102 protein-coding genes and 1 pseudogene (2 of these 103 only partly in view) are annotated in these 115,343 nt (G+C 59.4%); 35 read left to right on the plus strand and 68 right to left on the minus strand.

Annotation, left to right across the window (positions count from 1 at the left end; translation table 11 throughout):
* Nucleotides 1-247, plus strand: partial view of a D-hexose-6-phosphate mutarotase gene (locus tag QMX88_RS00550; RefSeq protein ID WP_282365397.1) — the 3' end only. It extends 665 nt beyond the left edge of the window; 247 of the gene's 912 nt are visible here — the last part of the coding sequence; the start codon falls outside the window, past its left edge; its stop codon occupies nt 245-247.
* Between the two features lie 156 nt (nt 248-403).
* Here the strand turns inward: QMX88_RS00550 and QMX88_RS00555 are convergent, their stop codons facing one another.
* The 5 genes from QMX88_RS00555 to QMX88_RS00575 form a co-directional block, all read right to left on the minus strand.
* Entirely contained in the window at nt 404-940 is a 537-nt protein-coding gene (locus QMX88_RS00555) for a DUF3299 domain-containing protein (protein ID WP_122534198.1), read from the minus strand.
* Between the two features lie 79 nt (nt 941-1,019).
* A complete protein-coding gene (locus QMX88_RS00560; RefSeq protein ID WP_037016790.1) occupies nt 1,020-1,265 on the minus strand; it encodes a GlsB/YeaQ/YmgE family stress response membrane protein in 246 nt (81 codons plus the stop codon).
* 224 nt (nt 1,266-1,489) lie between these two features.
* Nucleotides 1,490-2,572, minus strand: coding sequence for a 5-(carboxyamino)imidazole ribonucleotide synthase (locus QMX88_RS00565; RefSeq protein ID WP_192174543.1), 1,083 nt, complete (start codon nt 2,570-2,572; stop codon nt 1,490-1,492).
* A gap of 7 nt (nt 2,573-2,579) precedes the next feature.
* The gene (gene purE / locus QMX88_RS00570; RefSeq protein ID WP_065988179.1) at nt 2,580-3,071 is read right to left on the minus strand and encodes a 5-(carboxyamino)imidazole ribonucleotide mutase; all 492 of its coding nucleotides are present in this window, start codon (nt 3,069-3,071) and stop codon (nt 2,580-2,582) included.
* 211 nt (nt 3,072-3,282) lie between these two features.
* A complete protein-coding gene (locus QMX88_RS00575; protein WP_192174542.1) occupies nt 3,283-4,194 on the minus strand; it encodes a LysR substrate-binding domain-containing protein in 912 nt (303 codons plus the stop codon).
* A 211-nt stretch (nt 4,195-4,405) separates the two neighbouring features.
* On the opposite strand from QMX88_RS00575, the gene QMX88_RS00580 reads away from it, so the two are divergent.
* From QMX88_RS00580 to QMX88_RS00590, 3 genes are all read left to right on the plus strand, one after another.
* Nucleotides 4,406-5,830, plus strand: coding sequence for an aspartate ammonia-lyase (locus QMX88_RS00580; protein ID WP_282365398.1), 1,425 nt, complete (start codon nt 4,406-4,408; stop codon nt 5,828-5,830).
* Nucleotides 5,831-6,033: 203 nt separating this feature from the next.
* A complete protein-coding gene (locus QMX88_RS00585) occupies nt 6,034-7,488 on the plus strand; it encodes an alanine/glycine:cation symporter family protein (RefSeq protein WP_282365399.1) in 1,455 nt (484 codons plus the stop codon).
* 30 nt (nt 7,489-7,518) lie between these two features.
* The gene (locus QMX88_RS00590) at nt 7,519-8,523 is read left to right on the plus strand and encodes an asparaginase (RefSeq protein ID WP_282365400.1); all 1,005 of its coding nucleotides are present in this window, start codon (nt 7,519-7,521) and stop codon (nt 8,521-8,523) included.
* A gap of 395 nt (nt 8,524-8,918) precedes the next feature.
* Here the strand turns inward: QMX88_RS00590 and QMX88_RS00595 are convergent, their stop codons facing one another.
* Nucleotides 8,919-9,785 carry a bestrophin family protein gene (locus QMX88_RS00595; protein WP_442969421.1) on the minus strand — a complete coding sequence of 289 codons (867 nt, stop codon included), beginning with the start codon at nt 9,783-9,785 and terminating at the stop codon, nt 8,919-8,921.
* A gap of 378 nt (nt 9,786-10,163) precedes the next feature.
* Here QMX88_RS00595 and tkt point away from each other — a divergent pair, with 378 nt between their 5' ends.
* Nucleotides 10,164-12,164: a transketolase gene (gene tkt, locus QMX88_RS00600; protein ID WP_442969422.1), complete on the plus strand. Its 2,001-nt coding sequence runs from the start codon at nt 10,164-10,166 to the stop codon at nt 12,162-12,164.
* A 64-nt stretch (nt 12,165-12,228) separates the two neighbouring features.
* On the opposite strand, the gene QMX88_RS00605 is transcribed toward tkt, so the two are convergent.
* The gene (locus QMX88_RS00605) at nt 12,229-13,440 is read right to left on the minus strand and encodes a YeeE/YedE family protein (protein WP_282365403.1); all 1,212 of its coding nucleotides are present in this window, start codon (nt 13,438-13,440) and stop codon (nt 12,229-12,231) included.
* A 90-nt stretch (nt 13,441-13,530) separates the two neighbouring features.
* Entirely contained in the window at nt 13,531-15,078 is a 1,548-nt protein-coding gene (pdxR, locus tag QMX88_RS00610; protein ID WP_282365404.1) for a MocR-like pyridoxine biosynthesis transcription factor PdxR, read from the minus strand.
* An 89-nt stretch (nt 15,079-15,167) separates the two neighbouring features.
* Between pdxR and QMX88_RS00615 the strand changes: the two genes are divergently transcribed.
* The 3 genes from QMX88_RS00615 to QMX88_RS00625 are packed head-to-tail and all read left to right on the plus strand — an operon-like array spanning nt 15,168 to nt 16,936.
* A complete protein-coding gene (locus QMX88_RS00615; RefSeq protein ID WP_282365405.1) occupies nt 15,168-15,809 on the plus strand; it encodes an FMN-binding negative transcriptional regulator in 642 nt (213 codons plus the stop codon).
* Nucleotides 15,802-16,248, plus strand: a complete 447-nt coding sequence (locus QMX88_RS00620; protein ID WP_282365406.1) for a GNAT family N-acetyltransferase — start codon at nt 15,802-15,804, stop codon at nt 16,246-16,248. The genes QMX88_RS00615 and QMX88_RS00620 overlap by 8 nt, the downstream gene beginning before the upstream one ends.
* A 16-nt stretch (nt 16,249-16,264) precedes the next feature.
* Nucleotides 16,265-16,936 (plus strand): GNAT family N-acetyltransferase, encoded by a 672-nt coding sequence (locus QMX88_RS00625; RefSeq protein WP_282365407.1) that lies wholly within the window; start codon nt 16,265-16,267, stop codon nt 16,934-16,936.
* 131 nt (nt 16,937-17,067) lie between these two features.
* Here the strand turns inward: QMX88_RS00625 and oadA are convergent, their stop codons facing one another.
* Nucleotides 17,068-18,876 carry a sodium-extruding oxaloacetate decarboxylase subunit alpha gene (gene oadA, locus QMX88_RS00630; protein ID WP_282365408.1) on the minus strand — a complete coding sequence of 603 codons (1,809 nt, stop codon included), beginning with the start codon at nt 18,874-18,876 and terminating at the stop codon, nt 17,068-17,070.
* A gap of 102 nt (nt 18,877-18,978) precedes the next feature.
* A complete protein-coding gene (locus QMX88_RS00635; protein ID WP_282365409.1) occupies nt 18,979-20,394 on the minus strand; it encodes an acetyl-CoA carboxylase biotin carboxylase subunit in 1,416 nt (471 codons plus the stop codon).
* A 195-nt stretch (nt 20,395-20,589) separates the two neighbouring features.
* Here QMX88_RS00635 and QMX88_RS00640 point away from each other — a divergent pair, with 195 nt between their 5' ends.
* Nucleotides 20,590-21,540, plus strand: coding sequence for a LysR family transcriptional regulator (locus QMX88_RS00640; RefSeq protein WP_282365410.1), 951 nt, complete (start codon nt 20,590-20,592; stop codon nt 21,538-21,540).
* On the opposite strand, the gene QMX88_RS00645 is transcribed toward QMX88_RS00640, so the two are convergent.
* A complete protein-coding gene (locus QMX88_RS00645; protein WP_192174528.1) occupies nt 21,494-21,721 on the minus strand; it encodes a PA3496 family putative envelope integrity protein in 228 nt (75 codons plus the stop codon). The two genes, QMX88_RS00640 and QMX88_RS00645, sit on opposite strands and share 47 nt — an antisense overlap.
* Between QMX88_RS00645 and QMX88_RS00650 the strand changes: the two genes are divergently transcribed.
* A complete protein-coding gene (locus QMX88_RS00650) occupies nt 21,614-21,850 on the plus strand; it encodes a hypothetical protein (RefSeq protein WP_282365508.1) in 237 nt (78 codons plus the stop codon). The two genes, QMX88_RS00645 and QMX88_RS00650, sit on opposite strands and share 108 nt — an antisense overlap.
* Here QMX88_RS00650 and hexR read toward each other — a convergent pair.
* Together hexR and QMX88_RS00660 are read right to left on the minus strand one after the other, a co-directional pair.
* A complete protein-coding gene (gene hexR / locus QMX88_RS00655; protein WP_065988147.1) occupies nt 21,831-22,697 on the minus strand; it encodes a transcriptional regulator HexR in 867 nt (288 codons plus the stop codon). The genes QMX88_RS00650 and hexR overlap by 20 nt on opposite strands.
* Nucleotides 22,698-22,814: 117 nt before the next feature.
* Nucleotides 22,815-24,881, minus strand: a complete 2,067-nt coding sequence (locus tag QMX88_RS00660; RefSeq protein WP_282365411.1) for a putative bifunctional diguanylate cyclase/phosphodiesterase — start codon at nt 24,879-24,881, stop codon at nt 22,815-22,817.
* 171 nt (nt 24,882-25,052) lie between these two features.
* On the opposite strand from QMX88_RS00660, the gene uvrD reads away from it, so the two are divergent.
* The 3 genes from uvrD to QMX88_RS00675 all read left to right on the plus strand — a co-directional run bounded on the left by uvrD (nt 25,053) and on the right by QMX88_RS00675 (nt 28,833).
* The gene (uvrD, locus tag QMX88_RS00665; protein WP_282365412.1) at nt 25,053-27,236 is read left to right on the plus strand and encodes a DNA helicase II; all 2,184 of its coding nucleotides are present in this window, start codon (nt 25,053-25,055) and stop codon (nt 27,234-27,236) included.
* Nucleotides 27,237-27,442: 206 nt separating this feature from the next.
* On the plus strand, nt 27,443-28,297 hold the full coding sequence (locus tag QMX88_RS00670; RefSeq protein ID WP_192174525.1) for a Tim44 domain-containing protein: 855 nt from the start codon (nt 27,443-27,445) through the stop codon (nt 28,295-28,297).
* A gap of 128 nt (nt 28,298-28,425) precedes the next feature.
* The gene (locus QMX88_RS00675; protein ID WP_192174524.1) at nt 28,426-28,833 is read left to right on the plus strand and encodes an SMI1/KNR4 family protein; all 408 of its coding nucleotides are present in this window, start codon (nt 28,426-28,428) and stop codon (nt 28,831-28,833) included.
* 60 nt (nt 28,834-28,893) lie between these two features.
* Here QMX88_RS00675 and QMX88_RS00680 read toward each other — a convergent pair whose 3' ends face one another.
* On the minus strand, nt 28,894-30,648 hold the full coding sequence (locus tag QMX88_RS00680) for a cation:proton antiporter (RefSeq protein ID WP_282365413.1): 1,755 nt from the start codon (nt 30,646-30,648) through the stop codon (nt 28,894-28,896).
* A 310-nt stretch (nt 30,649-30,958) separates the two neighbouring features.
* On the opposite strand from QMX88_RS00680, the gene QMX88_RS00685 reads away from it, so the two are divergent.
* A complete protein-coding gene (locus tag QMX88_RS00685; protein WP_282365414.1) occupies nt 30,959-31,444 on the plus strand; it encodes an acyl-CoA thioesterase in 486 nt (161 codons plus the stop codon).
* Between the two features lie 17 nt (nt 31,445-31,461).
* Here QMX88_RS00685 and pdxY read toward each other — a convergent pair whose 3' ends face one another.
* Nucleotides 31,462-32,328, minus strand: a complete 867-nt coding sequence (gene pdxY / locus QMX88_RS00690) for a pyridoxal kinase PdxY (protein ID WP_282365415.1) — start codon at nt 32,326-32,328, stop codon at nt 31,462-31,464.
* Nucleotides 32,329-32,462: 134 nt separating this feature from the next.
* Here pdxY and QMX88_RS00695 point away from each other — a divergent pair, with 134 nt between their 5' ends.
* Nucleotides 32,463-32,855, plus strand: a complete 393-nt coding sequence (locus QMX88_RS00695; protein WP_074886003.1) for a DUF3301 domain-containing protein — start codon at nt 32,463-32,465, stop codon at nt 32,853-32,855.
* Between the two features lie 20 nt (nt 32,856-32,875).
* On the opposite strand, the gene QMX88_RS00700 is transcribed toward QMX88_RS00695, so the two are convergent.
* Nucleotides 32,876-33,838 (minus strand): CobW family GTP-binding protein, encoded by a 963-nt coding sequence (locus QMX88_RS00700; protein WP_282365505.1) that lies wholly within the window; start codon nt 33,836-33,838, stop codon nt 32,876-32,878.
* Between the two features lie 49 nt (nt 33,839-33,887).
* On the opposite strand from QMX88_RS00700, the gene QMX88_RS00705 reads away from it, so the two are divergent.
* Nucleotides 33,888-34,259 (plus strand): NADH:ubiquinone oxidoreductase, encoded by a 372-nt coding sequence (locus QMX88_RS00705; protein WP_282365416.1) that lies wholly within the window; start codon nt 33,888-33,890, stop codon nt 34,257-34,259.
* A 12-nt stretch (nt 34,260-34,271) separates the two neighbouring features.
* Here the strand turns inward: QMX88_RS00705 and zigA are convergent, their stop codons facing one another.
* Nucleotides 34,272-35,474: a zinc metallochaperone GTPase ZigA gene (gene zigA / locus QMX88_RS00710; protein ID WP_282365417.1), complete on the minus strand. Its 1,203-nt coding sequence runs from the start codon at nt 35,472-35,474 to the stop codon at nt 34,272-34,274.
* Nucleotides 35,475-35,560: 86 nt separating this feature from the next.
* Here zigA and QMX88_RS00715 point away from each other — a divergent pair, with 86 nt between their 5' ends.
* The gene (locus tag QMX88_RS00715; protein WP_282365418.1) at nt 35,561-35,950 is read left to right on the plus strand and encodes a glutamine synthetase; all 390 of its coding nucleotides are present in this window, start codon (nt 35,561-35,563) and stop codon (nt 35,948-35,950) included.
* A gap of 244 nt (nt 35,951-36,194) precedes the next feature.
* Here the strand turns inward: QMX88_RS00715 and QMX88_RS00720 are convergent, their stop codons facing one another.
* Nucleotides 36,195-37,433 (minus strand): N-acetylmuramoyl-L-alanine amidase, encoded by a 1,239-nt coding sequence (locus QMX88_RS00720; protein WP_282365419.1) that lies wholly within the window; start codon nt 37,431-37,433, stop codon nt 36,195-36,197.
* Nucleotides 37,434-37,675: 242 nt separating this feature from the next.
* Complete coding sequence (locus QMX88_RS00725) at nt 37,676-38,197, minus strand: DUF3617 domain-containing protein (RefSeq protein WP_282365420.1); 522 nt, start codon at nt 38,195-38,197, stop codon at nt 37,676-37,678.
* Nucleotides 38,198-38,373: 176 nt separating this feature from the next.
* Here QMX88_RS00725 and cls point away from each other — a divergent pair, with 176 nt between their 5' ends.
* On the plus strand, nt 38,374-39,813 hold the full coding sequence (cls, locus tag QMX88_RS00730) for a cardiolipin synthase (RefSeq protein WP_282365421.1): 1,440 nt from the start codon (nt 38,374-38,376) through the stop codon (nt 39,811-39,813).
* Between the two features lie 51 nt (nt 39,814-39,864).
* Here the strand turns inward: cls and cfaB are convergent, their stop codons facing one another.
* The 5 genes from cfaB to hflK all read right to left on the minus strand — a co-directional run bounded on the left by cfaB (nt 39,865) and on the right by hflK (nt 47,363).
* Nucleotides 39,865-41,049, minus strand: coding sequence for a C17 cyclopropane fatty acid synthase CfaB (gene cfaB, locus QMX88_RS00735; protein WP_192174517.1), 1,185 nt, complete (start codon nt 41,047-41,049; stop codon nt 39,865-39,867).
* A gap of 278 nt (nt 41,050-41,327) precedes the next feature.
* Nucleotides 41,328-43,283, minus strand: a complete 1,956-nt coding sequence (locus QMX88_RS00740) for a cation-translocating P-type ATPase (RefSeq protein WP_442969419.1) — start codon at nt 43,281-43,283, stop codon at nt 41,328-41,330.
* Nucleotides 43,280-44,347: an SPFH domain-containing protein gene (locus QMX88_RS00745; RefSeq protein WP_282365422.1), complete on the minus strand. Its 1,068-nt coding sequence runs from the start codon at nt 44,345-44,347 to the stop codon at nt 43,280-43,282. Before QMX88_RS00745 ends, QMX88_RS00740 begins: the two co-directional genes overlap by 4 nt.
* Nucleotides 44,344-45,384, minus strand: a complete 1,041-nt coding sequence (gene hflC / locus QMX88_RS00750; RefSeq protein WP_282365423.1) for a protease modulator HflC — start codon at nt 45,382-45,384, stop codon at nt 44,344-44,346. The genes QMX88_RS00745 and hflC overlap by 4 nt, the downstream gene beginning before the upstream one ends.
* Before the next feature lie 11 nt (nt 45,385-45,395).
* Complete coding sequence (gene hflK / locus QMX88_RS00755; protein ID WP_282365424.1) at nt 45,396-47,363, minus strand: protease modulator HflK; 1,968 nt, start codon at nt 47,361-47,363, stop codon at nt 45,396-45,398.
* A 421-nt stretch (nt 47,364-47,784) separates the two neighbouring features.
* On the opposite strand from hflK, the gene lpdA reads away from it, so the two are divergent.
* The 6 genes from lpdA (at nt 47,785) to QMX88_RS00785 (ending at nt 55,850) form a co-directional block, all read left to right on the plus strand.
* A complete protein-coding gene (lpdA, locus tag QMX88_RS00760; protein ID WP_282365425.1) occupies nt 47,785-49,185 on the plus strand; it encodes a dihydrolipoyl dehydrogenase in 1,401 nt (466 codons plus the stop codon).
* A gap of 194 nt (nt 49,186-49,379) precedes the next feature.
* On the plus strand, nt 49,380-50,999 hold the full coding sequence (locus QMX88_RS00765; RefSeq protein ID WP_282365426.1) for a glucan biosynthesis protein D: 1,620 nt from the start codon (nt 49,380-49,382) through the stop codon (nt 50,997-50,999).
* A gap of 459 nt (nt 51,000-51,458) precedes the next feature.
* Nucleotides 51,459-52,763 carry an O-antigen ligase family protein gene (locus QMX88_RS00770; protein ID WP_282365427.1) on the plus strand — a complete coding sequence of 435 codons (1,305 nt, stop codon included), beginning with the start codon at nt 51,459-51,461 and terminating at the stop codon, nt 52,761-52,763.
* A 13-nt stretch (nt 52,764-52,776) separates the two neighbouring features.
* On the plus strand, nt 52,777-54,060 hold the full coding sequence (locus tag QMX88_RS00775; RefSeq protein WP_282365428.1) for a hypothetical protein: 1,284 nt from the start codon (nt 52,777-52,779) through the stop codon (nt 54,058-54,060).
* A gap of 158 nt (nt 54,061-54,218) precedes the next feature.
* On the plus strand, nt 54,219-54,980 hold the full coding sequence (locus tag QMX88_RS00780) for a substrate-binding periplasmic protein (RefSeq protein WP_282365429.1): 762 nt from the start codon (nt 54,219-54,221) through the stop codon (nt 54,978-54,980).
* Nucleotides 54,981-55,130: 150 nt separating this feature from the next.
* The gene (locus QMX88_RS00785) at nt 55,131-55,850 is read left to right on the plus strand and encodes a hypothetical protein (RefSeq protein ID WP_244656049.1); all 720 of its coding nucleotides are present in this window, start codon (nt 55,131-55,133) and stop codon (nt 55,848-55,850) included.
* Between the two features lie 43 nt (nt 55,851-55,893).
* On the opposite strand, the gene QMX88_RS00790 is transcribed toward QMX88_RS00785, so the two are convergent.
* The 9 genes from QMX88_RS00790 to gcvA all read right to left on the minus strand — a co-directional run bounded on the left by QMX88_RS00790 (nt 55,894) and on the right by gcvA (nt 66,481).
* Entirely contained in the window at nt 55,894-57,696 is a 1,803-nt protein-coding gene (locus tag QMX88_RS00790) for an FAD/NAD(P)-binding protein (protein ID WP_282365430.1), read from the minus strand.
* On the minus strand, nt 57,687-58,694 hold the full coding sequence (sbnB, locus tag QMX88_RS29435) for a 2,3-diaminopropionate biosynthesis protein SbnB (RefSeq protein WP_336620208.1): 1,008 nt from the start codon (nt 58,692-58,694) through the stop codon (nt 57,687-57,689). Before sbnB ends, QMX88_RS00790 begins: the two co-directional genes overlap by 10 nt.
* On the minus strand, nt 58,687-59,706 hold the full coding sequence (gene sbnA / locus QMX88_RS29440; RefSeq protein WP_336620209.1) for a 2,3-diaminopropionate biosynthesis protein SbnA: 1,020 nt from the start codon (nt 59,704-59,706) through the stop codon (nt 58,687-58,689). The genes sbnB and sbnA overlap by 8 nt, the downstream gene beginning before the upstream one ends.
* Nucleotides 59,703-61,061: a SidA/IucD/PvdA family monooxygenase gene (locus QMX88_RS00800; RefSeq protein WP_282365431.1), complete on the minus strand. Its 1,359-nt coding sequence runs from the start codon at nt 61,059-61,061 to the stop codon at nt 59,703-59,705. Before QMX88_RS00800 ends, sbnA begins: the two co-directional genes overlap by 4 nt.
* A 54-nt stretch (nt 61,062-61,115) precedes the next feature.
* Nucleotides 61,116-62,063: an ABC transporter substrate-binding protein gene (locus tag QMX88_RS00805; protein ID WP_282365432.1), complete on the minus strand. Its 948-nt coding sequence runs from the start codon at nt 62,061-62,063 to the stop codon at nt 61,116-61,118.
* Complete coding sequence (locus tag QMX88_RS00810; protein ID WP_282365433.1) at nt 62,060-63,184, minus strand: NAD(P)/FAD-dependent oxidoreductase; 1,125 nt, start codon at nt 63,182-63,184, stop codon at nt 62,060-62,062. The genes QMX88_RS00805 and QMX88_RS00810 overlap by 4 nt, the downstream gene beginning before the upstream one ends.
* A gap of 20 nt (nt 63,185-63,204) precedes the next feature.
* Nucleotides 63,205-64,713: a methionine--tRNA ligase gene (locus QMX88_RS00815; RefSeq protein ID WP_282365434.1), complete on the minus strand. Its 1,509-nt coding sequence runs from the start codon at nt 64,711-64,713 to the stop codon at nt 63,205-63,207.
* Nucleotides 64,713-65,156, minus strand: a complete 444-nt coding sequence (locus QMX88_RS00820) for a cupin domain-containing protein (protein ID WP_192174503.1) — start codon at nt 65,154-65,156, stop codon at nt 64,713-64,715. The genes QMX88_RS00815 and QMX88_RS00820 overlap by 1 nt, the downstream gene beginning before the upstream one ends.
* A gap of 416 nt (nt 65,157-65,572) precedes the next feature.
* Nucleotides 65,573-66,481 carry a transcriptional regulator GcvA gene (gcvA, locus tag QMX88_RS00825; protein ID WP_192174502.1) on the minus strand — a complete coding sequence of 303 codons (909 nt, stop codon included), beginning with the start codon at nt 66,479-66,481 and terminating at the stop codon, nt 65,573-65,575.
* A 156-nt stretch (nt 66,482-66,637) separates the two neighbouring features.
* Between gcvA and QMX88_RS00830 the strand changes: the two genes are divergently transcribed.
* Nucleotides 66,638-67,561, plus strand: coding sequence for a DMT family transporter (locus QMX88_RS00830; RefSeq protein WP_192174564.1), 924 nt, complete (start codon nt 66,638-66,640; stop codon nt 67,559-67,561).
* 178 nt (nt 67,562-67,739) lie between these two features.
* Complete coding sequence (locus QMX88_RS00835) at nt 67,740-68,672, plus strand: LysR substrate-binding domain-containing protein (protein WP_282365435.1); 933 nt, start codon at nt 67,740-67,742, stop codon at nt 68,670-68,672.
* 24 nt (nt 68,673-68,696) lie between these two features.
* On the opposite strand, the gene QMX88_RS00840 is transcribed toward QMX88_RS00835, so the two are convergent.
* The 25 genes and pseudogenes from QMX88_RS00840 to rpmH all read right to left on the minus strand — a co-directional run bounded on the left by QMX88_RS00840 (nt 68,697) and on the right by rpmH (nt 92,156).
* Nucleotides 68,697-69,185, minus strand: coding sequence for a HipA domain-containing protein (locus tag QMX88_RS00840; RefSeq protein ID WP_282365436.1), 489 nt, complete (start codon nt 69,183-69,185; stop codon nt 68,697-68,699).
* Nucleotides 69,186-69,626: 441 nt separating this feature from the next.
* Complete coding sequence (locus tag QMX88_RS00845; RefSeq protein ID WP_282365437.1) at nt 69,627-69,971, minus strand: helix-turn-helix domain-containing protein; 345 nt, start codon at nt 69,969-69,971, stop codon at nt 69,627-69,629.
* Between the two features lie 450 nt (nt 69,972-70,421).
* Nucleotides 70,422-70,931, minus strand: a complete 510-nt coding sequence (locus QMX88_RS29515) for a methyl-accepting chemotaxis protein (RefSeq protein WP_442969423.1) — start codon at nt 70,929-70,931, stop codon at nt 70,422-70,424.
* Between the two features lie 30 nt (nt 70,932-70,961).
* Nucleotides 70,962-71,753, minus strand: a pseudogene (locus QMX88_RS29520) (PAS domain-containing protein); the annotation flags it as partial.
* A 174-nt stretch (nt 71,754-71,927) separates the two neighbouring features.
* Nucleotides 71,928-73,763 (minus strand): glutamine--fructose-6-phosphate transaminase (isomerizing), encoded by a 1,836-nt coding sequence (gene glmS / locus QMX88_RS00855; RefSeq protein ID WP_192174382.1) that lies wholly within the window; start codon nt 73,761-73,763, stop codon nt 71,928-71,930.
* A gap of 10 nt (nt 73,764-73,773) precedes the next feature.
* On the minus strand, nt 73,774-74,544 hold the full coding sequence (locus tag QMX88_RS00860; RefSeq protein ID WP_192174475.1) for a DeoR/GlpR family DNA-binding transcription regulator: 771 nt from the start codon (nt 74,542-74,544) through the stop codon (nt 73,774-73,776).
* Between the two features lie 179 nt (nt 74,545-74,723).
* Nucleotides 74,724-76,091, minus strand: coding sequence for a bifunctional UDP-N-acetylglucosamine diphosphorylase/glucosamine-1-phosphate N-acetyltransferase GlmU (glmU, locus tag QMX88_RS00865; protein WP_282365439.1), 1,368 nt, complete (start codon nt 76,089-76,091; stop codon nt 74,724-74,726).
* A 120-nt stretch (nt 76,092-76,211) separates the two neighbouring features.
* The gene (locus QMX88_RS00870) at nt 76,212-76,637 is read right to left on the minus strand and encodes a F0F1 ATP synthase subunit epsilon (RefSeq protein ID WP_133774003.1); all 426 of its coding nucleotides are present in this window, start codon (nt 76,635-76,637) and stop codon (nt 76,212-76,214) included.
* A 44-nt stretch (nt 76,638-76,681) separates the two neighbouring features.
* Nucleotides 76,682-78,058, minus strand: a complete 1,377-nt coding sequence (gene atpD / locus QMX88_RS00875) for a F0F1 ATP synthase subunit beta (protein ID WP_037016914.1) — start codon at nt 78,056-78,058, stop codon at nt 76,682-76,684.
* A 28-nt stretch (nt 78,059-78,086) separates the two neighbouring features.
* A complete protein-coding gene (gene atpG / locus QMX88_RS00880) occupies nt 78,087-78,947 on the minus strand; it encodes a F0F1 ATP synthase subunit gamma (protein WP_037016916.1) in 861 nt (286 codons plus the stop codon).
* Between the two features lie 50 nt (nt 78,948-78,997).
* Nucleotides 78,998-80,542 carry a F0F1 ATP synthase subunit alpha gene (atpA, locus tag QMX88_RS00885; RefSeq protein ID WP_065988057.1) on the minus strand — a complete coding sequence of 515 codons (1,545 nt, stop codon included), beginning with the start codon at nt 80,540-80,542 and terminating at the stop codon, nt 78,998-79,000.
* A 21-nt stretch (nt 80,543-80,563) separates the two neighbouring features.
* Entirely contained in the window at nt 80,564-81,100 is a 537-nt protein-coding gene (locus QMX88_RS00890) for a F0F1 ATP synthase subunit delta (protein WP_037016920.1), read from the minus strand.
* 12 nt (nt 81,101-81,112) lie between these two features.
* On the minus strand, nt 81,113-81,583 hold the full coding sequence (locus QMX88_RS00895; RefSeq protein ID WP_065988056.1) for a F0F1 ATP synthase subunit B: 471 nt from the start codon (nt 81,581-81,583) through the stop codon (nt 81,113-81,115).
* A 57-nt stretch (nt 81,584-81,640) separates the two neighbouring features.
* Nucleotides 81,641-81,898 (minus strand): F0F1 ATP synthase subunit C, encoded by a 258-nt coding sequence (atpE, locus tag QMX88_RS00900; protein ID WP_002555987.1) that lies wholly within the window; start codon nt 81,896-81,898, stop codon nt 81,641-81,643.
* Nucleotides 81,899-82,035: 137 nt separating this feature from the next.
* Nucleotides 82,036-82,905, minus strand: coding sequence for a F0F1 ATP synthase subunit A (gene atpB, locus QMX88_RS00905; protein ID WP_282365440.1), 870 nt, complete (start codon nt 82,903-82,905; stop codon nt 82,036-82,038).
* 16 nt (nt 82,906-82,921) lie between these two features.
* Entirely contained in the window at nt 82,922-83,329 is a 408-nt protein-coding gene (locus QMX88_RS00910; RefSeq protein ID WP_172610187.1) for a F0F1 ATP synthase subunit I, read from the minus strand.
* 146 nt (nt 83,330-83,475) lie between these two features.
* A complete protein-coding gene (locus QMX88_RS00915) occupies nt 83,476-84,348 on the minus strand; it encodes a ParB/RepB/Spo0J family partition protein (RefSeq protein ID WP_282365441.1) in 873 nt (290 codons plus the stop codon).
* 9 nt (nt 84,349-84,357) lie between these two features.
* On the minus strand, nt 84,358-85,152 hold the full coding sequence (locus tag QMX88_RS00920; RefSeq protein WP_192174386.1) for a ParA family protein: 795 nt from the start codon (nt 85,150-85,152) through the stop codon (nt 84,358-84,360).
* A gap of 18 nt (nt 85,153-85,170) precedes the next feature.
* The gene (gene rsmG, locus QMX88_RS00925; RefSeq protein ID WP_282365507.1) at nt 85,171-85,806 is read right to left on the minus strand and encodes a 16S rRNA (guanine(527)-N(7))-methyltransferase RsmG; all 636 of its coding nucleotides are present in this window, start codon (nt 85,804-85,806) and stop codon (nt 85,171-85,173) included.
* Between the two features lie 5 nt (nt 85,807-85,811).
* A complete protein-coding gene (gene mnmG / locus QMX88_RS00930) occupies nt 85,812-87,710 on the minus strand; it encodes a tRNA uridine-5-carboxymethylaminomethyl(34) synthesis enzyme MnmG (RefSeq protein ID WP_282365442.1) in 1,899 nt (632 codons plus the stop codon).
* Nucleotides 87,711-88,234: 524 nt separating this feature from the next.
* Nucleotides 88,235-89,605, minus strand: coding sequence for a tRNA uridine-5-carboxymethylaminomethyl(34) synthesis GTPase MnmE (gene mnmE / locus QMX88_RS00935; protein ID WP_282365443.1), 1,371 nt, complete (start codon nt 89,603-89,605; stop codon nt 88,235-88,237).
* A gap of 78 nt (nt 89,606-89,683) precedes the next feature.
* Entirely contained in the window at nt 89,684-91,363 is a 1,680-nt protein-coding gene (gene yidC, locus QMX88_RS00940) for a membrane protein insertase YidC (protein ID WP_192174389.1), read from the minus strand.
* A gap of 2 nt (nt 91,364-91,365) precedes the next feature.
* Nucleotides 91,366-91,611, minus strand: coding sequence for a membrane protein insertion efficiency factor YidD (yidD, locus tag QMX88_RS00945; RefSeq protein WP_074886126.1), 246 nt, complete (start codon nt 91,609-91,611; stop codon nt 91,366-91,368).
* On the minus strand, nt 91,604-92,005 hold the full coding sequence (gene rnpA / locus QMX88_RS00950; protein ID WP_122534378.1) for a ribonuclease P protein component: 402 nt from the start codon (nt 92,003-92,005) through the stop codon (nt 91,604-91,606). The genes yidD and rnpA overlap by 8 nt, the downstream gene beginning before the upstream one ends.
* Before the next feature lie 16 nt (nt 92,006-92,021).
* Nucleotides 92,022-92,156: a 50S ribosomal protein L34 gene (gene rpmH / locus QMX88_RS00955; RefSeq protein ID WP_002551315.1), complete on the minus strand. Its 135-nt coding sequence runs from the start codon at nt 92,154-92,156 to the stop codon at nt 92,022-92,024.
* 584 nt (nt 92,157-92,740) lie between these two features.
* Between rpmH and dnaA the strand changes: the two genes are divergently transcribed.
* Genes dnaA through gyrB form a run of 4 tightly spaced genes read left to right on the plus strand, consistent with a single transcriptional unit; the run spans nt 92,741 to nt 98,954 of the window.
* Nucleotides 92,741-94,276: a chromosomal replication initiator protein DnaA gene (gene dnaA / locus QMX88_RS00960; RefSeq protein ID WP_282365444.1), complete on the plus strand. Its 1,536-nt coding sequence runs from the start codon at nt 92,741-92,743 to the stop codon at nt 94,274-94,276.
* 35 nt (nt 94,277-94,311) lie between these two features.
* Entirely contained in the window at nt 94,312-95,415 is a 1,104-nt protein-coding gene (gene dnaN, locus QMX88_RS00965; RefSeq protein ID WP_065988045.1) for a DNA polymerase III subunit beta, read from the plus strand.
* A gap of 13 nt (nt 95,416-95,428) precedes the next feature.
* Nucleotides 95,429-96,532 (plus strand): DNA replication/repair protein RecF, encoded by a 1,104-nt coding sequence (recF, locus tag QMX88_RS00970; protein ID WP_282365445.1) that lies wholly within the window; start codon nt 95,429-95,431, stop codon nt 96,530-96,532.
* Between the two features lie 4 nt (nt 96,533-96,536).
* Nucleotides 96,537-98,954, plus strand: coding sequence for a DNA topoisomerase (ATP-hydrolyzing) subunit B (gyrB, locus tag QMX88_RS00975; protein ID WP_282365446.1), 2,418 nt, complete (start codon nt 96,537-96,539; stop codon nt 98,952-98,954).
* A 65-nt stretch (nt 98,955-99,019) separates the two neighbouring features.
* Here the strand turns inward: gyrB and QMX88_RS00980 are convergent, their stop codons facing one another.
* Nucleotides 99,020-100,075 (minus strand): acyltransferase family protein, encoded by a 1,056-nt coding sequence (locus QMX88_RS00980; protein ID WP_282365447.1) that lies wholly within the window; start codon nt 100,073-100,075, stop codon nt 99,020-99,022.
* 153 nt (nt 100,076-100,228) lie between these two features.
* Nucleotides 100,229-101,371, minus strand: a complete 1,143-nt coding sequence (locus QMX88_RS00985) for an acyltransferase family protein (protein WP_282365448.1) — start codon at nt 101,369-101,371, stop codon at nt 100,229-100,231.
* A 314-nt stretch (nt 101,372-101,685) separates the two neighbouring features.
* Here QMX88_RS00985 and QMX88_RS00990 point away from each other — a divergent pair, with 314 nt between their 5' ends.
* Nucleotides 101,686-102,873, plus strand: coding sequence for an MFS transporter (locus QMX88_RS00990; RefSeq protein ID WP_197984121.1), 1,188 nt, complete (start codon nt 101,686-101,688; stop codon nt 102,871-102,873).
* 182 nt (nt 102,874-103,055) lie between these two features.
* Here QMX88_RS00990 and QMX88_RS00995 read toward each other — a convergent pair whose 3' ends face one another.
* The 4 genes from QMX88_RS00995 to glyQ are packed head-to-tail and all read right to left on the minus strand — an operon-like array spanning nt 103,056 to nt 107,450.
* Entirely contained in the window at nt 103,056-103,826 is a 771-nt protein-coding gene (locus tag QMX88_RS00995) for a lysophospholipid acyltransferase family protein (protein ID WP_282365449.1), read from the minus strand.
* A 56-nt stretch (nt 103,827-103,882) separates the two neighbouring features.
* Entirely contained in the window at nt 103,883-104,440 is a 558-nt protein-coding gene (gmhB, locus tag QMX88_RS01000; RefSeq protein ID WP_192174399.1) for a D-glycero-beta-D-manno-heptose 1,7-bisphosphate 7-phosphatase, read from the minus strand.
* Nucleotides 104,441-104,451: 11 nt separating this feature from the next.
* Complete coding sequence (gene glyS / locus QMX88_RS01005) at nt 104,452-106,506, minus strand: glycine--tRNA ligase subunit beta (protein ID WP_282365450.1); 2,055 nt, start codon at nt 106,504-106,506, stop codon at nt 104,452-104,454.
* Nucleotides 106,503-107,450 carry a glycine--tRNA ligase subunit alpha gene (gene glyQ / locus QMX88_RS01010; protein ID WP_065988033.1) on the minus strand — a complete coding sequence of 316 codons (948 nt, stop codon included), beginning with the start codon at nt 107,448-107,450 and terminating at the stop codon, nt 106,503-106,505. Before glyQ ends, glyS begins: the two co-directional genes overlap by 4 nt.
* Nucleotides 107,451-107,532: 82 nt before the next feature.
* Here glyQ and QMX88_RS01015 point away from each other — a divergent pair, with 82 nt between their 5' ends.
* Both QMX88_RS01015 and QMX88_RS01020 read left to right on the plus strand, forming a co-directional pair.
* Entirely contained in the window at nt 107,533-108,105 is a 573-nt protein-coding gene (locus QMX88_RS01015; RefSeq protein WP_282365451.1) for a DNA-3-methyladenine glycosylase I, read from the plus strand.
* Nucleotides 108,106-108,144: 39 nt separating this feature from the next.
* Nucleotides 108,145-109,032, plus strand: coding sequence for a lysophospholipid acyltransferase (locus QMX88_RS01020; protein WP_282365452.1), 888 nt, complete (start codon nt 108,145-108,147; stop codon nt 109,030-109,032).
* A 4-nt stretch (nt 109,033-109,036) separates the two neighbouring features.
* Here the strand turns inward: QMX88_RS01020 and trkA are convergent, their stop codons facing one another.
* From trkA to def, 4 genes are all read right to left on the minus strand, one after another.
* Complete coding sequence (gene trkA / locus QMX88_RS01025; RefSeq protein WP_172610176.1) at nt 109,037-110,410, minus strand: Trk system potassium transporter TrkA; 1,374 nt, start codon at nt 110,408-110,410, stop codon at nt 109,037-109,039.
* 47 nt (nt 110,411-110,457) lie between these two features.
* Entirely contained in the window at nt 110,458-111,777 is a 1,320-nt protein-coding gene (gene rsmB / locus QMX88_RS01030) for a 16S rRNA (cytosine(967)-C(5))-methyltransferase RsmB (RefSeq protein WP_282365453.1), read from the minus strand.
* The gene (gene fmt / locus QMX88_RS01035; RefSeq protein ID WP_282365454.1) at nt 111,774-112,733 is read right to left on the minus strand and encodes a methionyl-tRNA formyltransferase; all 960 of its coding nucleotides are present in this window, start codon (nt 112,731-112,733) and stop codon (nt 111,774-111,776) included. Before fmt ends, rsmB begins: the two co-directional genes overlap by 4 nt.
* 131 nt (nt 112,734-112,864) lie before the next feature.
* Complete coding sequence (gene def / locus QMX88_RS01040; RefSeq protein ID WP_172610173.1) at nt 112,865-113,371, minus strand: peptide deformylase; 507 nt, start codon at nt 113,369-113,371, stop codon at nt 112,865-112,867.
* A gap of 141 nt (nt 113,372-113,512) precedes the next feature.
* On the opposite strand from def, the gene QMX88_RS01045 reads away from it, so the two are divergent.
* A complete protein-coding gene (locus QMX88_RS01045) occupies nt 113,513-114,538 on the plus strand; it encodes a LysM peptidoglycan-binding domain-containing protein (RefSeq protein ID WP_282365455.1) in 1,026 nt (341 codons plus the stop codon).
* Between the two features lie 124 nt (nt 114,539-114,662).
* Nucleotides 114,663-115,343, plus strand: partial view of a DNA-processing protein DprA gene (gene dprA / locus QMX88_RS01050; RefSeq protein ID WP_282365456.1) — the 5' portion only. It continues 432 nt past the right edge of the window; the window shows 681 of its 1,113 coding nt (coding positions 1-681); it begins with the start codon at nt 114,663-114,665; the stop codon falls past the right edge of the window.

Here is a 115,343-nt window from a genome sequence, read left to right on the forward strand (position 1 = left end):
GATTTCAGTGGTCGACCCGCAGTGGAAACGCCGGATTCAGATTCAGACGACGGCTTCGCAATCGGCCATCGTCTGGAACCCGTGGATCGACAAGACCAAAACCTTCGACGACATGCAGCCTGACGGCTGGAAGGGCATGGTGTGCGTTGAGACGGCCAACGTCCTGACCGACGTCGTGACGCTCAAGCCAGGTGATATGCATGCGTTGAGCGTCAGTATCTGGGCCGAGCCGTTGGCAGAGGCCTGACAACACTGCGCTATTTTGTAGGACCGGCTTTAGCCGGGAAGGGGCCGGTTTGAGCACCATCAATTTTGTGGTGTGACACCCGACGCCTTCCGGGCTAAAGCCAGTCCTACAATGCATCGAGCCGGACCCGCCGAATATGCGCGGTGTGTAAGCGCCCTACAAATCCGCCTCAACCACCACACGCACTTTCGATGCGTCCAGCGCATAGGCGGCGTCGGCGAGATCATTGCTGACCTTCTCCACCTTCAACGTGCCGATGACCCACAACGGTGTGTAGATGTCCGAGATCTTCAGGCCTTTCGGATAACGCACCAGCACCAGCTGATTCGGCGGCGGTGGCGGCACGTGGATGCAGGCGCCCGGGTACGGGACGAGGAAGAACAGCGTGCTGTGACCCTTCGCATCAGTCTCCAGCGGAACCGGATAGCCACCCAGGCGGATGGTTTTGTCGTTCATCGACGCGACGGTTTTGGTGGAATACATGACGGCAGGCAAGCCCTTGCTCTGCTTCAAACCGCCTTTACTGTCGAACGTGCCCTGGCCTTCCGGCGAGTTGTGGTCGATTTCGGGCATGGCTTCGAGGGCTTTCTGATCCGACTTCGGCATCAGTTCAAGCCAGTCGGTTTCGGGTAATTCAGCGGCGCGTACCAGTCCGCAGACCAGCAGCAGTGAAACGAAGAGGAGATGACGCATTGGAGATGCTCGGCGGGAGGAGTTGAGTGCCGGGCATTCTAGCCCTCTGCGCCGCAATAGCGCAGAGGGCCAGGCGTGCTTAACGCTTTTTAATCATGCCGTAGATCACCAGCAGGATGATCGCGCCGACAAGCGCACCGAGGAAACCTGCACCCTCGCCTGCGCGGTAGATACCCAGCGCCTGACCACCATAAGTGGCGGCCAGCGAGCCGCAGATACCGAGCAGGATGGTCATGATCCAGCCCATGCTGTCGTCGCCTGGCTTCAGAAAGCGCGCCAGCAGACCTACGATCAAGCCGATGAAGATGGTTCCGATGATTCCCATGCCATGTCCCTCTGTTTGAATGAATATGCCAAAGCCTAGCTGGCTATTGGCAACACGCTATGAGAGGTGTGGCCCGGCGAAATGGTTCAACAGGATATGAAGGACACTGTAGGAGCGAGCTTGCTCGCGATCACGCTGGGTCAGACAGCAATGATGTCGCGGACAAATGCTATCGCGAGCGAGCTCACTCCTGCGGAGGCGGTCAAGACTGGCCACCGCGGTGATCAGTTTTTGATCAGAGCCTCGACCTGCTTCACCTGACGATCCAGCGTCGCGCGGTCTTTGCTGCGCACGGTGGCGTGGCCGACCTTGCGCCCGGCTTTAAAGGCTTTGCCGTAGTGATGCAGGTGGCAATCTTCGACGGCAATGACCTGCTCCACTGCAGGCACTTCACCGATGAAGTTGAGCATCGCGCTTTCGCCGACCTTGGCCGTCGAACCCAGCGGCAGTCCGGCAACGGCGCGTAGATGGTTCTCGAACTGGCTGCACTCGGCGCCTTCGGTGGTCCAGTGACCCGAGTTGTGCACGCGCGGGGCGATTTCGTTGGCTTTCAAGCCGCCATCGACTTCGAAGAATTCAAAGGCCAGCACGCCCACATAATCGAGCTGCTTCAGCACGCGCCCGGCGTAATCTTCAGCCAGCGCCTGCAGCGGGTGATCGGTACTGGCGATCGACAAGCGCAGAATGCCGCTGTCGTGGGTGTTGTGGACCAGCGGATAGAAGCGGGTCTCGCCATCACGGGCGCGTACGGCGATCAGCGAGACTTCGCCCGTGAACGGCACGAAGCCTTCAAGCAGGCATGGCACGCTGCCCAGCTCGGCGAAGGTGTCGACTACGTCTTCGGGCGTGCGCAGGACTTTCTGGCCCTTGCCGTCGTAACCCAGCGTGCGGGTTTTCAACACGGCCGGCAGACCAATGCTGGCCACCGCAGCGTCCAGATCCGCCTGGGACTGGATGTCAGCGAACGCCGGCGTCGGGATGCCGAGGTCCTTGAACATGCTCTTTTCGAACCAGCGATCGCGGGCGATGCGCAGCGCTTCGGCACTCGGGTAAACCGGCACGAACTGCGAGAGGAAGGCGACGGTTTCTGCCGGCACGCTTTCGAACTCGAAGGTGACCAGATCGACATCATTCGCCAACTGGCGCAGGTGTTCCTGATCGCCGTAATCGGCGAGCAGATGCTCGCCAAGCGCAGCGGCGCAGGCGTCCGGCGCGGGGTCAAGGAAGGCGAAGTTCATCCCCAGCGGGGTCCCCGCCAGTGCCAACATGCGACCCAACTGGCCGCCACCGATTACGCCGATCTTCATGAAAACCTCAGGCCTCGCGTGGGTCTGGATTGTCCAGAACGCTGTCTGTCTGCTCAGCGCGGAATGTCTTCAGCACTGCGTGGAAGTGTGGGTGCTTGGCGCCCAGGATACTGGCCGACAACAGCGCGGCGTTGATCGCGCCCGCTTTGCCAATGGCCAGGGTCGCGACCGGAATGCCGGCAGGCATCTGAACGATGGAGAGTAATGAATCAACGCCCGACAGCATGGAAGACTGCACCGGCACACCCAGAACGGGCAGATGAGTCTTGGCAGCGCACATGCCAGGCAGGTGAGCGGCGCCACCGGCACCGGCGATGATCACCTCGATGCCACGGCCTTCGGCTTCCTCGGCGTACTTGAACAGCAGATCAGGCGTGCGGTGCGCCGAGACCACTTTGACTTCGTACGGAATGCCGAGCTTTTCAAGCATGTCGGCGGTGTGGCTAAGGGTGGACCAATCGGACTTGGAGCCCATGATCACGCCAACCAGTGCGCTCATCGTCGTGCCTCTCATCGGGCGCCCGCAGGCGCGGCTAAAAACAACAAGCCACGCGGGAAAACCGGCGTGGCTTGTCGTACAAATTATGACCAGTCGAACCGGCCGAAGGCCGCGGAGTATACCGCAAAGAGTCTCGTTTGACAGACTGCCCGCGACCTCCTGTCAGCCTACCAAACCGGCCCACGGAAGCCCGGATTTACTGACTCCGAAGTCAGGCGGCTGGCGAGCTGCCGCCCGCTTCCAGCTTGCGCCACAACAGCCGGACATTGGCCTTGCGAACCAGCGCGCATCGGTACAGCCGAATCTCCAGCGGGACGTGCCACTGAGTGCCGCCGCAGATCACCAGTTCTCCCCGTTCGAGCTCAGCCGTCACGCTCAGGCGCGGCACCCACGCGATACCCAGCCCCTGGAGCGCCATGCCCTTGAGGCTGTCGGCCATCGCCGTTTCGTAAATCGTCGTGAAGCGCACGCTGCGCTGGCGCAACAGAAGGTTCACCGAGCGACCCAGAAACGCACCCGCGCTGTACGCCAGCAGCGGCACGCTCTGTTCCCCTTCCAGGTCGAACAGCGGACGCCCCTCTTCATCGGTTGAGCAGACTGGCAGCATTTCGGTCACGCCCAGGTGCAGCGACGGGAATATCTCGGCGTCCATCTGCAGCGCGGCGTCGGGGTCGTAGAACGCCAGCATCAGATCGCAGCCGCCTTCACGCAGCGCATGCACCGCGTCGCCGACGTTAGTAGCGACCAGGCGCGTGGCGATATTCAGCCCTTCGTTGCGCAGTTGCGCGATCCAGCGCGGGAAGAAGCTCAGCGCCAGCGAGTGGGCAGCGGCGATCTGCATGACCTCGCCCTGCCCGCTTTCCAGATGGTGCAAATGACGTAGCACCTCGCCGAGCTGGTCGACCACTGTCCTGGCGGTGACGAGGAATAACTGCCCCGCCGCCGTCAGCTCGATTGGCGTGCGCGAGCGATTGACCAGCGTCAGGCCAAGGGCCGCTTCAAGGCTGCGAATGCGCCGGCTGAAGGCCGGTTGCGTGACGAACCGACGCTCCGCCGCCTGGGAAAAACTGCGGGTCGCGGCCAGCGCGCTGAAGTCTTCCAGCCATTTGCTTTCCAGGTTCATCGTTTCTCCAGCCTTAAAAGTTGCGCATTCGCGGGTGCGAACAGGAGCCTCATACACTGATTCACACGCTCGTCACAATCCCCGCGTCACAGCGACATTATGCCGATTGTGCATAGGGCAGCGTTTTACAGCATTGGTCCAGAATAGCCCACAGGCCTAGTATCAAGGGCGTTCCGGCTTAGTCCGTGCCCATCTTGAGACTTTCTCTATCATGTCCTCCGCTGCATCATTTCGCATCGAAAAAGACTTGCTTGGCGTTCTCGAAGTACCCGCTGAAGCGTATTACGGCATCCAGACCCTGCGCGCAGTGCACAACTTCCGCCTCTCTGGCGTTCCGCTTTCGCACTACCCCAAGCTGGTCGTAGCGCTGGCGATGGTCAAGCAGGCAGCAGCGGATGCAAACCATCAGCTGGGCCATTTGAGCAACGAGAAGCATGCGGGCATCAGCGAAGCCTGCGCACGGCTGATCCGCGGTGATTTCCACGATCAGTTCGTCGTCGACATGATTCAAGGCGGCGCCGGCACCTCCACCAACATGAACGCCAACGAAGTCATCGCCAACATCGCGCTTGAAGCGATGGGCCATGCCAAGGGCGAATACAAATACCTGCACCCGAACAACGATGTGAACATGGCGCAGTCCACCAACGACGCCTACCCCACGGCCATTCGCCTGGGTTTGCTGTTGGGCCACGACGCACTGCTCGCCAGCCTCGACAGCCTGATTCAGGCGTTCGCGGCCAAAGGTCACGAGTTCAACCACGTGTTGAAAATGGGCCGTACCCAATTGCAAGACGCGGTGCCAATGACCCTGGGTCAGGAATTCCGCGCCTTCGCCACCACTTTGACTGAAGACCTCAATCGCCTGCGCAGTCTGGCGCCTGAGCTGCTGACCGAAGTCAATCTGGGCGGCACTGCCATCGGTACCGGCATCAACGCCGACCCCGGTTATCAGCACCTGGCCGTTCAGCGTCTGGCGACCATCAGCGGCCAGCCGCTGGTGCCGGCTGCCGACCTGATTGAAGCCACCTCCGACATGGGCGCTTTCGTGCTGTTCTCCGGCATGCTCAAGCGCACTGCAGTCAAGCTGTCGAAGATCTGCAACGACCTGCGCCTGCTCTCCAGCGGCCCGCGCACCGGCATCAACGAAATCAATCTTCCGGCGCGTCAGCCAGGCAGCTCGATCATGCCGGGCAAGGTCAATCCGGTGATTCCGGAGGCGGTGAACATGTGCGCCTTCGAAATCATGGGCAACGACCTGGCGCTGACCATCGCTGCCGAAGGCGGCCAGTTGCAGCTCAACGTGATGGAGCCGTTGATCGCCTACAAGATCTTCGACTCGATTCGCCTGCTGCAGCGCGCCATGGACATGCTGCGCGAGCACTGCATCGTCGGCATCACCGCCAACGAAGTGCGCTGCCGTGAACTGGTCGAGCACTCGATCGGCCTCGTCACTGCGCTGAACCCGTACATCGGTTACGAAAACGCCACTCGTATCGCCCGCGTCGCCTTGGAAACAGGCCGTGGCGTGCTGGAGCTGGTGCGCGAAGAGGGCTTGCTCGATGACGTCATGCTGGCGGACATCCTGCGCCCCGAGAACATGATTGCGCCGCGACTCGTGCCCTTGAAGGCTTGATCCGTCCGGCCCCCTTGCGACACTTGCAACACGATCACCAGGCTGAGGGTCTAGACACCCCTCACCCTTTTGAGGGCCGGGAGCACACGCTTCCAGGCCCTTTTTTTTGCCCGGCGTCATTTGGGCATGAAACAAACCGGATAAAGACTCCAATAACGCGCGCCGGTATAGTGCGCACCCTCTAAGAAAGCGAGGAAACACCAATGCTTGAAGTCATCAACGACTTCCTCTCGGGAAAAGTACTGATCGTGCTCATTGTTGGGCTCGGTGGATATTTCACGATTCGCTCGCGTTTCGTTCAGTTCCGTCACTTCTTTCACATGTTCGCGGTGTTCCGCGACAGTCTGCGTAGCAGCGCGGGCCAATTGAGTTCGTTCCAGGCCCTGATGCTGAGCCTTGCCGGCCGCGTCGGCGCTGGTAACATCGCAGGCGTCGGCATCGCGGTCACCCTCGGCGGACCCGGCGCGGTGTTCTGGATGTGGGTCACTGCCCTTGTCGGCATGGCGAGCAGCTTTTTCGAATGCTCCCTCGGCCAGCTGTACAAACGCTGCGACGCCGAAGGCCAATACCGCGGCGGCCCGTCGTATTACATTCAGCACGGCCTGGGCAAACGCTGGCTGGGCATGATCATGGCGGTGCTGTTGCTGGTGACCTTCGGGTTCGCCTTCAACGGCCTGCAATCCCATGCCGTGACCCACTCGCTCAACGACGCCTTCAAGATCTCGCCAAGCTACGCCGGCGTCGGTCTGGCGATTCTGCTGGGCCTGGTGTTCGTCGGCGGGATCAAGCGCATCGCCAAGGTCGCCGACCTGCTGGTGCCGATCAAGACGCTGGTTTACATCGCCGTCACGCTGTATGTCATCGGCGTGCAGTTCGAACACGTTCCGCACATGCTGATGACCATCGTCAAAAGCGCGTTCGGCATGGATGAAGTGTTCGGTGGCCTGATCGGCAGTGCCATTGTCATGGGCGTCAAACGTGGCGTCTTCGCCAACGAAGCCGGCCTGGGCAGCGCACCCAACGTGGCAGCGGTGGCTCAGGTCGAGCACCCGGTGGCACAAGGTGTGGTTCAGGCGTTCAGCGTGTTCCTCGACACCTTCGTCATCTGCACCTGCACCGCGTTGCTGATCCTGCTGTCGGGTTTCTATACCCCCGGCTTCGAAGGTGATGGCATTGCCCTGACGCAGAACTCCCTCGCCGCCGTCGTCGGTGACTGGGGCAAGCTGTTCATCAGTGTGGCACTGGCGCTGTTCGTGTTCACCTCGATTCTCTACAACTACTACCTGGGCGAAAACAGCCTGCGCTTCTTGCTGGGCGAGAACCGCAAGGCGATCTTCGGCTACCGCGTGTTGGTTCTGGCGTTGATCTTGTGGGGTGCGGTCGAGGATCTGGGCACGGTGTTCGCCTTCGCCGACATCACCATGACGCTGCTGGCCTTCGTCAACCTGATCGCGCTGGCGATGCTGTTCAAAATCGCGCTGCGGGTGCTGAAAGACTACGATGCCCAGCGTAAAGCCGGCATCAAAACGCCGGTTTTCGACTCCAGCCAGTTCCCCGATCTGGACCTGGATCTGAAAGCCTGGCCAAAGCCCGGTGCTGCGCAGCCTGCAGCGCACGCGGCAGCGATCAGCGGCAAACCGGTCACGGACGCGCGTTGATCATTTGAACGTCAATCAAGGGAGACAGGCATGAATCGCGAAAACCACGCATCAGCCCGCCAGGTAATGGTCCTGTATACCGGTGGAACCATCGGCATGCAGGCCAGCGAAAACGGGCTGGCACCTGCCTCCGGCTTTGAGGCACGCATGGCTGAGCAGCTGGCTGCACTGCCCGAAATGGTGGTGCCCCAGTGGTCATTCCGCGAAATGTCCCCCCTGATCGACAGCGCCAACATGACGCCCACCTACTGGCAGCGATTGCGTGAGGCGGTGGTCGATGCAATTGAAGCGCAGGGGTGCGACGCCGTGCTGATCCTGCACGGTACCGATACCCTGGCTTACAGCGCAGCGGCCATGAGTTTTCAACTGCTGGGCCTGAGTGCCCCTGTGGTGTTCACCGGTTCAATGTTGCCAGCGGGCGTTCCCGACAGTGATGCCTGGGAAAACGTCAACGGCGCCTTGCAGGCTTTGGGGCAAGGGCTTGCCGTGGGAGTGCATCTGTACTTCCACGGGGAGCTGCTGGAACCGACTCGTTGCGCAAAGATTCGCAGCTTCGGCCGTAATCCTTTCGCGGCGCTTAATCGCGCCCGGGGTGGTGAGGCCGTATCGACATTGCCTGCGGCACTGGACTATCGCCAGCCCAAGCAACTGGCGAACGTTGCGGTGCTGCCGCTGTTTCCCGGCATCGGCGCTGCTCAGCTAGACGGTTTGATCGACAGCGGTATCCAGAGTCTTGTGCTGGAATGCTTCGGCAACGGCACAGGGCCTAGCGATGATGTCGACTTCCTCGCCAGCCTTCAGCGTGCTCACCAGAAAGGCATCGTGGTCGTGGCGATTACTCAATGCCACGAAGGCGGCGTCGAACTGGATGTGTATGAGGCCGGCAGCCGGCTGCGGGGCGTCGGGGTGCTGTCCGGCGGCGGCATGACCCGCGAAGCCGCGTTTGGCAAGCTGCATGCGCTGCTGGGGGCTGGACTGGAGGGGGATGAAGTGCGGCGGCTTGTTGAGCTGGACATGTGTGGCGAGTTGCGTTGAGCGAGTAGCGCCGCTCAGATAATCGTCTGCAGGCCTTTGTCGGCGATGAACAAGGACATTTCGCAAGGTCGGTAACCCGCAACGGGCCGCAAATTACCCGGCGTCCAGACACTTTGCTCGCGCAGCAAACCCAATCCTGTGGGAGTGAGCTTGCTCACGAAGACGGCATTTCAGCCGCTGAAGATTCAGCGCACCTTCCCACCTCTTCGCGAGCAAGGTGGAACGCCACCCCGGTCGCTCCCACAACTCGTGTAACAACAGGTGCATTTGCGGTGGCTTCATTCTTGATGCAAAAGCGGCCTCTCGACCGCTGGATAGCTCGCGGATAGAGCATCCTCTCAGTCCAGATGCGCCTAGCGTCGTTCATGCCCTCTCAGAGCAAGGGCATGACCTCATCACGAATAAGCCACCTCAACCGGCCGCTTGTCCATCGCATCCTGCAGCATTGAATTCAGATTGCCGGAGATGTTTTCGCACAGCGCTTTCATCTGGATCTCGTGCTCGGAGGCTTTGAACGGGCTTTGCAAGTCAGTGCCGATTTTCTCGATTGCCAGCAGCATGAAGCCGACCACGGTGGACGCCAGCGGCGTGAACCAGCCCAGCGTTTCGACCAGACCAATCGGCACGATGATGCAGAACAGCGTGATGAACAGGCGCGGAAACGTCACGTACGGGTAAGGCAACGGGGTATTGGCGATGCGCTCCATGCCGCCTTGGTTGTTGGAGATTTCCACCAGCGTCGCTTCGAGCCGTTCCAGACGAATGCTGTCCAGGCGGCCGGCCTTGTATTCCTGAGCGATGATCGCCGCGGACTCATTGAGAATCGCGTTGGGGAAGTTGTTGGTGCGCGTGCGGCGCTCATACTCTTCCCGGGAAATCATCGCGGTGACCTGCTCGCCACAATCACTGCCCTTCAAATGGGCCGACAGGCATTCGACAAAAGCGACGTGCCGACGCAACAGCGTGGCCTTGACCGGGTTCAGGCCGTCCTCGTCATCAATGAACGTCAACACCTGCCGGGCGAAGCTGCGGGAGTTATTCACCAGCGCACCCCATAACGTGCGCGCCTCCCACCAGCGGTTATACGCGCTGGTGTTGCGGAAGCTGGTCAGCACGACCAGCGCAGAACCCAACAGGGTCAGGGGCATCGATGGGAGGGTGATCTTGCGATCCAGAAACAGCATGAAGTCGACGGTGACGACGACGTCCCAAATCAGCAGCCAGAACAAAGACCAGCCGATGTAGGTAAACGTCCGGATCATGGCCCGGTACTTCTTGACGATCAATTCCTGCAAAAGCCACCTCCGCAATGCGCTTAAACCGGTCGGCAAAGGCTCGACCCAAGGCTTCGAATACGTGAGAACAACTTCGTTCGTTACGCCCACAGGCTATATGTAACCAAATACGAGCGGAAAGCTGAATCGCTTCTCCACCGGGTCGACTGACAGATTGTTCATGGAACGATCACAGCCTCCGAGGGCTCAACACCTATCTGGATGCTTCCGCTACCCGTCACGAGGAGAACGTTAATGAGCTCGTCTGCCAACTCTCACTCCACCGAACGATCAGGCGCAGTGCGCACGTTTACGCCGCACACCGACCGCGACCAACTGACCATCAACACCATTCGCACCCTGGCCATGGATGCGGTGCAAAAAGCCAATTCCGGGCACCCCGGCACGCCGATGGCGCTTGCCCCTGTGGGCTACACGCTGTGGAAAGATTTCCTGCGCTACCACCCGGAACACCCTGACTGGCCAAACCGCGACCGCTTCGTGCTATCGGTCGGTCACGCTTCAATGCTGCTTTATTCACTGCTGCACCTGGCCGGTGTGATCGAGATCGACGAGCACGGCAAGCCATCGGGCAAACCTGCGGTGAGCCTTGAGGACATCAAGCAGTTTCGCCAGATGGACTCCAAAACCCCGGGCCACCCCGAATACCGCATGACCACCGGCGTGGAGACCACCACTGGCCCGCTGGGTCAGGGTTGCGCCAACAGCGTCGGCATGGCGATGGGCGAGCGCTGGCTGGGCGAACACTTCAACACGCCGGGCGCGACGCTGTTCGATTACAACGTTTACGTGCTCTGCGGCGACGGCGACATGATGGAGGGCGTCACCGCAGAAGCGGCCTCACTTGCCGGTCATTTGAAGCTGTCGAATCTGTGCTGGATTTACGACAACAACACCATCAGCATCGAAGGTCATACCGAGCTGGCTTACAGCGACGATGTGCAGAAGCGTTTCGAGGGCTACGGCTGGAAAACCCTGCACGTCAAAGACGCCAATGACGCCAGTGCGCTGGCAAAAGCGCTGCAGACCTTTCAGCAAACCAGCGATGCACCAACCCTGATCGTGGTCGACAGCGTCATCGGCTTTGGCTCGCCCAACAAACACAATACGTCTGCCGCCCACGGCGAACCGCTGGGCGATGAAGAAATCAAGCTGACCAAAAAAGCCTACGGCTGGGACGAAAACAGCAGCTTCCTGGTGCCGGAAGACGCTCGCCATTACCTGCGGGATGCGCTGCTGGAACGTAGCGGCGGCGATTACGACGCCTGGCTTGAGACCTTCAACCAGTTTGAAAAGGACCGGCCTGACCTCGCCAATCAGCTTAAGCGCATGCGTGCCGGTGAGATGCCCGAAGGCTGGCAAGATAAGCAGATGAATTTTGAAGCCGACGCCAAAGGCATTGCCTCGCGCGCGTCGGGTGGCAAGGTGCTGAACGCATTTGCCGAGCAGATTCCTTGGCTGATCGGTGGCTCCGCAGACCTTTCGCCGTCGACCAAAACCAATCTGACGTTCGACGGAGCCGGTAGCTTCGAAGCGGGCAATTACAGCGGTCGAAACCTGCACTTCGGTATCCGCGAACATGCCATGGGCTCAATCGCGAACGGCTTGGCCCTGTCCTATATCCGCCCCTACACCTCCACCTTTCTGGTGTTCAGCGATTACATGAAGCCGCCGATTCGTCTGGCGTCGATCATGGAATTGCCGGTTATTTTCGTCTTTACCCATGACTCCATCGGCGTCGGCGAAGACGGCCCGACACACCAGCCCATCGAGCAACTGACTCAGCTGCGGGCAACACCCGGTGTGCTGACGATTCGTCCGGGCGATGCCAACGAAACGGCCGAAGCCTGGAAAATAGCGCTGGCGCAAACCAGCAGACCGTCCTGCCTGGTGCTCTCCCGCCAGCCGTTGCCGACCCTTGATCGCTCGAAATACGCCGCCGCCGAGGGCCTGACTAAAGGCGCGTACGTGCTGGCCGATGCGATAGAAGGCAAAGTGGACGTGATCTTGATCGCCACTGGCAGCGAGGTCGGCATGACCGTCGAAGCGTTCGAGACGCTCAAAGCCGAAGGGGTTGCGGCGCGAGTAGTGTCGATGCCGAGCTGGGAATTGTTCGAGGATCAGGACAAGGCCTATCGCGACGGCGTGCTGCCGCCGGACGTCAAAGCCCGAGTCGTGGTGGAACAGGCAGGGCCTGTGGGCTGGGATCGGTATGTCGGTCAGACCGGCGCGAAGGTTGTGATGAACACCTTCGGTGCGTCGGCCCCGATCGAGAAGCTGCAGGCCAAGTATGGATTCACGGCGGAAAACATCGCCAAGCTGGCGAAGGAGCAGATCGCCGGTTAATCCTGTGTAAGAGCGCTTGCCCGCACCTCGCGGGCAAGCGCCCTCCCTCCTTCAGAACCCTCGATCAGCACCCTGTCAAAACAGCCGGACGACGCTCGCCCTCAAAGAATATCGGCCGAATCCGCACACCCACTGCGTTGCCCGCAAAGGCAGCGACCAGCCAGAGCCAGCCGTGCAGGCTGCCTGAGGCGATCCCGCTGAAGTACGCGCCAATGTTGCAGCCGTACGCCAGGCGCGAACCGTAACCCAGCAACAGCCCGCCAATCACTGCAGCGATCAACGAGCGCGTCGGGATTTTCAGACTCGGAGCGAATCGTCCTGCAAGGCCTGCCGCCACCGCCGCGCCCAACATGATGCCGATGTCCATGACGGTGGTGATGTCCTCCCACACCGGCGCGGCCAGCGCCTTGGCATTCGCTGGCATCTGCCAGAACGGCCAACTGCCCACGTCCACCCCCAGACCACCGGCGACTTTCGCACCCCACAGCGCGAAGGCCGAGGTGATGCCCCAAGGGCGACCCGCCAATGCCAGCGTGGCGTAGTTGAGCAGCGCCAAGCCGACCGCGCCCCACACCAGCGGCCACGGCCCGCGAAAGAAACGGCGCACGCCAACATGCTCACTGGTGACGGCCGCTTCCAGCTGTCCGTGCCGACGCTTTTCCAGCTTGACGGTGACAAGGGCAATGATCGCGAACAGCGCCAGGCTCATCAGCAACGCAGGGATCACGCCGAAGGTTTTAACGATGGAAGTGGCGGGGAACGACGGCAACGAGAACCACCAATCGACGTGATGCGTGGCGATCAGCGAGCCAATGATGAAGAACAGCAAGGTTACGAGCATCCGCGCATTGCCGCCGCCGACGGTGAACAACGTGCCGGACGCACAGCCGCCGCCCATTTGCATGCCGATGCCAAAGATGAAGGCGCCGAAGACAACCGACACGCCCGCCGGGGCCACAAGGCCGGTGACCGGCGTGCCGAACAGCGTACCGGCACCCAGCGCGGGGAAGAACAGCAACACCGCGACGGCCAGCATCACCATCTGCGCGCGCAAGCCGGCGCCGCGTCGCTCGTTGATGAATACCCGCCAGGCCGAGGTGAAGCCGAAGGCGGCGTGATAGAGCGTGAGGCCCAGCGCCGCGCCGACGATCAGCAACAGCACTTGCCTGACGCCAACGGCGGATTGCAAAAACAGAGCGCCGACCACCAGCAAAAGGAAAGCGATCAGCGGCGCGCCGAGCTTGCGCTGCGGCGCCGCGGAGAGAGGAAGACTCATGGGCGTATCTCGAAGAAGGATTGCGATGGGCGCGAGTATACGCCGGTGCCTGCTGGATGACGCGCCAGGCCGCCATCGGGTTCACCAAGATCAAACCCGCCATGCACTTCGCAATCGCGCCAGCGCCGAGGCGATATCGGCCTCAGGCACCGCTGCAAACCCCAGGACCAGACCGGCCCGATCATCCACCGGCGTCTCTGACCCCGGCAGCCAATACTCACTCAACGGCGCGACCTCGACGCCGACACTTTCCGCCTTGGCGACCAGTTCCGTTTCACGCTCTAACGTATCCACTGCGACGGTCACATGCAGCCCTGCAACGGGCTTGATCATCGGGCTGCAACCCGCAAGCTCCTTGGGCCAGCCGGCCAGTAATGCATCGCGTCGACTCAACGCAGCCCGGCGCATGCGGCGGATGTGCCGCTGAAAGTGACCCGCCGCGATGAACTCGGCCATGACCATCTGTGTGCCCACCTCGGAATGACGCATGTCCACGGCCCGGCGCCGGCTGAACGGCTCAACCAGGTTGCGCGGCAACACCAGATAACCCAGGCGCAGCGCCGGAAATGCGACCTTGCCGAATGTCCCGACGTACAGCACGCGACCGCTGCGATCCAGCGCTGCCAACGGCGCCAGCGGGGCGCCGCTGTAGCGGTATTCGCCGTCGTAGTCGTCTTCGACGATCCAGCTTTGATTGCGCTCGGCCCACGCGAGCAGTTCAAGCCGCCGAGCCAGACTCATCGTCACGCCCAGCGGGTATTGGTGAGAGGGCGTCACGTACGCCAACTTGCAGCCAGAGTCACCCAGAGCCGGACTGCGCATGCCCTCGTCGTCAACCGCCATGCCCTGCAACCTGGCGCCAGCCACCCCGAAGGCATGACCGGCCGCGCGATAGCCCGGATTTTCGATCGCCACCACGTCGCCCTGCTCAAGCAGCAGCTGTGCACAAAGGGTAATCGCCTGTTGCGCGCCATTGGTGATCACAATTTGCTCAGGTGCGCAGCGCAGGTCGCGAGAAGTCCTCAGATAAGCCGCGATCAGCTCCCGCAGCCGCCATTCGCCAGCCGGGTCGCCGTAGCCAAGATGTTGGAGGCCCGGCTTACGCCAGAAAGCCGCGTGCAGCTTGCCCCACGTGTCGAAAGGGAACAGATCGAATGCCGGAACCCCCGTTCGAAACGCCTTCGGTAGGCCACTTTTCGGAGGCCGTAAATGATGCTGATCAAGCGTGTGCATCGCTGTGCTGTGGATAAGATTGTTGGACAGTTCAGCGTTCGAAACAGGCAGTTTTGTGGATAACCCTGTTGATAAGCTTGGTGATAACCCTGTGGACAGTTGTGTGGATAGTTTTTTTGCAGCGGGCGATTTTTCTCTCAACAGTGCGACGTAAGTGCCGTCCCCGACGCGGCTTTCGGTAAAGCCTTCGGCGTAAAGCTGGTCATAAGCGCGCACCACGCTGTTGCGGGAGATGCCGAGGGATAACGCCAGATCCCGGCTCGCCGGCAAGCGCGTGCCACCGGACAAGCGACCGTCGAGGATGCGCTCGCGCAGTGTCTGATAGAGCTGGCGGCTAAGACCCTGGCGGCGGTTCAGCTCAATGCCGGCAAAATCAAACGTCAGCGCAGGCGTGGGTGCGCGCATGGGATTGGCCCTATGAGATAGACCATTAATGGCTCTTACAACGAACCAATAGGCTGCCTAGGATTGACTCAGCCGCCAAGGAAAATCTCATGTACATGCCCAGTTATTTCAAAGACGAAGACTTCGCCAGCCTACACGGACAGATAGAAGCCACACGCCTGGCTACTCTGGTCACCTTTGACGAGACCGGACTGCAGGCGAGTCATATTCCCTTGTTGCTCGAACCGACTCAGGGTCCGCAAGGCACGCTGTACGGGCATCTGGCCAAGGCCAATCCGCAATGGAAAGCCCTCCAGACGGGCGCTGAAGCACTGCTGATTTTCCAGGGTGCAGACGCTTACATCAGCCCGTCTTTCTACGCCGCCAAGGCCGAGCACGGCAAAGTAGTGCCCACCTGGAATTACCTGGCGGTGCACGCCTACGGCCGTGCCGATGTGTTCACTGATCCCGAGCGACTGTTGCGGATTGTCACCGGCCTGACCGACAAGCACGAAGCAAGCCGCGCCGAGCCTTGGGCTGTCAGCGACGCACCCGCCGATTACATCGAGAAAATGCTCAACGGCATCGTCGGCTTCGCGATCCCCATCGAGCGGCTGGAAGGCAAGCGCAAGCTCAACCAGAACCGCAGCGCCGCAGACATCGCCGGCGTGAGCAAAGGCCTGGCACTCAGCCAGGACCCATCCGATCAGAAAATCGCTCAGTTGATGAGCCAGGGAGCACCGCGTGTCTGACCTCCACATCCGTCCCGTCACCGCCGAAGATCACGACGCCTGGTTTCCGTTGTGGCAGGCCTATCTCACCTTCTACAAAACCACGCTGGCCGATGCGGTTTCACAGAGCACCTGGCAGCGGTTTGTGGACAGCAGCGAGCCCACCAACGCTGCTCTCGCCTGGCAGGACGGCAAGGCGGTGGGCATGGTGCATTTCATTTATCACCGCTCCAACTGGAGCATCAGCAATGCCTGCTACTTGCAGGACTTGCTGGTGGTACCGGAACAGCGCGGCACGGGCATTGGCCGCCAGCTGATCGAATATGTCTACGCGACCGCCAAACGGGACGGTGCCGACAAAGTCCACTGGCTCACCCACGAGACCAACGCAACCGCCATTCAGCTCTACGAGCGCATCGCTGAGCGCCCGGGCTATATTCAATTTCGCAAACCGTTGTAAGACAGGGACTCTCGACATGTCGGATCTTGAAAACTGGCAACCGGCCAAGCTGCCGGATACCCGCACACTGCAAGGACGCTTTATTCGTCTGGAAAAATTGAACGCCGCCCGCCATGGCGATGGGCTGTGGGATGCACTGGAAGGCCCGGCCGCAGACCGCAAATTATGGGATTACCTGTTCGTGGGCCCGTTTCCAGAGCGCGGCGCATTCGATGACTATCTCGCAGGACTGGAAGGCTCGACCGATCCTTGGTTCTACACCGTCATCGATCAACAGACCGGCGCCATCAACGGTTTTCTGGGCTTGATGTCGATTTTCCCGAGCGCGGGCCGCATCGAAATTGGCCATGTGACCTTCGGCGCCTCAATGCAACGCACCCCCAAGGCAACGGAAGCGGTTTACCTACTGGCGAGGGAATCCTTCGCGCTGGGCAATCGTCGTCTGGAATGGAAATGTAACGCCAACAACGCCCGTTCCAAGCGTGCGGCGGAGCGCTTCGGATTCAGCTTCGAGGGCACTTTCCGTCAGCATTCCGTGTTCAAAGGTCAGAATCGGGATACGGCCTGGTACTCGATCATCGACAGCGAATGGCCTGCAATACAACAGGCGTTCGAAGCATGGCTGGCTGTGGATAACTTCCAGAACGGTGAGCAAATCAGGACGCTTGAGCAACTGCGCCACCGCTGAGAGCGTCGAGTCCCACAGCCGGAGACGCTTGGCTGAAGCAAAAAAAAGAGGAGCCACGAGAGCTCCCCCAGAGGTAACTGTTCAGCCTGCCGCATCTGTGCGCGGCGGGCTGTTATCTATGCAGTGGGTTATCAGCCCTCGATCTCGACCAGAATCTCGCCCGGGTTAACCCGATCGCCTTTCGCGACATGGATGGCCACGACCTTGCCAGCGACTGCCGCCTGAACTTCGGTCTCCATCTTCATCGCTTCGGTAATCAGTACCGCCTGACCGGCGCGAACGCTGTCGCCCTCCTTCACCAGCACGTCGACGATATTGCCCGGCATCGAAGTGCTGACATGGCCTGGCTTACTGGCCTGGGCACGCTTGCCAATACCGCTGCCGACAAACTCGTTGAGCGGCTCGAACACCACTTCTTCCGGCATGCCGTCGATGGACAGATAGAAGTGACGCTTGCCCTCGGCCTTGACGCCCACACCGGTGATATCAACGCGGTAGCTTTCACCGTGAACGTCGATGACGAATTCGGTCGGGACGCCCTCGCCGCCCGCCTTCGCCACTGCGCCCGGCTCTGGAATCGGCAGCAACGGCTCTGGCGCCAGCGTGCCCGCCGTACGTTCTTCGAGAAACTTACGCCCGATGTCCGGGAACATGGCGTAGGTCAGCACGTCTTCTTCGCTGGTGGCCAACGCGCCGATCTCGCCGCGCAGCTTGGTCATCTCCGGCTTGAGCAGGTCGGCCGGGCGCACGTCGATCAGCTCTTCGTTGCCGATGGCCTGACGGCGCAGCGTCTCGTCCACCTGCCCCGGCGCCTTGCCATAGCCGCCAGTGAGGTAAAGCTTCACTTCGTTGGTGATGGTTTTGTAACGCTCGCCGGCCAATACGTTGAAGAACGCCTGGGTGCCGACGATCTGTGAAGTCGGCGTCACCAGCGGCGGGTAGCCCAAGTCTTTGCGCACTCGCGGAATCTCGGCCAGCACTTCGCCCATGCGGTTCAACGCGCCCTGCTCTTTGAGCTGGTTGGCGAGGTTGGAGATCATGCCGCCCGGCACCTGGTTGACCTGCACGCGGGTATCGACCGCCGTGAATTCGCTTTCGAACTGGTGATACTTCTTACGCACCGCGTAGAAATACAGGCCGATTTCCTGCAGCAGTTCCAGGTCCAGGCCGGTGTCGAATTCGCTGCCTTTAAGGGCCGCGACCATCGACTCAGTACCCGGATGGCTGGTACCCCAGGCGAAACTGGAGATCGCGGTGTCGATGTGGTCAGCACCGTTTTCGATGGCCTTCAACTGGCACATCGCGGCCAGGCCGGCCGTGTCGTGGGAGTGAATGAACACCGGCAGCGATTGCTCGGCCTTCAGCGCCTTGACCAACTCGCCCGTGGCATAGGGAGTCAGCAGACCGGCCATGTCCTTGATCGCGACGGAATCACAACCCATCGCTTCCATCTCTTTGGCCTGCGCCACAAACGCGCCGATGGTGTGCACCGGGCTGGTGGTGTACGCGATCGTGCCCTGGGCATGTTTGCCGGAAGCCTTCACCGCTTCCACCGCCACGCGCAGATTGCGCACGTCGTTCATGGCATCGAAGATGCGGAACACGTCGATACCGTTGTCCGCCGCCTTGGCGACGAATGCCTTGACCACGTCATCGCTGTAGTGCCGATACCCCAGCAGGTTCTGACCGCGAAGCAGCATTTGCAGACGCGTGTTGGGCAGCGCCGCGCGCAACTGGCGCAAACGCTCCCACGGGTCTTCCTTCAGAAAGCGCACACAGGCGTCGAAGGTCGCGCCGCCCCACACTTCCAGCGACCAGTAGCCGACTTTGTCGAGCTTGCCGCAGATCGGCAGCATGTCCTCGGTGCGCATGCGGGTCGCCAAAAGAGACTGGTGGGCGTCGCGCAGAATGGTGTCGGTGACGAAGATTTTCTTGGACATGTTCGGATCTCCTTTTAGCTTCAAGCGGCAAGCTACAAGCGGCAAGTCACAGCGGATCGGCTTCAACTTGCAGCTTGCGGCTTAGCGCTTGCAGCTGGCTTTTTATAAGCCCGCGTGGGCAGCGATGGCGGCGGCGATGGCCAGGGCCAGCTCTTCGGGTTTGCGCTTGATCGAGTAATTGGTGAGCTCGGGATGGCTCTCCACGAAGCTGGTATTGAACTGGCCGCTGCGGAATTCCGGGTTACGCAGGATTTCCTGGTAATACGCGGCCGTGGTCTTCACCCCTTGCAGACGCATGTCATCCAGCGCACGCAGGCCGCGGTCCATTGCCTCCTCCCAGGTCAGCGCCCAGACGATCAGCTTCAGGCACATGGAGTCGTAATACGGCGGAATGGTGTAGCCGGTGTAAATCGCCGTATCGGTGCGCACGCCGGGGCCGCCGGGCGCGTAGTAACGGGTGATCTTGCCGAAGCTCGGCAGGAAGTTGTTCTTCGGGTCTTCCGCGTTGATGCGGAACTGCAACGCGAAACCACGATGGATGATGTCTTCCTGCTTCACCGACAGCGGCAGTCCCGAGGCGATGCGGATCTGCTCGCGGACGATGTCGATCCCGGTGATTTCCTCGGTGATCGTGTGCTCGACCTGTACGCGGGTGTTCATCTCCATGAAGTACACCTCGCCCTCGGCCAGCAGGAACTCCACGGTGCCGGCGTTCTCGTAGCCCACGGCCTTGGCGGCGCGCACGGACAAGTCGCCGATGTAGGCGCGCTGCTCCGGCGTCAGTTGCGGGCTTGGGGCGATTTCGATGAGCTTCTGGTTGCGGCGCTGGATCGAGCAATCACGCTCGAACAGGTGCACGACGTTGCCGAAGCTGTCGCCAAGGATCTGCGCTTCGATGTGCTTGGGATTGACGATGCACTTTTCGAGAAAGACCTCAGCCTTGCCGAATGCCTTGGTGGCCTCGGAAATGACTCGAGGAAACGCCTGCTCCAGCTCTTCCCGGCTGTTGCAGCGACGAATGCCGCGCCCGCCGCCGCCCGAGGTGGCTTTGAGCATGACGGGGTAACCGATGCGATCGCCTTCAGCCAGTGCTTCGGCGATGTCGGCCACGTTGCCTTCCGTGCCGGGCGTCACCGGCACGCCGGCCTTGATCATGCTGCGGCGAGCTTCGGTCTTGTCGCCCATGCGGCGGATCACTTCAGCGGACGGGCCGATGAACTTGATACCCCGTTCGGCGCAGATATCCGCCAGCTCTGCGTTTTCCGAGAGAAAACCATAGCCGGGGTGCAACGCGTCGCAGCCGGTTTCAACGGCGAGGTTCACCAGCTTGCGCGGGTTCAAATAGCCTTCAAGGGGCTCCGAGCCGATGCCAAAGGCTTCGTCGGCACGCTTCACATGGAGCGCGTGCCGGTCCGCGTCGGAATAGATCGCCACCGAGCGGATGCCCATTTCGGCGCAAGCGCGCACGATCCGAACAGCGATTTCCCCACGGTTGGCGATCAGGATTTTTTTTATCACTGGTATTTCCTCGACCGATTAGCAGACGGACCAGATGGCTGGCCAATACCGCGCGACATTCCGTTACTGCATGTTGCTCGCAGGTGAAGCCACCCTATGACGAATCAGCAATTAACAAAAATGAGTAAATATTGGGTGAACCATAAGCAAAACCTTATAGTTCCCGATATCAACTAAACGGCTAGGGCTGGAAAAATGCGTAAGTCATTGATGCGAATGACATTGCGTCAATTGCGGATCTTCAATGAGGTCTGTGATTTGCGCTCTTACAGTCGCGCAGCTGAGGAAATGTCGCTGACCCAGCCGGCGGTGAGCCTGCAGATGCGCCAGTTGGAAGAGTTGATCGGCCAGCCGCTGTTCGAATACGTGGGTAAGAAGCTCTACCTGACGGAAGCCGCCGAAGCGCTGCAGCTTGCCAGTCGCGACATCTTCGGTCGGCTGGAGAACCTCGACATGCAGCTCTCCGACATGCAGGGCTCCCTGCAGGGGCAGCTCAAACTGGCGATTGAATCCAGCGCAAAGTATTTCGTTCCCCACCTGTTTGCAGCTTTCAAGCGCAAATACCCGGAAGTCATGCTCAACCTCACGGTCGTCAATCGGGCGCAGGTGATTCGGCGGCTGTCGGATAACCGTGATGATCTGGTCGTCATGTCGATGGTCCCACAGGACATGGGCCTGGAGTTTTTGCCCTTCCTGAATAACCCGATCGTTGCCGTAGCGCAGCCGGACCATCCGCTGACGCTATTGCCCAATCCGGCACTGAAGGATCTGGAGGCAGCAACGCTGGTGGTTCGCGAACAGGGTTCAGGGACGCGCAAGGCCTGCGAGGAGTATTTCAAGGAGAAGCGCATTCATTTCGAGCACACGCTGGAGGTGTCCTCGGCCGAGGCGCAGCGCGAATGCGTGGTGGCGGGGCTGGGCGTCGCACTGCTGACGCGCCATGCGCTGAGCCTGGAACTTGCCACTGGCACGCTGATTGAGCTGCCAGTGGCCGAATTGCCGCTGTACCGAAGTTGGTGCGTCGTACAGGCACGGGACAAACGTCTGTCGCCGGTGGCTCACGCGTTCCTGTCATTCATTCGGACGGAGCGTACGCAGATCAGCGAGCTGGTCGCGCGCTTTGATGGCCACCTTCCGAAGCGCTAGCGCTCTGCCAGAAGTGAGCGGTGGCGCCATCCAGGTAGCTCGACAGCTCCTGATTCAGGCGGCGTTCTTCTGAATGGCTTTCGATCGCACGCCGGAACGCCATACGGCGCTGGTCTTCCTGCTGACGGCGAGTTTTTGTGGAGGTGCTGTGCTGCTGCGAGTCATCGTAGTGCCGAGGCATATCCTGTCTCCCATTCGTGTGCGGGAGTACAGAGTGGCGGGACGCGGTGACGATCAGACGTCGGAAGCGTTACAGGTTGGTGAAGGTTTCGGCGCTACGCGAGTTCAGATCAATCTTCAGACGATTTGATCGACTTCGGCGACAACCGCAGGCTGCGCAAGCTGCGCTTCACGCTCTTGAGGTGATTGACCAGGCTCGGACCGCGCGCCATCGCAACGCCCATCGCCAAGACATCAATGACCACCAGATGCGCAATACGCGAGGTCAGCGGCGTATAGATTTCGGTGTCTTCGTGCACGTCGATGGCGAGATTGACCGTGGACAGCTCGGCCAGTGGCGTCTGACTCGGGCACAGGGTGATCAGGTTGGCGCCGCTTTCGCGCACCAGGTTGGCGGTGATCAGCAAGTCCTTTGAGCGACCGGACTGGGAAATACACACCGCGACGTCCGTAGGCTTGAGCGTCACAGCCGACATCGCCTGCATGTGCGGATCGGAGTAAGACGCTGCCGTCAGTAACAGACGGAAGAATTTGTGCTGGGCGTCAGCCGCGACTGCGCCCGATGCGCCGAAGCCGTAGAACTCGACACGATGCGCCGCCGCCATGACCGTCACCGCTGCCTGCAAAGCATGGGGGTCGAGCTTTTCGCGCACTTCTATCAGCGTGTGCAGCGTGGTGTCGAAAATCTTCAGGCTGTAATCGGCGACGGAATCGTCTTCGTGGATGGCGAACTGGCCGAAGCTCGCGCCAGCGGCAAGGCTTTGCGCCAGCTTGAGTTTCAGGTCCTGAAAGCCGGTGCAGCCAATGGCGCGACAGAAACGCACGATGGTCGGCTCGCTGATACCGACCGCATGCGCCAGATCGGCCATGGAGCTGTGCATCACGGCCGCCGGATCGAGCAGCACGTGATCGGCTACTTTCAGCTCCGACTTGCGCAAGAGATGGCGTGACTGGGCGATGTGCTGCAACAGATTCAAAGGACAGGACTCAAGTGAAGGATGGGCCGGGCTGTAGCTTTCTTGTAGTTATACTACATGACCTGCAAACCGCACAGTTAAACGATCTCGCCGTGGTCAACCGATCGTTGTTGAAGCTCAGGTCGCTTTGTAGTGTAGGGCTTTTCGCACAGGACTCCAGGCTTCGGTCAGCCGACTGCGCAGGATGCCGCCCATAACGCTGGCCTCCACTGGCCGACTGATCAAGTAGCCTTGCACCTCGTCGCAACCGTGAGACCTGAGAAACTCCAACTGTTCGCAATCTTCCACGCCTTCGGCCACCACCCTGAGGTCAAGACTGTGGGCCATCGCGATGATCGCTCGGGTAATCGCAGCGTCTTCTGCGCATTCATTCAGACCACGAATAAAGGCCTGGTCGATCTTCACGCAGTGCACCGGAAAACGTTTCAGGTAGCTCAACGATGAGTAGCCGGTGCCGAAGTCGTCGATGGCCAGTTTTACGCCGAGTGCGCGCAGTTGCTGAAACGTAGTGATGATGTGCTCGACGCTCTCCAGCAGTTGACTCTCGGTGAGCTCAAGCTCCAGGTATTCGGGCTTGAGCCCGGTCTCTTCGAGCACTTGCCGAACGAGGCTGACCAGCTTGCCCTGACGCATCTGATGCACAGAGAGATTGACTGACACCCTGATAGGAGCGAGCCCCTCCCGCTGCCATTCGCAGGCCTGATGACAGGCTTTGCGCAGTACGAACTCGCCGATGTTGGCGATCAGGCCGGTCTCCTCTGCCAACCCGATAAACTCGCCGGGTGAAATCAGACCGCGCTCAGGGTGACGCCAGCGCACCAGCGCTTCCGCCGAATTCAGGCGACCACTTTCCAGCTCCAGCTTCGGCTGATAGAAAACCTCCAGCTGCCCTTCTGCAATCGCGCGACGCAGCTGGATTTCCAGCTGCAAACGACCCGGCGTGCCCGCCTCAAGGCTTTCGGTAAAGAACTGAAAATTGTCGCCGCCCAGGTGTTTGGCGTGTTGCATGGCCATATTTGCCTGGCTGACCAACGCGGCGATGTCCCGTGCAGAACCCGGCAGCAACGCGATGCCGATGGAGGCGCTGACCACCAACTCATGGCCGCAAACTGATATCGGCGAGCGCAGTTTTGCCAGCAGGCGCGTCGTGATCCGCGCCAGTGTGGTCAGGTTGCCGTGGCTGTCGAACAGCACGGCAAACTCGTCCGCCGACAAACGCGCGACGGTATCGGCATCGGTCACATGAGCGTTGAGCCTGCGCGCGACAAGGCGAAGCAACTGGTCAGCGGTATCGTGACCCAGGCTGTCATTGAGCAATTTGAAGCGATCAAGGTTGATGTGCAGCAAAGCCAGCGTGCGCCCGCCATGACGCGCCCGCTGATTGGCGTCACGCAGCCGCTCATTGAACAGCGCGCGATTGGCGAGGCCGGTCAGCTCATCGTAATGGGTCAGATAACGCGTACGTTCTTCGTACTGGCGGGTCAGTTCGCGGTTGAGCTCGTCGCTTTCGGCCTGGGCCTGTTGAAGGTGCTCGATGAGCGCCACGTTCTGAAATCGCCGGATAAGACCCCGCTCGATCAAACGGTTGACCTGCGCAGCCACCACGATAAGCGCCAGCAGGAGAATCAGTCCGAGCCAGCCCCAACCGTGGCATTGGGGGTCGCCGGTCCAGAACAGATAGAGAATGGGCGGCAGCAGACACGGCAGCGTGAACGTGAGAAACGCCGGAATGCTTACCGCATAGGCCACACTGGCAGACAGCGTGGCCGCGCCAATCAGGCCGAACACCCAGGCCTGCTGGGCCAGGCTTTGCGCCGGCATCAACACCAGCGCGGCGCTGGAGAGGGTGAACCCGCTGACGCAGGCGCCGGCCAGAAACATGCGGTTCCAGATCGGCTGCGATCGACGATCGAGTGATGCTGACCTGAACGCTGCGACTTGCAGCACGCGCAGACACACCAGCGCTGACAGCCAGCCCAGCCAGACGCCCACCAGCACGTAACGCTCGGGACTCCAGAGCAGCCACGCGCAGAGCAAACCATTGATGAACATGAACAGGGTCGGCAGCAGCGATCCCTGATAAAGAAGGCGGGTGCGCTCGGCGGCAAGCTGGGTCGCGAACTGCTTGCAGATGACACGACGTGTCGCCACGGAGTCTGCCGGGGCTTCGGAACTGAAGGTCATGGCGTTTCTTATAATTGGGGGCCTTGAACGTTCGCGGAGGATACACAAGGGATCGTCGAGACCAAACAGTCATCAATTAAAATCTACAGACGGCAAAAATGGGACCGGTAACATCACGACCGGCCAGCGTTAGGGTTTGCCCATGCCCTCACGGCACCCTAGAATGCCCCGATGCGCGATGACCTCTCCCTTCTGCTTAACTCCCTCAACGATGCCCAACGCCAGGCCGTAGCTGCCTCCGTGGGTCGTCAGTTGGTCCTGGCCGGCGCTGGTTCCGGCAAAACCCGTGTGCTGGTGCACCGTATCGCCTGGTTGATCCAGGTCGAGAACGCCTCGCCCCACTCGATCCTGTCGGTGACGTTCACCAACAAGGCCGCCGCCGAGATGCGCCATCGCATCGAGCAGCTGATGGGTATCAACCCGGCCGGCATGTGGGTGGGCACTTTCCACGGCCTGGCGCACCGCCTGCTGCGGGCGCACTGGCAGGAAGCGGGTCTTAACCAGAGCTTCCAGATCCTCGACAGCGATGACCAGCAGCGACTGGTCAAGCGCGTCATGCGCGAGCTGAATCTGGATGAGCAGCGGTGGCCGGCACGGCAGGCGCAGTGGTTCATCAATGGCCAGAAGGACGAAGGGCTGCGCCCCAAGCACATTCAGGCCTCGGGCGATCTGTTTCTGACGACCATGAAGTCAGTCTACGAGGCATACGAGGCGGCGTGTCAGCGCGCCGGCGTCATCGACTTCTCCGAGTTGCTGCTTCGCGCGCTGGACCTGTGGCGCGACAACCCGAGCCTGCTTGCGCACTATCAGCGTCGTTTCCGTCACGTGCTGGTAGACGAATTCCAGGACACCAACGCCGTTCAGTACGCCTGGTTGCGTCTGCTCGCCCAGGGTGGCGACAGCCTGATGGTGGTCGGCGACGACGATCAGTCCATTTACGGCTGGCGCGGCGCGAAGATCGAGAATATTCATCAGTATTCCGAAGATTTCCCTGACACCGAGACCATTCGCCTGGAGCAGAACTACCGCTCCACCGCGAGCATCCTCAAGGCCGCCAACGGCTTGATCGTCAACAACACCGGGCGTCTGGGCAAAGAACTGTGGACGGACGTCGGCGATGGCGAGCTGATCAATCTGTATGCCGCGTTCAACGAACACGACGAAGCGCGCTACGTGGTCGAGACCATTGAGAGCGCGATCAAGACCGGCCTCGCGCGCAGCGACATCGCCATTCTGTACCGTTCAAACGCCCAATCGCGGGTCCTCGAAGAGGCCTTGCTGCGCGAGCGCATCCCGTACCGTATCTACGGCGGCCAGCGATTCTTCGAGCGCGCCGAAATCAAGAACGCCATGGCGTATATGCGTCTGCTGGACGGGCGCGGTAACGATTCGGCGCTGGAGCGGGTCATCAACGTCCCACCGCGCGGCATTGGCGAGAAAACCGTCGAAGCGATTCGCGAGCATGCGCGCCATGCCGACGTGTCGATGTGGGAGGCCATGCGCCTGCTGGTCGCCAACAAAGGCTTGGCCGGTCGTGCGGCTAGCGCGTTAGGCGCGTTCATCGAACTGATCGAAAACCTCGCCGCCAAGGCCGCGGACATGCCGCTGCACCTGATGACCCAAACGGTCATCGAGCAGTCCGGCCTGATCACGTACCACAAGGAAGAGAAAGGCGAGAAAGGCCAGGCCCGAGTGGAAAACCTTGAGGAACTGGTCAGCGCCGCGCGCGCCTTCGAGAACAGCGACGAGGAGGAAGACCTGACGCCCCTGGCTGCATTCCTCGGCCATGCCTCCCTGGAGGCCGGCGACACCCAGGCGGATGAGCACGAAGACAGCATTCAGCTCATGACGCTGCACAGCGCCAAGGGTTTGGAGTTCCCGTACGTGTTCCTGGTGGGCATGGAAGAAGGCCTGTTTCCGCACAAGATGAGCCTGGAAGAGCCGGGCCGTCTGGAAGAAGAGCGCCGTCTGGCATACGTGGGCATCACCCGCGCCATGCAGCATCTGGTGATGACCTACGCAGAAACCCGACGCCTGTACGGAAGCGAAACCTACAACAAGGTCTCGCGCTTCGTACGGGAGGTCCCGCCTAATCTGATTCAGGAAGTGCGGCTGTCTAACAGCGTGACCCGTCCGTTCGGCGGCTCCAAAACCATGGCACCGAGTCGTCTGTTCGACGGCGAAGCCATTCCGCAGAGCCAGTTCTCCCTGGGTCAGCACGTGCAGCACGCGGTGTTTGGCGAAGGCGTGATCCTCAACTTCGAGGGTTCAGGCGCTCAGGCGCGGGTGCAGGTGAATTTTTCGGAAGGCAGCAAGTGGCTGATGCTGGGGTACGCGAAGCTCGAGCCGGTGTGAGCGGTAACTGAGGATGCGTTGATGCACCCCTTGCATTCCCACATCCACCCCCCATCTTTCCTACAGAACTTTCTTCACCTGCCTACAACCCAAATAGGACAGGCAGGTGAAGATTCACGCAAAAGCCGGAAACATATGGCCGCTGGTCATCCCCATTTGTCCTGTGCAACATGGCGCGCGTGCAATCCACAAACGGGAATTCCCTTATGCAACGTTTTCTTAGCATCGCTTTGGCACTGATGATCGGGCTCACCATGAGCCTCGACGTCAATGCTGCGCGTTTCGGTGGTGGCAAGAGCATGGGCTCGGCGCCAAGTCACCAGGCGCGTCAAACAGCTCCTTCCGCTCCTGCCGCTGCACCTAACGCCGCGGGCCGTCCTGCGCCTGCTGCGGGCGGTGCTTCCAAATGGCTGGGCCCATTGGCCGGTCTCGCCGCCGGTGGTCTTCTGGCCTCCATGTTCATGGGCGGTGGCTTCGAAGGCATGCAGTTCTTCGACATCCTGATCATGGCGATCATCGCCTTCGTGATCTTCCGCTTCATCGCGGCGCGTCGACGCAAACAGCAGCCACAGATGGCTCCCGCTGGTGCTCCTTATCAGCGTGAAACCTTCGAGCAACCCCAACCGGCACAGAATTCGATCTTCGGCGGTTCCGCTCCAGCAGCGGCAGCCCGTCCGGTGATCAACGCGCCAGCCTGGTTCAACGAAGAACGCTTTATTGAAGCGGCCCGCAGCCACTTCCAGTCGCTGCAACAGCACTGGGACGCGAACGAGATGGACAAGATCTCCGAGTTCGTGACCCCGCAAATGCTGCAGTTCCTGAAAAAAGAACGTGCCGATCTGGGCGACGGTTTCCAGTCCACCTTCATCGACAACCTCACCGTGCAACTTGACGGTCTGGACGATCGCGCCGACAAGACCATCGCCACGCTGACGTTTAGCGGTGTGTCGAAAACGTCGCGCTTCGATCAGGGCGAAGTGTTCAGCGAGAGCTGGAACATGGAACGCGCTCAGGGCGACAACCAGCCTTGGCTGGTGGCAGGTATCCGCCAGAACGGCTAATACCGCTGAGCTGCTGCAACTGAACCCCGGACTTGTTCCGGGGTTCTGCTTTTTATAGAAGCCAAGTTAATTTGGCGATGCCTTTGAGCTACTGTATAACCCGCGCAAATCGTTAGAGGATCCACGTCGTGGAAGAAGTCATCGAACAACTCCGTGAAGCCAATGAACCGGTCCCTGTCCCGCTTGAGCTGCCTGATGAAGATCAGTTGGTCGAGGTTGAAGAGCAGCTGTTCATCAATATCCCCTTCGTCTTCAAGGAGTTCTTGCTGACCGTCAGCGACGTGGTCTACGGCAGTCTTGAGCCTGTCACCGTCACTGACCCGGTCTCCCATACGTATTTGCCGGAAGTGGCAGCGACCGCCTGGGATATCGGCGTACCCCGCGAGCTGATCCCGATCTGCCAGGACGGCGAGGATTACTACTGCGTTGAAGAAGACGGCACTGTGGTGCTGTGGTCTGGCGAAGAAGAACTCGTCACCGAAGAAAGCTGGGAATCCGTCTGGCACTGGGCGCGGGACGTCTGGCTGGAAAGCTGAGAAGCACAACCGCTCCCCTGAATCAGCGTTGAGGCACGCACCTCAACGCTGATTTACAACTCAGGGCTCAGGATGATTGCCCAGGGTTTCAAGCAACGCGATCTGCATGCGCGTATGCACCCGGATGAACCAGCGCCACAGGACGGCAGCCACCACAGACGCCACGACGACAATGAGCATTAGCCATTCGCGCGTCGGCAGCATGCTGGATGACAGCAATGCGATGAGCAGAAAAATCACCAGCAAAGACAGCAGCGGGATCACTTCGGCGATCACCCGACGGACGCGCGCTGTGTGCCTGCCCGCCATCTCCGGCTTCACGCTCATCTCCGCCAGCAGCATCGACAGCGCCTTTAGCTTGCGGTAAGCCGCGATCAGAAACGGCAGTGAAAGCAGCAACGACGCACCCCAGATCCAGGCTTTTTGCTGCCCGACATCGCTGACCCAGTCGCTGAAATACACGCCAATCCGCTCCGCAAAGAATGCTCCTGTAAAGAAGATGGCGATGACCAATGCCAGATTGATCCCGACTTGTAGCAGAATCTTCCGGATCATCGCTGCCAGCACTGCGCCCTGCCCCTGGGGCTGAATGCTGCGCAGCCACTCCCCGTACATTCCAAACACACGCGCCATGCGTGCAGGAACAATGGCGCCCAGCGTGTGGGACAGAGGGTCTGCTGCGCGGATGAGATAAGGGGTCAAGAGCGTCGTGATCGCGGAGACCGCCACGGCGACCGGGTAGAGAAAATCGCTGGTGACCTGCAGCGTCATCCCCAGCGCTGCGATGATGAAGGAGAATTCGCCAATCTGTGACAGCCCCATCCCCACCCGCAGCGAGGTCTTGCCGTCGTTGCCGGCGATGAAAGCGCCAAGCCCACAGGAAATCATCTTGCCCAGCACCACAGCGACGGTGATCACAGCGATGGGCCAGGCGTAATCGAGCAGAATCTTCGGATCGATCATCAAGCCGATCGCGACGAAGAAGATCGCGCTGAACATGTCACGGATGGGCTCGACCAGGTGCTCGATCTTCGCCAGTTGCCTGGATTCGGCCATGATCGCGCCGATGAGAAACGCCCCCAGCACCATGCTGTACTCAAGCTTCACCACCAGCAGGCAAAACCCGAAGCACAAGCCCAGCACGGTGATCAGCAGCATTTCGTTGCTCTCGAACTTCGCCACGTAGGCCAGCAATCGCGGCACGACGAGAATGCCGATAACCAACGCCACGATCATGAACAGCGACAGCTTGCCGACCGTTGAAAACACCTCCCCGGAACTGACCGTGCCGCTCACGGCGATCCCCGATAACAGCGCGATGATGCCAATGCCGAGGATGTCTTCAACGATGAGCACGCCGAAGATCAGTTGGGCGAAGCGCTGGTTTTTCATCTTCAGGTCATTGAGCGCCTTGACGATGATGGTGGTGGACGAGATCGCCAGAATGGCACCGAGGAACAGCGAGTCCATGGTGTTCCAGGCGAAGAACTGGCCGATTTCGTAACCGATCCAGGTCATCAGCATGATTTCGAGAAACGCGGCGATGAACGCCGTCGCACCGACCTTGAACAGTTTGCGCAGGCTGAATTCCAGGCCGAGGCAAAACATCAAAAAGATCACGCCGAGTTCGGCGAGGGTCTTGATGGTGTCCTCGTCGTGAATGAGGCCAAACGGCGGGGTGTGCGGACCGATGATGAAGCCGGCCACGATGTAGCCCAGCACCACCGGTTGCTTGAGCCGATGAAACACCACCGTTACAACGCCAGCCACGAGCATGATCACTGCCAGGTCCTGAATGAAACTGATGGCATGCATGGGCGCTGCTCCTGCTGGCAATCGATGAAATACGCGTATCCGTCTGAAAGAGAGACGACTGCTGTACGAAAACTCGCCAACGAAGCCTGAATATTCTGACTGAGACGCAGGATTTACCCCATCCAAGGGCTTCCGCAGGTTAACACCGCACAAAAGCGGGAGAAGCCAGTGCAATATATGGAAACAGATGGGTACAGGGCGTGACGGCTGAGCGGCCGTTGGCGTCCCGGTATCGATGGTTTTGTCGCCAATCTGCATTCGAGCACCCGAGCAAGGTGCCTTCTGACCCTTTTAGACCGTGAGCAACGCTATGGAACCCGGAAACGCCCAGCTGTCGATGACTGTATTGATGACCCCGGACATGGCCAACTTCTCCGGCAACGTGCACGGCGGGACGCTGCTGAAGTATCTCGACGAAGTGGCTTACGCGTGCGCGAGCCGTTACGCAGGGCGCTATGTCGTGACGCTGTCGGTGGATCAGGTGATTTTCCGTGAGCCGATTCACGTCGGCGAGCTGGTCACGTTCCTGGCGTCGGTCAACTACACCGGCAATACGTCCATGGAAGTGGGCATCAAGGTGGTGACCGAAAACATCCGCGAGCGCTCGGTTCGTCACACCAACAGCTGCTTCTTCACCATGGTGGCGGTGGATGACCAGCGCAAACCTGCCAGCGTACCGCCGCTGACACCGGCCAACAGCGAAGACAAGCGCCGTTACGTGCAGGCACAACAACGCCGCCAGATCCGTCAGGAACTGGAGAAGCGTTATCGTGACATCAAGGATGAGCCGGTTTAAGCAAGCACCGGTTCGGCTTACAGCCGGACCGCTTCGAACTTGACGCGCGGATGGGCGATTCGGTCCTGCGCGCGCACCAGTTCCAGCTCGTAGCTGCCGCAGGCCTGGGTCTCCAGCAGCACTTCATGCACCGCTGACGCCGCGAATTCGAAGGCGCTGCGCAGGTCGTCACCGAGCAGAATCCGGGACAGGAACAGCCCGGACGTCAGGTCGCCCACGCCCACCGGCTGCCGGGGAAAGGCCAGAAGCGGCCGACGCAGGTGCCAGGTTTCGTGCTCGGTCACCAGCAGCATCTCAAAGCCGTCCGCGGGTTTACCCGGGTAGGCCAGGTGCTTGACGACAACCGCCTTGGGGCCTCGGGCCAGCAACGCCCGCGCCATGGCCACGCAGTCAAGCAACGATTCGGGTTTGCGGCCGGAGAAGCTGTCCAGCTCCAGCTGATTCGGGCACAGAAAGTCGGCGACTGCAGCGGCTTCGTCCAGCAGGAAATCGCTGACCTCTTGCGGCACGATGCAGCCCTTCTCCGGATGCCCCATCACCGGATCACACAAATACAGCGCGCGTGGATTGGCGCGTTTGATCTGCGCAACGGCGCTCAGAATCGCGCGTCCCTGCGCTGCGCTCCCCAGATAACCCGACAGCACCGCATCGCAATTGCCCAGCTCGCCTATCGCCGCAATCCCCTCGACCAACGCCGGAATCTGCTGCGGCGCCAAGACTTCCCCCGCCCAGTGGCCATACTGAGTGTGATTGGAGAACTGAACGGTATTAAGCGGCCAGACATTGATGCCGATACGCTGCATAGGGAACACGGCTGCGCTGTTGCCGGCGTGACCAAACACGACATGCGACTGGATAGCGAGTAGATGGGGCGTACGTTTCATGACAGGTTCCTGAGACCGGGAAGGCACAGTAGTGGCGATGCCGGACGAAGTGAAGCGAAATTAAACTTTAGGGCTATGGCTGTCTGTCACCCGACGCAGTTAAGCTGCAAGCCTTCTGTTGGAGTTCCTTTTCCATGCTGACCCTGGGCAACATTTTCGTCCTCATGCTGCTGGCGACTGCCGGCGCCTGGCTGTGGCACGCCCATGGCCTGCGTGAACGGGCGCTCGAACGCGTCAAACAGCACTGCGCCAAACTTGATCTTGAGTTGCTCGACGGCAACGTTGCGCTGAAGCGACTCGCGTTCAAGCGCGACAATGAGGGCCGCAAGCGACTGGCGCGGGTGTATAACTTCGAGTTCACGGTCACCGGTGAGCACCGGCATCCCGGCACGATCACCATGTTCGGTGCCCACGCGGCGCAAATCGAGCTGGCGCCCTACCCGTTCGAGATCAAGGACCCGAAACCGACCGCCGAGATCATTCAGCTGAGCCAATGGCGTCAGGAACACAATAAGTGGAAGCAGTGATCCTCTGTGGATAACTCGTTTCAGAGCAGACAGGCCGCCAGCGCTGTCTGCAAAGCGGCCTCGTCCTGAGGCCCATCGAAGATCAGTTCGAGGCGAGAGTCCTTGCGCCACTCACTCGACGCCCATTCCAGCGCACTCCCGTTCACCGCATTGCCTGAGATCCATCCCTTTTCGCTGTGGATAACCAGCTTGGCACGCCGCCAGTTCAAGGTTTGCAGCCAGGACTGGACTTTCGCCGCATCAAACACTCGCTCAGGGTGCCAACGCCAGCCGATGCTCCAGCCTTCCGCCTGCTGCTGACTCAGGCATACCGGCGTCGTTGGGTCCGCCCACGTTGCGGGGAGTTGCGGCAATGACCGGGGGATGGCCGGATTGGCCGAGCCAGCGTGAGCGTTGACCTCAATGCCAGGCAACGAATCCAGAGACAATACGCCGTGGTCGGTCCAGCACAGCCTGCTCGCAGGCAGTGCGTCGATGATTGCCTTTCGCGTTAAGGCGTCCAGCCCTTCAGACTTGTTCAGCACCAGCAGGCCCGCCTGCGCCAGGGCTTCTCGCTGGGTGTCAGGCAGCTCTTTGCCCTGGGCGAGTGCCTGGGCGTCGAGCACCATGACATTGGGCTGGACCGACAGCACCCCGACCCAGGGCGCCTCGTGTAATTGCTTGATCAACTGGACCGGATGCCCCAGCCCGGAGGGCTCGATGAGCAAGCGGTCCGGCCTGGCCTTGCGCAAGAGCCGGCCGAGCCCAATCTGAAAAGGCGCGCCATTGACGCAGCACAGGCAGCCACCAGCCACTTCGCCAAGTGCGATACCATCATCGCCGGTCGTCAGCAGCGCAGCATCCAGGCCGATCTGGCCGAACTCATTGATCAGCACAGCCCAGCGCTCGCCCGCAGGTTTCTGCTTCAAAAGATGCCTGATCAGACTCGTCTTGCCAGCACCTAAAGGGCCAGCAATGACATGAGTGGGGATGTTCTGCAGCATGTCGGCCATTTTGAGATCGCTCCTGAATGAGCGCTGACGGAGGTAAATGATGCGAGCAATCTGGCTGCCTATGGGGCTGGCATGGGCGCTGATGGCAATGACGTCGACGCCGGTCCGGGCTGAGTCGTGCGTGGTGCACAGCCAAGGCGAGCGAGTGGACGTCAAAGTCTGTCAGGAAAATCTGAACATCCCGCCAGACCTGTTCCACGACGGATTCTGCAAACCTCAGCTCAAGGATCAGAAAACCGAGGTCACGTACTCGGAGCAGTGCCCTGCCGGGTCATTTGGCCAGTGCAGCAACGCGCAGGTGGCCAATATGCCTTATCGGCAGAACATTCACTATTACGGCGTTGCCAGCGACGCTGCGTTTCTCAAACCGTTCTGCGAGCAGCAGAGCAAGGGCATCTGGAAAACGCAGTGAGTCAGACGGGTGCTACGCCGCGTCGCCATACCAGTCGCCAAACGGATCAGGCATCGAGCGCCAGTCCGCAACGCCGCCTGCCATCTCGGCGTCAGTCAGCAGGCATTGATCAAGCTCTGCCGCCAGCCGGGCAAAGTCGATGTTCTGACCGATAAACACCAGTTCCTGACGGCAATCGCCGGTCTCGGCTTCCCAGCTGCGCATGATCACCTGCGTGCTTTCGTCGTCCTGCGGCCACTGCGCCTTGGGCACGAACCGCCACCAACGACCAGCGAAACCGTGACGCATCAAACCTCCGGCCTGGGACCAACTGCCCGCGTCCTCGTGTTTGCTGGCGAGCCAGAAAAAGCCCTTCGAGCGCAGCAGTCGTCCGTTTTCCCACGGCGCATTCAGGAAGTCGAAAAATCGCTGTGGATGAAACGGCCGACGCGCCCGATAAGCCGTGGACGCGATGCCATATTCTTCGGTCTCTGGCGTGTGCTCGCCGCGCAACTCCTTGAGCCAGCCCGGTGCCTGAGCCGCACGTTCGAAATCGAAACGGCTCGTGTCCAGAATCTTGCTGAGGGGCACGGCGCCCATAACCATCGGCAGAATCTCTGCCTGGCTGTTGAGCCGCCGCAAAATTGCCATCAGCTCTCGCCGGTCGGTTGAGCTGATCAGGTCGATCTTGCTGATCAGGATCACGTCGGCGAACTCGACCTGCTCAATCAGCAGATCAGTGATCGCGCGCTCGTCCTCCTCGCCCAGGGTCTCTCCGCGCGAGGCCAGACTCTCTGCAGCGTTGAAGTCCTGCAGAAAATTAAGGCCATCGACCACCGTCACCATGGTATCGAGGCGGGCGACATCGGCCAGGCTCCGGCCCAGCTCATCGCGAAAGGTGAAGGTCTCCGCCACGGGAAGCGGCTCGGAAATGCCCGTGGATTCGATCAGCAGATAGTCGAACCGGCCTTCATGGGCCAGCCGGCTGACCTCTTCCAGCAAGTCTTCGCGCAGGGTGCAGCAAATGCAGCCGTTGCTCATCTCCACCAGTTTTTCTTCCGCCCGATTGAGGCTGACGTCCCGCTGAACTTCGCTCCCGTCGATGTTGATCTCGCTCATGTCGTTGACGATCACGGCGACGCGCAGATTGTCGCGATTGCGCAGGATGTAGTTCAGCAGCGTGCTTTTACCAGCGCCAAGGAAGCCGGAGAGAACGGTAACGGGAAGGCGGTTCATGAAGGTTTCACCAGAGTACGGATGATATCGCTTTTTACGTTATAGTATAACGATACGCACACGCTAATCTTTTTTGAGGCCGCTTCATGACTCGGTTGTTTTGGCTTTTGTCAGGGTGCTTACTGGCGTTGAGCACGCAGGCGTCCGCCCTGCCGCCCTCGCCCAGGCTGGACAAGGCGCTATGCACACGCAGCGCGACGCTGTTGGCCTGCATCGATGCCGGCAACAACACGTACAGCGTGGCGGTCGCAGGGAACACGATGTTTGTGCGCGGCGTTGAAAGCGTGGGCAATCGCCGCTGGGCGCAGACCAACAGCCGATACGGTTCGCTAACGTTTTTTACCGGGCTCGCATCGGACGGCGAGACGTGGGTGGGTTACATCCAGAAAGTGGGCTGGACGACGATCAGTCGGGTGTCGAGCTCAAATGGAAGCCGTACCAAGATCACCTGCGACCGGGTGATGGGTTGTCGGTAAGCTGACCCCTGCAGGCATCAGGGAAGATTTCGTCGTCCATACGCCGTGCTGGCTCCCTGGCAAACACTGTCCATGTGGGAGTGAGCTTGCTCACGAAGACGGTGTTCCAGGCGCTATACATGCAGCGGATGTTCCGACCTCTTCGCGAGCAAGCTCGCTCCCACGATGGGCGTTTAGGCAGGTGCATTTGCAGTAGTGTCACGTTGGATGAGAGCGAACTTGCACACCCTCACGACTGAGTCCGTCAGACGACCGCCTGATTCGCCTTTTGCTCTTGCCGCCACGCCACGTACGAGCCTGCTGGCGGATTGCGTTCGAAGTAGCGCTTCATGCCGTCAAACAACCCATCGGCCACGGCCTGTTGGTGGCGCGCAGTGACAAGGCGCTGACTGTCGCGGCTGTTGGAGATAAAGCCGGTCTCGACCAGAATCGACGGCACATCGGGTGATTTCAGTACCGCAAACCCGGCCTGTTCCACGCGCTTCTGGTGCAGCGTCGTGATCCCTTCCAGGCTACCCAGTACGGTGTGACCCAAATCCAGACTCGCGGCGATCGTGGCGTTCATCGACATGTCGAGAATCACCCCGGCCAGCATCGGGTCCTTGTCTTTCAGGTTCAACAGGCTGGTCGCGCCGATCAGGTCGGCGCCGTTTTCACGCTGGGCCATGAAGCGCGCCGTGGCAGATGTCGCGCCGTTCTCCGACAAGGCAAACACCGACGCGCCGGAAGCCGTCAACCGAGGGGCTGCGTCGGCGTGGACCGAGATGAACATGTCAGCGTTGTATTTGCGTGCGACGTCGACGCGCTTGCGCAGCGGAACGAAAAAGTCGTCATTGCGGACCAGGCGCACATCAAAGCCCTTTTCGCGCTTCAAGCGTTTCGCGAGCAACTGCGCGATGGACAGCACGACGTCTTTCTCGCGCTCACCCTTCGAGCCAACGGCGCCCGGGTCCTTGCCACCGTGCCCGGCGTCGACGACCACCATGATGTCGCGCTTGGATCGATCTCTCCCTGCTGTCTGCAAGGGTGGCTCTTTCGCCAATGGCGCAGCGGCGGCCAACTGCACCGGAGGACGAGAAAGCACGTCATGGCCCAGATCCAGCACCAGCCGGTTGCCTTGGGCACCTTCGGGACCCAGCAGGAAACTGTTGAGCTGCACGGGCGATGCGAGGTCAAGGACGATGCGCGTATCACTCTGACCGAAGTGGCCGGAGCGGATGGATTTGATCGGCGTGTTTTCGAGCGCCAGCTGACTGAAGTTGCCTTCAAGCCGCGCGCCGCTGACATCGATGATGATCCGTTCAGGCGCGCTGAGCGTGAAGGTCTTGTATTGAACCGGGCCACTGAGATCAAACACGAGCCGCAACTTGCTGTCAGTACGCCACAGGCGGGCGTTTCGGATCTGCGTCGCATTGACTGAGAATGGCAGCGCAAAGGCGGCGCTGGCCAAAAGCATGTTAAGCAGCATTTGACGTCGGTGCATGGCACGTTCCGAAGGCGAGGAGCATCCCGGCTCAGAGATGGAGGACATGGTTACAATATAACAGCCGGAATATCGGGCGAAGATGAAGCTTTTTATAAGATCGGCGGGAGTTTAGTGAGCCTCTTCAACGCCTAAGGCGGAAAAGCTCATGTGAAACAACAAGATGTTCCACGTGGAACACGACCCTCTGTCAGCACAGACAAAAACGCCCTGACAAGTCAGGGCGATTAGTAAGCGGAGAATCAGGTCCTTGGTTTTACAGTGCCGCATTGCTGACCGAGCCATACAGCGCGCGTGTCCATGCTGCCGCTCTGTTGCTGGCCTGTGGCGTTGAACGAGCCAATAACGTGGGTGTTGAACTCGCGATCACTAAGGAACTGTGCTGTGCCGGTGCCTTGGGCGCGAGGGCAACTGAATTTGAACTTCCAGGTCGCTCCGGTGCGTTCGGTAATCTGCTGGGTGCAGCCCGATTTCGGGTCTGTCAGAGGGATCTGCTCATTTTTGACCTGCTCCTGAGTGAGACAAATACGGACCCCCTTCCCTCCGAGGGTAACGCCTTGTTTTTCCAGCATTTGTTCCATGGCCGCGCGCTGCTGCGGCGCCATCATCTGCAGCTGAGACAGCATCACCTGTAAGTCCGGCATCTGCTGGCCATCTACCTGCATGTTGCTTGAGCTCAGCTCCCAGAGTCCGGGCTGCAACACCTGCGCCTGGGCGAAGGGCGCAGTAAGACAAACCATCAACGCCAGTACGCGCTTTTTCATGAATCGGGTTTCCTTTAATGACTCTTGGGCATCTAGATGCGGCCTGCACGCAGGCCACTGAACGTTGACGATTAGACGGTGAATCGGGCAGCCAGTTGCAGCCTCAATAAAATAGCGACAATCCCGGCGCCTTGTGGTCTGTTAGACACCAATAAGCTTATGGCACAAGGTTGCGCATGGATTACCACAGCCCGTATTTCTTTGGCTATTTGCTCGGTTTCACTCACCTGCTGGGCATTGTCGCAGCTATCCACGCCTTACTCACGGTGCGTACGGCTCAGGGCTCAATCGCTTGGGCGATGCCGCTCATCTTCATCCCTTATGTCGCACTGATTCCGTATCTGGTCTTCGGCAGGAGTACGTTCGACGCGTACATCAAGGCGCGGCGTCAGGCGAACACAGAAATGCGCGTGGCGATCGCCGACTTCAACTGGAAGCCATGGATTGAAGAGGCGGTAGCGGCGCGGCGCTCGGACGCTTATCGTTCCCTGCGCGCGATGCCGAAGCTGGGACGCATGCCGTGCCTGGCGAACAACGAAGTGAAGCTGTTGATCAACGGCGATGAAACATTCGACGCGATCTTCGAGGCCATCAAAAGCGCCCGGCAAGTGGTGTTCGTACAGTTTTTCATCATCCACGACGATGATCTCGGTCGACGCCTGCAAGGGTTGTTGCTGGAGAAGGCCGCTGAAGGCGTGGCGATTCATGTGCTTTACGACCGCATTGGCAGCCATGCGCTGCCGGCGCGTTATATCGAGAAGCTCCGCGATGGCGGCGTGCAGATCAAGGCCTTTGCCACACGTGGCGGCTGGCTGACACGCTTCCAGATCAACTTCCGTAACCACCGCAAGATCGTCGTGGTGGATGGCATCAAAGGCTTCGTTGGCGGCCACAACGTGGGCGATGAGTACCTCGGCCTCAAGCCGCCGCTGGCGCCATGGCGCGATACCCATGTGAGCGTCGTCGGACCTGTCGTGGCGTGTCTGCAGGAATCGTTCGCCGAGGACTGGTTCTGGGCGACCCGGGAGATACCGCCGCTGATCCTGCCGGACAGTTACCCGGAAGACGGCGTGCTGTGCCAATTACTCGCCAGCGGCCCTGCCGATGCGCAGGAAACCTGCTCGTTGTTCTTCGTCGAAGCCATTCACGCGGCGACCGAACGGGTCTGGATCACAACCCCGTATTTCATTCCCGATGAGCCTGTCTCCGCAGCGCTGCGACTGGCGGTGCTACGCGGCGTGGATGTTCGCTTGCTGCTGCCGTCCCGTCCTGACCACTACACGGTGTACGCCGCCTCCAGTTTGTTTGCCTTTGAAGCCGTGCGCGCAGGCGTTCGCATCTTTCGCTACAAGCCCGGATTTCTGCACCAGAAGGTGGTGCTGGTGGACAACGCGATCTCGGCGATCGGCAGCGCTAACTTGGACAATCGTTCGTTCCGGCTCAACTTCGAACTCATGCTGCTGACCGTGGATGAAGACTTCGCTCGGGAGGTGGAAAACATGCTCATCGACGACTTCGCCCTCTCCCACGAGATCTCCAGCGAAGAGAGCAAAGAGACACATCACTTGCAGCAGCTGGGGATGCGGGTTGCTAGGCTGATTTCGCCGATTCTGTGAGTGGTATTGAAGGCCTGTGGAAGTCAGCTGACTCCCACAGGCTTGGGGCACTCACCGGTACAAATCATCCCGCGTCAGCGGCAAATGATGGCTGCCGTCTGCATACGGCTTCACCGCCAATATCTGGTGCAAGTTGATCCAGCCCTTGGAAAACGCATAGGCACAGCCGGCCAGATACAACCGAAAGATCCTCAGCGCCTGCTCCGGCACCATGGCCGCAGCGACGTCGAGTTTCTCTTCCAGACGGGCGCTCCAGTGTTCGAGCGTCTTGGCGTAGTGCAGGCGCAGACTTTCCACATCGACCACTTCCAGACCCGCCTCGCTGATGAACCCGGTGATCATCGACAGGTGCGGCAGTTCACCATTGGGAAACACATAGCGATCAATAAAGTCACCCGCGCCGCGCCCGACAGGACGCCCGTCGGTGTGCTTGGCGGTGATGCCGTGGTTCATCACCAGACCGCCCTCCTTCACTGCGTCGAACAGGCATTTTGCGTAAAGCTCGAGATTGGCGTGGCCGACATGCTCGAACATGCCGACGCTGACGACCTTGTCGAAGCGGCCGTCTTTGGGCAGATCCCGGTAATCGAGCAGCTGCAGTTCGACACGGTCCTGCAGACCGTCTGCGCGCACCCGCTCCCGGGCCAGCGCCAATTGCTCGCGGCTCAACGTGATGCCGAACACCTTGACGCCGTATTCACTCGCGGCGAAGCGGGAAAGCCCTCCCCAGCCACAGCCGACATCGAGCAGGTATTCCCCGGGTTTAAGGCGCAGCTTGCGGCACAGGTGGTGAAACTTGTCCTGTTGGGCCTGATCGAGCGTCTCGTTGCCGGTCTTGAAATACGCGCAGGAGTAGACCATCTCCCGGTCCAGCCACAGGCGATAGAAGTCATTGGAGAGGTCGTAGTGGTAGGAGATCGACGCAGCATCGGTGGCCTTGTCGTGCTCGGTGCGCACAGGGAGATTGTCGTCGTCCTCATCCACCAGTGCCTTGGTCAGCTCGTCGCACACCCGGACTACTTCGCTGATCGAACCTTCCAGCTCAAGCCGGCCCTCAACGAAAGCACTGCCAAGAAGGCCAAGACTAGGGTGGGTGAAATCGGAAACGAGGGACGGGTCCTTGACCACGATCGTGACGCGGGGATCACTGCCCAAATCAAGCTCGTTGCCGTCCCAGAGCTTGAGACGCAGCGGCAGATGAAGGTTCTGTAACGCCGGTGGAAGTTGCGCGAGCATATGAAATCCCCCTGATCCAGCTACATGGAAAAGGGTAGTCCATAACCGGCTCCAGATCAGGAGCCGTCAGGCGATTGGCTGGTTTGAACGACGACGAACCTACAACGGGTACGACGCTGTGCCCCAGAATTCGAGCCAGTGTGTCGCCTGTAAATGGAGCACCCCGAAACGAGACTGGAGTTAATTTGTAACAGAGTTCTTCAAAGCTCAAGCGAATTTTAATACTTAGTGGAGGCCTCTAACCCGGCGTTTTCGGTACAAGCGCCGGGGAATCTGGCTCAGGAGGGATTGTGAAACTTCGCAATGGGCTCATGAAAACGCAGCAATCGCCCGGCATTGCCCAGTACCAGCAGCGTGCTGAGGTTATGCAAGACCGCAGCGATCATGGCGCCTGCCGCGCCCAGCACGCCGAAAGCCGCCATGGCGACAATGGCCAGCGTCCAGCCGAGTCCGATGATCACGTTCACCTGCAAAGTGTGGCGGCACTGGCGGCTCAACCGCACACAGGTGCCCAAGCGGCGCAGGTCACTGCCGATCAAGACGATGTCGGCGGAGGCCAACGCGATGTCCGCCCCGCCCGCCCCCATCGCGACGCCGACAACGCCGGCCTTTAGCGCCAGGGAGTCGTTGATGCCATCGCCGACGACCATCGGGCGAAAGCCTTTTTTGATTTCGCTCATGACCCGATTGAGCTTGTCCTCGGGCAACGCCTGGGCGTGGATATCACTGATGCCGACCTCGTGGCCCAGGCTGTCGGCGACACTCTGGCGATCACCGGTCAGCAGCAACTGCCGGCCCAGGCCCAGCTCGCGCAGCTCACTCAACGCCTGACGAGCCTCGGGCTTGAGGCTGTCCGCCAGCAGCAGCCAGGCCAGAAAGTGCCCGTTTACCGCGAGCCCGGCAATCGGGCCATCGTGGTCGGGAACCGGCGAGGTCGCGATGCCCAACTGCGCGAAGAGCTCAGGCCGCCCTAACGCCGCTTCACCCCGGGCGGTCTGTGCAACGACGCCCAGCCCCTGGCGCTCACGAATGTCGTCCAGAGGAAGCAGATGATCCTTGCCGACCAACGTCGCCAGCGCGCGACTGACCGGGTGGCTGCTCGCCGAACCCAGGCTTGCCGCCAGCGCAATAACGTCGTCACCTGCGCCCTCCTCGGCCTGAACCGACTGCAGGCGCAAACTCCCATAAGTCAGCGTGCCGGTCTTGTCGACGACCAGCGAAGTGAGATCGGCCAACTCTTCAAGAAAGGCCGAACTGCGGATCAGAATGCCGTGGCGCGCGGCGACTGCAATACCGGCGATGGCTGTCGCCGGCGCCGACAGCACCAACGCGCAGGGACACGCGGCGACCAATACCGCCAGCATGGCCTGCGCGTTGTTGGTGATGAACCAGGTCACGGCCGCGATCAGCAACACCAGCACCATGTAGCTGCCGGCGTACTTTTCCAGCAGGCGAGTAATGGGCGGTTTGGAGCGTTCGGCGCTTTGCATCAGCGCGATGACCTTGCCCAGGGTCGACTCGTTGCCGATACGCGTCACTTCGATACGCAGCAGCCCGTCGAGGTTGATGGCGCCGCCGAAGACTTCCATACCTGCGCGCGCTTCAAGCGGGACCGACTCGCCGGTGATCGGCGCCGTGTCGAGGCTGGCTTGCCCCGAGATCACCAAACCGTCAGCCGGTACGCGATCGCCAGCGCGCACTTCGACGCGATCACCTGCCACCAGCGTCCCGTTGTCGACTTCGCGGATCACGCCATCCTTGTCGATCAGCCGGGCGTGGCTGCGGGTCAGACGGCCCAATGCCTGAATGGCTTCCTGGGAGCCAATCACGCTGCGCTCCTCCAGCACGTGGCCGAAGATCATGATGATGGGCAGCAACGCGGCGGTCATCAGATCGCCCGTCGCCCAGGCGCCGAGCATGGCCAGGGCAATCAGTTGATCGGTAATGCCGTGCAGGCTGGGATAACGCAGGCTGTGCCAGCCGGCGCTGACCACCGGGATGGCCACCAACAGCGAGGCGGCGCCCAGCAGCAATTGGCTGACGCCGACTTGCTCGGGCGAGAAGAATCGCCAGACCAGCCCCAATGCAAGCAAGCCCAGAGCAAGCATCGCCAGCGTCAACTGACGGGCTGCGCTGCGCTGTTCGCGGCTGGTGAGCATGCTGCCGGCCGCGACTGGCGCGGCACGCGTGTGAGAAGGATCGTGGGAATGGTTATGCACGGCTTCGCCACTCATTTGTCAGCTCCCTGGATGATCAGACGGGAATCGTCGCGGGGATCGACCGTGGTCACTGAACCCGCCTGTCTCAGGATGGCAGGCACCCGCTCGCGGTAGATACGCAGCAGCAATCCGGGATCGCTCTTGTTCTGGATCGACATCGCCAGGCCGGTCACCGCGGCGGTGTCGGTCTGCGCCTTGGCCAGCCGTTCGGACGCCTGGGCATGGGCGACCTGCAGGGTACGGTCAGCCTGCTGATTGGCGGTCTGGTTGAGTTTCTCTGCATCCGTGCGCGCGTTTGCCACCGCCTGCTCGGCCTGCTGACTCGCAGTCAGTACCGCGTTGAACGCATTCACCGCTGCCGCCGGCAAACTGGACTGCACGTCGACCCGTACCACCTCGACGCCCAAACCGACGCCGGTGGCCGTCAGCTCGCCGAGCCGCGTATTGATGCCCTGTACCAGGTCGCCACGCAGGCGTTCGCGACGCTCGGCAGACTGGCTGTCGGAGCCCACCAGTTCGGGACGCGCCACCAGAATGGTGTCCAGATCCCGCGCCGCCGTGAGGCTGACGGCGCTGCGATTGACCAGACGATCCAGCGCCGGTAGCACGTGCTCGCCTTGCAGCACGAACTCCCGTGGGTCCGTCACTTTGTAGTACGCCGTCACGTCGAGTTGTACGACGCCGGCGTCGCCCGTGAGCAGGTAGCCTGACCCTGCCAGCGCGTCGCTCATCGGCGTCGCGAAGCTGGTGATCTTGTCGGCCGCCAACGCAGTGGGTGAGCGCAACAGCGTTTCGACGTGCCGCTCGATCACGCGATCAGCGGAAGGCAGCAGCACCACCTGCTCGAACGGTTGCGGCCAGGCCAGCAGCAAGCCGGCGTTCTGCACACGGTCCAGCTCGCCAAAGCGAAACACCACCGCCCGGTTCTGTGGATCGATTTCCCGCACATTGGAGACAGCCCAACCGAGCGCCGCCATCAGTGTCACGACGTACAGCCCCAGAAACGCCAGGCGACTGGCCTGCAGCCAAGGGCTGTTCACCACCGGCCGCTCGATGTGCGCAGCATCGTGCTCGGTCATGGCTGCGTTCCAGCCTTGCCATCCAGGGTCGGCGGGCCATCGACGAGCACCCGGAACGGTGCGGCATCGGTGCGCAGAATCAGTTTTGTGCTCGGCCCCACCACGGTGCCGAGGGTGTCCAGCGAGCGCAGCAAGTTGTACAGCTGGGGCGAACCGGCGTAGGCACGGCCGTAAATCTGCGCCGCCTCAACGCGGGATTGCGCCTCGATGTCGGCAGCTTTCACGGTTGCATCGGCCTCGACAATCCGCGCGTCGCGTTCCGCAGCGGAGCGGATCTGCGCCGCCTCGCGCTTGCCGATGGCGGTGCGCTCGGTGGCGATGGTTTCGCGCTCGGCGCGCATCCGGTCGACCGTCGCGTTGAGTGTCACCGACGGCAGCGTCAGACGCTCAACCCCCACTTGCAGGACGCGAACGCCGTAGGTGGTCAGCAGTTGCTTGTCGATCTGCTGACGCAGCTGGTTTTCGAAATCGGCGATGCGCACCTGATTGGCGTCGGTGTTGATCAGGCTCGATAGATCGAAGCTGGCGGCGGTGGTCTCCAGTGCCGAGCCGACGAAGGTGCGGATCTGTCGGGCTGCTTCGTCCGGCTGGTTTTGCACGGCGCGCATGAAGCGCTTCACGTTGTCCGGATCGCCCTGCACCTGCCAGGCCACGTACGCCTGAACGATGATGCGCAGACCATCACGGGTACCGACGTCCTGCAAGCCACTTGAGGTCGTGCGCAAACGCAGGTCGACGGGGATCGCCGCTTCGAATGGCGCCGGCCAGCGCCAGCTCAGGCCGGGATCGAGCAGCACTCGCGCCGGATTGCCGAAGCGCGTGATGACCGTTGCCTCGCCGGAGCGCACCTGCACCAGACTCGCCGCCGCGACCGCGAAGGCAATCAGCACTGCCGCCAACGCAGCACGACGCCACGGAAATACGGCCGGGCCGGAGGCTTCGCCATGGTGATGACGGTGATGATGGCCGCCATGACCGTGACCGCTGTGGTCGTGGCCAGAATGGTCGTGATGATCGTGGGAATGAAACAGGCTCAAGGGAAGACTCCTTATTCAGCCGAGGGCTGGTCAGCTGATTGGGTCGACGCTGCGGGGTCGACCGGGAGGGTAAAAGATCGCAAATCAATGGTCGGCGCGCTGGTGCCGCCGAGCCGATGATCCAGCACCAGCAACTTGGCGTGGGTCAGCCCCTGGGTCAGCTGACTGAGGTAGTGCTCGAGCAGGAATGCCTGGCCCGCCTTGGCGTAGCCCTGCTGTTCAGCGCTGAAGCGCAAATCCGCCCCTTGCGCCGTGGCCATGACTTCCCGCGAGGTTGCCGCCGCCTGATCGTGGGCCATGCTGGCGTGCAGCTGCGCCACATTGGCCTGATCGGCCGCCGCGCCACGTTCCCGGGCAATCAACGCCTGAGCGCTGATCTGCGCGGCCTGGACAGCGTGATAGGCGTTGGCCGCCCCTGCTGGCGGATGAATCGACTCGACCACGGTCGCGAGAATCTCCACGCCGCTGTCGAGTTTTTTCAGGTCGCGCTGCACGGCGTCGCCGATGTCCGCCGCCAGATCGTTGCGCTGCTCACCCAGCAATTCGTCGAGGGTGCGGGAAGCAAAGTCGTGCACCAGCACGCGGCTGGCGGTGCTGCGAATCAGGCTGGGAATGTCGGCGCTGTTATAGGTCGCGGCCAGTGCGGCTTCGTCCGTTAAACCGATGCGATACACAAAGCGCACGTCCATGTTGACGATCTGAAAGCTTTGCTTGTCTCCCGAGCCACTGGCGATCACTTGCGACTTGTCGTTGATGTGCGTGGCGTCCCACAGACGGTTGGCGATGGCGGGTGGCGGACCTTCGGCAGGGTCAAGGGTCTGCTCGGCACCGGCTCCCTCTGAGACGCTGGTCGCCAGCTCGTGGACCACGCCATTTTCCACCGCCAGCACCGTTCCGAAAGGCCAAGGCAAACCCGCATGCAGACCCGGCTCCAGGACTTCAACCGGCTTGCCGAAGCGCTCGTAAATGCCGCGGCCCTGCATGGGGATTTCGTGAACACCGCTCAGCAACCAGCCGAGGCCGACGATGACCACCAGCACCGGCAGAAAGGCGCGGCGCATGTAGGTAAACGCCCAGATCTGACGCAGGTCGATGCCGAAGCGGTTGTGCAACTCGTTTTGCAACGCCAGCAGCGGGCGCGGCGGCCAGCGCAGCAGACCGGCGACAAAGCTGGTGGCGATCAAGCGCGGCTCAAGGCGTTCATTGCGCGGGCTAAAAACGGACAGCAACGCGCGGGTGAGCAACTCGACAGCAACCAGCCCTGGCAAGAGTCCGATCAACACTGCGAGCCGGGCGGGCCATACGCGGTCAACGGAGGAGAAAAACAGGCAGAACGCCGTGACCAGTAGCGTACCGATGGCGACCTTGGTCATCTGCGCCAACTGCTCGGCTTCAGGCCAACTGGCCTCGGACTCGTTGCTGAATTGCCGCTCCAGCACCAGCAGCGCAAAACCGATCAACAGGAGCAAACCGCCGACCACGTTACCGACGAGGCCGACATTGCTGCCCGACAGCGCAAGGTTCCAGATCAGGCCAATGCTGATCAGCGACAGCAACGCCCAGCCTGCCAGCCAGAACACTGGCAATCCGACCTGGCCGACCATTGAGGTGCCGGCACCGCTGATACGGCCGAGCACGCGGTCGTACCAGCCCTGCTCTTCGCTGTGAAGCAGCGCTTCTTCGTCTGTTCGAATCGACTCAGGCGGTGAGATGACGCCGACGCGCCATTGGCTGACCACGTGGGCCGACTGCAACGCCGCCGCCAGCACAAGCAGGCTGGCGGCGCTGTTCGTCAGCACCGCCGTCCACAGCGAGTTGGGGGAAAAGAGGTCGACGAACAGCGACACCACCAAGCCGATGACGCCCATCGCCCCTGTCAGGTGCGTCAGCCGTGAAAGACGTCTCGATTGAACAGCCGCCTGCTGAAATCGCGGCAGGCTCGCCGGTGCAACGCCCTCATCATCCAGATCAACCCGCATTGCAACTCCAAAGCCCGTTTAACGCTGCCATTCATCACCCTTCCCGCCCACCCACCGGCGTTGCAATTACGCGGCACAAGTGACGCTGACACAGGGCGTTACGATATAACAGAAGTCGTGAAATTTTCGTCTGATTATTCGTTTGCGTAACGCGAGATGCCGGGTCAGACAGGCAGCAGACAGGTAGATATCGCCTGCCGTCGTATCAAGTTTAGTCACTGCACAGACGGGAAGGCGCCTACCCGGCTAAAGCTGGTCCTGCACACTTCCCGCGAGGCAGTGACCAAACTCGCTCGCTTGACTTTGAAGCGCTTCCGGGAGAAACATTACATCCATCATTTAAGCCGCCAAGTGACGCGCGACATTTGTCCAGACGCGGCTACGCTTCCCTCCATTGCTGGATTCCTCGAGGAGTACGTTCATGAGTCACTACGACGTTGTCATCATCGGTGGCGGCCCCGGCGGCTACAACGCGGCGATCCATGCGGGCCAGAAAGGCTTGAAAGTGGCGTGCATCGAAGGCCGTGGCACATTAGGCGGGACATGTCTCAACGTCGGCTGCATTCCTTCCAAATCGTTGCTTCACGCCTCGGAGCTGTATGAGGCGGCGACGGGCGAGGAATTCAAGAAGCTCGGCATCGAGGTCACGCCGACGCTGAACCTGACCCAGATGATGGCGCAAAAGGCCGAAAGCGTGACCGGCCTGACCAAAGGCATCGAGTTTCTGTTTCGCAAATACAAGGCCGACTGGATCAAGGGCTGGGGCCGTCTCGCAGGGCCCGGCAAGGTCATCGTCACCGACGCCGCAGGTGCCGAAACCGAGCTGACCGCCAAGGACATCATCATCGCCACCGGTTCCGAGCCAACGCCCCTGCCCGGCGTGACCATCGACAACAAACGTATTCTCGACTCCACCGGGGCGCTGTCGCTGAGCGAGGTGCCGAAGCATCTGGTGGTGATCGGCGCGGGGGTCATCGGTCTTGAGCTGGGCTCGGTCTGGCGCCGGTTGGGGGCAATGGTGACGGTGGTCGAATTTCTCGACCATGTGGCCCATGGCACTGACCTGGAGGCCGGCAAGACGCTGCACCGCTCGCTGTCGCGTCAGGGCATGGCGTTCAAACTCGGCTCGAAGGTCACCTCTGCCGTCGCCGCGGACACCGGCGTCACCCTGACAGTCGAACCCGCCGCCGGTGGCGAAGCCGAGCAGATCGAAGCGGACTACGTGCTGGTGTCCATCGGCCGTCGCCCGGTGACGAATGGACTGGGCCTGGAAACCGTCGGACTGGAAGTGGACAATCGCGGCGTCCTGCCCAACACGGGGCATCGCACGGCGGTGGAGGGCATCTGGGTAATTGGCGACGTGACGTCAGGCCCGATGCTTGCGCATAAGGCGGAGGACGAAGCCGGCGTGTGTGTCGAGCGCATCGTCGGCAAGAAAGGCGAGTTGAATTACAACCTGATCCCCAACGTCATCTACACCCAGCCCGAGCTGGCCAGCGTCGGTAAAACGGAAGAGCAACTGAAAGAGGAAGGTCGCGCTTACAAGGTGGGCAAATTCCCGTTCAGCGCCAACAGCCGCGCCAAGGTCAATCACGAAACGGACGGCTTCGCGAAAGTGCTGGCGGATGAGCGAACCGATGAGATTCTCGGCGTGCACCTCGTCGGCCCAAGCGTGAGCGAGATGATCGCGGAGTATTGCGTGGCGATGGAGTTCGCCGCGTCAGCCGAGGACATCGCCCTGACCTGCCATCCCCATCCGACACGGTCCGAGGCGCTGCGTCAGGCGGCAATGGCTGTCGGTGGACATACCACGCAGGCCTGAAATGCGCCGCCAAAATCGGCCGATCAAGCAACACGTTGAAGCGAAATCGGTGATGCCCTGAAACGATTTTTTTCCCTTTGCGCGAACAAGATGCCGAGATTGTTATCTGTTTGTTGGTAATTTGCGTTCGGCAAGGATTGGGAAAGCGCACTTTTTTGTGCAGGAAGGCACAGCATCTTCAGAGGCTTCACCATATGAATCGCAGGAATCTCTTGAAAGCGTCCATGGCGCTGGCAGCCTATAGCGCGCTACCCGCCTCAGGTCTTTATGCGGCACGCGCGCTGGCTGCGGCGGCCGATGGCGACATCGAACATTTTGACTTCAAGACCTTGCAGGACAACGCCAAACAGATGGCCGGCAAGCCTTACGTCAGCACCAAGCAGAACCTGCCGCCAACCCTGGCGAACATGACGCCTCAGCAATTCAACGCGATCAAGTACGACGCCGGCCATTCACTGTGGAATGACGTGAAAGGCCAACTGGACGTGCATTTCTTCCACGTCGGCGCGGGCTTCAAGACCCCGGTGCGCATGTACAGCGTCGACCCGGCCACCCAGCAGGCGCGTGAAGTGCATTTCCGTCCCGAGCTGTTCAACTACGAAGCCAGTCGCATCGACCAGAGTCAGCTCAAGGGCGACCTGGGCTTTGCTGGTTTCAAATTGTTCAAAGCCCCCGAGATTGCCATCAACGACATCCTGTCGTTCCTGGGCGCCAGCTACTTCCGCGCCATCGACAGCAATAAGCAATACGGCCTCTCCGCACGGGGTCTGGCGATCGACACCTACGCCCACAGTCCTGAAGAATTCCCTGACTTCACACAATTCTGGTTCGAGAAGCCGACTAAGGACGCCACACGTTTTGTCGTGTACGCGCTGCTCGACTCCCCCAGTGCGACGGGCGCGTATCGCTTCGATATCGATTGCCAGGCTGACCGCGTGGTAATGGACATCGACGCGCACATCAATGCGCGGGCGGACATCGAGCAGTTGGGCATTGCGACCATGACCAGCATGTTCAGCTGCGGCACCCACGAACGCCGCATGTGCGACACGCTCCACCCGGAAATCCACGACTCCGACCGGCTGGCGATGTGGCGCGGCAATGGCGAATGGATCTGCCGCCCGCTCAATAATCCGGCCAAGATCCAGTTCAACGCCTTCGCCGACAAAGACCCGAAAGGCTTTGGTCTGGTGCAGACCGACCACGACTTCAAGACCTATCAGGACACCGTGGACTGGTACCACCGCAGGCCGAGCCTGTGGGTCGAGCCGACGACGGCATGGGGCGAGGGCTCCATCGATCTGCTGGAACTGCCGACCACGGGCGAAACCCTGGATAACATCGTCGCGTTCTGGAACCCGAAAGTGCCAGTCAAGGCCGGCATGTCGATGAACTACGGCTACAAGCTCTACTGGAGCCCCCTGCCCCCGGTCAGCACACCGCTGGCTCAAGTGCACGCGACGCGTTCAGGCATGGGCGGTTTCATCGAAGGCTGGGCACCGGGCGAGCATTACCCGGAAGTCTGGGCGCGGCGTTTTGCCGTGGACTTCAACGGCGGCGGGCTGGACCGGTTGCCGGAAGGTTCGGGGATCGAGCCGGTGGTCACGGTGTCACACGGCAAAGTCCAGGATTTCAATGTGCTGGTGTTGCCGGACATCAAGGGGTTCCGCGTGACCTTCGATTGGTACCCGACCAGCGACTCCGTAGAGCCCGTGGAGATGCGCATGTTCATCAAAACCGGTGATCGCACGTTGAGCGAGACCTGGCTGTACCAGTACTTCCCGCCCGCACCGGACAAGCGCCGCTACACCTGAGTTTGATCGACTAAGGACGTAACGGGATTCAAGCTTGCTCGCGAAACGGCGTATCAGCAGCTGGATATTCAGCGGTGGATACGCCGTACTTGTAACGAAAATGAGTCATAGATAGCGGCCAACAGGCTAGGATTTCTTCTCCTTTTAACAGCGTCAATTTTCTATCTGCTATATAAATCAATAATTTACGAATACAGACATTTAGCCATCATTAAATATGTCCGTAAATTTGACTAATTGATTGACAGCCCTCCAATCTGCGGCTGATATATCCCTGTCGCACCGCTCGCGAGGGGACCGAAACGCCCTCCTCCTCCCCCGCTGCGATCACCCAAATCATCGCCACTGCACGCCATCGACGGTTATTGCTGCTTGGCCGGGCGGTAGCTTTTTTTCGCCTGGCGGCCTGCTCGCCCGCTGACGCTTATCACACGTACAAATGCTCCCGAGGGGCTGCACATGATGTCGACTTCCCCCGTATACGTTGAAAAACCTTCTTTACTTTCATTCGATAAATCCACGGCGATCGCGCTGGTCGCGATCAGCCTGATGCTGGTCGAGACCTTCAACGGGGCTTTGCGTTTCTATCTGGATCAGGCAGGGATCTCCGTATTGCTCTACGCCCCGAAGGTCGCCTGCCTGCTGTTCTTCGCACTGGAGCTGCGCAGCTTCAAAGCCGGGCCGGGCGTCTGGTTGAGCCTGCTGGTGCTGTTGCTGTCAGCGGGATGGGCAGCGTTGAATGGCGCTCAGGCCGGGAATTTCGCATTTGCGCTGTACGGGATCAGCCCGCTGCTCTTCGGGATCGCCTGCGGTGACCAGATCATTCGCCACAAGCGCCTGTTCATGTGGGCGATTGCCTTCTGTCTGCTGGCTTCGCTGGGCGGCATTGCCCTCGACCGGTACGTCAATCTGCCGTGGAAGGGCTACAGCTACACCGTCGGCGGCACCGAGCTAAGCGCCAATACCGCATGGACCTCCGAAGACATGGACCGCCCGGCCGGATTTGCGCGAATCTCCAGCTCACTGGCCATCATCATCTCGATTCTCAGCCTGTACCTGATGGCGACCCTGCGCTCGAAATTGCTGGGGCTGGTGGTCTGCGTGATCGGTCTGGCCGGGGTGATATTGACCACCAGCAAGGCGCCGGCATTGGCGTTCATCGGCGGCACGGGTCTGCTGCTGATGCTGCGGTTTCGCTGGACAGTACGCGCGACCATCGTTGTTGCGGTCGTACTCGGCATGTCACTGCCCTTCGTGGCGATGATGACCGACTTCGATGCCAACAAAATCTCGGCCACCAGTTCGCTGGCGTCCATCTACGACCGGCTGATCAACACCTGGCCCAACGTTATTCGGACGCTGATGGAGGAGGACCGAACGCTCACGGGTGTGGGCTTCGGGCTGGTTGGCAGTGCCGTCGCCGCTTTCCCCGTTGTCGGCGCCGACATCTTCATGGTGTCCGACAGCACCGTGGTGTACCTGTGGGCGACGTTTGGCCTGGTCGGACTGTTTCTCTACGCCCTGCACATCCCGTTGTTTTTCATCCTGGCCGACAGTATCAGCCGTTATGGCAAGGCGTTGCTGGTGACGAGTTTTTGTATCTGCATTGTCAGCTGGACGACCGATACGCTGGAAGTAACCCTCGCGAACATGTTTCTGGGCATGGCAATCGGCCATGCACTGGCCATGAAATCGCGGGGCAGACTGCGGGCCCCAAAGCCCCATGAGTTGCCCACGTGGAACGGCCTCCCGGGCCTGAGTTGACCGAGGCAATCCCATGAGCTTTCGCAGCATCGGCCTGAGCGGCCTGGCACTGATGGCCGCCCTGTGCGCGGCCAATGTCGCCGTGGCCGAGCCGTTTATCGTCGGCGTCGCTACCCATTCAATGAATAACACCGGGCAACCGCTGCGCAGCCTTCAGATGGCAAGCGTGGCGGGCGTCACGTCCATTCGCGATGACGCCTTCTGGTCTACGGCCGAACCTGTGCGCGGCCAGATGCAGATCATTGCGCCTTGGCGCGCATGGCTGAGCACTGCCAAGGGACTGAATCTCACACCGATGGTCATTCTCGGCTACGGCAGCTCATATCAAGGGGGCGCAAAGCCGCGCATACCTGCGGTCAAGATTCCGTACCTGAAATACGTGGACTACCTCACCCGCCAGTTGGGCAGTCCGGTCAGGTTCTATGAGGTCTGGAACGAGTGGGACCTTGACGGCCCGACCGATCCGCGCCTGAGCAATGACTACGTCACGCTGGTCCGTGACGCGGCACCGATCGTTCGCAAGAACAATCCCCAGGCGCTGGTACTCGCTGGCGCCGTAACGACCATGGGCATCAAGAGTGGCTTCGTCGACCGTATCCTGGCTGCAGGGGTGATGAAGTACGCCGATGGCATTTCCCTGCACCCATACGTGCACTGCGAAGGCAGCTACCGCAACACGCCGGAAAGCTGGATCGGCTGGATGCGTGATCTGGACCGTCGAATCAGCACCAAGGTTGGGAGGCCGGTGCCGCTGTATCTGACCGAGATGAGCTGGCCAAGCCACAATGGCAACTGCGGCGTCAGCGCCGAGCGCCAGTCTGCGTACCTGGCGCGCGCGTACTTCCTCATCCGCACCGTGCCGAATGTCAAAGGCATGTGGTGGTATGACCTGATCAACGATGGCACCAACCGCAACGAGCAGGAGCACAACTTTGGCCTGCTTGAGGCCGATCTCCGTGCGAAACCGGCTTATTCCGTACTGAAGGCCATCAGCCCTTATCTGCCTCAGTTCACCTACGAGCCGGCAAACAGCCTGCAGTCCGACGGCGTCTTCCAATTGGCATTCAGCAATGGCCGCGAGCGCATTTTGGTGGCGTGGGTCAGCGGTCGCGAGCACGAAGTCACCATCAGCGCCCCCGCCATGAAAAACAAGCCGGTGCGCATCCTCGACACGCAGACACCGGACAAGGGCATGACCGACTCCCCGCAGCAGTGGGTGTGCGACGCCCAGCGCTGCTCGGCCCGGCTGACGCTGACGGAGTTTCCGAAAATCATTCGCCTAAGCCCTGACGCCTGAGCCGCGACGCCTTAAGACCGCACCTGTTCCAACCCGCCTGACCTGTCAGCGCGGGTTTTTTTATGTGCGGTAGATTCAGATAGTGGCAATACGACATTTTCTGGACATGTCTTACTGCTACCTTACGGCTTGGGGCAGACACGCTGCCGGAGGAACGTATGGGGCTTCGGGGAAGATTCATCGTTGGCAGTCTGCTCGGGCTGCTCATGCTGCCAGCCGTGGCTGAGCCGTACGTCGCGGGCGGAGCTCAGTGGAAGCCGTATGCCTACGAGGACAAGGACGGCCATCTGGCGGGGATCTCCATCGACATCGCGCGACGCGTGACGAAGCTGGCCAACCTGGACGTTACCTTCGTCAGCTACCCGGTCAATCGCCTGCAGTCGATGCTGCGCAAGGGCGAGATCGATATCAATTACGCCGACGCACTGATCTGGAACAGCCCCGAGGAGCAACGTCGATACGTGTTCTCCAAGCCCTATTCCACGGTTAGAGAGCACCTGTACTTTCTGGCCGACCACCCTGCCCGCAGCCAGACCATCGCCCAACTGGAACACCTGACCATCGGCATGGTTCGGGGCTACAACTACCGGGCACTCGACCCGGCCATCGAGCAGCGCCGCCTGACCCGACTGGAAACCTCGAAGGACGAAGCGCTGATCAAGCTGCTCCAGAGCAAACGCGTCGACGCCATCGCCATGGTCGACGACATCTTTGATGAGCTGATTTCAAGCAATGACCTCGAGCCCGGCCAGTTCGCCCAGGGCGCACGACTCAGCGAAGCGCCGCTGGTATTTAAGCTCCAGCCGCAATACGCCTCGTGGTTGCCGCGGATCAATAGCGCGATCGACAGCCTGAGCAAGACGGGGGAGCTGGAGCGCATTCGACGCAAGTATTTGCCGGGGATGCAGGGGGCGAAGTGAAAGCAGCCCGATCGATGAGCCAGCCATTTTGTAACCTTGGAATAGTAGACAGCGCGCATCCCAGATCTGGAAAGTACAATGCCGACCTCAAAAAAAACCCCACCGTGAGGTGGGGTTCTTGTTACTTCGTCTGTCCTCGGGGGGAGGTGCATGCACCCGCGTGTCCCGTGGCTAGTGAAAAAACTATATGGACATAGGTTTATCAAGTCAATGCAAAAAGCCTGCGCTGTCTCGACCGCCCTCTCATCGGCTCGGATGGCAACGTATCGAAGTGCGGCTGCGGCTGCCGGGTTCGGGGGTGAAGAGGCTTTGGCACTTTACGCCTGGAATGCTCGCGTATCGGGCGCACTGCTTACACCCCTGCATATATGTGAAGTCGTTGTTCGCAACGCCGTTGCTGACGCATTAGAACTAATTCACGGACCCTCCTGGCCATGGAGTTCTGGCTTCGAACGCAGCCTTCCTCGGTGCGCAGGCCCCGGCTATAACCCGCTAACAGACCTGCAGCGCCTTAAGTCGAAGCGCAGCACTGCAGGCCAGATTGTCGCCGAACTAAAATTCGTATTCTGGGAGAAAATGTTTACCAGCCGACATGACGATCGAATCTGGAACTCGTGTCTTATCCAAGTCTTTCCCAACCTGGAGCCCGCCAATACGACCTCAGAAAACCGCAAGAAGATATTTGAAAACCTGAACAACGTGCGACTGCTCAGAAATCGCATTGCCCACCACGAACCTATTTTCAGTCGAGATCTCCAAGCCGACTTCTGCATCATCATCGGACTGGTAGAAGCTCGGTGCAGAGCATCCGCCTCGTGGATGCTGAAGCAGCAGCATGCTCTAGAGGTCATCGCCACCAAACCTTTCTAGGCGTCTCTCATGCGCGAATGCGGTAGAGCGCTGAAGATAGCCTCTAAACCGTCGATTTGACCTCAACATTCAACCCCAACATCTCGCGGGCGATTCGGTCGGCGTCGACGAAGGCACGGGAATAGCTGCCCGAAGACGGGATGTAGTGGTTGTAATAAGTGGAGCCTTCAACAAGAGGGCCGGTTATCCACAGATTCGGTTGTGCTTTGCCTTCACTGTCGACGAGCACGCCCTCTCCATCTTCGGTCAGGCTGTGGATAACTCCGATGCTCTTTAACGAGAGAATGATCTTTGGCAGCGACGATTCGTCACAGGCGGTGCTAACGTGGGCCCTAATAATACAATGCAAGGGCACCGACAGATTGCCCGCGAGAACCACCTTGGGCCCTGCCCCGTCTGCACTGTGGATAACTTGAGAATGCCGCACCCAGTGGACAACTCCCGCGTCGGCCAACGCCAGCAGCTCCTGATGACGTTCCTTCTGCGGCCCGGCCACCATTAGATTGACGTGGGGTGCGTACTCTCCAAAGAAGACACGGTTTGAAGCCGCTTTAAGTCCTCGGTTATCCACAACCCGACGCAGCTGCTCACGGCAACTTCTCCACACTTCGATCGCGGCTTTGATGGGGCTTGCATCAAGTCCTAAACAGCTCTGCCCGATATCGCGCTCGATAAAAGCGCGCATGGCCTGGGGATAATCCGCAGATTCAATGGTCGACACGCGGGGGTTATACACAGCCTCGTCCAGCGGAGGCGCATGAAAACGGGATGCCATTTCTGCCGACACGACTTCAAGCCGGCCTGAGTGATACGCGCGCGCAACTTCCGCTTTGATCCTCACTGCCGATTCGCCTTTTTGGGAAGCGATCATCCCGAAGTATTCCGCGAGCATTTCAGCCTTTATCAACGGCAGGACCTGCTGCTCGAAATCCAATCCGGAAGGGTTTTCTGTTCGCAGATTAGCGATAGCCGACAATGTAAAAATCAGCGCCGCATTCGAGGTCCGATGAGGCACGATGTCCGGCCGTGTGCAATACGGCACACCACTGCGCGAGAACATGTAGATACGCGGCTCTCGCCCACTGGGCTCGTAATGCAAGCCTTCCGCTCCTTCTCGGAATTGGCCTCCGCGACCAACCGTCAGATCGGCAACGACGTCCATGGCGGTCAGGCCTAATCCTTCGATGCCAACCGCCTCTGTGGATAACTTGAAATCGCGCGAATCAAGGTGTGCGTCCTTTGTGAACGCTCCGGGCAGTTCCTTATCATCATCCTGCAACCGCCGCGCATGACCCACTGTGATTGCCAGCCAATCCACAGAACACTCGACCTCGGCTGTGGACAGAACAAACTGGCCCATGTCGGTGTGCTCAATGTTATCCACAGCGTGCGGATGATGAACGACGCGCACGTTCCCCGGCAGACTGCGAACGACTTCCTCGTGAGTCCACGCCAGATACTCCCCCAGCCAGCGGCGCGGCAGGAATTCGTTGGGTCGTACGCTACGTTCAGTCGATTTAAAACGCAGGCACCATTCGTAAAAGTTGGGTCCTTGTCGTCCCGTATGGCCATTGAGGGCGGCCGTGTCCGGAAACATCGAGATCTGCGAGGCAACGGTGTTGAGCATCAGGTATTCAGGCTGGTCGACGGCATGTAGGCCTGGCCCCGGGGACTGAGGGTCAAATACGTTTACCTCGATCTGCCGGGGCGTATTGACCGCCAGCGCACAGATGCGCTCAAGCACCGTCAGCCCGCGTGAGCCGCAACCGACGATACCGAGCCTGATGGCGGGTTTGTCAGAGCCTGGGGATAACTTTTCGCCGGCCAGCGCTGCGCTCAGTTCCATCTCAGGGTTTCTCCGAAGAACGACTCAATGGCGATGCCACGGGCTTCTGCCAGCGCGGTGTCAACGATGAATTTGCTCAGGGCCAGGTCCAACACCCCAAGGCCGAACGGCGAGAAAATCGAGGGCTTTGCAGGATCAAGCTCGACCTCGCCACGGATGAGGCCGGCCAGCGTGCCGTTCATAAAAGCGCGACTGCCGGTCAATTGCTCGGCCAGATGCGGCGATGTGATGGCCTTCATGCAGTGCTCGATGTCGTCGCACAGGTTGTTGGCCTCCAGCAGCAACTGCGGCGCGATGTCCCGCAACGAAATGTTCAGCACGACCTGCCCAGCGCGAAACGCCATCGGTGGTTTGACGTATGGCTCGCCCGCTGTGGTGGCGAAGATCACCAGATCTGCCGCCAGCGCTTGCTCCAATGACCCAATCCGGGCTGTGCATAAGTCGGCATTTTCAATAAAGCCAGTCAGAGCGTCCGCCGATGCCGCATCGAAATCATGCACAACGGCGTGGCCGATGCCCCACCCTTCGACGCCGAGCATGCGCGCGATGTTGCGGGCAATGACCCCTGCGCCGATAAATCCTACCGACGCAGCCTTACGTGACTGACCGTTGAGCCAGTAAGCGCCTGACACCGCCGAGGCGGCCGTTCGCACCGCGCTGATCTGCGCGCCTTCCAGGCAGGCATAGGGATAGCCGGTTTCGCGGTCGTTGAGGATGACCACGGCTGACGCCCTCGGCTTCTGCTGCGCAACATTGCCGGGAAAGCTGGAGATCCACTTGATTCCCGCCACGGCGTCCTCTCCGTCCAGCGCCGCAGGCAGGGCGATGATCCGGTTGGCAGGCTGTTGAGGAAAACGCAGGAAGTAGCTGTCCGGGTTGAGCGTCTGGCCGTCATGGTGCTGCAGATACACCTGCTCGATGCGCCGCACCATGTCGTGGGCGTGGCTGTCGAGGATGTCTTTGATGACTGCGCCGGGGATCACGTGAAAGTCAGACATTTAGCGCTTCTCCCTCGAATGTGTGGACGTACTGCTTCAGATACCGGGTGATCGGTTGCGAGCTGAGCGCAGTCAGCTCGGCGCGGCCGAACTTCTGCATGACCCACTCATCGTTGTAGATGGTTTCCAGGTAACGCTCGCCGGCGTCCGGGGAGATCGCCACGACAACGGCGTCTTTGGGAATCCCCAGCGAGGGCGAGGCCAACCCGGCCACCACGGTCCCGGTGGAGCCGCCGGCCAGGACGCCATTGGATTTCGCCAGCCAGCGACACATGGCCACGGTGGCGCGCTCATCCACCACTTGCTGCTTGTGCAAGTGATGGGCGCGGAATATCGGCGGCATCTGGCTGGAGCCAAGTCCAGGAATGAAGCGCGGGCCGGGTGCCTGACCGAAAGTCACCGAACCCGCGCTGTCTACCGCAATGATCTTGGTGCGCGGCGAATGCTTGCGGAAGTACTGTACGCAGCCCATCAAGGTGCCCGTGGTGCCAGCGCCGACGACCAGGTAGTCCAGCGCCGGGAAGGCGATATGAATCGAGCGCGCCGTGGTGTGTTCATGGGTACGCGCGTTGGCCGGGTTGCTGTACTGGTTGAGCCACAGATGTCGAGGATCGCGGGCCACGGCATCACGGATGTAACGAATGCGCGTGCCCAGATAACCGTCGTTGTCATCACGCTCGGTGACGATGACGATCTGTGCGCCAAAGGCTTCCATCATCTTGATGTTGTGCAGGTTGGTGTTGGGGTCGACGACGCAGCAGAACTTGTAACCGCGCTCGGCGCAGATCATCGCCAACGCTACGCCGAGGTTCCCGGACGAGGACTCGATCAGCACGGTGTCCTTGTGGATAAGTCGGCGTTCGGCATAGGAGTCGATCAAGCCTATGGCGGTCTTCATCTTGATCGAGCCCGCAGGGTTGCATGACTCAAGCTTCAAATGCAGGTTTTCAAAACCCAGGCCTTTTACCCTGACGAAGTTCGAATCGCCGACGATGTGGGAGATGAAATTCATGGCCGCGCCTCGACGTGTGCGGGCCGGGTGTAGCTCGGCATGGTCACCACCGGCGCGCGCTGCCGGGGCTGGGTCGCCAGCAACGCATCGGTCAGGTGCTGCGCACGTAGGGCGACCATGGAAAACGACTGAGCGTCGCTGATGCCATGGGTCTTTTCCGACGTGCCGTTCGCCAAAATCTGCATGCCCTCGCTGTGCTGCAGGGCGACGCGGTAATGCCGGTCGACCGCAAGGGTGCCGTCCTCGTCGCGAACCAGCCAGGGTTGCAGCAGGGTCAGCAGAGGTGGCACTGCAAGCTGCTCGTAGCCTGTGCCCAAGACAATGCCGTCAACGTACAGCACGGTTTCAATGCCGGTATTGCTGTCACGCAGCACCACCGAATAGGCATCGCCCACTTTTTCCACCGAGGCCACTTCGGACCAGGCATGCAGGTTCAGACGTCGGTGGCCGGTGACCTCGCCTTCGTACAGGAAGGAGTAAAGCGCCTGACTCTCGTCGACGTCGATGCCTGCGTAATTGGTCGACCGGATCTCTTCGAATACCCGATTGCGTCTGCCGGGCTCAAGGTCGTGGAAATAGTCGATGTGCTCCGGCAGGAAGGCCATGTTGGGAAACTGCCCGAGCTGTCCTACCTTGAAACCCACGCCGCGGTGCACCGAATGGACCTGCGTGGTGGGGGCGGCGCCGAGCAGGTGTGTGACCGCCTCCCCCGCGCTTTGACCCGAGCCCAGCACCAGCCAGCGCTGCGCGATAGGACCGCCACCGAGGTGGATGTTTTTCAAATACTGGGATGTGTGGAAGACACGGCCGCCGAGATGCGGGCTGAACGCGTCCGGTATCCGCGGCAAGCTGCCGTGGGAAAGCACAAGCCGTTTGGTGCGATAAGTGCCCTTGGCCGTGACGACATCAACACCCTTCAGGATGCCCTTTTCCGCCACCGGTAATACGTCGAGCACGCCTTCGTCGTAGGCCACGTAATCCTTGAGTTGCGCAGCGACCCAGGCGATGTAGTCGGACCATTCCACCCGGCTGGCCGGACGCCCAAGCAGGCCGAACGTGTGCAGACGACCCTTCTCCTTCAGGTACATGGCGAAGGAGAACCGACTGCGCGGATTGCGTGGCGTCACCAGGTCTCGAAAGACATGGTGGTTGATGTCGGTGCCCGCCAGCAGAAACGCGCCATGCCAGGTCGAATCACGCCCTTTTTCGAAGAAACGCACGCGCTGCAAAGGCTTGCGGCCGCTGTCTTCCGCCTCGTCTTCCAGCGCACAGGCCAGTGCGATACCGGCCGGGCCGAACCCGATCGAAACGACGTCAAGCGTTTCACGCACACCTTCGATTTCATACTGAGTCATGGTCATTCTTCCTGAAAGTTGCAAAAGATGTGGCGAGCTTTTGGGCAGGCCGCTTCAACACAGCAGACGTCGCTCGTGGACGTGCTCGTCGGTGTAGACCCACAGCGAAACCCGGGCGTGATCGTTCTCCCCGTCGCTGAAACTGACAGGGCCGGCAGGGGTGGCAAATTGATCGAAGCGCAGCGCATCAAGCAGTCCGCGCTGATCAGCGGCGGCTCGGTCGACCAGAGCAAATGCCGCAAGCGTCTCGACGGCGTAAACCGGCGCCTGTTCGGCGTAGATCTGTTGATAAGTCGCATCGAACGACTGCGCCTCAGCCAGATCTCCCGCGATGGGGAAGCTGATGACATACACCGTGCCGGTTTGCGCCATCCCTTCCACCAGCGCAGGAGATGCGGCGTCGTCGGTGAAGAAGATCGGCAATTCACAGCCAGCAGCGCGGTTATCCACAAGGAACTGGCGGCTGGCTCTCAAACGTCCGCAAAACACCAGAGCCTCGGCGTTATTCACATCGTCTACCAGCTCGACGGTGGATAACTGCGCGGCTGCATGCAGCTCCTGCAATTGCTGGCGCCCGTGCAGGCTCGGGTCAGTGAACACAGCGAGCCGGCGCAGGCGTTCAGATTCGGCAAACTCGATCAACCGCGTGGCAAGGAGTCGGTCAGACGCACAAATGCGGAATGTGGTTTCTCCAGCGCGGGTCAAGGCTGCGCAGGTAGACGCGGGCAGGATCAGCGGAATCCCCGCCTGTGCATAACTTTCCACTGCTGCGGCGGCAGAGTCCGACGCGAAGTGACCAATCACAGCATCCACCTTCGCGTCGATGAAGTGCCTCGCCGCCGCAAGGCCGCCCGCTGCGCTCGCGCCGTCATCAAAGTAGAAATGGCGCGCGCGGCGCACGTGGGGAAACAGGTGACTGGACAGGTACACGCCGCGCAAGAAACCTCGCGCGTGCAGTGTGGTGCCGACGTCGAGTGCCGCGCAGATACCCAGGCGCATCATGACAAGGCGACCTCGGCAAACCGCGAAGGGCGGAACGCTTCCATGACCGATCTATAAGCCGCATCCATCGATACGCCGGACATCAATCCGCTCAGCTCGAACGCCAGCAGCTCGGCAACATTGGGCGCCATCTTGAAACCGATGCCACAAAACCCGGTGGCGAGAAACACATGGCTGTTGGCGCTGGAACGGCCGATCAGCGGGCGGCCGTCTTCGGTGTACGCGTCCCAGCCGACCTGTGTGACCACCGGCAAACTGTGGTGCCGGTCGTAGCCCAGACGAGAGACGCGGTCCATGACGTCCAGCTCGTTATCCAGTGGCGACAAGTTCAGCTGATCCGCATGTTCTGCGCGCTGGCGCCGCTGACCGCCCACTTGCACGAGATTGCGTCCCAGCGGCAGCAGGTAGGTATTCAGATGGTGAGCAATGATCGGCATGCTCGGGGCCTGATCGCAGCCGAAGCGCGTGAATGGAATCGTCCGCGCGTGCACGGCGTTGTGCGGCCGGGGCAGCGGGCCACTGGCGCCACAGGCATCGACGACCCAGGTCGCTTCCAGGCACAGCTTGCCGGCATGAACCTGAGCATAGCCGTCCAGTTCGACGCAGCGGTCGACAGCCAGGTGATCGAGGTACGTCGCTTTTTCACTGACGTAGCGGCACAGATTCGACACCGTGACGCGGGCATCCACCGTGCCGCCACTGCGTTCGATAAGCAGGCATTCGCCGACACAAAATGGCGAGAAACGCCCGTTATCCAAAGCGTCGACGCAAGCGTGCAACTCAATGCTCTCGGACCCTTCGCTGTCCACCGCTTCCAGGTATTGCCCACACACCTCGGCGCTGGCGATGTAAGCGACCCCACTGCGATTCAGTGCGCTCTCGTAGAGGGCGTGGACGATGCCGGAATTGCCGTGAAGTGATACGCGCCGGGTCAACGGACGCAGCGCGGCGTCCAGTTCCAGACCGCGAACAATGCCGCCCGTGTCCCGCGTTGCGCCCTGGGCGCCAGCGATGCCTTTCTCCATCAGCGCGACATCGAGGCCGCTTTCGACCAGCGCCGCTGCAATCGAAGCGCCCATGATGCCGGCTCCGATCACGATCACATCAAATGAAGTTTTCATCGTCGTCGCGCGCCTCTCGGTCAGATTTCGTACTCGACCGCACTGACATACACCAGCTGCTGCAGGACTTCGTTTTCAGTGAAGCGGCAATAGCGCAGGATCTGTCTCGCCAGGTCCGGGAACACCGGCGCGCCGATGGCACCGATCAGCGCCATGTACGGCAGAATCCGCTTGCCGAGGGTCTGACGATCACGGGCGGCGTTGATGATGTCCGACAGCAGCACCGCGAGCCCCTTCATGCTGAAGTGATCCACCGACGTCACTTCGAACCAGCGCGCTACCAAAATCTTGAGGGCCGCCGCGTCCGCCGCACTGACTTTCAGGCTGTCGCCGTCCACCCGCTCGCGCTCGGCCTGGGCGGCCAGCTTGACCAGCACCTCGTTGAAGGTTTGCTCACGCCAGGCGGAGAACTTCTCGACATCGAAGTCATCGGTGTCCTGCTCCGGCGCGATCAGCGCCAGATAGAAGCGCGCGCTATCGGTACAGGCGTCTGCCACCAGGTCTCGCGCCCAGATCGCATAGTTGCGGCTGGTGGAAAGGTTCTTGCCGTTCAAGGTCAGGAACTGGTTGGTGTAGAAGGTCTGGCGCATGCGATAGCCGTGCATGGTCTGCAGCAGCGAGGGGTAAACCATCATGTGGCTGAAGGCGCAGTCATAACCCAGAAAGTGCACCAGCCGACCTTTGCCGGAGCGGCAGTATTCGTCGTACTCCCACGGCGCAAGCTTGTGTTCGTTCAGGTATTCGCGAAAGGCCGCCAGGTAACCGGACAGGCCCATGACCCAGGTATGTATGCGCCGGCTGCCATCCGGCTTGAGATCCAGCCCGCCGTCGTGAGGCCGGGTGATGCCCCAGTCCACCGGACCGATTTCGAATTCCTCCTCCAGGAAACGGCGGATGAAAGGCCGCAGCGGCGCATGTTCGAACGAGCTTTTGAGGTGGTTGCGAAAATTCGACAGCGCCAGAAATTCACGCTCAATGGGACGCCAGATCATGGGCGTCGCACATAACTTGCAGCGGAAGTTGCTCATCTTCGAGGCATTGGGCGTGTGCGCGCACTCTTCGCACTGGCTGGCATCCGAGTCCGAGCCACAGTGATCGCAGTTACCCCGGCCAAATGCTTCGTAACCCCACTTGTCACAGTGTTCGCAGTACGGTTCCTGGCTGACCTTTTTGTAAATGGCCCCCGCCTTCACCGCGTACTCGTACATCTCCTCGACGGCGTTCTTGAAGTAACTGTTGCGATCCGGGCGCATCCAGAAGTCCACCTGGATGCCCATCTTCTTCAGCGTGTCGTTGATTTTGTCAGTGTTTTCCAGCGCCAGCGCTTGAGGCGCACGGTCCAGTTCGATACCTCGACGCAACATGTAGGACTGATAGTCATCGGAGTATGAAACGAGGGTGCAATCGTGGCCGCGTTGACGTTGGGCACGGGTGTAGATATCTGCCGCGAGAAAGGGCCCCGCCATATGACCAATATGCAAATCACCATTTGGCGTCGGCGGCGTGATCGTGACGAGTAACTTGCCCATCACGACGCCCTCTGATCGGACACGTCATGAATGGTCGCTTTGTGCAGGGCGAACTCATTGGCAGCCATCGCCTGCTGGGCATCTTCATCGAGGAAGCGGTTGGCGGAGTCACGGTCCCACCACACGACGTAGAAGTGGAAGTCTTCGTCGGTGTCGTTGAACACATAGTGATCGGTGTGTTTGGGAATGGCGGCGATGTCACCCATGGTGAACGGGTACGTCTGATCCCCGACGATCAACTGGGCGGTGCCTTTGATGCCGATAAAGAATTCCTGGTCTATCTGCGTATGCGACAAGGATTTGGTGTGCGGGCGCACGACGCACCAGCCACCACCAATGGGCGTCGGATAGCCGTTCCACGGCAGTAACCTCGCGCCATCCAGGTCGTATTCATGAACCAGTTTGTCCCACGCCATCGGGCGAAAAATATCGAAATCAGTCATGAGGGTTTCCTTCAGCCAGAGCATCCTGCTCGCTGTTTTATCGGCGCCAGACTGAGCTGACGGGCACGTGCCAGTTAAGGGATAAACTGAAGAAAAGCGCGCGACGGGGCAAACTAGAAATCCGCAATCAGCGGTTAAGTTTGACTTAACGGGTCTTGGCTTAATTGTTTTGATAATCAGCGAGTTGACTGGTTTTAAAAGCGTGGGTGTATCACCCGTGGACACTGAAGCAGGACTTAACTGCCTTGATAACTAACCAAGACTTCATTACCCCGCAGAAATTGAGGGTGTAGGCACTGGCCTATTCCCGGCTGAAGCCAGTCCTACTGACACACCGCGTACACACTGTATGACCGGCTTTAGCCGGGAAAACGTCGGTGGCTACAACGCAGACTCGGCGGTACGTAAAACACGAACTATCGCGTGGTGAATTCACGCTGACTGGCGTTGGCCTGGGACAGCAGCCAGTCCCGAAATAGTTTGCTGGATTTGGGAAGAATGGCCGTCTCGTCATACACCAGGTAATAGGCGATGGGCGTGTCGATCGTCGCGCGAAACGGCACGACCAAACGACCAGACGCCAGCTCTTCCCGAATCAGCGAACGGCGCACCAGCGCAATGCCCATCCCCGCCAGCGCAGCCTCGATGACGCCGTTGGAATCCACGAACACCGATCCTTTGTGAACAGCGGCCTCGCCGTCTTCGATACCCACTGCACGGAGCCACAACGCCCAGTCCTCGCGGTGTTCGTCGTGCAAGAGGTTGTAGCTTTTCAGGTCAATGGGCGAGGAAAGATACCGGGAATCCGGCAGCAGAGAGGGGCTGCAGACAGGCTGCAGTCGGTCGTTGATCAGCATCTCCACTTCCAGACCGGGGTAACGCCCGAGGCCGTGGCGCACGGCGAAGTCGACGCCGTCGCCGAGCAAATCAACCAGTCGGTTGGTGGTGCTGATCAGCACCTCGATGCCGGGGCAGATGGCCTGGAAATCAGGCAGGCGGGGCAGCAGCCATTGCATCGCAAAGCCGCTGGTGCAGCTGACAGTGATTGTATTGGGGCCGTTGTCGCTCATCAGACGCTGGGTGGCGTCGGATATCTGCCCGAGCGCGGGACGAATGGCCCGCAGGTAGATCTTGCCCTCGGCAGTCAGCTCCAGGCGCTTGGTGTTGCGGATGAACAGCGTGACGCCCACGGCTTTTTCGAGCTTGGCGATCTGTTGGCTAATGGCCGCAGGGGTTACGAACAGCTCACCTGCCGCGCCTTTCATGCTGGCGTGGCGCCCCGTCGCTTCAAAACACAACAGCGCGTGCAGGGGCGGGAATTTCATGCCTGACCTCGATTAAGAAAATCTAATGTGCTTAAGAAAAGCTCGCTTGAGCACCACCCCAGACACTGCTCAAATCATCACACCCTGACTCGACGAGCGTCAATCAACAACTTTTCGGTCAGCGGATCGGCGATACGGATCAAGAAAGGAAGCGCAATGAAAGTCTCCGACTATGTTCGACTGATTGTTCTGGCTGCCATCTGGGGAGCCAGTTTTCTGTTCATGCGCGTGGCTGCCCCCGTATTGGGCGCGTTGCCTACCGCCTTCTTCCGCGTGTTGCTCGGCGCCATTGGCTTAATGGTGATTCTGGCCATTTTAAGAACCCGGCATGAGTTCAACGGCAAGTTCAAATCCACCTTGATCCTGGGCATCATCAATTCCGGCATTCCGTTTTTGATGTACAGCATGGCGGCCTTACTATTACCCGCAGGTTATTCCGCCATCTTGAATGCGACGACACCATTGATGGGCGTGTTGATAGGCTCAGTGTTTTTCAATGATTCGCTGACACCCAAAAAAGCCGTTGGCGTATTTCTCGGTTTGCTAGGGATAACGTTGCTGACCACGACAGGCCCGGTGACTTTCACCACGTCGGTGGTCATGGGCGCAATTGCTTGCCTGGTCGCGACCAGTTGCTACGGCGCTGCAGGATTCCTGACCCGTCAGTGGATCGGCGACCGGGGAGGCCTGGACGCGAAACTCGTGGCGTTCGGCAGCCAGATTGGCGCGACGCTGTTTCTGCTGCCCTTCTTCGCCGTCTCCGCCACCGTCAACCCGCCGGCCACCTGGGGCGACTCAACTGTGTGGCTGTCCCTGGCAGCCGTTGGGTTCGTGTGCACGGCCTGTGCTTACATTTTGTACTTCCGCCTGATCGCCGATATCGGCCCGGTCCGCTCGCTGACCGTCACTTTCCTGATTCCGCCATTTGGCGTCCTTTGGGGCGTGATGTTCCTCGGTGAAAAGGTCTCCGCCGGACACCTTTACGGCGGTGGTCTCATCTGCCTGGCGGTCTGGTTCGTGTTGAGCCAAAGCAAGCCGAAGCCGGCACCTGTTCCTCAAGACCGCGCCGCCACAACCTGACAGCAACGTTATCCACAACTGTTTTCGGCGCCGGGTAAATACCCGGCAGGGCCCGGCTGTGCCTGAAATATCCAAGCTCGGGTGATAAGAACGCTTTGGGGATTCATCCGATGGCAACTCCAACACGCTTTTCCATCACCTGGCGCACTGGCAGCACTCTCACGGCGAGGTATGCAGGATGAGCAGAGCGATCCCGTTGATAGCCCTCCGCACGTTCGTTGAGGTGTGCAAGGCCGGGAGCATGAAACGTGCAGCGGACCAGCTGTGTGTGTCACCGGCCGCCATCAGCCAGCAGATCAAAGGGCTGGAAGACCAGATCGGCAGGCGGCTGTTCGAGCGAGACGCCAAGGGCATCCAGCTTACCCCTTCCGGACGCAGCCTGTTCGACGAGCTCGCCGGCACCTTTGACGTCATCGAAAAAGCCTGGTCGCGCGCTGCACTCAAGGCGCCACGTCAGACGCGCCTGGTGATCAGCACGACGTCCACCATCGCAAGTTCGTGGCTGATCCCGGCACTGGGTGGTTTCAAGGAACGTTGCCCTAACGTCGAAATCTCGATTCAGATCTGTAACGGTCTGTCGGAGCTCAAGCACGGCCATGTGGATATCTGCATCCAGCGCGAGATGGCCGCCAGTTGTGAAAACCACGCCACGCACTTGTGGTCGTCCTACTTGATCCCCGTGTGCAGCCCGCATCTGCTCAGCACCCAGCGCAATATCGAGAGCCCGCAGGATTGCCTGACCTTCCCGCTGCTGCAGGACACCGAGCGCAACTACTGGAAGGTCTGGATGAACGCCTTCGGCATGAGCAACCGCAAGATGATTCAGGGTTCCAGCTATGGCGACGAGTCCCTGTTGATAAGTGCGGCCTGCGCCGGCCAGGGCATCGCGCTGGTCAACAGCGTCTTCGCGTCCGAGGCATTGCAGAGCAAACGGCTGGTGCAGGTCACCAATGCCACGGCGGAGCTCAAGTTCGACTATTTCGTCTATTGCGCGAAAGAGCGGCGGGAAGAATGGGCGATTGCTGAGTTCATGAAATGGGCTGTGCAGCAGGCGGGCAAGACAGCGAAGGGGCATGCCCGGGAGATTGAAAGCGCGAGCCAGGTGGCTTGATTCACGAAGCTCGGCGAGTGGGTTTCACTGGGTCATACGTGTTGAGCTGACGGCGTCGCATGCCATGTGCAGATCTGTGCCCCTTAGCCATTTGCCGTAATGAGCTTTGAGCTCATCTTCCCAACTCGCCACCTCATTCAGCACTTGCTCCGGTTGCGCACGGGATAAAGCGAAATGGGCGTGATGGCTGAGCACATTGGTTCGGTTGATTGCGCTTCCATCGCGCCCGACAGCCATGGCCAACGTCTTCGCCGGCCCCTCGTCGAGCATCGGCAAGACATCGTACATAGGCGAGAGTCGCCATCCTTCTTCCCGCCAAATAATCGCGTGATTGCGTGGGTGGTCGTCGCTGTTACCGGCCAATGCGTTGTAGCACCTGCGTTTGAACAGCTCTTGCAGGTCCTCGTCCGGGACTCCTCTGCGTCGCATCTCGTCTGCCACCGATGCATACCGCCAGTCGCGGTGGTGCGGTTCGTTCCAGTCTGAATCGAGCAAAGTGAGTGCGCTCAGCATCGGAATGCGATGGGCGCCGTCCGCACAACCCGGTGTTTGCGACGTGCATGCCCTTGGAAGCGGCGAAGGTCATGCAGGCAAATTCGATGGAGGGGAAATCATACTCATCAAACTGGTCACGGGGCTTGGCCAGGATCAGCATGCCTTTGTCTTGCAGCGTTCGCTTGGGCCTGGCTCCACCGAGGGACGAACGCTGCTGCCGTATGTTTAGCGTTACGAGCGATTCGGCATCCAGCTGCCTGTCGTAAACCGCTTCACAGGCTTCAATGAATTTCGCCAGACCTTTGAGCGTATAGTTGATGGGATCTGGCACCCATCCACTCCGTTTCACGTGATCAGGTGCATAAAGAAACTCACCCACCGCGCCTTTGAGCGTCAATCTGCCGAGCGTCACCACGTCTTTGGTCTTGGGGTCTTCCATATAGATATAGGCGCGAGACATCAAAAGTCCTCCGACTTGGGTTTCGCCAACCGCACCCGTCGCGCTGCGAGGCCGTCCTTCGCATCTTCGTCGCTGCCATAGCGAGTGATTTCAGACGTTTTTTCAATCCCGTCCAATGGCGCGAAAACCTGGTCGCTCAAGCCCAGGCGCCATAGCACCAGCATGAATGATCGCAAGTCGACCCGTTCCGAGCCGTTTTCGATCTTGCGTAACGTATGTGCCGAGATGCCGATCGCGCGTGTGAGATCAGCTTGGCGCAAGCCTGCTGATAAGCGTCGGGCCTTTACCAGCAGCGCGATTCTAGCAAGGCTGTCGGCGCACGCGACGGGGAAGAAGTCAGTCATAACACTCACCTGGGCTTACCTTAACTGACTTAAGGTAAACCAAGCTGAGTATTAGCGCGATGTGAAGGTCAATTAATACGCACTTAAATGCGTTTTAGGCCGCCTAAAGCTTACTGTGGTGAGTTTTATGTGTGGGTGCCCACGACTCGCACGACTGTCCGTCGGCTTAGGAATCTGCGATCCGCCGCTGACTTGCGCTGCGAAAGCACCTTGAACGTTCGTTCCGGACATCATAGAACAGCTGTGTGGCCTGTTCGCCAGTCACAGCCTTCTGTTCGTGCCTGCTCGATCCGGCTGAATAGCGAGTCACACTCATCCTCAAGCCTGGGCCGGTCGATCTTATGCAGATCGTTTATGGACTGCTTGAGAGCATCGAGCATAAGGATCACCTGGATCGCGCTTTACCTTGGGGTCACTGAGAGGTGCAGACGTGAAGCATTGCAGCAATCATTACTGCCCGGCTTGACCCGAGAACTGCTCAACGGCGACCACAACACTGTTGGCACCTTGTTGAATGTCCTTGATCACCTCGTCCGCCTCACTGGCGAAACCCAGCGCCGCCCCGGCCTGCTGCCTGCTTTTTCCGATCATGGTCACAGCGCTGGACGCCAGAACCTGATTGTTTTTCACGACCTCGAAGATCTCCGCCGTCGCCTTAGTGGTTCGAAGGGCCAGGTTTCTGACCTCGTCGGCGACCACAGCAAAACCGCGGCCCTGTTCCCCGGCACGTGCGGCTTCGATCGCTGCGTTCAAGGCCAACAGATTGGTCTGGTCCGCGATGCTGCCGATGGTTTTGACGATGGTGCCGATTTCCTGGCTCTGGGCATCCAGTGCTTCAATGCCATGGGCAGCATCTTCCATCAACGCCGACAGTGTATTGAGGGTCGTGACGGTGTTCTGGATGACTTCGCGACCTTGCTCTGCGCTGGCGTTGGTTCGAACCGACGTGCCGTGGGCCATGCCGGCTGCTTCGGATACAGCGCGCTCGCGGGTGACCTGGTCGGTGATAACGGTGGCTATTTTGGCAATCTTGTACAGCTTGCCATTGGCATCCACGATTGGATTGTAGGAAGCCTCCAGCCATACCTCGTTGCCATGTTTATCCACTCGGCAAAACCTTCCCGCGACATAGGATGCCTGTCTAAGGGTCTGCCAAAACCGATCATATTCTTCCGACTGAGCGTCGGATGGCATGCAAAAGATTCGGTGGTGCTTGCCCAGGATTTGGGGAAGCGTATAGCCCATAGCGTCCAGAAAATTCTGATTGGCTGCCAGCACTAACCCATCCAGAGAAAACTCGATGACGGCAGTGGAGCGCATCAGAGCCCCCACCAGCGCTTCATTCTCCCTGGAGGCCTCAATGGTCCTCGTCAGCACGCTTGAATACAAAACGATGCGTTCGACCCGCCCGCTGTCACCTGCGAAGGGTATGACCATTGCCCGTAGCCAGACGTGTCGACCTTCACGGCTGCACAGACGCAACGTGCCGCTGTAATGCTTGCCTTGGGCAACGGCATCAAGAGCGCGGCGCTGATGTACGTCTCCGCTCAGCTCTGAAGGACTGAATTCACGGAGGGCACGACCAGACAACTCAGCCTGGGTGAATCCCAGCTCTGTTTCAAACAGAGCATTCACCTCAAGGATGACGCCTGCCGCGTCCAGGGTGACCGACACGGTTTCGAGATCCAGCGTCGCCTTGACCTGCTCAAGAGCCCCCAGCCGTTTTTCCAATTGCTGGATTTTATCTTTTAACCGGGTATTGAACATGGAGGCCGCTCGCATTGACTTGAGAAGCTATCGACGCGGCGAGCGAAACCTTGAGAAGCATGGCCAGCAGCCTGATGGCCGGTGCAGATCAAGCATTCGGTCCAACGTGTAGGCCCTCCTTTGCCTACACATTAACAATCTGCGACTGCGCTGATTCCATAAGAACCAGCGCAGTACGCTGTGGATAACTTATTCCACCGTCACGGACTTCGCCAAATTACGCGGCTGATCCACATCCGTACCCTTGAGCACTGCCACGTAATACGAAAGCAGTTGCAGCGGAATCGTGTAAAGGATCGGCGTCAATGCGTCGAGGATGTGGGGCATGGAAACCACGTGGGTCCCCTCTCCGTTGACCAGCCCGGCCTGTTCGTCCGCGAAGACGATCAGCTCGCCGCCCCGTGCACGCACTTCCTGCAGGTTGGATTTCAGCTTCTCCAGCAGCTCGTTGTTAGGTGCCACGGTGACAACCGGCATGTCGCTGTCCACCAGTGCCAGCGGGCCGTGTTTCAGTTCGCCGGCCGGGTAGGCTTCGGCGTGGATGTAGGAGATCTCCTTGAGCTTCAACGCCCCTTCCATCGCCACCGGGAATTGCGCGCCACGGCCCAAGAAGAGGGTGTGATTCTTCTCGGCGAACAGTTCGGCGATTTTCTCCACCGTCGTGTCCATCGCCAGTGCTTCACCCAGGCGGGTCGGCAGGCGGCGCAGCTCTTCAACCAGTTCTGCTTCCACGCCAGCGCCCAGCGTGCCTTTGACCTGACCCAGTGACAGCGTCAACAGCATCAGCGCGACCAGCTGCGTGGTGAACGCTTTGGTCGACGCGACGCCGATTTCCGGGCCGGCCTGAGTGAGCAGGGTCAGATCGGATTCACGCACCAGCGAACTGATGCCTACGTTGCAGATCGCCAGGCTGGCAAGGAAACCCAGTTCCTTGGCATTGCGCAGCGCGGCCAGGGTGTCGGCGGTCTCGCCGGACTGGGAGATCGAAACGAACAGCGTGTCCGGCTGGACCACGACCTTGCGGTAGCGGAATTCGCTGGCGACTTCGACCTGGCAGGGAATGCCGGCCAGGCCTTCGAGCCAGTAACGCGCGACCATGCCGGCGTGATAGCTGGTGCCGCAGGCGACGATTTGCACGTTGCGTACTTTGGCGAACAGCTCCGCCGCTTGCGGTCCGAATGCCTGCACCAGAACCTGCTGCTGACCGAGGCGGCCTTCCAGGGTGCGCTGCACGACTTTTGGCTGCTCGTGGATTTCCTTGAGCATGAAGTGGCGGTACTCGCCTTTGTCCGCCGCCTCTGCGCCCTCGTGGTACTGAACGATCTCACGCTCGACGGGCAAGCCGGAAGCGTCCCAGATCTGCACGCTGTCGCGACGGATCTCGGCGATGTCACCCTCTTCCAGGTACATGAAGCGGTCCGTCACCTGACGCAACGCCAGTTGATCGGAGGCGAGGAAGTTTTCCCCAAGGCCCAGACCCACAACCAGCGGGCTGCCACTGCGGGCAGCAATCAGGCGATCCGGTTGATGTGCGCTGATGACCGCAAGGCCATACGCGCCGTGCAGTTCCTTGACCGTCGCCTTCAGAGCCGCAGCCAGATCGGGCGTGTCCTGCAGTTTATGGTGCAGCAGGTGGACAATGACCTCCGTGTCCGTGTCAGACGTGAACACATAACCCAGACCCTTCAAGCGCTCGCGAAGCGGCTCATGGTTTTCAATGATGCCGTTGTGCACCACCGCCAATTGCTCGTTGGAGAAATGTGGGTGAGCGTTGCGCTCCAACGGTGCGCCATGGGTCGCCCAACGGGTGTGGGCGATCCCGAGGCGGCCTGTGACAGGTTCGCCAGCGAGCGCCCGCTCCAGTTCGCTGACCTTGCCGACCCGACGACAACGCTCAAGCACGCCGGCGTTGTTGAATAACGCCACGCCGGCGCTGTCGTAGCCCCGGTACTCCAGGCGCTTGAGGCCCTCCAGCAGGATAGCCGTAACATTCCGTTCAGCAACAGCGCCGACAATTCCACACATGGTTCTTCTCCTAGGAAACAGCAGCGCAAATCAAGGTTACGCCGCGAGCCTGAATTTGTTCGCGTGCCTCTTGAGGCAGGCGGTCATCGGTAATGAGGGTATGGACGCTGCCCCAGGGCAGCTCCAGATTGGGAATCTTGCGACCGACCTTATCGGCCTCGACCATCACGATCACTTCCCTGGCAACTTCGGCCATCACCCGGCTGAGGCCAAGAAGCTCGTTGAATGTGGTTGTACCGCGGGTCAGATCAATGCCGTCGGCGCCGATGAACAGTTGATCAAAGTCGTAGGAACGCAGCACCTGCTCCGCCACCTGACCCTGAAACGACTCTGAATGCGGGTCCCATGTGCCGCCGGTCATCAGCAGGACCGGTTCGTGCTCCAGTTCACCCAGCGCGTTGGCGACATGCAGGGAATTGGTCATCACCACGAGGCCCGGCTGCAATCCCAGCTCCGGGATCATCGCAGCCGTGGTACTGCCGCTGTCGATGATGATCCGTGCGTGTTCCCGGATGCGGGCAACAGCAGCGCGGGCAATGGCTTGTTTGAACCTGGAAACCGGCTGGCCGGGTTCGCCAATCAATTCTTGGGGCATGGGGATGGCGCCGCCATAACGACGAAGCAGCAACCCATTGCTTTCGAGCGCAGCCAGATCCTTACGGACCGTCACCTCGGAAGTTTCGAAGCGTTTGGCCAACTCGTCCACGCTTACCTCCCCCTGCTCATTGAGCAACGCAAGAATGTTGTGGCGGCGTTGCGGCGTATTACGTTTCGACATGATTGGCTTAAGTTTCGTTTCGAAAGTTAACGAACGCAATGAAAGCTCATCGAAAGATATACGTCAAGGGGGGCTTTGGATTTTTTGGGGAGGATGGTTAAACGATTTTGTAGAGGGATTGTTGTTTAGCGACTCGGGATCAGCTGCCTGCCTGGCAAGCAGCCGATGTGACTGTGGATAACTTAGTCTTTATTGATTTTCACCGGCCGCTTCCAGCCTTCGATGTTGCGTTGGCGAGCACGGGCAACCGCAAGCTGTTCGGCCGGCACATCCTGATTGATGGTAGAGCCAGCGGCAGTGCTAGCTCCTGACGCGATATGCACAGGGGCGACCAGCGAGTTGTTCGAGCCAATGAACACGTCTTCCCCCATCACCGTCTTGTGCTTGTTCGCGCCATCGTAGTTACAGGTGATGGTGCCAGCGCCAATGTTGGTGCGCGCGCCGATCACTGCGTCACCCAAATAGGTCAGATGACCTGCCTTGGCGCCCTCGCCCAGATGAGCATTCTTCAATTCGACGAAGTTACCCACATGGGCACGGGCATCGAGCACGCTGCCCGGGCGCAAACGAGCAAAAGGTCCTGCATCCGCGCCTTCGCCAACGATCGCCCCTTCAAGGTGACTGTTCGCCTTGATGATTGCGCCCTTGCGCAAGGTGCTGTCCTTGATCACGCAGTTCGGGCCGATGGAGACGTCGTCTTCGATGACGACTCGCCCCTCAAGGATGACGTTCACGTCGATCATCACGTCGCGGCCAACAGTAACGTCGCCACGAACGTCGAAACGCGCCGGGTCGCGCAACGTGACACCCAGCGCCATGAGTCGGCGAGCCTCCCGCTGCTGGTAATGACGCTCGAGCTCGGCAAGCTGTTTACGGTCATTGGCGCCCTGCACTTCCATTGCGTCATCGGGCTGAGCAGTCGCGACCACGAGGCCATCATTGACGGCCATGGCAATAACGTCAGTCAGGTAATACTCACCCTGGGCGTTTTTATTGGAGAGGCGGCCCAGCCAGTCGGCAAGGCACTTGCCCGGTACCGCGAGGATTCCGGTGTTACCTTCCTTGATAGCCTTCTGCTCTTCAGTTGCATCCTTGTGCTCGACGATAGCGCTGACGCGATGCTGCACGTCACGGACGATGCGGCCATAACCGGTCGGGTCTTCCAGCGTGACCGTCAGCAGACCCAACTGCTGATCATTTACCAGCGCGAGGAGGCGGTTCAGGGTCTCTACTTGTATGAGCGGGACGTCACCATAAAGAATGAGTACCGTCTCGGCCGTCAGCGCTGGCAACGCCTGAGCAACGGCGTGGCCAGTGCCCAATTGTTTGTCTTGGAGCACGAAATTCAGATCATCGCTCGCCAATTGCTCTCGGACCCGCTCTGCTCCATGGCCTATGACCACGTGAATGCCCTGGGGCGAAAGCTGGCGTGCGCTGTGGATAACATGGCCGAGCATCGATTTACCGGCTACAGGATGCAAGACCTTGGGCAGAGCGGAACGCATACGAGTGCCCTGACCCGCGGCGAGAATGACGATATCGAGAGACATGAAGGGATTCCAGACGAGCAGGCCACATTAGCCGGGCTGATGATTCAGGCGAGAAGCCGAAAAAAGAAAAAGGGTAGCCGAGGCTACCCTTTTACTCAATCGCGCAACGGGTCGCCGGGGTTAGCCGCCGAACTTCTTGCGAATTTGCTGGACGGTGCGCAGCTGAGCTGCGGCCTCCGCCAGACGTGCAGCAGCAGCTCCGTAATCGAAATCTGCGCCTTTTTCATTCAGAGCACGCTCGGCAGCCTTGACGGCTTCCTGAGCTGAGGCTTCGTCCAGATCAGCAGCGCGTTGCACGGTATCGGCAAGCACTTTGACCATGTTCGGTTGAACCTCAAGGAAACCACCGGAGATGTAAAACACCTCGGCTTCGCCACCCTGCTTGATCAGGCGGATCGGACCTGGCTTCAGATCGGTGATCAACGGTGCGTGACCTGGAGCAATACCGATATCACCCAGGTTACCGTGTGCAATCACCATCTCGACCAGACCGGAGAAAATTTCTCCTTCCGCGCTGACGATATCGCAATGGACTGTCATAGCCATTTGCATGCCTCAACCTGATTAGCGCCCGTTGCCGGGCGCCTGGATTACAGTTTCTTGGCTTTCTCGATCGCTTCTTCGATGCCGCCGACCATGTAGAACGCCTGCTCAGGCAGATGGTCGTAGTCACCGGCGAGGATGCCTTTGAAGCCAGCAATGGTGTCTTTCAGGGAAACGTATTTACCCGAGGCACCGGTGAAGACTTCAGCCACGAAGAACGGCTGCGACAGGAAGCGCTGAATCTTACGAGCACGGGATACCAACTGCTTGTCGGTTTCCGACAGCTCGTCCATACCCAGGATCGCGATGATGTCTTTCAGCTCTTTGTAACGCTGCAGAACATACTGAACACCGCGAGCGGTGTCGTAGTGGTCCTGACCGATCACGTTCGGGTCCAGCTGGCGCGAAGTCGAGTCCAGTGGATCGACCGCTGGGTAGATACCCAGGGAAGCGATGTCACGGGACAGAACGACGGTGGCGTCCAGGTGAGCAAACGTTGTGGCTGGCGATGGGTCGGTCAAGTCGTCCGCCGGTACGTATACCGCCTGGATCGAAGTGATCGAGCCTTCCTTGGTCGAAGTGATGCGCTCTTGCAGCACGCCCATCTCTTCAGCCAGCGTCGGCTGGTAACCTACTGCAGAAGGCATACGGCCCAGCAGTGCGGATACTTCAGTACCGGCCAGTGTGTAACGGTAAATGTTGTCGACGAACAACAGAACGTCGTTACCTTCGTCACGGAACTTCTCAGCCATGGTCAGGCCAGTCAGGGCCACGCGCAGACGGTTACCCGGCGGCTCGTTCATCTGACCGTAGACCAGCGCTACTTTGTCCAGAACGTTGGAGTCCTTCATCTCGTGGTAGAAGTCGTTACCCTCACGGGTACGCTCGCCCACACCGGCGAACACGGAATAACCGCTGTGCTCGATGGCGATGTTACGGATCAGTTCCATCATGTTTACGGTCTTGCCGACACCGGCACCACCGAACAGACCGACTTTACCGCCCTTGGCAAACGGGCAAACCAGGTCGATGACCTTGATGCCGGTTTCCAGGAGGTCGTTGCCGCCAGCCTGATCAGCGAACGAAGGCGCAGGACGGTGAATGCCCCAGCGCTCTTCGGTTTCGATCGGGCCCGCTTCGTCGATCGGGTTACCCAGTACGTCCATGATCCGGCCCAGCGTCGCTTTACCGACTGGTACGGAGATGGCTGCGCCGCTGTCGATAACGTCCAGACCGCGCTTCAAGCCTTCGGTGGAACCCATCGCAATGGTACGAACTACGCCGTCGCCCAGCTGTTGCTGAACTTCCAGAGTAGTTTCCGCGCCTTGTACTTTCAGCGCGTTGTAGATGCTCGGTACGCTGTCGCGTGGAAATTCCACGTCGATCACGGCGCCGATGATTTGAACGATACGTCCGCTACTCATTAGCTGGATCCTCTGAATATTTGAACCGTTAAACCGCGGCAGCGCCGCCGACGATTTCCGAGATCTCTTGGGTGATCGCTGCCTGACGCGCCTTGTTGTAGATCAGCTGCAAATCGCTGATCAGGTCACCGGCGTTGTCGGTGGCGTTCTTCATCGCGATCATCCGCGCAGCCTGTTCAGCCGCGTTGTTCTCGACCACCGCCTGATAGACCTGCGACTCCACATAACGGACCATCAAGCCGTCCAGCAGCTCTTTGGCGTCGGGTTCGTACAGGTAATCCCAGTGGTGCTTGAGTTCTTGATCCTGGGTCGCGACCAACGGAATCAACTGCTCGACCGTTGGTTGCTGAGTCATGGTGTTGATGAATTTGTTGGACACCACGGACAGGCGATCAATACGGCCCTCCAGGTAGGCATCCAGCATCACCTTGACGCTGCCGATCAAATCGTTGATCGACGGCTCTTCGCCCAAGTGGCTGATCGCAGCGACGACGTTACCGCCGAAGTTGCGGAAAAACGCCGCACCTTTGCTGCCGACCACGCACAGATCGATCTCTACGCCGTTTTCACGGTTCTTCGCCATGTCCTTGACCAAAGCCTTGAACAGGTTGGTATTCAAGCCACCACACAGACCACGGTCACTGCTCACCACGACGTAACCGACGCGCTTTACTTCGCGTTCGATCATGAAGGGATGACGGTATTCCGGGTTAGCGTTGGCGAGATGACCAATCACCTGGCGGATGCGCTCCGCGTAAGGACGGCTAGCAGCCATGCGCATTTGAGCCTTGCGCATTTTACTGACCGCCACTTTTTCCATGGCGCTGGTGATCTTTTGCGTGCTTTTGATGCTCGCAATCTTGCTGCGAATCTCTTTTGCGCCTGCCATGTAACACCTATCAGGTTAGCAAGCGGGAGCCTCGCGACTCCCGCTGCGGCTTACCAGGTTTGGGTGGCCTTGAACTTCTCGATGCCGGCTTTCAGGCCAGAATCGATTTCGTCATTGAAGTCACCCTTCACGTTGATCTTCGCCATCAAATCGGCGTGATCTCGGTTGAAGTAAGCAATCAGCGCTTGTTCAAAGCTGCCAACCTTGGCGATTTCGACGTCAGTCAGGAACCCACGCTCAGCGGCATACAGCGACAGCGACATGTCAGCGATCGACATTGGCGCATATTGCTTCTGCTTCATCAGCTCGGTAACGCGCTGACCATGTTCAAGTTGCTTACGGGTCGCTTCGTCCAGGTCAGAGGCGAACTGGGCAAATGCTGCCAGTTCACGGTACTGAGCCAGAGCGGTACGGATACCACCGGAGAGCTTCTTGATGATCTTGGTCTGAGCGGCACCACCCACACGGGATACCGAAACACCGGCGTTCACTGCCGGGCGAATGCCGGAGTTGAACATGGCCGATTCCAGGAAGATCTGACCGTCAGTGATGGAAATCACGTTGGTCGGAACGAACGCGGAAACGTCGCCAGCCTGGGTTTCGATGATCGGCAATGCGGTCAGGGAGCCGGTTTTGCCGGTCACTGCGCCATTGGTGAACTTCTCTACGTACTCTTCCGAAACGCGGGATGCACGCTCCAGCAGACGGGAGTGGAGATAGAACACGTCGCCTGGGTAAGCTTCACGGCCTGGTGGACGACGCAGCAGCAGGGAAATCTGGCGATAAGCCACAGCCTGCTTGGACAGATCGTCATAGACAATCAGTGCGTCTTCACCGCGGTCGCGGAAGTATTCGCCCATGGTGCAACCGGCATACGGAGCCAGGAATTGCAGCGCAGGCGATTCCGAAGCACTGGCCGCCACGATGATCGTGTTGGCCAGAGCGCCGTTTTCTTCCAGTTTGCGAACAACGTTGGCGATGGTCGATTGCTTCTGACCGATTGCAACGTAGACGCAGAAAATACCGCTGTTTTTCTGGTTGATGATCGCGTCGATCGCCAGAGCGGTTTTACCGATCTGACGGTCACCGATGATCAGCTCGCGCTGGCCACGGCCGACAGGGATCATCGCGTCGACAGCCTTGTAGCCAGTCTGTACAGGCTGGTCTACCGACTTACGCCAGATCACGCCTGGAGCAACTTTCTCGACCGCGTCGGTCTCGGTGTTGTTCAGCGGACCTTTGCCGTCGACAGGGTTACCCAGTGCGTCGACTACGCGACCCAGGAGTTCCTTACCAACCGGAACTTCGAGGATGCGGCCGGTGCACTTGGCACTCATGCCTTCAGCCAGAGAGGTGTAAGCGCCCAGTACGACAGCACCCACGGAGTCTTGCTCCAGGTTCAGTGCCATACCGTAAACGCCGCCCGGGAACTCGATCATTTCGCCGTACATAGCGTCGGCGAGACCGTGAATCCGCACGATACCGTCAGACACGCTGACGACTGTGCCTTCGTTTCGGGCTTGGGAGGCAACATCGAGGTTCTCGATGCGGCCCTTGATGATTTCACTTATTTCGGAAGGATTGAGTTGCTGCATTGCTCTGCTGCCCCTTCAAACTCAAGATTTCAATGCTTCGGCTAGTTGCGCGAGTTTGCCGCGAACTGAGCCATCGATAACCAGGTCGCCGGCGCGGATGATGACACCACCTATCAGGGCGGCATCCTCCGCAGCGTGCAGGCGCACTTCCCGGCCGAGCCGTGCACTGAGAACCTTGGCGAGTTTGTCTTGCTGTTCTTGGTTCAATGCAAAAGCACTGGTCACATCCACATCTACCGATTTTTCCTGCTCGGCCTTGTAAAGCTCGAACAGTTCGGAGATCTCCGGCAGAAGCTGGAGACGGTCGTTTTCAGCAACGACGTGAATGAAATTCTGTGCCTTGGCATCGAACTTGTCGCCGCACACTTCAATAAAAGTGGCGGCCTTGTCTGCGCTCGTCAGTCGCGGGGCCTTGAGCATGCGCTGCATCGTGTCGTCTTGCGACACTGCAGCAGCCAGGCCGAGCATGGCTGACCAATTGGCCAGTTGCTGGTGCGCCTGTGCATGCTCGAAGGCTGCCTTAGCGTAAGGTCGGGCCAACGTGGTCAGTTCTGCCATGATCGCCCTCGCTTAAATTTCAGCAGCCAGTTTGTTTACCAGCTCCGCGTGCGCGTTTTGATCGATTGTGGCACCCAGGATCTTCTCTGCGCCGTTGACTGCCAGGCTACCCAATTGGGCGCGCAGCGCGTCTTTGACGCCGTTCAGTTCCTGTTCGATCTCGGCCTGAGCCTGAGCCTTGATGCGGTCAGCTTCAACGCGAGCCTGTTCACGGGCTTCGTCGACAATCTGGGTACCGCGTTTCTTGGCTTGCTCAATGATCTCAGCTGCCTGAGCCTTAGCTTCGCGCAGTTGCTGACCCACTTTGTCTTGGGCCAGCTCCAGGTCGCGAGCTGCTCGTGTAGCAGCGTCCAGTCCATCCGCAATCTTCTTCTGACGTTCGTGCAAAGCCGCGATGACCGGAGGCCACACGAACTTCATGCAGAACAGCACAAAAATGAAGAACGCAACGGACTGGCCAATCAGGGTTGCATTAATGTTCACGCCAACACCTCGCTCGTTCGTTGTCCATCACACCAATCAACTCGAAAATTCGAGTGATCAGCCAGCGAGTTGACCAACGAAGGGGTTCGCAAAAGTGAAGAACAGAGCGATACCAACACCGATCATGGTCACGGCGTCGAGCAGACCAGCCACGATGAACATTTTAACTTGCAGCATTGGAACCATTTCCGGTTGACGCGCAGCGCCTTCCAGGAACTTACCGCCCAGCAGGCCGAAACCGATTGCAGTACCCAGTGCGCCCAGGCCGATCAGCAGTGCAACAGCGATAGCAGTTAGACCAACTACAGTTTCCATCTTTCCTCCCGACTTTTACGTCGTATTGGTTAGGTTTTCTTAGATTAAAGCGGTAAAGCAAAATCGTTTCTTACATCAAGCCCTCGCGGGCACCCCCTCACCTAAGCGAGGGGATCATCAGACTCGCCAGGCGGGTCTCAATGGTTATCTTCGTGAGCCATCGACAGGTAGACGATGGTCAGCATCATGAAGATGAACGCTTGCAGGGTGATGATCAGGATGTGGAACACAGCCCACGCCCATTGCAGGACCACGCCCAGACCGCTGAGCCACAGCAGGCCGCTGCCGAACATGACCGCGATCAGAATGAACACCAGTTCACCCGCGTACATGTTGCCGAACAGCCGCAGTGCCAGAGAGATCGGCTTGGCCACCAGAGTCACGAATTCAAGCAGGAAGTTCACCGGAATCAACAGCGCTTGAACGAAAACGTTCTTGCTGCCGAACGGGTGCAGGGTCAATTCGCCGATGAAGCCGCCGATACCCTTGATTTTGATGCTGTAGAAAATGATCAGGGCAAACACGGACAGTGCCATACCCAGCGTCGCGTTCGGATCGGTGGTCGATACGGCGCGGAAAGGAATGTGGTGATCACCGGTGATCATGATCGCCAGTTGCGGGATCCAGTCGACGGGAATCAAGTCGACGGCGTTCATGAGGAATACCCAGGCGAAGATTGTCAATGCCAGAGGAGCGATCACGGCGCTACGGCCATGGAAGCTGTCCCGGACGCTGCCGTCGACGAACTCTACGAGCACTTCAACGAAGTTCTGCAGCGCGCCCGGCTGACCGGAAGTCGCCTTTTTTGCGGCCATGCGGAAGATGAGGACGAAAATCAGACCCAGTGCGACCGACCAGCCGAGGGTATCGACGTGGAAAGCCCAAAAGCCCATTTCTTTTGCTTCCGCTGCGGAATGCGCGAAGCCCCAACTGCCGTCAGGCAAATGACCAAAGGTCAAGTTCTGCAAGTGGTGCTGGATATAGCCCGAAGCTGTTTGCTCTGCCATGGTTGCCTCAAACGCCCTAAGGTCTCGAAAGTCTTGTTCTCAGTAGCAGGGGCGCAAACCAACTGACCAGTTGGGTCAGTATGAAAACGCCAAAAACCGCCAGCGGAGCCAGCGGCTTTACTCCTGCAAACGTCAGTGCAAAGAGCACTGCCGTAAAAATCAACTTGCCTGCCTCGCCGGCGTAGAACGACCGAACGATAGCCTGCGCTGCCCTGGCCCCGGAGTACCGGAATGCCTTATGAGCAAAATACACATTCGGCAGCCAGGCTATCAGGCCACCGCAAAGCCCCGAATACCCGGCTACAACGCCGTGCCACTGCCAAAGCGCCAGCGCTGCCCCCAAGAGGACAATCAACTGAGCCAGCAAGATCGGGAAAACAGCCAGGCGATGGAATGGCAGGCGGTTTGGCGTGCGTGTCTCCATCACATGGGCTCCTCGTGAGCCGGCCGCCAAAATCAACAACTTGGCATAAATTGTGCCGACAAAATGCGCGCAGAGTATAGGGGCGGTTCAGCCCCTATTCAACTGCCAGGTAGTGATTTCCGACTACGCGCTACGCATGATTTGTTTCAGCGAATGTGAGCGAGCACACCCTGTAGCTCATCCAGCGAGTTATAACGGATGACCAACTGACCTTTGCCCTTCTGTCCATGGCGGATTTGCACCGCGGAGCCCAGCCGCTCGGCCAGGCGCTGCTCCAGGCGAGTGATATCAGGATCGGCCTTCACAGGTTCCGCAGCCTCCTGTTTGCCGCTCAGCCACTGGCGAACCAGTGCTTCAGTCTGGCGCACGGTCAAACCGCGTGCGACAACATGTCGCGCCCCTTCAACCTGCTGATCTTCGGGCAGTCCCAACAACGCACGGGCATGGCCCATTTCCAGATCTCCATGGGAGAGCATGGTCTTGATCACTTCCGGCAATGCGATCAGTCGCAGCAAATTGGCGACGCTGACTCGCGACTTGCCCACCGCCTCGGCAACTTGCTGCTGGGTCAGCTGAAATTCCTGCTGCAGACGCTGCAGGGCAATCGCCTCCTCGATCGGATTCAGGTCTTCGCGCTGAATGTTCTCAATCAGCGCCATCGCGATGGCCGCTTCATCGGGCACATCACGCACCATGGCAGGAATCGACTCGATCCCGGCCTGCTGGCTGGCGCGCCAGCGGCGTTCACCGGCGATGATCTCGAAGCGGTTGTCGGCAATCGGGCGGACCACGATCGGCTGCATAACCCCTTGCGCCTTGATCGAGTTAGCCAGTTCTTCCAGCGCCTGGGGATCCATATCACGACGCGGCTGGTATTTGCCTCGTTGAATCAGGTCCAGCGGAATGTGCTGAAGCTCGCGCTCACTCGCCTTCACCGCCTGTTCTTCCAGTGCGGTGACGGTGGGGCTGCTCAGCAGTGCGTCCAGCCCACGTCCGAGTCCACGTTTCTTGACGGCCATGGAATTTCCTTAAGTGGGCTGAGCCGCGGTGCGACTGCCGCGACGTTGGCGACGGACCATTTCGCCCGCAAGTGCCAGGTAAGCCAGCGCGCCGCGAGAAGTCTTGTCGTACGCCAATGCCGGCATACCGAAGCTAGGCGCCTCGGCCAGACGAATATTGCGCGGAATAACGGTGTCGTACAGCTGCTCGCCGAAATGTTCTTTGAGCTGCGCCGAAACATCGTTGATCAGGCTAAGCCGCGGGTCATACATGGTCCGCAACAAACCTTCGATCTTGAGTTGAGGATTGAGCAGTTCACCGATGCGCTTGATGTTATCCACAAGGTCGCTCAGACCTTCGAGCGCAAAGTATTCGCACTGCATGGGGATAATCACGCCGTCGGCCGCGACCAGCGCGTTGAGCGTCAGCATCGACAAAGATGGAGGGCAGTCGATGAGAATGTAATCGTAGTTCTCGCGGATGGGTGCCAGCGCTGCTCGCAGACGCGATTCTTTCATCTGCATTTCCAGCAGGACCACCTCGGCAGCGGTCAAGTCGCGGTTTGCCGGCAGCAGCTGATAACCGCCGTGCTCAGAAAAGTGCATGGCCTGATTCAGATCGCACTCGCCGATCAGCAAGTCGTAAACCGAATGCTCAAGCCCGTGCTTATCCACACCACTGCCCATGGTGGCATTGCCTTGCGGATCGAGATCGATCAACAGCACCCGACGCTTGGTTGCCACCAGCGAAGCCGCGAGGTTGATGCAGGTTGTGGTTTTACCCACACCCCCTTTTTGGTTCGCTATCGCGAATACCTTAGCCATTCTTGCGTGTGTTCCCTGTCATGCCGTGCGGCGCAGTATCAGCAGATGCCGTTGACCTTGGCAACCGGGTACGGCCAAGGCTTGCGCGCTTTCCAGATGAAAATCTGCGGGCAATGCTACCAGTTCATCCACTGGATGCAGACCCTTCATTGCCAACCAGCGTGTTTCGCCGTCGCCCATGTGCCGAGTCCACTGGGTAAAGTCTTCCAGACTGCTGAAGGCGCGGGAGATGATGCCGTTGAACGGCAGCGCGGGCTGGAATGCTTCGGCACGGCTGTGGATAACTTGGAGGTTGGTGAGCGCAAGCTCGAGTTTGACCTGTGTCAGAAACCGGGTCTTCTTGCCGTTGCTGTCCAGCACCGTGACTTTCATCTCCGGAAACAGGATGGCCAGCGGAATGCCGGGCATCCCGCCGCCGCTGCCGACATCCAGCTGACGCTCACCCTCGATAAAACGCACCACGCTCAAGCTGTCCAGCAGATGGCGAGACACCATCTCATCCGGATCACGAACGGCAGTCAGGTTGTAGGCCTTGTTCCACTTGATCAGCAAAGCCAGGTACGCCAGCAACTGACGGTGCTGGCTTTCGCTCAACTCGACACCAAGCTCTCGAGCGCCAAGGGTCAGTTCTTCTGCATGCTGCGGGGTAACCATCGAACTCAAGCGCTTTGCTCCAACTGACGGCCCGCGCCGCGTTTTTTCAAATGAATCATCAACAGAGAAATCGCCGCTGGCGTGACGCCGGGAATCCGCGAGGCCTGGCCCAGCGTTTCCGGACGAGTTATCCCCAGCTTGCTCTGGATTTCCTTGGACAGACCGGAGATCCCTGTGTAATCGATATCAGCTGGTAGCCGGGTGTTTTCGCTGGCCCGCAGACGAGCAATCTCGTCTTGCTGACGGTCGATGTAACCGGCGTACTTGGTCTTGATTTCGACTTGTTCAGCGACCTGCGGGTCAGGCGAGCCGTTACCGGTCAGCGCAACCAGACTGGCGTAGTCCACTTCGGGACGGCTCAACAGATTCAGCAGATTGTATTCATGGGTCAACGGGGTACCGAAGTGAGCCGAGACTGCGTCGCCCTGCTCGGTACCCGGACGAATCCAGGTGGATTTCAGACGCTGTTCTTCCAACTCGATGCCTTCACGCTTGGCACAGAACGCCGCCCAGCGGGCATCGTCGACCAAGCCGAGCGCCCGACCTTGTTCGGTCAAACGCAAGTCCGCATTGTCTTCCCGCAAAATCAAGCGGTACTCGGCACGCGAGGTGAACATCCGGTACGGCTCCTGGGTGCCCAGCGTAATCAGGTCATCCACCAACACGCCGATGTAAGCCTCATCGCGACGCGGACACCAGCTGTCCCTGCCTTGAGCCCGAAGCGCTGCGTTGGCGCCCGCGAGTAAACCTTGGGCACCGGCCTCTTCGTAACCGGTTGTGCCGTTGATCTGTCCTGCGAAAAACAACCCACCGATAACCTTGGTTTCCAGGCAGTACTTCAGGTCGCGCGGATCGAAGTAGTCGTACTCGATGGCATAGCCAGGCCGCACGATGTGGGCGTTTTCCATTCCGCGGATAGACCGAACGATCTGCAGTTGGACGTCAAACGGCAGCGAGGTCGATATACCGTTTGGATAAAGCTCATGGGTCGTCAAACCTTCCGGTTCGATAAACACCTGATGGCTTTCCTTGTCGGCAAAACGATGGATCTTGTCTTCAATCGACGGGCAATAACGCGGCCCGACCCCTTCGATTTCCCCGGCAGCGGAGTACATCGGCGACCGATCAAGATTGGCCGCGATGATTTCGTGGGTCCGAGCGTTGGTGTGGGTAATCCAGCAGCTGACCTGGCTCGGGTGCTGAGCCTTGGAACCCATGAACGACATCACGGGAATCGGCGTATCACCCGGTTGTTCAGTCATCACCGAGAAATCCACAGATCGGCCATCGATGCGCGGAGGTGTGCCCGTTTTCAGGCGGCCCACTCTCAGCGGTAGTTCACGCAGCCTGCGTGCAAGCGCAATGGACGGCGGATCACCGGCGCGGCCGCCCGAATAGTTCTGCAGACCGATGTGGATAAGTCCGCCCAGAAAGGTACCGGTGGTGAGAACCACAGAGTCGGCCAGAAAACGCAGGCCCATCTGGGTAACGACGCCGCGCACCTGGTCCTGCTCGACGATCAGGTCGTCGCATGCCTGCTGGAATATCCACAGGTTGGGCTGGTTTTCGATGATTTCTCTGACCGCTGCCTTGTACAGCACGCGGTCCGCCTGGGCACGGGTCGCCCGGACTGCTGGGCCTTTACGGCTGTTGAGCACACGAAACTGGATGCCGCTTTTGTCAGTGGCCGTTGCCATCGCACCGCCCAGTGCATCGATCTCTTTGACCAGATGACTTTTACCGATGCCACCAATGGCCGGGTTGCAACTCATTTGGCCGAGGGTTTCCACGTTGTGCGTAAGCAGCAGGGTGGTAGCACCCATACGTGCGGACGCCAGTGCTGCCTCGGTACCGGCATGACCGCCGCCGATGACGATCACTTGAAAACGGGAAGGGAAATCCACCACGCACCTCGTGCCTGTTATTTGGGGGGAATAGGAATGGCGGCAAGTATAGGGACTTACCCCCCCTTAAGAAACCCGTTGCGCAAAATCTAACCAGCTGTGGATGAATGGTGGTTATAGAAATTAAAAAGAAAGAAATTTATAAGATCTTTGTTTTTATGTTTATTTCTACTGAGCCACATTTCTGTGGATAAAGCTCTGAAAGCTTTATATTGCCTGATGTACAGGGAATCAAAAGCCTGTGTCCATGTGCCAAAGAGCCCCTTGGATAACCTGCTGGAGCCTGTGGATTAAACCGATGGTTGTCCACAGGGCGAATTATCCTCAGCTCAGATGCCTGCTTATCAACCGAGCTTAGCCGCGGTTATGCACAGGGCTTATCGGTGCAAACAGGTGCTGAAAAGTGGAACTTGAGGCGCAATTGCGCCCTCCCGCCATTGATTGGGAGCCTGGAAAAGTCAGAAGAATGAATCGAGATGGGGCAGATCCGGAGAGATTGACCTGCCTGGGGATAGAGCGAGGCGTTATTTGCCGATGCAGAAGCTGGAGAAAATTCGTCCCAGCAAATCGTCCGAGCTGAATGCGCCGGTAATTTCGCCCAAGGACTGCTGCGCCTGGCGCAAATCTTCGGCTAGCAACTCACCGGCGCCCGCCAGGGTCAGCTGCGAGCGACCATGCTCAAGAGAGGCGCTTGCCTTGTGCAGCGCCTCGAGGTGGCGACGTCTTGCACTGAAGCTTCCTTCAGCGGTTTGCTGATACCCCATGCACGCCTTTAGATGCTCGCGCAGAAGCTCCACGCCATCACCACCAGCCTTGGCGCTGAGACTGATGGTCACGTGGCCATCGATGCTGGTCACCAGTTCCACGGGCTCATCACTCAGGTCGACCTTGTTACGAATCAAGGTGACATGGGCAGGATCAGGTCGTTGATCAAGAAACTCCGGCCACAACGCGAAGGGATCGACCGCCTCTGGCGCTGTCGCATCCACCACCAGCAAGATGCGGTCTGCCTGACCTATCGCCTGAAGTGCGCGTTGTACGCCTATCTTCTCCACCTGATCGTCGGTGTCGCGCAAACCGGCCGTGTCCACGACGTGGAGAGGCATGCCATCAATGTGAATATGTTCGCGCAGGACATCACGGGTTGTGCCGGCGATCTCAGTCACAATCGCCGCCTCTTTGCCTGCAAGTGCGTTCAGCAGACTGGATTTGCCAGCATTGGGTCTGCCCGCAATGACTACATTCATGCCATCTCTGAGCAAAGCGCCCTGGTTGGCTTCGTTCAGCACTGTGGATAACTGACTGCGAACGTTGTCCAGCATAGCCAGAACATGACCGTCGGCGAGAAAGTCGATCTCTTCCTCAGGGAAGTCGATTGCTGCTTCGACATAAGTGCGCAGGCTAATCAGTTTCTCCGTGAGCTCATGCACTCGCTGGGAAAATGCTCCCTGCAGCGATTTCAACGCGTTACGTGCGGCCTGTGCAGAACTCGCTTCGATAAGGTCAGCGATGGCCTCGGCTTGGGCAAGGTCGAGCTTGTCGTTGAGAAATGCGCGCTCACTGAATTCCCCTGGCCGTGCCAGACGGCACCCCAACTGCACGCAACGTTGCAGCAACATGTCCAGAACCACGGGCCCGCCATGCCCTTGAAGCTCGAGCACGTCTTCTCCGGTGAATGAGTTAGGGCCGGAAAAGTAGAGACCAATGCCTTCGTCGATAACTGCGCCGTTTTCTCCCTTGAAGGCGCCGTAATGCGCGTACCGAGGTTGTGGCAGTTTGCCGAGAATCGCCTCTGCACACTTGCCGGCCTGGGGACCGGAAATACGGACGATACCGACGCCTCCTCGTCCGGGAGCCGTTGCAATGGCCGCAATGGTTTCAAAACGTACGTTCATGGGCCGACTCCTGGGCAACCGACGGATAGCAAAACGCCCCACGAGGGGGCGTTTTGAATAACTTGTTAACAGGGTAGATCAGGCTTCAGCTTTCTTGGCTTTCGCTTCGATGCTGCGGGTGATGTACCACTGTTGAGTGATGGACAAGGTGTTGTTCACTACCCAGTACAGCACCAGACCGGCCGGGAACCACAGGAAGAAGAACGTGAAGATGATTGGCATCAGCTTCATGACCTTGGCCTGCATAGGATCCGGAGGTGTCGGGTTCAAACGCTGCTGGATGAACATGGTAGCGCCCATGATGATCGGCAGGATAAAGAACGGGTCCTTGATCGACAGGTCGGTTATCCACAGCAGCCAGGGTGCCTGGCGCATTTCGACGCTTTCAAGCAATACCCAGTACAGCGACAGGAACACCGGCATCTGTACAAGGATTGGCAAGCATCCACCCAACGGGTTGATCTTCTCTTTCTTGTACAGCTCCATCATCGACTGAGAAAGCTTCTGACGATCGTCGCCATGTTGTTCTTTCAGCGCGGCCAGGCGCGGAGCGACAGCACGCATGCGTGCCATGGATTTGTAACTGGCCGCCGACAGAGGGAAGAAAAGCCCCTTGATCAGCATGGTCAGGAAGATGATCGACCAGCCCCAGTTACCCACGATGCTGTGGATATGTTGCAGCAGCCAGAAAATAGGCTGGGCAATGAACCACAGAATCCCGTAATCCACCGTCAATTCCAGACCTGGGGACAACTCCTTCAGGACTGCCTGACTCTTCGGACCGGCGTAAAGCGTTGCAGTCGTCTCGGCTTTCGCGCCAGGTGCGACCGTCAATGCCGGGCCTGTGAAACCGATGATGTAATTGCCGGCACTGTCCTTACGGGTGGTGACGGTGTTGCTGTCAGTCTTGTTCGGAATCCAGGCGGTCACGAAGTAATGCTGCAACCAGGCAACCCAGCCACCCTGAACAGTATCCTTCACCGACCCTTTGTCGATGTCCTTCATGGAAACCTTTTTGTAGGGTTCCGAAGGTGTCCACATGGCAGCACCCAGATAGGTTGCGGTACCAGTGGCAGTCGTCGAGGAAGGATCAGCGCTCGCATCGCGTTTCAGCTGTGCGAACAGGTTACCGTTCCACGGCTGAGCGCTCTGGTTGTCAATCACGTAAGAAACGGTCAGGTCATACAGGCCGCGTTTGAACGTGAAACGCTTGATGTAGTTAACGCCGCCGTCGCTGAATTTCAGGTCGACGACCAGGTCGTTCTGACCGTCAGCCAGCTGAAAACTTTTCTGCGTAGCCGAATAAACGGGACGACCCGCGGCTCGGGCATCAGGACCGTTCGCGCCAGTCAGACCGCTCTGAGCCAGGAAAATCCGCTCGCCGCCGTTATCGAACAGCTGGAAAGGAATCTCGGGGTGATCCTGACGGCGTGGATAAAGTGGCAAACGAAGCTGCACCACGTCGCCGCCTACCGGATCAATCTCCAGATTGAGGACGTCTGTCTTCACCTGTATCAGGTCTTTGCTGGTGGCCACCGGCATTTCCGCCGGCGCAGCCACTTCGCCGGTAGCGCTAGGAACGTCTGCATTGGCAGTCGCTGAACCTTGCGGAGCATCAGGAATAGCGGATGTATTGGTGTTGGCAGCAACATTCTGAGTCGGCAAGGCAGCCTGACCGTAGTCCTGGTTCCATTTCAGGACACCGACATAGGTCACGATTGCCAGGGCGACGATCAGGATCGTGCGTTTAATATCCATGATTACTCGGCCATCGAAGAGGAACGGGAGGTGGGAGCAGGTGGAACCGGGTCATAACCACCGGGATTCCACGGATGACACCGACCTAAGCGACGTAAGGTCAGCCAGCCACCGCGCACCAGACCATAATTTTCAATGGCCTCGTACGCGTAGCAGGAGCAACTGGGGTAGAAACGACAGTGACTGGCCATCAGAGGACTGATGGCATAGCGGTAAAACTGGATCGGAACGAGCGCCAGTTTACGCATCAGGACTGTCTACCCCCGCAGTTTCGGTTTTAAGTTCGGGATCGGGCCGGCTGCGCGCCAGACGTTTCCAGAGCTTGCCGAAATGCTGAATCAATTCGGGGTTTTCAATGTCACCCAAGCCTTTGCGTGCGACGACGACGATATCCCATCCGACCAGGTTGTCCTGGTGAAGGCGAAACGACTCACGCATCAGGCGTTTCAAACGGTTGCGCTCGACGGAGAGCTTCACGCTCTTCTTCCCGATCACCAGCCCGAGACGGGGATGATCAAGGTCGTTGTTGCGCACAAGGAGCAGGAGATTTTTCCCCGGAACCTTGCCGGTGGGGGAGTCAAAGACTGCCTTGAAATGCCGGGGTGTCAGCAAACGCTTTTCCCGACTGAAGTCCTGACTCACCACCTGTGCCGATTAATCAAACTGCCAGACGCTTACGGCCTTTGGCGCGACGACGCGACAGAACTGCGCGACCGTTTTTGGTGGCCATACGAGCACGGAAACCGTGGGTGCGAGCGCGCTTGATAGTGCTGGGTTGGAAAGTACGTTTCATGGCGTGTTACCTGGTTCGTCCACAACGGGCCGGAATGGCCCCCGTTTTAAGAGACCGGGGATTCTAGAGAAAGCGGGCACGTAGGTCAATTTCCAACCAACGTTTCTTCCATTTACTTGCTGAGTGCATTCCATCGACAGCGAGCGATCGGACGAGGCATTCTTGAAACGTAAATATAGAAATAAAGAAGGAAGGTATTTAAAGCTTCTTTGTAAAGCTTATAAAAGCTTAGGGCGAGAATTTCTGTGGATAAGGTTCTGCAGGCCACGTAGCGCTTTATGTACAGAGCGAAGAAAGTCTGTCCACAAGCGGTGCTGCGGTTGTGCGGCAGCTGGCTACAACCTGTGTATAGAATGTGTAGTTATGCACAGGTGCTTTATCCACAGGTTTCAGGCGGGGGTTATGCAACGAGCTGAGGATGGGTTATCCACAGACCTTAACTATCCACCGGCGATCGTTCTTTTCAGGGATTTCTGTCGGGTTTGATGCCTTGGTGCCCTACCTTCATGTGGATAAGTCCGCTACGGGTGGTTACAATGGCCGCTTGTTTTTGCCGCGCCGGCTTCAGAATCTAGGGGATATTTGTGTCAGTGGAACTTTGGCAGCAATGCGTTGAGCTTTTGCGCGATGAGCTGCCTGCCCAGCAATTTAACACCTGGATCCGTCCGTTACAGGTTGAAGCCGAAGGTGACGAACTGCGCGTGTATGCGCCCAACCGATTTGTGCTGGACTGGGTCAATGAGAAGTACCTGGGTCGATTGCTCGAGCTGCTGGGCGAGCACGGTCAGGGAGTCACACCGGCGCTTTCCTTATTAATAGGTAGCAAGCGTAGCTCGGCGCCCCGTGCGGCCCCGAACGCACCGCTCGCTGCAGCCGCCGCCGCATCTCAGGCCGCTCAGCTGGCAACCACCAGCGAAGCGCCAGTGGCCTCACGGGCACCGCAGTCCGTCGTGACGCCTGCTCCGATGATTCAGACCTCTTTGAATGTCGAAGACGAGCCCTCCCGGGCGAGCTTCGATCCAATGGCTGGCGCCAGTTCTCAGCAAGCCCCTGCTCGCGCCGAGCAGCGTAATGTTCAGGTTGAAGGCGCGCTGAAGCACACCAGCTATCTGAACAGGACATTCACGTTCGAAAACTTTGTCGAAGGTAAGTCCAACCAACTGGCCCGGGCGGCCGCCTGGCAGGTAGCGGACAATCCCAAGCATGGCTATAACCCTCTCTTCCTGTATGGCGGCGTGGGCTTGGGTAAAACTCACTTGATGCACGCTGTGGGTAACCACCTGCTCAAGAAAAACCCGAATGCCAAAGTTGTGTATCTGCACTCCGAGCGTTTTGTCGCGGATATGGTCAAGGCGTTGCAGCTCAACGCAATTAATGAGTTCAAACGCTTCTATCGCTCAGTCGATGCACTGCTGATCGATGACATTCAATTCTTTGCCCGCAAAGAGCGTTCCCAGGAAGAATTTTTCCACACCTTTAACGCCCTTCTCGAAGGGGGTCAGCAGGTTATTCTAACGAGTGACCGCTACCCTAAAGAGATTGAAGGCCTGGAAGAGCGCCTGAAGTCTCGTTTCGGTTGGGGCCTGACGGTCGCGGTCGAGCCGCCTGAGCTGGAAACACGGGTGGCGATTTTGATGAAGAAGGCGGATCAGGCGAAGGTCGACCTCCCTCATGACGCCGCGTTCTTCATCGCGCAGCGCATCCGATCCAATGTGCGTGAGCTCGAGGGTGCGCTGAAGCGCGTCATCGCTCACTCACACTTCATGGGCCGGGACATCACGATCGAGCTCATCCGGGAGTCGTTGAAGGACTTGCTCGCGTTGCAGGACAAGCTGGTGAGTGTGGATAACATTCAGCGGACTGTTGCTGAGTACTACAAGATCAAGATCTCCGACCTGCTGTCCAAACGCCGTTCCAGATCTGTCGCGCGACCGCGACAAGTGGCAATGGCATTGTCCAAGGAACTGACCAACCACAGCCTTCCCGAAATCGGCGATGTGTTTGGCGGCCGCGACCACACAACCGTGTTGCATGCGTGCCGGAAGATCAACGAATTGAAAGAATCCGATGCGGACATCCGCGAGGACTACAAGAACCTGCTGCGGACTTTGACAACGTGATGCCAACGCAGCTTATCAAGGCAAGGGACTAGACCATGCATTTCACCATTCAACGCGAAGCCCTGTTGAAACCCCTGCAACTGGTCGCGGGCGTTGTCGAACGCCGTCAGACCTTGCCGGTTCTGTCAAATGTGCTCCTGGTCGTAGAGGGCCAGCAGTTGTCTTTGACTGGTACTGACCTGGAAGTCGAGCTGGTCGGCCGCGTCCAACTGGAAGAGCCTGCAGAGCCGGGGGAAATCACCGTTCCTGCGCGCAAGCTGATGGACATCTGCAAAAGCATTCCCAATGACGCCCTTATCGACATCAAGCTCGATGAGCAGAAGCTGATCGTTAAAGCAGGCCGTAGTCGCTTCACGCTGTCCACCCTGCCTGCCAACGACTTCCCAACCGTCGAGGAAGGCCCGGGCTCGCTTACGTTCAGCCTTGTTCAAAGCAAACTGCGCCGGTTGATCGAGCGCACCAGCTTTGCCATGGCTCAGCAGGACGTACGCTACTATCTAAACGGCATGCTGCTTGAGGTCCAGTCTGGCATTCTTCGCGCGGTCGCAACTGATGGTCACCGTCTGGCGATGTGTTCCATGGCTGCAGAGATCGAGCAGGCTGACCGCCACCAGGTGATCGTCCCGCGTAAGGGCATCCTTGAACTGGCACGACTGCTGACCGAGCAAGATGGTCTGGTCAGTATCGTGCTGGGTCAGCACCATATTCGTGCGACCACCGGTGAGTTCACGTTCACATCGAAACTGGTTGACGGTAAATTCCCTGACTATGAGCGAGTCTTGCCCAAGGGCGGCGACAAGCTGGTCGTAGGCGATCGTCAGGCGCTGCGCGAGGCGTTCAGCCGTACCGCGATTCTCTCTAACGAGAAGTATCGGGGTATCCGCCTTCAGTTGGCAAACGGTCAGCTGAAGATTCAAGCGAACAACCCCGAGCAGGAAGAAGCCGAGGAAGAAATCAGCGTCGACTACAACGGCAGCTCACTCGAGATCGGATTTAACGTTAGCTATCTGCTCGATGTACTGGGTGTCATGACCACAGAGCAAGTCCGTCTGATTCTTTCGGATTCGAACAGCAGCGCCTTGGTGCAGGAGTCCGGCAATGACGACTCGGCCTATGTCGTTATGCCGATGCGTCTGTAACAGCAGTTGATTAATGTCTCTTAGCCGCGTCTCGGTCACCGGGGTGCGCAATCTCCACCCGGTGACCTTCTCCCCTTCTCCCCGCATTAACATCTTGTACGGCGCTAACGGCAGTGGGAAAACCAGTTTCCTGGAAGCCATCTATCTACTCGGTTTGGCGCGCTCCTTCCGCAGCGTTCGGCTGCAACCGGTCATTCAATACGAACAACCTGCATGCACGGTCTTTGGCCAGGTTGAACTCGCTGAAGGTGGCCACAGCAGTCTTGGCGTCTCACGTGACCGTCAGGGGGATTTTCAGATTCGCATCGATGGTCAGAATGCGAAAAGTGCCGCGCAACTCGCCGAGACGTTGCCACTGCAGCTGATCAATCCCGACAGCTTCCGGCTGCTTGAAGGTGCTCCCAAGATCCGGCGTCAGTTTCTGGATTGGGGAGTGTTCCACGTGGAACCTCGTTTTATGTCGACTTGGCAGCGGCTTCAGAAGGCCCTCAGGCAGCGGAACTCGTGGCTTCGCCATGGTACACTTGACGCCGCTTCACAGGCCGCATGGGACCGTGAGCTGTGCCTTGCGAGCGATGAAATTGACGAGTTTCGGCGCGCCTATATCAAGGCGCTGAAGCCGGTGTTCGAGCAAACCCTGAGTGAGCTTGTTCAGATCGATGGGCTGACGCTTAGTTACTATCGAGGATGGGACAAGGAAAAAAACTTGAATGACGTACTCGCATCGTCCCTCTACCGTGATCAGCAGATGGGTCACACCCAGGCAGGGCCTCAACGCGCAGATTTACGGCTGCGACTCGGCGGTCACAACGCGGCGGACATTCTTTCTCGCGGGCAACAGAAACTCGTGGTCTGCGCCCTCCGCATTGCTCAGGGACATTTAGTCAGTACGGCCCGTCGTGGCCAATGTATTTACCTCGTCGACGATCTGCCATCAGAGCTCGATGAGAATCACCGCAGTGCGCTATGTCGCCTGCTGGAAGAATTACGCTGCCAGGTATTCATCACCTGCGTAGATCATGAATTGTTGAGGGAAGGCTGGCAGACGGAAACGCCAGTTGCTTTGTTCCACGTGGAACACGGCAATATCACCCAGACCCACGACCACCGGGAGTGAAGGCATGAGCGAAAACCAAACGTACGACTCGACCAGTATTAAAGTGCTGAAAGGGCTCGATGCCGTACGCAAACGTCCTGGTATGTATATCGGCGACACAGACGATGGCAGCGGCCTCCACCATATGGTGTTCGAGGTTGTGGACAACTCGATCGACGAGGCGCTGGCCGGTCACTGTGACGACATAAGCATCATCATTCATCCGGATGAGTCGATCACTGTTCGCGACAACGGTCGTGGCATTCCGGTTGATGTGCACAAAGAAGAAGGCGTGTCCGCTGCCGAAGTCATCATGACTGTGTTGCACGCCGGCGGTAAGTTTGACGATAACTCCTACAAGGTATCTGGCGGTCTGCACGGTGTTGGCGTGTCAGTCGTCAACGCGCTGTCCGAGGTTTTGAATCTCACCGTTCGCCGTAGTGGAAAAGTCTGGGAACAGACGTACGTACACGGTGTTCCACAAGAACCGATGCAAATCGTTGGCGAAAGTGACACCACGGGTACTGAGATTCACTTCAAGCCTTCCTCTGAAACCTTCAAGAATATTCACTTCAGCTGGGACATTCTGGCCAAGCGGATTCGTGAGCTGTCTTTCCTGAACTCCGGCGTGGGTATCGTCCTTAAAGACGAGCGTAGCGGCAAGGAAGAGCTGTTCAAATATGAAGGCGGTCTGCGGGCATTCGTTGAATACCTGAACACCAACAAGACGCCTGTGAACCAGGTCTTTCACTTCAACATCCAGCGTGAAGACGGCATCGGCGTAGAGATTGCTCTGCAGTGGAATGACAGCTTCAACGAAAACCTGCTGTGCTTCACCAACAACATTCCGCAGCGCGACGGCGGTACCCACCTCGTGGGTTTCCGTTCTGCCCTGACGCGTAACCTGAACAACTACATCGAGCAGGAAGGTCTGGCGAAGAAGCACAAAGTCGCCACCACCGGCGACGATGCGCGTGAAGGCCTGACGGCGATTATCTCCGTCAAAGTCCCTGATCCAAAGTTCAGCTCGCAGACGAAAGACAAGCTGGTGTCTTCGGAAGTGAAGACCGCGGTTGAACAGGAGATGGGCAAATACTTCTCTGATTTCCTGCTCGAGAACCCGAACGAAGCGAAAGCCGTCGTCGGCAAGATGATCGACGCAGCACGTGCTCGTGAAGCTGCGCGTAAAGCCCGTGAGATGACTCGCCGCAAAGGTGCGCTGGATATTGCAGGCCTGCCCGGCAAACTGGCTGACTGCCAGGAAAAGGACCCTGCCCTTTCCGAACTCTATCTCGTGGAAGGTGACTCTGCTGGCGGCTCCGCCAAGCAGGGACGGAACCGTAAGACTCAGGCCATCCTGCCACTCAAGGGCAAGATCCTGAACGTGGAAAAGGCGCGCTTCGACAAGATGATCTCGTCCCAGGAAGTGGGCACGTTGATCACGGCACTGGGCTGCGGTATCGGCCGTGACGAATACAACATCGAGAAGCTGCGCTACCACAACATCATCATCATGACCGATGCCGACGTCGACGGTTCGCACATCCGTACCCTGTTGCTGACCTTCTTCTTCCGTCAATTGCCGGAACTGGTTGAGCGTGGCTACATCTACATTGCCCAGCCGCCGCTGTACAAGGTGAAGAAAGGCAAGCAAGAGCAGTACATCAAAGACGACGAGGCCATGGAAGAGTACATGACCCAGTCGGCCCTTGAAGATGCGAGCCTGCACCTGAACGAATCAGCCCCTGGCATTTCCGGTGCAGCACTGGAGAAACTGGTTCACGATTTCCGTATGGTCATGAAGACCTTGAAACGTCTGTCCCGCCTGTACCCGCAAGAGCTGACCGAGCACTTCGTCTACCTGCCGGCTGTACCAATGGAGCAGTTGTCGGATCATGCCGCTATGCAAGAGTGGCTGGCGAAGTTCGATGAACGTTTGCGTGTGGGTGAGAAATCCGGCCTGGTCTACAAGGCCAGCTTGCGTGAAGACCGCGAGCGTAACGTGTGGCTGCCAGAGGTCGAACTGATCTCCCATGGTCTGTCCAACTACGTGACGTTCAACCGCGATTTCTTTGGTAGCAATGACTACAAAACAGTCACTGCGCTGGGTGCTCAGATCAGCACGCTGCTGGAAGAAGGCGCTTACGTCCAACGTGGCGAGCGCAAGAAAGCGGTCACAGAGTTCAAGGAAGCGCTGGCCTGGCTAATGGCAGAGAGCACCAAGCGCCACACCATCCAGCGCTACAAAGGTCTCGGTGAAATGAACCCGGATCAGTTGTGGGAAACCACGATGGACCCAAGCGTGCGGCGCATGCTCAAAGTGACGATCGAAGACGCCATCGGCGCTGATCAGATCTTCAACACCCTGATGGGTGATGCAGTAGAACCACGCCGCGACTTCATTGAAGCCAACGCACTGGCGGTGTCGAACCTGGATTTCTAAGGTCTAGCCGCTGAGAAAAGAGCCCCAACGATGCGAATCGATTGGGGCTTTTTTTGTCTAGAGTTTCAGCTCACGGTCTTGACTGGACTAATCGGCGATCGGGCCCGCCCTCTCCTGCTCAAGCGTTTGCCCCATTCGATACCGCGCTGTTCAATGAGTCGGTAGCTGACCGCAGAGATGCCCACGATGATGATTAACAGGCCAAGCAGCAGGAAGTTATCGGCCATTGCGTTATTGAATGAAAGCGTCGGGCCTGGCGCCGCAGCAGCGTAAGTGACAAAGGTGTGGCCGACGACTTTTCCTAAAAGAAGCATGGCCAGGGTGAAAGCGAACAGTACCATCGCATGGGTCATGTAGATCGAGTAGGACAGCACGCCCAGCTTCTCGAACGGGCGAGCTTTCAGCAAGGTCGAGATCACCCCTCCCTCGAAGGAGAAAATCAACATGACCGCGCAGAACACCAGCATCAGACCGATCTGTTTGTGATCGATGTTACTCACCAGCACACTCACTGTGAGGCAAATCCCGACTACTTCCAGGCCAGTGTGCCGCCAGCGCGAAATGCTCTTGGTGTGGATAACCTGATAGAGGTGATAGGTCATCACCCCTGCAAAGAAACAGGACAGTCCCTGCAATGCGGGCTCCACCAGAGAGCCAAGTCCCAAGGACAAACACACCGCAGCTACCAACGAGATCATCAGAAATATCAGCGTGGCAAGGCGTGGCGTACACAAGAGTATCCCCGCGAAGATCATGTAGATGTAGTACTCGACACTGATGCTCCACGCCGGAAAGTTGAATGACTGCGGATTGAATCCCGGCCACCACGATTGCAACAGAAGCAGGTTGGGGATGATTTCCTGGGGCGCGCGCTGTCCGGTGAAGCTCGGCTGATTGAACGCTATGCCAGCATGCTCTGCGGCCAGCTTCATCACCTCCAATGCGATGGCGAGCACGAGCACAAAGACGTGCAGGGGGTACAGTCGGAAGGTGCGGGTGATAAAGAACTGCCTGAACTGGTCCGTCGTTGCGAGCCCCTGTCCGTAGGTGTGGACCATGACGAATCCGCTCAGGACAAAGAAAAAGCTCACCAATAATGAGCATTCCTGAAGAACGCCCACTCGCCGAAGCTCTGTGGAATGTGGATGTGACGGACCGCAACGCTGAGTGCGCAGATGCCCCTAAAGCCGTCCAGCACTTGAAACCTCATCATCCCCAACTCCCTGTTGAATCGATACTGGATGCGTTAATCCGATCTTTCGGTACGCAGGTCGTTATGCAGTGCGCTTCCCGGTTCTCGCCCAGCGGGTTTTCATGGTGTCCATTCCACTGCCCAGAACCGTAGTCAGCCCACGGCGCCAGGCCATGGCTGGCTTCTCGATGAAATGCCAGGAGAACACCGCTGCCGCTAACGCAAGCGGGAACGCGAGCAGCATCATGCTGGCGGCGCCGATACCTTTGAGCAGGTGGGCGAGGATTTCCTGAATCGGGAAGGCATAGATATAAACGCCGTAGGAGTAATCACCCAGCTGGTTGTAACGGTCGACCACCGGGTGGGTTGCAAACCCGAGGTAGAAAATCAGATACGTCCACGCCACGGTAAAGCACTCGAAGAAATACGGCGTGCGCCATGTGCAGGCGGCTAATACGGCAAAAGGCAGGAAGCCGATGAATCGATGCGCGATGTGATGACGATATCGATAGAAGGACATGCCCAGCACAAACGGTAAACTCCACCTGAAGAAAAACTCGGCACGGTGGAAGTCATTGAGCAGAGCGCTGCTCAACGTCAAGCATTTGAAGGCGACGTACAGCGCCGCGTAACACAGTAGAAAGCCGGTGAACTTACGCCCTTCGTTGAAAAAGGCTAATGCGCCAAGCGTGCCGACCAGAATGTAGAGAGCGACCTCATAGAAGAGCGTCCACAGCGACCCATTGATGCCGGGCCAAGGGGTGTTCTCGAACACGCCTGGGAGCTGGAATTTCATGCTGAAGAGCGTCAAATTGTGGGTCAGATAACCGTATGTTTCACCTGACCGGAAATATTCCGACGCACTCAGTGTCGTAAACAACGGCCCGATCAGAAACGCGCTGAGCAGCAGCACGAGTGTCAGACCAGGGTAGATGCGCAAAAACCGAGCAGTGAAGAAATCCACCGTACTGCCGGCGCGATCACGGCTAAGCGAGATAAAAAAGCCGGAGACGCAGAAGAATGTGATTACTGCCAGTTCCCCGAGGGAAAGGCCAATCCAGTCCGAGAGCGGCTCGACCGCATCATGGCCGAGTGCGAGAGGGTAACTGTGGGAGATTAGTACCGCAGTGGCGGCAAGCATTCTGATCAGGTTGAAGTTGTTGTTTCGTCTGGACGCCAGGTCACCCAACGTATTCATACTGCCTCCGCGCGCGATCAGGGTCATGTCGGTTCGATCCATTCACCGCTGTGACGCTCACGCTGTCGGAGACGCGCGATATCGCGAGGGTTGGAAATGGTGTTGAGCGTGAACGATACACCGGGCGTGGCGCGCGTCTAATTGGCATCCCTAATCGGGACGCGGATTACCTGCATGCCCTGTCAGCCAATAATTTGGCCCTGAAACTCGAACGATAGTTTTTATTGGGCAGGACTGTGTCACTGCGCCTCGATTGGGCGATGACAGCGGCAAAAACTTAAAGAACCCGTCGAATGACCCGTTGCATCAGGACAGATGTAAGACCAAGGAGCCTCAGTTATATGTCGATTCGCAAATACCAGAGAGTGCTGGCCATCCCACGAGTGCTGCCCGCGACATTGTTCATGTTCGTTGCGGGTTTGCCGCTGACCATCATGGGGCTCACGCTGAGCTTGCATGTACTCAACGAAATGGGCGGTAGTTATTTTGATGCGGGCGTGGTGGGGACAGCGACCGCCCTCGGGTTTGCGGTGGGCTCTCCCCTTCTCGGCCGGATGATTGACCGTCATGGCCTGCGCCCGGTAGTGGCCGTGTGCGGGACGCTGTCGACCCTCGCCTGGGTGTTGCTACCGATGGTGAGTTACTGGCTCTATGTATTTCTGGCTTTTGTTGCCGGTCTCTTTACCGTGCCAACGGGCTCGCTCGCCAGGCAGTTCATCGCCAGTCTGGTGCCGGAGGATCAGCGGCGGCCTGCGTATTCTCTCAACATGATGCTTATGGAACTCTCATTCGTCATCGGGCCGGCGAGCGGCATTTTGCTCATCACCACGTATTCGGCGACGGCCACGCTGGCGGGCATCGGCCTCTGGCGGGCGCTCTCCTATGTCGTGCTCTATGTGTTGAACTGGCCGACGCGCAATGTTGACGAAGTCGCTGCAAATCCTGATCGCGTGCGGCCCAAACTTCGCACCTGGATGAGCGGCCGTCTGCTGGCCGTGATGTTTGTCAGTGCGGGTGCGTTGTTCGTGCTCTACGGCACCGAGCTGGCACTGATCGCTGTGCTGCGCGCCAGTGACCAGCTTGCCTTCACTGGGTATGTCATCGCCGCCATGTCCATCGCGTCCATTGTGGGCGGATACGTTCACGGGATTGTCCACCGGTCGTGGTCGCAGATGAAACTCGCCTTGGCAATGAGTCTCCTGCTGCTGCCCGTGGTCTTCTTTGATGACGTCTGGTGGTGGCTGATGCTCGCGCTGCTGCCCACCAATCTGCTGTGCACGCCGACGCTGGCTGCGGGTTCGGAAGCGGTTGCCAAGTTGGCGCCTTCCAGCGTGAGAGGTGAAGTAATGGGGCTGCACGATTCGGCGTACCGAATAGGCCAGACGCTTTCGGCGCCAATTGTAGGATTCGCCATCGACAGTGTTTCTCCCGCCATGGGATTTGTCGCAGCGGCGTGTGGAGGGATTGTGCTGGTGGGTCTAGGAGCGCTCTGCAATCTGCGGATATCAGCGCCGGCCAGAGCGGCTTGATCCACAGATCGGTCTCGGCCGCACAGGCTCAAGACCGGTCTTTTCAGGTCATCGGCAGACGATGAGAAAAAACTTATGCACGTATTGGCGTTTTAAGCGCTCGAAGAAATAAGCATTAAAATTAATGAGTTAGAAGTGAATTTCTCGAATTTCTACTTATTCGTGCACAGGTTATCCACAATTCACGCCGGTGATTTCTCGGGCGCAGGCGCAGGCATTGCGGGCGATCCCAAATCACGCTGGGTTTGCTCGTTCCAGGCCGAGACGCGATCGTTCAGCGCAGCGATTGCGCGAGGGCCAGTGCCCTCTGCGTACATCGGTTTGCCAATCACGACTTCGATGGTCCCCGGCTTTTTACCCCAGCCCTCTTTCGGCCAAAAGCGGCCGGCGTTGTGGGAAATGGGCAGGACGGGCAAGTCCGCGTTAACCGCCAATGCCGATCCGCTGCGCGAGAACTTTCCGATCTGGCCGTACGGCACGCGTGTGCCTTCAGGGAAGATCAGCACCCAGACGCGATCTTTGAGCAACTCATCGCCTTTCTTCGCCACGACCTTCAGCGCCGCTTTGGGGTTATTGCGATCAATGGCGATGGGACGCAGCATCGCCATCGCCCAGCCGAAGAAAGGCACGTAGAGCAACTCCCGCTTGAGCACTTGGCTCAACGGCTGGAAATGCGCCGAGAGAAAAAACGTCTCCCACGTGCTCTGGTGATTGGAGACGATCACACACGGCGTCTCGGGAATGTTTTCCTGGCCGGTAACATTGACCTTGATGTTGAGGAACACGCGGGTCAGCCACAAGGCGCAGCGGCACCAGTACACATTGATGAAGCGATAACGAAGACGGAACGGCAGGAAAGGTGCAATAAAGAAACTCAGCGAACACCACAGCAGGGCGGTAGTGCCCAGCAGCAGGTAAAAGAAGAAAATCCTGATGGCCTGCACAATCGACATAGCTGCTTTTACCGTTACGGGGCAATTGCCCGAATTGAGCGAGCCGTTGATAGCCGTTAGCCGTTCAACGGGGCGCTGTTGTGGATTAGTTCTGCGGCAACCGCCGCTAGATCATCGAAAACCAACGTGCCTGCGGGCAATGCACCGCTTCGCGTCTTCTGACCTTTACCGGTCATGACCAGAACAGGTTGTGAGTCGACGGCCACCGCCGCCTCCAGGTCACCCTTGCTGTCGCCCACAAACCACACGCCGCGTAAATCGACGGCGTAATGGCGGGCAATGGTCTTCAGCATGCCCGGTTTTGGCTTGCGGCAATCGCAGCCGGCGTCCGGGCCGTGGGGGCAATAAACAATCAGTCCGACCTCACCACCCTCCTCCGCCACGAGTTCACGCAAGCGTGCGTGCATGGCATCAAGGGTGGCGAGATCGTAGTAACCGCGAGCAATGCCGGACTGGTTGGTGGCCACTGTCACCGTCCAGCCGGCTTTACTTAGTTGCGCAATGGCCTCGATGGAGCCGGGAATCGGAACCCACTCGTCCACCGACTTGATGTAGGCGTCGGAGTCCAGGTTGATCACCCCGTCTCGATCGAGAATCAGCAACTTCACTGGCATGCGCTCCGCTGTCAGCCCAACAAGGAGATGTCGGCGACGCCGAGGAACAGATTGCGCAGGCGGGCGAGCAAGGCGTATCGGTTAGCCCGCACGCTGGCGTCCTCCGCGTTGACCATCACGGCCTCGAAAAACGCATCCACAGGCTCGCGAAGTGCCGCAAGACGCGTCAGCGCTTCGTTGTACTGACGGCTGGCGGACATCGGCGCGACGGCCTGATCTGCCTGCTGAATCGCCGAGTACAGCGAGAACTCGTTGGCGTTATCGAAGTACTTCGGCTCGACGGTCTGGGCGATGTTGCCATCTGCCTTGCTCAGCAGATTGGAAACCCGCTTGTTCACGGCGGCCAATGCTGCAGCCTCAGGCAATTTGCGGAAGGCCTGAACAGCCTGAACACGTTGATCGAAATCCAGCGCCGAAGCGGGCTGCAAAGCGCGCACCGACAGGTAGACAGAAACGTCGACGCCTTCGTCTTCATAGCGCGCGCGCAGACGATCGAAGATGAATTCGAGAACCTGCTCTGGCAGACCAGCAGGCTTGATCTTCACACCGAACTGAGCGACGGCGAACTGTACGGTTTTGACCAGATCCAGATCCAGTTTCTTCTCGATCAGGATGCGCAGGATGCCCAGCGCGGCCCGACGCAAAGCGTACGGGTCTTTGCTACCGGTCGGCAGCATGCCGATGCCGAAGATGCCCACGAGTGTGTCGAGCTTGTCGGCAATGGCAACAGCGGCGCCAGTCAGAGTGCCCGGCAATTCAGCACCAGCGCCACGTGGCATGTACTGTTCGTTCAACGCCAGCGCGACGTCTTCGGGTTCGCCGTCGGCCAAGGCGTAGTAGTAGCCTGCAACGCCCTGCATCTCGGGAAACTCGCCAACCATTTCGGTCGCCAGGTCGCACTTGGAGAGCAAGCCTGCACGCGCGGCGCGCTGAGCATCGCCGCCAATGCGGGGCGCGATGAACGCAGCGAGCTTGGAAACACGTTCGGCTTTGTCGAATACCGTGCCCAGTTGCGCCTGGAACACCACGTTCTGCAGACGCTGGTTGAATGTCTCCAGCTTCTGCTTCTTGTCCTGCTTAAAGAAGAACTCAGCGTCGGTCAGACGCGGGCGAACGACTTTCTCGTTACCGTGGACGATCTGGGAAGGGTCCTTGCTGTCGATGTTCGCGACAGTAATGAAGCGCGGCAGCAGCTTGCCTTCGGCATCCAGCAGGCAGAAGTACTTCTGGTTGTCCTGCATCGTGGTGATAAGGGCTTCCTGCGGTACTTCAAGGAAACGCTCCTCGAACGAGCACACCAGCGGCACGGGCCACTCGACCAGCGCAGTCACTTCATCGAGCAATGCCGGCGGCACGATGGCGGTGCCTTCGTGTTGCGTGGCGAGCTCTTCAACGCGCTTGCTGATCAGCTGACGACGCTCGTTGAAGTCCGCGAGCACGTAGGCCGCGCGCAAGTCGCTGGCGTAGTTGGCCGGCGAGGTAATGCGCACGCTGTCCGGATGATGGAAGCGATGGCCACGGGATTCACGGCCGGACGTCTGGGCAAGAAGGGTGCAATCGACGACTTGATCGCCAAACAGCATGACCAGCCACTGGGTCGGACGTACGAACTCTTCCTTGCGCGCGCCCCAGCGCATGCGCTTCGGAATCGGCAGGTCGTTGAGCGAATCTTCAACGATGGTGGGCAGCAGGCTCAACGTTGGCTTGCCAGGGATGCTCTGGCTGTAACGCAGCTTCGGGCCGCTCTGGTCGATCTCACTCAGGTCGACGCCGCACTTTTTGGCGAAGCCCAAGGCAGCCTGGGTCGGATTGCCCTCGGCATCAAACGCGGCCTGGCGTGGCGGGCCGTCCAGATTGACGCTGCGATCCGGCTGCTCGGTGGCGAGCTGAGTAATCAGCACGGCCAGACGACGTGGCGCGGCATAAACCTGCTTGGCGCTGTAGGTCAGACCCGCAGCCTGCAGGCCTTTTTCGATACCAGCCATAAACGCATCGGCCAGGGTATTCAATGCTTTGGGTGGCAGTTCTTCAGTGCCCAGTTCAACCAGAAAATCTTGAGCACTCATTGCGCAGCCTCCAGCTTGGCCAACACTTCATCGCGGATATCGGGCGCGGCCATCGGGAAGCCGAGCTTGGCCCGGGCCATCAGGTACGCCTGGGCCACGGAGCGAGCCAGGGTGCGGACGCGCAGAATGTACTGCTGACGCGCCGTCACGGAAATCGCGCGACGGGCATCCAGCAAGTTAAAGGTGTGAGAGGCCTTGAGGACCATTTCGTAGCTCGGCAATGGCAGCTCGACTTCGATCAGGCGCACGGCTTCGCTTTCATAGAAATCGAACAGCTCGAACAGCTTGTCGACGTTGGCGTGCTCGAAGTTATAGGTCGATTGCTCCACTTCGTTCTGATGGAACACATCGCCGTAGGTGACTTTGCCGAACGGGCCGTCAGTCCAGACCAGGTCGTAGACCGACTCGACGCCTTGCAGGTACATCGCCAGACGCTCGAGGCCGTAGGTGATTTCGCCGGTGACCGGGTAACACTCGATGCCGCCGACTTGTTGGAAATAGGTGAATTGCGACACTTCCATGCCGTTCAGCCAGATCTCCCAGCCCAGGCCCCAGGCGCCGAGGGTCGGGGATTCCCAGTTGTCTTCGACAAAGCGGACGTCGTGCACGAGCGGGTCGAGGCCCACGTGCTTCAGCGAGCCGAGGTACAGCTCCTGGAAATTGTCCGGGTTGGGCTTCAGAACGACCTGGAATTGATAGTAGTGCTGCAGGCGATTTGGGTTCTCGCCATAACGGCCATCGGTAGGACGACGGCTTGGTTGTACGTAGGCGGCGTTCCAGGTTTCCGGGCCGATGGCGCGCAGAAACGTAGCGGTGTGGAAAGTGCCGGCGCCCACTTCCATATCGTAGGGCTGAAGTACCACACAACCTTGCTCAGCCCAGTATTGCTGGAGGGCGAGGATCAAGTCTTGGAAGGTACGCACGGCTGGCGTAGGCTGGCTCACGAAATTCACCTGTACTGGGGGGCTGCGATTTAAAGAGCGGGAGTATACCCGATTCGGCCGCGCCTCCACCCTTGGGAGCCCTATGCCACGCTGCTTTTGGTGCAACGAAGATCCGCTTTACATGGACTACCACGATCAAGAGTGGGGTGTGCCGTTGCGCGATGCGCAGATGCTGTTCGAGTTCCTGTTGCTCGAAGGGTTCCAGGCCGGGCTGTCGTGGATCACCATCCTGAAAAAGCGTGAGCGCTACCGCGAAGTGATGTTCGGCTTCGACGTCCAGCGCATCGCCGCGATGACCGATGCGGAAATCGAAGCCCTGATGCTGGAGCCCGGCATTGTGCGCAACCGTCTCAAGCTCAACGCCGCGCGCAAGAACGCTCTGGCCTGGTTGCGGCTCGAGGATCCGGTCACGTTTGTCTGGTCGTTTGTGGGGGGCGAGCCGAAGGTCAATCACTTCAAGGACCGCAGCGAGGTTCCTGCCATTACGCCTGAGGCCGAAGCGATGAGCAAAGCGCTGAAGAAAGCCGGCTTCACCTTTGTCGGCCCGACCATCTGTTATGCCTACATGCAGGCCACCGGCATGGTGATGGACCATACGGTTGATTGCGATCGATACGCCGAGCTGGTGGGTGATGTGGATAATCGGCTCCCATGAATGGTTACAATGGCCGCCTCATGTATTCGGGAGTGATCTGTGGATAAGTTCAAAGGCGCCTTGATGGTTGGGGCACTGCGCCTGTTTGCCCTGTTGCCGTGGCGCGCAGTGCAATGGGTCGGTACCTGCATTGGCTGGCTGATGTGGAAGTTGCCTAACCGGTCTCGCGACGTCGCGCGCATCAACCTGTCCAAGTGTTTCCCTGAACTTAGCCCTGAAGAACTCGAAGCACTGGTCGGCCGCAGTCTGATGGACATCGGCAAGACCCTGACCGAAAGCGCCTGCGCGTGGATCTGGCCGGCGCAGAAGTCGATCAATCTGGTTCGCGAAGTCGAAGGGCTTCAGGTGTTGAAAGACGCTTTGGCGTCGGGCAAGGGCGTCGTTGGTATTACCAGCCATCTCGGCAACTGGGAAGTGCTCAACCACTTCTACTGCAGCCAGTGCAAACCGATCATTTTCTACCGGCCACCCAAGCTCAAGGCCGTGGACGATCTGCTGCGCAAGCAGCGCGTACAGTTGGGGAACCGCGTCGCAGCGTCCACCAAGGAAGGCATTCTCAGCGTCATCAAGGAAGTGCGCAAAGGTGGCTCGGTCGGCATTCCGGCGGACCCGGAACCCGCTGAGTCAGCAGGCGTCTTCGTGCCCTTCTGCGGGACGATGGCGCTGACCAGCAAGTTCGTCCCGAACATGCTGGCGGGCGGCAAAGCGGTGGGCGTGTTTCTTCACGCGATGCGTCTGGAGGATGGCTCTGGTTACAAAGTCGTACTCGAAGCCGCGCCGGACGACATGTACAGCACCGATACCGCTACGTCGGCAGCTGCCATGAGCAAGGTGGTTGAGAAGTACGTGCGGGCCTATCCAAGCCAATACATGTGGACCATGAAGCGCTTCAAGAAACGCCCCGAGGGTGAGAAGCGCTGGTATTGAGCTTTTAAAAAAAGCTCAAACCCACCTGAAACAGTCGCTCGACGTCGCGGATGTACTTTTTATCCACAAGGAACATGACCACGTGATCGCCTGATTCGATCACCGTGCTGTCATGGGCGATGATCACCTGATCGGCGCGGGTGATAGCGCCAATGGTCGTGCCGGGCGGCAAGTTGATGTGCATGATGGCTTTGCCGATCACCTTGCTGGATTTGGCATCGCCATGGGCGACGATCTCGATGGCTTCCGCCGCGCCCCGACGCAACGAATGCACGCTGACGATATCGCCGCGCCGCACATGCGCCAGCAACGTACCGATGGTGGCGAGCTGAGGACTGACCGCGACATCTATCTCTCCCCCTTGCACCAGGTCGACATAGGCCGGGTTGTTGATGATCGTCATCACCTTCTTTGCACCGAGACGTTTGGCCAGCAACGACGACATGATGTTCGCCTCGTCGTCGTTGGTCAGCGCCAGAAACAGGTCGGCGTTGTCGATGTTCTCTTCCACAAGAAGGTCGCGATCCGAAGAGCTGCCTTGCAGGATCACCGTGTTGTTGAGCGTGTCTGACAGGTGACGGCATCGGGCGGGATTCATCTCGATGATCTTGACCTGATAGCGGTTCTCGATGGCCTCCGCCAGCCGCTCGCCGATCTGCCCGCCGCCGGCAATCACGATGCGCTTGTAGCTCACATCCAGACGACGCATCTCGCCCATAACGGCGCGAATATCCGCTTTGGCAGCGATGAAAAAGACCTCGTCGTCAGCCTCGATAACCGTATCGCCCTGAGGAATGATCGGACGGTCGCGACGGAAAATAGCCGCGACGCGAGTCTCGACATTCGGCATGTGCGTGCGCAGTTGACGCAGTTGCTGCCCCACCAGAGGGCCGCCGTAGTACGCCTTGACCGCCACCATCTGCACCTTGCCGCCGGCGAAGTCGATGACTTGCAGCGCGCTGGGGTATTCGATGAGCCGCTTGATGTAATGGGTGACCACTTGCTCAGGGCTGATCAGCACGTCCACGGGAATGGCGCCGTTGGCGAACAGGCCTGAGCGGGTCAGGTACGCCGACTCGCGAACCCGGGCAATCTTGGTCGGGGTCTGGAACAGCGTGTACGCGACCTGGCAGGCGACCATGTTGGTCTCGTCGCTGCTGGTCACGGCCACCAGCATGTCGGCGTCGTCGGCGCCGGCCTGACGCAGCACGGTTGGAAATGAGCCGCGACCGTGAACGGTGCGGATATCGAGGCGATCACCCAACGCTCGCAGACGATCCTGATCGGTGTCCACGACGGTGATGTCGTTGGCTTCGCTGGCCAGGTGCTCGGCCAGCGTACCGCCGACCTGCCCTGCGCCGAGAATGATGATCTTCAATCAGTCTCTCCTTGAAATGATGATTCCGTCACACCGGCTACTTGTCTTCACGCCGCCGCAATCTTGATCAGTTTGGCGTAGTAAAACCCGTCATGCCCGCCTTCCTGGGCCAGCAACTGACGGCCGTGGGGCTGTTTTAGACCGGGAGGCGGATTGCCTTGCTGACCGGCAATGTCCAGCTCCCGAGCCCCCGACGTACGCGCCAGGAATGCATCAATGACTTCGGTGTTTTCAGTCGGCAGGGTCGAGCATGTGGCGTACAGCAAGATCCCGCCGACCTGCAGCGTCGGCCACAGCGCGTCGAGCAATTCGCCCTGCAGCGCGGCGAGGGCAGGAATATCATCGGCCTGACGGGTCAGCTTGATGTCGGGGTGGCGGCGAATGACGCCAGTCGCCGAGCAAGGCGCGTCCAGCAGGATGCGCTGGAAGGGTTTGCCATCCCACCATAGATCCGTGGCGCGGGCGTCGGCGGCGATGAGTTCGGCACTCAGGCCCAGGCGATCCAGGTTCTCTTTGACCCGCACTATGCGCTTGGCCTCAAGATCCACCGCAACGACGCCTGCCAGGCCCGGTTGGACTTCCAGCAGATGGCAGGTCTTGCCACCCGGTGCGCAACAGGCATCCAGCACACGTTGACCCGGCGCCAGCTCCAACAAGTCGGCGGCCAGTTGCGCTGCCTCATCCTGAACGCTGATCCAGCCCTCGGCGAAACCCGGCAGCGAGCGAACATCGCCCGGTTCGGTAAGCACGATGCCGTCCTGGCTGAACGTGCTCGGCGTCGCTGCGATGCCTGCGTCCAGTAACAGCTGAAGGTACTGCTCGCGGGTTTTGTGCCGGCGGTTGACCCGTAAAATCATCGGCGGGTGGGCGTTGTTTGCCGCACAAATCGCTTCCCAATGCTCAGGCCAGGCGGCTTTCAACGCTTTTTGCAGCCAGCGTGGATGAGCAGTGCGCACCACCGGATCGTGTTCCAGTTCTGTCAGCAGTGCCTCACCTTCCCGTTGGGCTCGACGCAGCACGGCATTGAGCAACGCTTTTGCCCACGGTTTTTTCAGTTTGTCGGCGCAGCCCACGGTTTCGCCGATAGCGGCGTGGGCAGGAATCCGCGAATAGAACAGCTGATACAGGCCCACCAGCAATAAAGCCTGCACGTCGTTATCAGCGGTTTTGAAGGGTTTCTGCAGCAGCTTGGCCGCCAGCGCGGAGAGCCTTGGCTCCCAACGCGCGGTGCCAAATGCCAGATCCTGGGTCAGGCCGCGGTCGCGGTCTTCAACCTTGTCCAGTTGCGTGGGCAAGGAGCTGTTCAGCGATGCCTTGCCACTCAGTACGGCAGCCAGGGCCTTGGCTGCGGCCAGACGCGGGTTCATTGAGCATCCACCGCTTGGCCGAGGACAGTGCCGACGGGGAACTTCTCGCGGCGGCTGTTGAACAGGTCAGCGAAGCCCAGCGGTTTGCCGCCGGGGAGTTGCAGACGCTTCAGACGCAGCGCGCCGTCACCGCACGCGACCAGCAGGCCGTCTTTGCTTGCGTCGATGATGCTGCCGGGCGTGCCCTCCCCGTCGGCGATCTGCGCGGCCAGAACCTTCAGCGCTTCGCCGTTGAGCGTGGTGTGGCAGATCGGCCATGGGTTGAAGGCGCGTACCAGTCGCTCCAGCTCAACGGCCGGGCGGGTCCAGTCGATACGTGCTTCATCTTTGTTCAGTTTGTGCGCATAGGTGGCGAGGCTGTCGTCCTGTACTTCGCCCACAAGCGTACCGTCTGCCAGGCCGGCAATGGCATGAATCACCGCAGGCGGGCCGAGCTCAGCGAGACGATCGTGCAGCGTACCGCCGGTGTCGTCGGCCGTGATCGGGGTCGTCACCTTGAGCAGCATCGGGCCGGTGTCCAGCCCCGCTTCCATACGCATGACCGTCACGCCGCTCTCGGCATCGCCGGCCTGCACCGCGCGCTGGATCGGCGCAGCACCGCGCCAGCGTGGGAGCAACGAGGCGTGGCTGTTGATGCAGCCCAGACGCGGAATATCCAGTACGGCCTGCGGAAGGATCAGGCCATAGGCGACCACGACCACCAGGTCCGGTTGCAACGCGGCCAGCTCGGCCTGGGCTTCGGGTGCGCGCAAGGTGGGCGGCTGCATGACAGGAATAGTGTGCTGAAGGGCAAGCTGCTTGACCGGGCTCGGCATCAGCTTCTGACCACGACCGGCCGGGCGATCTGGCTGGGTGTACACCGCAATGACGTCGTGGGGACTGTCGAGCAGGGCTTTCAAATGCTCGGCGGCGAATTCCGGGGTGCCGGCGAACACGATGCGCAGTGGCTCAGTCATGGGCTTCTCTTGAGTATGACGGTAGAAACGCGCTTGCCCGCGATGGCGTGGTGTCAGCCGACAAATGCGGCAGAGGACAGGTCGCTATCGCGGGCAAACGGGCTCCTACTGTAGAAAGGAGGATGGCGGGATCAGGCGTTTTGCTTGTGGAGTTTTTCCAGCTTCTTCTTGATCCGGTCGCGCTTGAGATTGGACAGGTAATCAACGAACAGCTTGCCGTTCAGGTGATCGCATTCGTGCTGGATGCACACGGCGAGCAGGCCTTCGGCGATGAACTCGTAGGGCTGGCCTTCACGGTCCAGCGCCTTGACCTTGACCCGTTGCGGGCGATCCACGTTTTCGTAGAAACCTGGAACAGACAGGCAGCCTTCCTGGTACTGGTCCATCTCGTCGGTGAGCGGCTCGATCTCGGGGTTGATGAACACCCGCGGCTCGCTGCGATCTTCGGAGAGATCCATCACCACCACGCGCTTGTGTACGTTAACCTGCGTCGCGGCCAGACCGATGCCAGGCGCTTCGTACATGGTTTCAAACATGTCGTCGACCAACTGGCGAATGCCGTCGTCCACTTCAGCCACCGGCTTGGCGATGGTGCGCAGGCGCGAATCGGGAAATTCGAGGATGTTTAGAATGGCCATATACGTAAGGGATGCACTGTAGGGTAAAGTCAAAATCGGCTGCTAGGCTTGGGACGTCACAAGCTGCAGCCCTAGTAAAACCGGAAGTCTCGCAAGACTCAGCGTTTCACGCGAAGCCAACATGATAAAGGGATTCACCGCATGAGGAAATCACTACTCGCCCTGCTGCTGTTGGCCGCGACAGGCCTTGTCCAGGCGCAAGTACAGCTCAGGGATGGCCATCCACAGAGTTACACCGTCGTCGCCGGTGACACACTTTGGGACATTTCCGGAAAATTTCTTAACCAGCCGTGGAAGTGGCCCCAACTCTGGCGCGCCAATCCACAGGTTCACGACCCTGATCTGATCTACCCCGGCGATACGCTCAACCTGATTTACGTTGATGGTCAGCCACGCATCGTCGTCAATCGCGGTGAGTCCCGGGGCACCATCAAACTGTCCCCGCGTGTGCGCAGTACGCCGATTGCCGAGGCGATACCCACCATCCCGCTGGGCGCGATCAATGCGTTTCTGCTGAACAACCGAATCATCGACAACGCCAGCCAGTTTGAAGTCGCGCCTCATGTCGTGGCCGGCCCCGGCGAGCGGGTGCTGAGTGGTGCGGGTGATCGCATCTATGCCCGGGGCCAGTTCGAGCCGAGCCATGTGTCGTACGGCATCTATCGCAAGGGCAAGACCTACGTCGATCCGGTGAGCGGCGTGGTGCTGGGCATCAATGCCGATGACATTGGCAGCGGCCAAATCGTTGCCAGCGAAGGTGACGTAGCGACGTTGCAACTGCAGCGCTCGACCCAGGAAGTACGCCTCGGCGATCGGCTATTCGTCAGTGAAGAACGCGGAATCAATTCCACCTTTGTCCCTAGTGAGCCCCAGCAACCGATCAGCGGCACTATCATCGATGTGCCCCGGGGCGTGACCCAGATCGGCGAGTTCGACGTGGTGACCATCGACCGTGGCCGACTGGATGGCTTGGCCGAAGGCAACGTGCTGGCCATCTACAAGACCGGCGAGACGGTGCGTGACCGGGTCAACGGTGATCAGGTCAAAATTCCCGACGAGCGCTCAGGGCTGCTGATGGTCTTCCGCACGTACGAGCGACTGAGCTACGGCATGGTGCTGCACGCAACCCGATCTCTGGCGGTTCAGGACAAAGTCCGCAATCCGTAATGCTATGTATCAGCTGCAAATCACTTTTCTCCACCGGCATGCTTCACTTATCAAATTGTTGTTAACAGACTTATCCACAGCTTGATCCACTGATTAAGGTGGGTCTCGGATCAAGGAAGATGACATGCCGTTGTTCGAAAAGGCCGGTCAGTCGCCGGCTGAGCTGGAAGCCCGTTTGCGTCTGCATCGGCTGCCGGAAGTCGGTCCAAAACGTTTTCACACCCTCATCGATGCGTTCGGCAGCGCCTCTGCCGCGTTGAGTGCGCCGGCTTCGGCATGGCGATCTCTGCGGCTGCCGGCGGCCAGTGCCGAGGCCCGTCGCAGTGCCGAAGTGCGCGACGGTGCCAGTGCTGCACTGGCCTGGTTAGAGCGTCCGGGCCAGCATTTGCTGATGTGGGACGACCCTGACTACCCTGCGCTGTTGGCAGAAATCCCGGATCCACCGCCCCTGCTCTTCATCGCCGGAAACCGTGCATTGCTTGATCGTCCGCAGTTGGGAATGGTGGGCAGTCGACGCGCTTCCAAGCCTGGACTCGACACCGCTGCGGCGTTCGCGCGGAGCCTGGCCGGTGCCGGTTTTGTCATCACCAGCGGGCTGGCGCTGGGTATCGACGGCGCCGCGCATCAAGGTGCTCTGGACGTAAAAGGCGGGACAATCGGCGTTCTGGGCACCGGCATCGAAAAACTTTATCCACAGCGGCATCGTCAACTTGCAGCGCGTATGGTGGCCGAGGGCGGCGCAGTGATTTCCGAGCTGCCGCTGGACGCAGGCCCCCACGCCAGCAACTTTCCCCGGCGCAATCGA

Source organism: Pseudomonas sp. PS02290 (genome assembly GCF_029960075.1).
In the GTDB taxonomy this organism is placed as follows: domain Bacteria; phylum Pseudomonadota; class Gammaproteobacteria; order Pseudomonadales; family Pseudomonadaceae; genus Aquipseudomonas.

What these genes read in the sequence shown, in the direction of transcription:
- QMX88_RS00800 (WP_282365431.1), bottom strand. Translation starts at nt 61,061, where the DNA reads ATGACTCAGTATGAAATCGAAGGTGTGCGTGAAACGCTTGACGTCGTT.
- rsmB (WP_282365453.1), bottom strand. Translation starts at nt 111,777, where the DNA reads ATGAACCCGCGTCTGGCCGCAGCCAAGGCCCTGGCTGCCGTACTGAGT.
- QMX88_RS00575 (WP_192174542.1), bottom strand. Translation starts at nt 4,194, where the DNA reads ATGAACCTGGAAAGCAAATGGCTGGAAGACTTCAGCGCGCTGGCCGCG.
- QMX88_RS00605 (WP_282365403.1), bottom strand. Translation starts at nt 13,440, where the DNA reads ATGAGTCTTCCTCTCTCCGCGGCGCCGCAGCGCAAGCTCGGCGCGCCG.
- QMX88_RS00890 (WP_037016920.1), bottom strand. Translation starts at nt 81,100, where the DNA reads ATGGCAGAACTGACCACGTTGGCCCGACCTTACGCTAAGGCAGCCTTC.
- atpG (WP_037016916.1), bottom strand. Translation starts at nt 78,947, where the DNA reads ATGGCAGGCGCAAAAGAGATTCGCAGCAAGATTGCGAGCATCAAAAGC.
- QMX88_RS00615 (WP_282365405.1), top strand. Translation starts at nt 15,168, where the DNA reads ATGTACATGCCCAGTTATTTCAAAGACGAAGACTTCGCCAGCCTACAC.
- QMX88_RS00910 (WP_172610187.1), bottom strand. Translation starts at nt 83,329, where the DNA reads ATGGAGACACGCACGCCAAACCGCCTGCCATTCCATCGCCTGGCTGTT.
- QMX88_RS00595 (WP_442969421.1), bottom strand. Translation starts at nt 9,785, where the DNA reads ATGATCCGGACGTTTACCTACATCGGCTGGTCTTTGTTCTGGCTGCTG.
- gcvA (WP_192174502.1), bottom strand. Translation starts at nt 66,481, where the DNA reads ATGAAATTCCCGCCCCTGCACGCGCTGTTGTGTTTTGAAGCGACGGGG.
- QMX88_RS01045 (WP_282365455.1), top strand. Translation starts at nt 113,513, where the DNA reads ATGAGGAAATCACTACTCGCCCTGCTGCTGTTGGCCGCGACAGGCCTT.
- QMX88_RS00700 (WP_282365505.1), bottom strand. Translation starts at nt 33,838, where the DNA reads ATGCTGCAGAACATCCCCACTCATGTCATTGCTGGCCCTTTAGGTGCT.
- QMX88_RS00650 (WP_282365508.1), top strand. Translation starts at nt 21,614, where the DNA reads ATGGCTTTCGATCGCACGCCGGAACGCCATACGGCGCTGGTCTTCCTG.
- pdxY (WP_282365415.1), bottom strand. Translation starts at nt 32,328, where the DNA reads ATGAAACGTACGCCCCATCTACTCGCTATCCAGTCGCATGTCGTGTTT.
- yidD (WP_074886126.1), bottom strand. Translation starts at nt 91,611, where the DNA reads ATGCGTAAACTGGCGCTCGTTCCGATCCAGTTTTACCGCTATGCCATC.
- QMX88_RS00565 (WP_192174543.1), bottom strand. Translation starts at nt 2,572, where the DNA reads ATGAAGATCGGCGTAATCGGTGGCGGCCAGTTGGGTCGCATGTTGGCA.
- lpdA (WP_282365425.1), top strand. Translation starts at nt 47,785, where the DNA reads ATGAGTCACTACGACGTTGTCATCATCGGTGGCGGCCCCGGCGGCTAC.
- yidC (WP_192174389.1), bottom strand. Translation starts at nt 91,363, where the DNA reads ATGGATATTAAACGCACGATCCTGATCGTCGCCCTGGCAATCGTGACC.
- QMX88_RS00715 (WP_282365418.1), top strand. Translation starts at nt 35,561, where the DNA reads ATGACTCGGTTGTTTTGGCTTTTGTCAGGGTGCTTACTGGCGTTGAGC.
- QMX88_RS00785 (WP_244656049.1), top strand. Translation starts at nt 55,131, where the DNA reads ATGCACCCGCGTGTCCCGTGGCTAGTGAAAAAACTATATGGACATAGG.
- mnmE (WP_282365443.1), bottom strand. Translation starts at nt 89,605, where the DNA reads ATGAACGTACGTTTTGAAACCATTGCGGCCATTGCAACGGCTCCCGGA.
- QMX88_RS00790 (WP_282365430.1), bottom strand. Translation starts at nt 57,696, where the DNA reads ATGGAACTGAGCGCAGCGCTGGCCGGCGAAAAGTTATCCCCAGGCTCT.
- QMX88_RS00985 (WP_282365448.1), bottom strand. Translation starts at nt 101,371, where the DNA reads ATGACCCTGATCGCGCGCGGAGGCAGTATGAATACGTTGGGTGACCTG.
- glyS (WP_282365450.1), bottom strand. Translation starts at nt 106,506, where the DNA reads ATGAGTGCTCAAGATTTTCTGGTTGAACTGGGCACTGAAGAACTGCCA.
- glmS (WP_192174382.1), bottom strand. Translation starts at nt 73,763, where the DNA reads ATGTGTGGAATTGTCGGCGCTGTTGCTGAACGGAATGTTACGGCTATC.
- zigA (WP_282365417.1), bottom strand. Translation starts at nt 35,474, where the DNA reads ATGAACCGCCTTCCCGTTACCGTTCTCTCCGGCTTCCTTGGCGCTGGT.
- glmU (WP_282365439.1), bottom strand. Translation starts at nt 76,091, where the DNA reads ATGTCTCTCGATATCGTCATTCTCGCCGCGGGTCAGGGCACTCGTATG.
- QMX88_RS00845 (WP_282365437.1), bottom strand. Translation starts at nt 69,971, where the DNA reads ATGACTGACTTCTTCCCCGTCGCGTGCGCCGACAGCCTTGCTAGAATC.
- recF (WP_282365445.1), top strand. Translation starts at nt 95,429, where the DNA reads ATGTCTCTTAGCCGCGTCTCGGTCACCGGGGTGCGCAATCTCCACCCG.
- QMX88_RS00765 (WP_282365426.1), top strand. Translation starts at nt 49,380, where the DNA reads ATGAATCGCAGGAATCTCTTGAAAGCGTCCATGGCGCTGGCAGCCTAT.
- QMX88_RS00775 (WP_282365428.1), top strand. Translation starts at nt 52,777, where the DNA reads ATGAGCTTTCGCAGCATCGGCCTGAGCGGCCTGGCACTGATGGCCGCC.
- rsmG (WP_282365507.1), bottom strand. Translation starts at nt 85,806, where the DNA reads ATGGTTACCCCGCAGCATGCAGAAGAACTGACCCTTGGCGCTCGAGAG.
- tkt (WP_442969422.1), top strand. Translation starts at nt 10,164, where the DNA reads ATGGATGCGGTGCAAAAAGCCAATTCCGGGCACCCCGGCACGCCGATG.
- atpA (WP_065988057.1), bottom strand. Translation starts at nt 80,542, where the DNA reads ATGCAGCAACTCAATCCTTCCGAAATAAGTGAAATCATCAAGGGCCGC.
- gyrB (WP_282365446.1), top strand. Translation starts at nt 96,537, where the DNA reads ATGAGCGAAAACCAAACGTACGACTCGACCAGTATTAAAGTGCTGAAA.
- QMX88_RS29515 (WP_442969423.1), bottom strand. Translation starts at nt 70,931, where the DNA reads ATGGCCCACGGCACGTCGGTTCGAACCAACGCCAGCGCAGAGCAAGGT.
- QMX88_RS00840 (WP_282365436.1), bottom strand. Translation starts at nt 69,185, where the DNA reads ATGCTGAGCGCACTCACTTTGCTCGATTCAGACTGGAACGAACCGCAC.
- uvrD (WP_282365412.1), top strand. Translation starts at nt 25,053, where the DNA reads ATGCGCGATGACCTCTCCCTTCTGCTTAACTCCCTCAACGATGCCCAA.
- sbnA (WP_336620209.1), bottom strand. Translation starts at nt 59,706, where the DNA reads ATGAATTTCATCTCCCACATCGTCGGCGATTCGAACTTCGTCAGGGTA.
- hflK (WP_282365424.1), bottom strand. Translation starts at nt 47,363, where the DNA reads ATGCGGGTTGATCTGGATGATGAGGGCGTTGCACCGGCGAGCCTGCCG.
- QMX88_RS00805 (WP_282365432.1), bottom strand. Translation starts at nt 62,063, where the DNA reads ATGATGCGCCTGGGTATCTGCGCGGCACTCGACGTCGGCACCACACTG.
- atpB (WP_282365440.1), bottom strand. Translation starts at nt 82,905, where the DNA reads ATGGCAGAGCAAACAGCTTCGGGCTATATCCAGCACCACTTGCAGAAC.
- cfaB (WP_192174517.1), bottom strand. Translation starts at nt 41,049, where the DNA reads ATGCTCGCGCAACTTCCACCGGCGTTACAGAACCTTCATCTGCCGCTG.
- def (WP_172610173.1), bottom strand. Translation starts at nt 113,371, where the DNA reads ATGGCCATTCTAAACATCCTCGAATTTCCCGATTCGCGCCTGCGCACC.
- QMX88_RS00780 (WP_282365429.1), top strand. Translation starts at nt 54,219, where the DNA reads ATGGGGCTTCGGGGAAGATTCATCGTTGGCAGTCTGCTCGGGCTGCTC.
- rpmH (WP_002551315.1), bottom strand. Translation starts at nt 92,156, where the DNA reads ATGAAACGTACTTTCCAACCCAGCACTATCAAGCGCGCTCGCACCCAC.
- QMX88_RS00835 (WP_282365435.1), top strand. Translation starts at nt 67,740, where the DNA reads ATGAGCAGAGCGATCCCGTTGATAGCCCTCCGCACGTTCGTTGAGGTG.
- QMX88_RS00695 (WP_074886003.1), top strand. Translation starts at nt 32,463, where the DNA reads ATGCTGACCCTGGGCAACATTTTCGTCCTCATGCTGCTGGCGACTGCC.
- QMX88_RS00740 (WP_442969419.1), bottom strand. Translation starts at nt 43,283, where the DNA reads ATGAGTGGCGAAGCCGTGCATAACCATTCCCACGATCCTTCTCACACG.
- QMX88_RS00815 (WP_282365434.1), bottom strand. Translation starts at nt 64,713, where the DNA reads ATGGGCAAGTTACTCGTCACGATCACGCCGCCGACGCCAAATGGTGAT.
- QMX88_RS00720 (WP_282365419.1), bottom strand. Translation starts at nt 37,433, where the DNA reads ATGCACCGACGTCAAATGCTGCTTAACATGCTTTTGGCCAGCGCCGCC.
- QMX88_RS00915 (WP_282365441.1), bottom strand. Translation starts at nt 84,348, where the DNA reads ATGGCCGTCAAGAAACGTGGACTCGGACGTGGGCTGGACGCACTGCTG.
- QMX88_RS00590 (WP_282365400.1), top strand. Translation starts at nt 7,519, where the DNA reads ATGAATCGCGAAAACCACGCATCAGCCCGCCAGGTAATGGTCCTGTAT.
- QMX88_RS00990 (WP_197984121.1), top strand. Translation starts at nt 101,686, where the DNA reads ATGTCGATTCGCAAATACCAGAGAGTGCTGGCCATCCCACGAGTGCTG.
- gmhB (WP_192174399.1), bottom strand. Translation starts at nt 104,440, where the DNA reads ATGCCAGTGAAGTTGCTGATTCTCGATCGAGACGGGGTGATCAACCTG.
- QMX88_RS00560 (WP_037016790.1), bottom strand. Translation starts at nt 1,265, where the DNA reads ATGGGAATCATCGGAACCATCTTCATCGGCTTGATCGTAGGTCTGCTG.
- QMX88_RS00705 (WP_282365416.1), top strand. Translation starts at nt 33,888, where the DNA reads ATGCGAGCAATCTGGCTGCCTATGGGGCTGGCATGGGCGCTGATGGCA.
- purE (WP_065988179.1), bottom strand. Translation starts at nt 3,071, where the DNA reads ATGAGCGCACTGGTTGGCGTGATCATGGGCTCCAAGTCCGATTGGTCC.
- QMX88_RS00920 (WP_192174386.1), bottom strand. Translation starts at nt 85,152, where the DNA reads ATGGCTAAGGTATTCGCGATAGCGAACCAAAAAGGGGGTGTGGGTAAA.
- QMX88_RS00870 (WP_133774003.1), bottom strand. Translation starts at nt 76,637, where the DNA reads ATGGCTATGACAGTCCATTGCGATATCGTCAGCGCGGAAGGAGAAATT.
- QMX88_RS00680 (WP_282365413.1), bottom strand. Translation starts at nt 30,648, where the DNA reads ATGCATGCCATCAGTTTCATTCAGGACCTGGCAGTGATCATGCTCGTG.
- pdxR (WP_282365404.1), bottom strand. Translation starts at nt 15,078, where the DNA reads ATGCGCGCACCCACGCCTGCGCTGACGTTTGATTTTGCCGGCATTGAG.
- QMX88_RS00995 (WP_282365449.1), bottom strand. Translation starts at nt 103,826, where the DNA reads ATGTCGATTGTGCAGGCCATCAGGATTTTCTTCTTTTACCTGCTGCTG.
- QMX88_RS00725 (WP_282365420.1), bottom strand. Translation starts at nt 38,197, where the DNA reads ATGAAAAAGCGCGTACTGGCGTTGATGGTTTGTCTTACTGCGCCCTTC.
- QMX88_RS00810 (WP_282365433.1), bottom strand. Translation starts at nt 63,184, where the DNA reads ATGAAAACTTCATTTGATGTGATCGTGATCGGAGCCGGCATCATGGGC.
- QMX88_RS01015 (WP_282365451.1), top strand. Translation starts at nt 107,533, where the DNA reads ATGCCACGCTGCTTTTGGTGCAACGAAGATCCGCTTTACATGGACTAC.
- QMX88_RS00645 (WP_192174528.1), bottom strand. Translation starts at nt 21,721, where the DNA reads ATGCCTCGGCACTACGATGACTCGCAGCAGCACAGCACCTCCACAAAA.
- cls (WP_282365421.1), top strand. Translation starts at nt 38,374, where the DNA reads ATGGATTACCACAGCCCGTATTTCTTTGGCTATTTGCTCGGTTTCACT.
- QMX88_RS00685 (WP_282365414.1), top strand. Translation starts at nt 30,959, where the DNA reads ATGGAACCCGGAAACGCCCAGCTGTCGATGACTGTATTGATGACCCCG.
- QMX88_RS00585 (WP_282365399.1), top strand. Translation starts at nt 6,034, where the DNA reads ATGCTTGAAGTCATCAACGACTTCCTCTCGGGAAAAGTACTGATCGTG.
- atpE (WP_002555987.1), bottom strand. Translation starts at nt 81,898, where the DNA reads ATGGAAACTGTAGTTGGTCTAACTGCTATCGCTGTTGCACTGCTGATC.
- QMX88_RS00640 (WP_282365410.1), top strand. Translation starts at nt 20,590, where the DNA reads ATGCGTAAGTCATTGATGCGAATGACATTGCGTCAATTGCGGATCTTC.
- oadA (WP_282365408.1), bottom strand. Translation starts at nt 18,876, where the DNA reads ATGTCCAAGAAAATCTTCGTCACCGACACCATTCTGCGCGACGCCCAC.
- sbnB (WP_336620208.1), bottom strand. Translation starts at nt 58,694, where the DNA reads ATGTCTGACTTTCACGTGATCCCCGGCGCAGTCATCAAAGACATCCTC.
- QMX88_RS00830 (WP_192174564.1), top strand. Translation starts at nt 66,638, where the DNA reads ATGAAAGTCTCCGACTATGTTCGACTGATTGTTCTGGCTGCCATCTGG.
- QMX88_RS00625 (WP_282365407.1), top strand. Translation starts at nt 16,265, where the DNA reads ATGTCGGATCTTGAAAACTGGCAACCGGCCAAGCTGCCGGATACCCGC.
- atpD (WP_037016914.1), bottom strand. Translation starts at nt 78,058, where the DNA reads ATGAGTAGCGGACGTATCGTTCAAATCATCGGCGCCGTGATCGACGTG.
- QMX88_RS00670 (WP_192174525.1), top strand. Translation starts at nt 27,443, where the DNA reads ATGCAACGTTTTCTTAGCATCGCTTTGGCACTGATGATCGGGCTCACC.
- fmt (WP_282365454.1), bottom strand. Translation starts at nt 112,733, where the DNA reads ATGACTGAGCCACTGCGCATCGTGTTCGCCGGCACCCCGGAATTCGCC.
- QMX88_RS00555 (WP_122534198.1), bottom strand. Translation starts at nt 940, where the DNA reads ATGCGTCATCTCCTCTTCGTTTCACTGCTGCTGGTCTGCGGACTGGTA.
- QMX88_RS00770 (WP_282365427.1), top strand. Translation starts at nt 51,459, where the DNA reads ATGATGTCGACTTCCCCCGTATACGTTGAAAAACCTTCTTTACTTTCA.
- QMX88_RS00820 (WP_192174503.1), bottom strand. Translation starts at nt 65,156, where the DNA reads ATGACTGATTTCGATATTTTTCGCCCGATGGCGTGGGACAAACTGGTT.
- QMX88_RS00660 (WP_282365411.1), bottom strand. Translation starts at nt 24,881, where the DNA reads ATGACCTTCAGTTCCGAAGCCCCGGCAGACTCCGTGGCGACACGTCGT.
- QMX88_RS00580 (WP_282365398.1), top strand. Translation starts at nt 4,406, where the DNA reads ATGTCCTCCGCTGCATCATTTCGCATCGAAAAAGACTTGCTTGGCGTT.
- dnaN (WP_065988045.1), top strand. Translation starts at nt 94,312, where the DNA reads ATGCATTTCACCATTCAACGCGAAGCCCTGTTGAAACCCCTGCAACTG.
- QMX88_RS00745 (WP_282365422.1), bottom strand. Translation starts at nt 44,347, where the DNA reads ATGACCGAGCACGATGCTGCGCACATCGAGCGGCCGGTGGTGAACAGC.